At 48.0% G+C, this 114,828-nt stretch carries 113 protein-coding genes (2 of these 113 running past the window's edge); 79 read left to right on the top strand and 34 right to left on the bottom strand.

The window, feature by feature from the left end; all coding sequences use genetic code 11:
- From thrS to mtnK, 4 genes are all read right to left on the bottom strand, one after another.
- Positions 1-1,358: the 5' portion of a threonine--tRNA ligase gene (gene thrS / locus HMPREF9194_RS09155; RefSeq protein ID WP_016526094.1), read on the bottom strand. Its footprint begins 397 nt before the window's first position; 1,358 of the gene's 1,755 nt are visible here — the first part of the coding sequence; it begins with the start codon at positions 1,356-1,358; its stop codon lies off the left edge, out of view.
- Positions 1,359-1,513: 155 nt separating this feature from the next.
- Entirely contained in the window at positions 1,514-2,155 is a 642-nt protein-coding gene (locus tag HMPREF9194_RS09150) for a class II aldolase/adducin family protein (protein WP_016526093.1), read from the bottom strand.
- A gap of 4 nt (positions 2,156-2,159) precedes the next feature.
- Positions 2,160-3,260: a s-methyl-5-thioribose-1-phosphate isomerase gene (locus HMPREF9194_RS09145; protein WP_016526092.1), complete on the bottom strand. Its 1,101-nt coding sequence runs from the start codon at positions 3,258-3,260 to the stop codon at positions 2,160-2,162.
- A 93-nt stretch (positions 3,261-3,353) separates the two neighbouring features.
- A complete protein-coding gene (mtnK, locus tag HMPREF9194_RS09140) occupies positions 3,354-4,556 on the bottom strand; it encodes an S-methyl-5-thioribose kinase (protein WP_016526091.1) in 1,203 nt (400 codons plus the stop codon).
- A 549-nt stretch (positions 4,557-5,105) separates the two neighbouring features.
- Between mtnK and HMPREF9194_RS09135 the strand changes: the two genes are divergently transcribed.
- The 8 genes from HMPREF9194_RS09135 to HMPREF9194_RS09100 all read left to right on the top strand — a co-directional run bounded on the left by HMPREF9194_RS09135 (position 5,106) and on the right by HMPREF9194_RS09100 (position 12,464).
- Positions 5,106-5,714, top strand: coding sequence for a class I SAM-dependent methyltransferase (locus HMPREF9194_RS09135; RefSeq protein WP_016526090.1), 609 nt, complete (start codon positions 5,106-5,108; stop codon positions 5,712-5,714).
- Positions 5,715-5,745: 31 nt separating this feature from the next.
- Positions 5,746-6,288, top strand: a complete 543-nt coding sequence (locus HMPREF9194_RS09130; protein WP_016526089.1) for a glutathione peroxidase — start codon at positions 5,746-5,748, stop codon at positions 6,286-6,288.
- Positions 6,289-6,303: 15 nt separating this feature from the next.
- Positions 6,304-7,254 carry a TraB/GumN family protein gene (locus tag HMPREF9194_RS09125; RefSeq protein ID WP_016526088.1) on the top strand — a complete coding sequence of 317 codons (951 nt, stop codon included), beginning with the start codon at positions 6,304-6,306 and terminating at the stop codon, positions 7,252-7,254.
- 12 nt (positions 7,255-7,266) lie between these two features.
- Positions 7,267-8,067, top strand: a complete 801-nt coding sequence (locus HMPREF9194_RS09120) for a class I SAM-dependent methyltransferase (RefSeq protein ID WP_016526087.1) — start codon at positions 7,267-7,269, stop codon at positions 8,065-8,067.
- 134 nt (positions 8,068-8,201) lie between these two features.
- Positions 8,202-8,834 carry a Type 1 glutamine amidotransferase-like domain-containing protein gene (locus HMPREF9194_RS09115; RefSeq protein ID WP_040846874.1) on the top strand — a complete coding sequence of 211 codons (633 nt, stop codon included), beginning with the start codon at positions 8,202-8,204 and terminating at the stop codon, positions 8,832-8,834.
- Between the two features lie 37 nt (positions 8,835-8,871).
- Positions 8,872-9,831, top strand: coding sequence for a hypothetical protein (locus tag HMPREF9194_RS09110; protein ID WP_016526085.1), 960 nt, complete (start codon positions 8,872-8,874; stop codon positions 9,829-9,831).
- Between the two features lie 134 nt (positions 9,832-9,965).
- On the top strand, positions 9,966-11,153 hold the full coding sequence (locus HMPREF9194_RS09105) for a dicarboxylate/amino acid:cation symporter (protein ID WP_016526084.1): 1,188 nt from the start codon (positions 9,966-9,968) through the stop codon (positions 11,151-11,153).
- A gap of 3 nt (positions 11,154-11,156) precedes the next feature.
- The gene (locus HMPREF9194_RS09100; RefSeq protein WP_016526083.1) at positions 11,157-12,464 is read left to right on the top strand and encodes an L-cysteine desulfidase family protein; all 1,308 of its coding nucleotides are present in this window, start codon (positions 11,157-11,159) and stop codon (positions 12,462-12,464) included.
- A gap of 17 nt (positions 12,465-12,481) precedes the next feature.
- Here the strand turns inward: HMPREF9194_RS09100 and HMPREF9194_RS09095 are convergent, their stop codons facing one another.
- From HMPREF9194_RS09095 to HMPREF9194_RS09055, 9 genes are all read right to left on the bottom strand, one after another.
- On the bottom strand, positions 12,482-13,201 hold the full coding sequence (locus tag HMPREF9194_RS09095) for a FadR/GntR family transcriptional regulator (RefSeq protein WP_016526082.1): 720 nt from the start codon (positions 13,199-13,201) through the stop codon (positions 12,482-12,484).
- Between the two features lie 4 nt (positions 13,202-13,205).
- Positions 13,206-14,126 (bottom strand): dihydrodipicolinate synthase family protein, encoded by a 921-nt coding sequence (locus HMPREF9194_RS09090; protein ID WP_016526081.1) that lies wholly within the window; start codon positions 14,124-14,126, stop codon positions 13,206-13,208.
- Positions 14,127-14,162: 36 nt separating this feature from the next.
- The gene (locus HMPREF9194_RS09085) at positions 14,163-15,452 is read right to left on the bottom strand and encodes a TRAP transporter large permease (protein ID WP_016526080.1); all 1,290 of its coding nucleotides are present in this window, start codon (positions 15,450-15,452) and stop codon (positions 14,163-14,165) included.
- Positions 15,449-16,003, bottom strand: a complete 555-nt coding sequence (locus tag HMPREF9194_RS09080; protein ID WP_040846302.1) for a TRAP transporter small permease — start codon at positions 16,001-16,003, stop codon at positions 15,449-15,451. Before HMPREF9194_RS09080 ends, HMPREF9194_RS09085 begins: the two co-directional genes overlap by 4 nt.
- A 75-nt stretch (positions 16,004-16,078) precedes the next feature.
- A complete protein-coding gene (locus HMPREF9194_RS09075; protein WP_016526078.1) occupies positions 16,079-17,080 on the bottom strand; it encodes a sialic acid TRAP transporter substrate-binding protein SiaP in 1,002 nt (333 codons plus the stop codon).
- 186 nt (positions 17,081-17,266) lie between these two features.
- Positions 17,267-18,034, bottom strand: coding sequence for a class I SAM-dependent methyltransferase (locus HMPREF9194_RS09070; protein ID WP_016526077.1), 768 nt, complete (start codon positions 18,032-18,034; stop codon positions 17,267-17,269).
- 18 nt (positions 18,035-18,052) lie between these two features.
- Positions 18,053-18,706 (bottom strand): cupin domain-containing protein, encoded by a 654-nt coding sequence (locus HMPREF9194_RS09065; RefSeq protein WP_016526076.1) that lies wholly within the window; start codon positions 18,704-18,706, stop codon positions 18,053-18,055.
- An 18-nt stretch (positions 18,707-18,724) separates the two neighbouring features.
- Positions 18,725-19,564: a Rossmann-like domain-containing protein gene (locus HMPREF9194_RS09060; RefSeq protein ID WP_016526075.1), complete on the bottom strand. Its 840-nt coding sequence runs from the start codon at positions 19,562-19,564 to the stop codon at positions 18,725-18,727.
- Between the two features lie 54 nt (positions 19,565-19,618).
- On the bottom strand, positions 19,619-20,401 hold the full coding sequence (locus tag HMPREF9194_RS09055; RefSeq protein ID WP_016526074.1) for a Crp/Fnr family transcriptional regulator: 783 nt from the start codon (positions 20,399-20,401) through the stop codon (positions 19,619-19,621).
- Between the two features lie 88 nt (positions 20,402-20,489).
- Here HMPREF9194_RS09055 and HMPREF9194_RS09050 point away from each other — a divergent pair, with 88 nt between their 5' ends.
- The 3 genes from HMPREF9194_RS09050 to HMPREF9194_RS09040 are packed head-to-tail and all read left to right on the top strand — an operon-like array spanning position 20,490 to position 22,843.
- The gene (locus HMPREF9194_RS09050; RefSeq protein WP_016526073.1) at positions 20,490-21,440 is read left to right on the top strand and encodes an ABC transporter substrate-binding protein; all 951 of its coding nucleotides are present in this window, start codon (positions 20,490-20,492) and stop codon (positions 21,438-21,440) included.
- Positions 21,415-22,173, top strand: a complete 759-nt coding sequence (locus HMPREF9194_RS09045) for an ABC transporter permease (protein ID WP_016526072.1) — start codon at positions 21,415-21,417, stop codon at positions 22,171-22,173. The genes HMPREF9194_RS09050 and HMPREF9194_RS09045 overlap by 26 nt, the downstream gene beginning before the upstream one ends.
- Entirely contained in the window at positions 22,151-22,843 is a 693-nt protein-coding gene (locus HMPREF9194_RS09040) for an ABC transporter ATP-binding protein (RefSeq protein WP_016526071.1), read from the top strand. The genes HMPREF9194_RS09045 and HMPREF9194_RS09040 overlap by 23 nt, the downstream gene beginning before the upstream one ends.
- A gap of 83 nt (positions 22,844-22,926) precedes the next feature.
- Here HMPREF9194_RS09040 and rny read toward each other — a convergent pair whose 3' ends face one another.
- On the bottom strand, positions 22,927-24,456 hold the full coding sequence (gene rny, locus HMPREF9194_RS09035; RefSeq protein WP_016526070.1) for a ribonuclease Y: 1,530 nt from the start codon (positions 24,454-24,456) through the stop codon (positions 22,927-22,929).
- Between the two features lie 205 nt (positions 24,457-24,661).
- Here rny and HMPREF9194_RS09030 point away from each other — a divergent pair, with 205 nt between their 5' ends.
- Together HMPREF9194_RS09030 and HMPREF9194_RS09025 are read left to right on the top strand one after the other, a co-directional pair.
- The gene (locus HMPREF9194_RS09030) at positions 24,662-25,165 is read left to right on the top strand and encodes a hypothetical protein (RefSeq protein ID WP_016526069.1); all 504 of its coding nucleotides are present in this window, start codon (positions 24,662-24,664) and stop codon (positions 25,163-25,165) included.
- Positions 25,166-25,336: 171 nt separating this feature from the next.
- Positions 25,337-26,476: an endonuclease/exonuclease/phosphatase family protein gene (locus tag HMPREF9194_RS09025; RefSeq protein ID WP_156828022.1), complete on the top strand. Its 1,140-nt coding sequence runs from the start codon at positions 25,337-25,339 to the stop codon at positions 26,474-26,476.
- A gap of 14 nt (positions 26,477-26,490) precedes the next feature.
- Here HMPREF9194_RS09025 and HMPREF9194_RS09020 read toward each other — a convergent pair whose 3' ends face one another.
- Complete coding sequence (locus HMPREF9194_RS09020; RefSeq protein WP_016526067.1) at positions 26,491-26,766, bottom strand: YciI family protein; 276 nt, start codon at positions 26,764-26,766, stop codon at positions 26,491-26,493.
- A gap of 1,448 nt (positions 26,767-28,214) precedes the next feature.
- Between HMPREF9194_RS09020 and HMPREF9194_RS09010 the strand changes: the two genes are divergently transcribed.
- The 8 genes from HMPREF9194_RS09010 to HMPREF9194_RS08980 all read left to right on the top strand — a co-directional run bounded on the left by HMPREF9194_RS09010 (position 28,215) and on the right by HMPREF9194_RS08980 (position 35,295).
- The gene (locus HMPREF9194_RS09010; protein WP_016526064.1) at positions 28,215-28,811 is read left to right on the top strand and encodes a TetR/AcrR family transcriptional regulator; all 597 of its coding nucleotides are present in this window, start codon (positions 28,215-28,217) and stop codon (positions 28,809-28,811) included.
- Positions 28,812-28,850: 39 nt separating this feature from the next.
- A complete protein-coding gene (locus HMPREF9194_RS09005) occupies positions 28,851-31,343 on the top strand; it encodes a PEP/pyruvate-binding domain-containing protein (protein WP_016526063.1) in 2,493 nt (830 codons plus the stop codon).
- A gap of 30 nt (positions 31,344-31,373) precedes the next feature.
- Positions 31,374-32,720 carry an MATE family efflux transporter gene (locus HMPREF9194_RS09000; protein ID WP_016526062.1) on the top strand — a complete coding sequence of 449 codons (1,347 nt, stop codon included), beginning with the start codon at positions 31,374-31,376 and terminating at the stop codon, positions 32,718-32,720.
- 90 nt (positions 32,721-32,810) lie between these two features.
- Positions 32,811-33,773 carry an alpha/beta fold hydrolase gene (locus HMPREF9194_RS08995; protein WP_016526061.1) on the top strand — a complete coding sequence of 321 codons (963 nt, stop codon included), beginning with the start codon at positions 32,811-32,813 and terminating at the stop codon, positions 33,771-33,773.
- Between the two features lie 206 nt (positions 33,774-33,979).
- On the top strand, positions 33,980-34,177 hold the full coding sequence (locus tag HMPREF9194_RS08990; RefSeq protein ID WP_016526060.1) for a hypothetical protein: 198 nt from the start codon (positions 33,980-33,982) through the stop codon (positions 34,175-34,177).
- Complete coding sequence (locus tag HMPREF9194_RS12140) at positions 34,164-34,328, top strand: type II toxin-antitoxin system PemK/MazF family toxin (RefSeq protein WP_084663113.1); 165 nt, start codon at positions 34,164-34,166, stop codon at positions 34,326-34,328. Before HMPREF9194_RS08990 ends, HMPREF9194_RS12140 begins: the two co-directional genes overlap by 14 nt.
- Positions 34,329-34,647: 319 nt before the next feature.
- Entirely contained in the window at positions 34,648-34,968 is a 321-nt protein-coding gene (locus tag HMPREF9194_RS08985) for a type II toxin-antitoxin system Phd/YefM family antitoxin (RefSeq protein ID WP_016526059.1), read from the top strand.
- Positions 34,969-34,971: 3 nt separating this feature from the next.
- Positions 34,972-35,295, top strand: coding sequence for a type II toxin-antitoxin system RelE family toxin (locus HMPREF9194_RS08980; protein WP_016526058.1), 324 nt, complete (start codon positions 34,972-34,974; stop codon positions 35,293-35,295).
- A 322-nt stretch (positions 35,296-35,617) separates the two neighbouring features.
- On the opposite strand, the gene HMPREF9194_RS08975 is transcribed toward HMPREF9194_RS08980, so the two are convergent.
- On the bottom strand, positions 35,618-36,736 hold the full coding sequence (locus HMPREF9194_RS08975; protein ID WP_016526057.1) for a hypothetical protein: 1,119 nt from the start codon (positions 36,734-36,736) through the stop codon (positions 35,618-35,620).
- Positions 36,737-36,922: 186 nt separating this feature from the next.
- On the opposite strand from HMPREF9194_RS08975, the gene HMPREF9194_RS08970 reads away from it, so the two are divergent.
- From HMPREF9194_RS08970 to HMPREF9194_RS08960, 3 genes are all read left to right on the top strand, one after another.
- Positions 36,923-38,023: a methionine ABC transporter ATP-binding protein gene (locus HMPREF9194_RS08970; protein ID WP_016526056.1), complete on the top strand. Its 1,101-nt coding sequence runs from the start codon at positions 36,923-36,925 to the stop codon at positions 38,021-38,023.
- The gene (locus HMPREF9194_RS08965) at positions 38,023-38,688 is read left to right on the top strand and encodes a methionine ABC transporter permease (RefSeq protein ID WP_016526055.1); all 666 of its coding nucleotides are present in this window, start codon (positions 38,023-38,025) and stop codon (positions 38,686-38,688) included. Before HMPREF9194_RS08970 ends, HMPREF9194_RS08965 begins: the two co-directional genes overlap by 1 nt.
- Before the next feature lie 285 nt (positions 38,689-38,973).
- Positions 38,974-39,762, top strand: a complete 789-nt coding sequence (locus HMPREF9194_RS08960; protein ID WP_016526054.1) for a MetQ/NlpA family ABC transporter substrate-binding protein — start codon at positions 38,974-38,976, stop codon at positions 39,760-39,762.
- A gap of 14 nt (positions 39,763-39,776) precedes the next feature.
- Here the strand turns inward: HMPREF9194_RS08960 and HMPREF9194_RS08955 are convergent, their stop codons facing one another.
- The 3 genes from HMPREF9194_RS08955 to HMPREF9194_RS08945 form a co-directional block, all read right to left on the bottom strand.
- Positions 39,777-40,733 carry a DMT family transporter gene (locus HMPREF9194_RS08955; protein WP_016526053.1) on the bottom strand — a complete coding sequence of 319 codons (957 nt, stop codon included), beginning with the start codon at positions 40,731-40,733 and terminating at the stop codon, positions 39,777-39,779.
- Positions 40,734-40,736: 3 nt separating this feature from the next.
- Positions 40,737-42,461, bottom strand: coding sequence for a cation:proton antiporter domain-containing protein (locus HMPREF9194_RS08950; RefSeq protein WP_016526052.1), 1,725 nt, complete (start codon positions 42,459-42,461; stop codon positions 40,737-40,739).
- 94 nt (positions 42,462-42,555) lie between these two features.
- Positions 42,556-42,969, bottom strand: a complete 414-nt coding sequence (locus HMPREF9194_RS08945) for a bleomycin resistance protein (protein WP_016526051.1) — start codon at positions 42,967-42,969, stop codon at positions 42,556-42,558.
- Between the two features lie 153 nt (positions 42,970-43,122).
- On the opposite strand from HMPREF9194_RS08945, the gene rihC reads away from it, so the two are divergent.
- The 4 genes from rihC to trpB all read left to right on the top strand — a co-directional run bounded on the left by rihC (position 43,123) and on the right by trpB (position 49,196).
- On the top strand, positions 43,123-44,040 hold the full coding sequence (rihC, locus tag HMPREF9194_RS08940) for a ribonucleoside hydrolase RihC (protein ID WP_016526050.1): 918 nt from the start codon (positions 43,123-43,125) through the stop codon (positions 44,038-44,040).
- A gap of 13 nt (positions 44,041-44,053) precedes the next feature.
- The gene (rbsK, locus tag HMPREF9194_RS08935; RefSeq protein WP_016526049.1) at positions 44,054-44,959 is read left to right on the top strand and encodes a ribokinase; all 906 of its coding nucleotides are present in this window, start codon (positions 44,054-44,056) and stop codon (positions 44,957-44,959) included.
- 76 nt (positions 44,960-45,035) lie between these two features.
- The gene (locus tag HMPREF9194_RS08930) at positions 45,036-47,462 is read left to right on the top strand and encodes a DNA translocase FtsK (protein ID WP_016526048.1); all 2,427 of its coding nucleotides are present in this window, start codon (positions 45,036-45,038) and stop codon (positions 47,460-47,462) included.
- A 525-nt stretch (positions 47,463-47,987) separates the two neighbouring features.
- A complete protein-coding gene (gene trpB, locus HMPREF9194_RS08920) occupies positions 47,988-49,196 on the top strand; it encodes a tryptophan synthase subunit beta (RefSeq protein WP_016526047.1) in 1,209 nt (402 codons plus the stop codon).
- Positions 49,197-50,077: 881 nt separating this feature from the next.
- On the opposite strand, the gene HMPREF9194_RS08915 is transcribed toward trpB, so the two are convergent.
- Positions 50,078-51,010: an acyl-[acyl-carrier-protein] thioesterase gene (locus HMPREF9194_RS08915; protein ID WP_016526046.1), complete on the bottom strand. Its 933-nt coding sequence runs from the start codon at positions 51,008-51,010 to the stop codon at positions 50,078-50,080.
- A 35-nt stretch (positions 51,011-51,045) separates the two neighbouring features.
- Here HMPREF9194_RS08915 and HMPREF9194_RS08910 point away from each other — a divergent pair, with 35 nt between their 5' ends.
- A complete protein-coding gene (locus HMPREF9194_RS08910) occupies positions 51,046-52,275 on the top strand; it encodes an OmpA family protein (protein ID WP_016526045.1) in 1,230 nt (409 codons plus the stop codon).
- Positions 52,276-52,358: 83 nt separating this feature from the next.
- Here the strand turns inward: HMPREF9194_RS08910 and HMPREF9194_RS08905 are convergent, their stop codons facing one another.
- Positions 52,359-53,483: an Ldh family oxidoreductase gene (locus HMPREF9194_RS08905; RefSeq protein WP_016526044.1), complete on the bottom strand. Its 1,125-nt coding sequence runs from the start codon at positions 53,481-53,483 to the stop codon at positions 52,359-52,361.
- Between the two features lie 147 nt (positions 53,484-53,630).
- Between HMPREF9194_RS08905 and HMPREF9194_RS08900 the strand changes: the two genes are divergently transcribed.
- The 7 genes from HMPREF9194_RS08900 to HMPREF9194_RS08870 all read left to right on the top strand — a co-directional run bounded on the left by HMPREF9194_RS08900 (position 53,631) and on the right by HMPREF9194_RS08870 (position 60,044).
- On the top strand, positions 53,631-53,999 hold the full coding sequence (locus HMPREF9194_RS08900; protein WP_016526043.1) for an FMN-binding protein: 369 nt from the start codon (positions 53,631-53,633) through the stop codon (positions 53,997-53,999).
- A gap of 47 nt (positions 54,000-54,046) precedes the next feature.
- Positions 54,047-55,465 (top strand): flavocytochrome c, encoded by a 1,419-nt coding sequence (locus tag HMPREF9194_RS08895; RefSeq protein WP_016526042.1) that lies wholly within the window; start codon positions 54,047-54,049, stop codon positions 55,463-55,465.
- Between the two features lie 83 nt (positions 55,466-55,548).
- A complete protein-coding gene (locus HMPREF9194_RS08890) occupies positions 55,549-56,718 on the top strand; it encodes an MFS transporter (protein WP_016526041.1) in 1,170 nt (389 codons plus the stop codon).
- Between the two features lie 124 nt (positions 56,719-56,842).
- On the top strand, positions 56,843-57,292 hold the full coding sequence (locus tag HMPREF9194_RS08885) for a DUF2141 domain-containing protein (protein WP_016526040.1): 450 nt from the start codon (positions 56,843-56,845) through the stop codon (positions 57,290-57,292).
- Between the two features lie 179 nt (positions 57,293-57,471).
- Complete coding sequence (locus HMPREF9194_RS08880; protein WP_016526039.1) at positions 57,472-57,828, top strand: thioredoxin family protein; 357 nt, start codon at positions 57,472-57,474, stop codon at positions 57,826-57,828.
- Positions 57,829-57,886: 58 nt separating this feature from the next.
- Positions 57,887-58,837: an efflux RND transporter periplasmic adaptor subunit gene (locus tag HMPREF9194_RS08875; RefSeq protein WP_016526038.1), complete on the top strand. Its 951-nt coding sequence runs from the start codon at positions 57,887-57,889 to the stop codon at positions 58,835-58,837.
- A 4-nt stretch (positions 58,838-58,841) separates the two neighbouring features.
- The gene (locus HMPREF9194_RS08870) at positions 58,842-60,044 is read left to right on the top strand and encodes an ABC transporter permease (RefSeq protein WP_016526037.1); all 1,203 of its coding nucleotides are present in this window, start codon (positions 58,842-58,844) and stop codon (positions 60,042-60,044) included.
- Between the two features lie 5 nt (positions 60,045-60,049).
- Here the strand turns inward: HMPREF9194_RS08870 and HMPREF9194_RS12330 are convergent, their stop codons facing one another.
- Positions 60,050-60,226: a hypothetical protein gene (locus tag HMPREF9194_RS12330; RefSeq protein ID WP_156828021.1), complete on the bottom strand. Its 177-nt coding sequence runs from the start codon at positions 60,224-60,226 to the stop codon at positions 60,050-60,052.
- A gap of 157 nt (positions 60,227-60,383) precedes the next feature.
- Between HMPREF9194_RS12330 and HMPREF9194_RS08865 the strand changes: the two genes are divergently transcribed.
- The 5 genes from HMPREF9194_RS08865 (at position 60,384) to HMPREF9194_RS08845 (ending at position 65,458) form a co-directional block, all read left to right on the top strand.
- Positions 60,384-61,379 carry a LacI family DNA-binding transcriptional regulator gene (locus HMPREF9194_RS08865; RefSeq protein ID WP_016526036.1) on the top strand — a complete coding sequence of 332 codons (996 nt, stop codon included), beginning with the start codon at positions 60,384-60,386 and terminating at the stop codon, positions 61,377-61,379.
- Positions 61,380-61,415: 36 nt separating this feature from the next.
- On the top strand, positions 61,416-62,393 hold the full coding sequence (locus HMPREF9194_RS08860) for a ComEC/Rec2 family competence protein (protein ID WP_016526035.1): 978 nt from the start codon (positions 61,416-61,418) through the stop codon (positions 62,391-62,393).
- Positions 62,394-62,426: 33 nt separating this feature from the next.
- Positions 62,427-63,404, top strand: coding sequence for a Bug family tripartite tricarboxylate transporter substrate binding protein (locus HMPREF9194_RS08855; RefSeq protein WP_016526034.1), 978 nt, complete (start codon positions 62,427-62,429; stop codon positions 63,402-63,404).
- 90 nt (positions 63,405-63,494) lie between these two features.
- Positions 63,495-63,974: a tripartite tricarboxylate transporter TctB family protein gene (locus HMPREF9194_RS08850; protein ID WP_016526033.1), complete on the top strand. Its 480-nt coding sequence runs from the start codon at positions 63,495-63,497 to the stop codon at positions 63,972-63,974.
- On the top strand, positions 63,971-65,458 hold the full coding sequence (locus HMPREF9194_RS08845) for a tripartite tricarboxylate transporter permease (RefSeq protein WP_016526032.1): 1,488 nt from the start codon (positions 63,971-63,973) through the stop codon (positions 65,456-65,458). The genes HMPREF9194_RS08850 and HMPREF9194_RS08845 overlap by 4 nt, the downstream gene beginning before the upstream one ends.
- A 6-nt stretch (positions 65,459-65,464) precedes the next feature.
- Here HMPREF9194_RS08845 and HMPREF9194_RS08840 read toward each other — a convergent pair whose 3' ends face one another.
- On the bottom strand, positions 65,465-66,250 hold the full coding sequence (locus tag HMPREF9194_RS08840) for a hypothetical protein (RefSeq protein ID WP_016526031.1): 786 nt from the start codon (positions 66,248-66,250) through the stop codon (positions 65,465-65,467).
- Between the two features lie 40 nt (positions 66,251-66,290).
- Positions 66,291-67,517 carry a DUF8086 family protein gene (locus tag HMPREF9194_RS08835; protein WP_016526030.1) on the bottom strand — a complete coding sequence of 409 codons (1,227 nt, stop codon included), beginning with the start codon at positions 67,515-67,517 and terminating at the stop codon, positions 66,291-66,293.
- 112 nt (positions 67,518-67,629) lie between these two features.
- Between HMPREF9194_RS08835 and HMPREF9194_RS08830 the strand changes: the two genes are divergently transcribed.
- From HMPREF9194_RS08830 to hisF, 15 genes are all read left to right on the top strand, one after another.
- Positions 67,630-68,361 (top strand): TetR/AcrR family transcriptional regulator, encoded by a 732-nt coding sequence (locus HMPREF9194_RS08830; protein WP_016526029.1) that lies wholly within the window; start codon positions 67,630-67,632, stop codon positions 68,359-68,361.
- A gap of 144 nt (positions 68,362-68,505) precedes the next feature.
- Positions 68,506-69,882 (top strand): MATE family efflux transporter, encoded by a 1,377-nt coding sequence (locus tag HMPREF9194_RS08825; RefSeq protein WP_040846294.1) that lies wholly within the window; start codon positions 68,506-68,508, stop codon positions 69,880-69,882.
- A gap of 311 nt (positions 69,883-70,193) precedes the next feature.
- Positions 70,194-71,975: an ABC transporter ATP-binding protein gene (locus tag HMPREF9194_RS08820; protein WP_016526027.1), complete on the top strand. Its 1,782-nt coding sequence runs from the start codon at positions 70,194-70,196 to the stop codon at positions 71,973-71,975.
- Between the two features lie 29 nt (positions 71,976-72,004).
- Positions 72,005-72,511, top strand: a complete 507-nt coding sequence (locus tag HMPREF9194_RS08815) for a methyltransferase family protein (protein ID WP_016526026.1) — start codon at positions 72,005-72,007, stop codon at positions 72,509-72,511.
- 2 nt (positions 72,512-72,513) lie between these two features.
- Positions 72,514-74,433, top strand: a complete 1,920-nt coding sequence (locus tag HMPREF9194_RS08810; RefSeq protein WP_016526025.1) for an ABC transporter ATP-binding protein — start codon at positions 72,514-72,516, stop codon at positions 74,431-74,433.
- Positions 74,434-74,993: 560 nt separating this feature from the next.
- Entirely contained in the window at positions 74,994-75,479 is a 486-nt protein-coding gene (locus tag HMPREF9194_RS08805) for a hypothetical protein (protein ID WP_002668096.1), read from the top strand.
- 153 nt (positions 75,480-75,632) lie between these two features.
- Positions 75,633-75,977, top strand: a complete 345-nt coding sequence (locus HMPREF9194_RS08800) for an alpha/beta fold hydrolase (protein WP_245540737.1) — start codon at positions 75,633-75,635, stop codon at positions 75,975-75,977.
- A 399-nt stretch (positions 75,978-76,376) separates the two neighbouring features.
- Positions 76,377-76,985 (top strand): MptD family putative ECF transporter S component, encoded by a 609-nt coding sequence (locus HMPREF9194_RS08795; RefSeq protein WP_016526022.1) that lies wholly within the window; start codon positions 76,377-76,379, stop codon positions 76,983-76,985.
- Complete coding sequence (locus HMPREF9194_RS08790; protein WP_040846292.1) at positions 76,986-77,693, top strand: energy-coupling factor transporter transmembrane component T; 708 nt, start codon at positions 76,986-76,988, stop codon at positions 77,691-77,693.
- 52 nt (positions 77,694-77,745) lie between these two features.
- A complete protein-coding gene (locus HMPREF9194_RS08785) occupies positions 77,746-77,940 on the top strand; it encodes a type II toxin-antitoxin system VapB family antitoxin (RefSeq protein ID WP_016526020.1) in 195 nt (64 codons plus the stop codon).
- A gap of 1 nt (position 77,941) precedes the next feature.
- Positions 77,942-78,325: a PIN domain-containing protein gene (locus tag HMPREF9194_RS08780; RefSeq protein ID WP_016526019.1), complete on the top strand. Its 384-nt coding sequence runs from the start codon at positions 77,942-77,944 to the stop codon at positions 78,323-78,325.
- 5 nt (positions 78,326-78,330) lie between these two features.
- Complete coding sequence (locus HMPREF9194_RS08775) at positions 78,331-79,995, top strand: ABC transporter ATP-binding protein (protein ID WP_016526018.1); 1,665 nt, start codon at positions 78,331-78,333, stop codon at positions 79,993-79,995.
- Between the two features lie 185 nt (positions 79,996-80,180).
- Positions 80,181-81,008: an EFR1 family ferrodoxin gene (locus tag HMPREF9194_RS08770; protein ID WP_156828019.1), complete on the top strand. Its 828-nt coding sequence runs from the start codon at positions 80,181-80,183 to the stop codon at positions 81,006-81,008.
- Positions 81,009-81,197: 189 nt separating this feature from the next.
- Positions 81,198-81,851, top strand: a complete 654-nt coding sequence (gene hisH, locus HMPREF9194_RS08765) for an imidazole glycerol phosphate synthase subunit HisH (RefSeq protein ID WP_016526016.1) — start codon at positions 81,198-81,200, stop codon at positions 81,849-81,851.
- 9 nt (positions 81,852-81,860) lie between these two features.
- A complete protein-coding gene (gene hisF, locus HMPREF9194_RS08760; protein ID WP_016526015.1) occupies positions 81,861-82,637 on the top strand; it encodes an imidazole glycerol phosphate synthase subunit HisF in 777 nt (258 codons plus the stop codon).
- A 93-nt stretch (positions 82,638-82,730) separates the two neighbouring features.
- Here the strand turns inward: hisF and HMPREF9194_RS08755 are convergent, their stop codons facing one another.
- Entirely contained in the window at positions 82,731-84,113 is a 1,383-nt protein-coding gene (locus HMPREF9194_RS08755) for a putative bifunctional diguanylate cyclase/phosphodiesterase (RefSeq protein WP_016526014.1), read from the bottom strand.
- A gap of 273 nt (positions 84,114-84,386) precedes the next feature.
- On the opposite strand from HMPREF9194_RS08755, the gene HMPREF9194_RS11950 reads away from it, so the two are divergent.
- From HMPREF9194_RS11950 to HMPREF9194_RS08735, 4 genes are all read left to right on the top strand, one after another.
- A complete protein-coding gene (locus tag HMPREF9194_RS11950) occupies positions 84,387-85,094 on the top strand; it encodes a CYTH domain-containing protein (protein WP_016526013.1) in 708 nt (235 codons plus the stop codon).
- Positions 85,095-85,358: 264 nt separating this feature from the next.
- Positions 85,359-86,081 (top strand): DUF975 family protein, encoded by a 723-nt coding sequence (locus tag HMPREF9194_RS08745; RefSeq protein ID WP_016526012.1) that lies wholly within the window; start codon positions 85,359-85,361, stop codon positions 86,079-86,081.
- Complete coding sequence (gene sppA, locus HMPREF9194_RS08740; protein WP_016526011.1) at positions 86,081-87,154, top strand: signal peptide peptidase SppA; 1,074 nt, start codon at positions 86,081-86,083, stop codon at positions 87,152-87,154. Before HMPREF9194_RS08745 ends, sppA begins: the two co-directional genes overlap by 1 nt.
- An 86-nt stretch (positions 87,155-87,240) precedes the next feature.
- Entirely contained in the window at positions 87,241-88,596 is a 1,356-nt protein-coding gene (locus tag HMPREF9194_RS08735) for a galactokinase (RefSeq protein ID WP_016526010.1), read from the top strand.
- Between the two features lie 208 nt (positions 88,597-88,804).
- Here the strand turns inward: HMPREF9194_RS08735 and HMPREF9194_RS08730 are convergent, their stop codons facing one another.
- Positions 88,805-90,142 carry an MFS transporter gene (locus HMPREF9194_RS08730; RefSeq protein WP_016526009.1) on the bottom strand — a complete coding sequence of 446 codons (1,338 nt, stop codon included), beginning with the start codon at positions 90,140-90,142 and terminating at the stop codon, positions 88,805-88,807.
- Positions 90,143-90,249: 107 nt separating this feature from the next.
- Here HMPREF9194_RS08730 and HMPREF9194_RS08725 point away from each other — a divergent pair, with 107 nt between their 5' ends.
- Positions 90,250-91,059 carry a glycerophosphodiester phosphodiesterase gene (locus tag HMPREF9194_RS08725; RefSeq protein WP_016526008.1) on the top strand — a complete coding sequence of 270 codons (810 nt, stop codon included), beginning with the start codon at positions 90,250-90,252 and terminating at the stop codon, positions 91,057-91,059.
- Between the two features lie 20 nt (positions 91,060-91,079).
- On the opposite strand, the gene HMPREF9194_RS08720 is transcribed toward HMPREF9194_RS08725, so the two are convergent.
- The 5 genes from HMPREF9194_RS08720 to HMPREF9194_RS08700 all read right to left on the bottom strand — a co-directional run bounded on the left by HMPREF9194_RS08720 (position 91,080) and on the right by HMPREF9194_RS08700 (position 93,654).
- Positions 91,080-91,685 carry a response regulator gene (locus HMPREF9194_RS08720; RefSeq protein ID WP_016526007.1) on the bottom strand — a complete coding sequence of 202 codons (606 nt, stop codon included), beginning with the start codon at positions 91,683-91,685 and terminating at the stop codon, positions 91,080-91,082.
- 87 nt (positions 91,686-91,772) lie between these two features.
- The gene (locus HMPREF9194_RS08715) at positions 91,773-92,405 is read right to left on the bottom strand and encodes a regulatory protein RecX (protein WP_051127878.1); all 633 of its coding nucleotides are present in this window, start codon (positions 92,403-92,405) and stop codon (positions 91,773-91,775) included.
- 2 nt (positions 92,406-92,407) lie between these two features.
- A complete protein-coding gene (gene rpsI, locus HMPREF9194_RS08710; RefSeq protein WP_211209581.1) occupies positions 92,408-92,797 on the bottom strand; it encodes a 30S ribosomal protein S9 in 390 nt (129 codons plus the stop codon).
- Between the two features lie 16 nt (positions 92,798-92,813).
- Entirely contained in the window at positions 92,814-93,242 is a 429-nt protein-coding gene (rplM, locus tag HMPREF9194_RS08705) for a 50S ribosomal protein L13 (protein ID WP_016526004.1), read from the bottom strand.
- A 178-nt stretch (positions 93,243-93,420) separates the two neighbouring features.
- Positions 93,421-93,654: a hypothetical protein gene (locus HMPREF9194_RS08700; protein WP_016526003.1), complete on the bottom strand. Its 234-nt coding sequence runs from the start codon at positions 93,652-93,654 to the stop codon at positions 93,421-93,423.
- 78 nt (positions 93,655-93,732) lie between these two features.
- Here HMPREF9194_RS08700 and HMPREF9194_RS08695 point away from each other — a divergent pair, with 78 nt between their 5' ends.
- From HMPREF9194_RS08695 to HMPREF9194_RS08680, 4 genes are all read left to right on the top strand, one after another.
- Complete coding sequence (locus tag HMPREF9194_RS08695) at positions 93,733-94,425, top strand: AzlC family ABC transporter permease (protein WP_016526002.1); 693 nt, start codon at positions 93,733-93,735, stop codon at positions 94,423-94,425.
- A gap of 5 nt (positions 94,426-94,430) precedes the next feature.
- Positions 94,431-94,745 (top strand): branched-chain amino acid transporter permease, encoded by a 315-nt coding sequence (locus HMPREF9194_RS08690; RefSeq protein WP_016526001.1) that lies wholly within the window; start codon positions 94,431-94,433, stop codon positions 94,743-94,745.
- Positions 94,746-94,925: 180 nt separating this feature from the next.
- On the top strand, positions 94,926-96,131 hold the full coding sequence (locus HMPREF9194_RS08685) for a tetratricopeptide repeat protein (RefSeq protein ID WP_016526000.1): 1,206 nt from the start codon (positions 94,926-94,928) through the stop codon (positions 96,129-96,131).
- The gene (locus HMPREF9194_RS08680) at positions 96,128-96,637 is read left to right on the top strand and encodes a GNAT family N-acetyltransferase (RefSeq protein ID WP_016525999.1); all 510 of its coding nucleotides are present in this window, start codon (positions 96,128-96,130) and stop codon (positions 96,635-96,637) included. Before HMPREF9194_RS08685 ends, HMPREF9194_RS08680 begins: the two co-directional genes overlap by 4 nt.
- Here the strand turns inward: HMPREF9194_RS08680 and HMPREF9194_RS08675 are convergent.
- On the bottom strand, positions 96,625-97,374 hold the full coding sequence (locus HMPREF9194_RS08675; RefSeq protein ID WP_016525998.1) for an adenylate/guanylate cyclase domain-containing protein: 750 nt from the start codon (positions 97,372-97,374) through the stop codon (positions 96,625-96,627). The two genes, HMPREF9194_RS08680 and HMPREF9194_RS08675, sit on opposite strands and share 13 nt — an antisense overlap.
- A 220-nt stretch (positions 97,375-97,594) precedes the next feature.
- Between HMPREF9194_RS08675 and fucU the strand changes: the two genes are divergently transcribed.
- The 12 genes from fucU (at position 97,595) to HMPREF9194_RS08605 (ending at position 111,674) form a co-directional block, all read left to right on the top strand.
- Positions 97,595-98,044, top strand: a complete 450-nt coding sequence (gene fucU, locus HMPREF9194_RS08670; RefSeq protein ID WP_016525996.1) for an L-fucose mutarotase — start codon at positions 97,595-97,597, stop codon at positions 98,042-98,044.
- Between the two features lie 66 nt (positions 98,045-98,110).
- Entirely contained in the window at positions 98,111-99,193 is a 1,083-nt protein-coding gene (locus HMPREF9194_RS08665; protein WP_016525995.1) for a substrate-binding domain-containing protein, read from the top strand.
- A gap of 153 nt (positions 99,194-99,346) precedes the next feature.
- A complete protein-coding gene (locus HMPREF9194_RS08660) occupies positions 99,347-100,873 on the top strand; it encodes a sugar ABC transporter ATP-binding protein (protein ID WP_016525994.1) in 1,527 nt (508 codons plus the stop codon).
- Between the two features lie 54 nt (positions 100,874-100,927).
- Entirely contained in the window at positions 100,928-101,923 is a 996-nt protein-coding gene (locus tag HMPREF9194_RS08655) for an ABC transporter permease (RefSeq protein ID WP_016525993.1), read from the top strand.
- Between the two features lie 47 nt (positions 101,924-101,970).
- A complete protein-coding gene (locus HMPREF9194_RS08650) occupies positions 101,971-102,948 on the top strand; it encodes a LacI family DNA-binding transcriptional regulator (protein ID WP_016525992.1) in 978 nt (325 codons plus the stop codon).
- A 48-nt stretch (positions 102,949-102,996) separates the two neighbouring features.
- Complete coding sequence (locus HMPREF9194_RS08645; RefSeq protein ID WP_016525991.1) at positions 102,997-104,796, top strand: L-fucose isomerase; 1,800 nt, start codon at positions 102,997-102,999, stop codon at positions 104,794-104,796.
- 245 nt (positions 104,797-105,041) lie between these two features.
- A complete protein-coding gene (locus tag HMPREF9194_RS08640) occupies positions 105,042-105,410 on the top strand; it encodes a hypothetical protein (protein ID WP_016525989.1) in 369 nt (122 codons plus the stop codon).
- A 616-nt stretch (positions 105,411-106,026) separates the two neighbouring features.
- A complete protein-coding gene (locus HMPREF9194_RS11945; protein WP_016525987.1) occupies positions 106,027-107,328 on the top strand; it encodes a leucine-rich repeat domain-containing protein in 1,302 nt (433 codons plus the stop codon).
- A gap of 96 nt (positions 107,329-107,424) precedes the next feature.
- Positions 107,425-108,081, top strand: coding sequence for a hypothetical protein (locus HMPREF9194_RS11940; RefSeq protein ID WP_016525986.1), 657 nt, complete (start codon positions 107,425-107,427; stop codon positions 108,079-108,081).
- Between the two features lie 254 nt (positions 108,082-108,335).
- The gene (thiD, locus tag HMPREF9194_RS08615; RefSeq protein WP_016525985.1) at positions 108,336-109,163 is read left to right on the top strand and encodes a bifunctional hydroxymethylpyrimidine kinase/phosphomethylpyrimidine kinase; all 828 of its coding nucleotides are present in this window, start codon (positions 108,336-108,338) and stop codon (positions 109,161-109,163) included.
- A 164-nt stretch (positions 109,164-109,327) separates the two neighbouring features.
- Positions 109,328-111,361: a methyl-accepting chemotaxis protein gene (locus HMPREF9194_RS08610; protein WP_211209559.1), complete on the top strand. Its 2,034-nt coding sequence runs from the start codon at positions 109,328-109,330 to the stop codon at positions 111,359-111,361.
- A 1-nt stretch (position 111,362) separates the two neighbouring features.
- Entirely contained in the window at positions 111,363-111,674 is a 312-nt protein-coding gene (locus HMPREF9194_RS08605; protein WP_016525983.1) for a hypothetical protein, read from the top strand.
- Positions 111,675-111,821: 147 nt separating this feature from the next.
- Here HMPREF9194_RS08605 and HMPREF9194_RS08600 read toward each other — a convergent pair whose 3' ends face one another.
- Complete coding sequence (locus HMPREF9194_RS08600; RefSeq protein WP_016525982.1) at positions 111,822-112,292, bottom strand: hypothetical protein; 471 nt, start codon at positions 112,290-112,292, stop codon at positions 111,822-111,824.
- Positions 112,293-112,321: 29 nt separating this feature from the next.
- Positions 112,322-112,972: a DUF2715 domain-containing protein gene (locus HMPREF9194_RS08595; protein WP_016525981.1), complete on the bottom strand. Its 651-nt coding sequence runs from the start codon at positions 112,970-112,972 to the stop codon at positions 112,322-112,324.
- 179 nt (positions 112,973-113,151) lie between these two features.
- On the opposite strand from HMPREF9194_RS08595, the gene HMPREF9194_RS08590 reads away from it, so the two are divergent.
- Together HMPREF9194_RS08590 and HMPREF9194_RS08585 are read left to right on the top strand one after the other, a co-directional pair.
- A complete protein-coding gene (locus HMPREF9194_RS08590) occupies positions 113,152-114,309 on the top strand; it encodes an extracellular solute-binding protein (RefSeq protein WP_016525980.1) in 1,158 nt (385 codons plus the stop codon).
- Positions 114,310-114,464: 155 nt separating this feature from the next.
- Positions 114,465-114,828, top strand: the start of a protein-coding gene (locus tag HMPREF9194_RS08585; RefSeq protein WP_016525979.1) for an ABC transporter permease. It continues 479 nt past the right edge of the window; only the first 364 of its 843 coding nucleotides appear in the window; its start codon is at positions 114,465-114,467; its stop codon lies off the right edge, out of view.

Genomic DNA, 114,828 nt, shown 5'->3' with positions numbered 1-114,828 from the left:
ACAGGATGGTGTTTTTGATTATCTTCGCCGACGTATTCGGCGTTCAAGCGTTCCGCCGACGGCAGCTGATAATCGACTTGAATCGTTCCGCATTGCCATTCGCGGCCGAGCGCGTCCACTAAGGTGAACTCCAACTTCGGTCCGTAAAAGGCGCCTTCTCCCGGCTGCAGCTTGTAGGTTAACCCCGCGGCCGCGGTCGCATCGGCCAGCGCTTTTTCGGCACGATCCCATGTGGCGTCGTCGCCGATGCGCTGTTCGGGGCGCGTTGAAAATTTAACGAGAATCTTATCTTCGTCGAAACCGAAATCCTTATACATCGCTTTTAAAAGATGACAAAAGCGCGCGACTTCTTCGCCGATTTGCTCTTCGGTACAAAAGATGTGCGCATCGTCCTGCACAAAGCCGCGCACGCGCATAATGCCGTGCAAAGCGCCGGAAGCTTCATTGCGCGTACAGGAACCGAATTCGGCCATGCGCAGCGGCAAGTCCTTGTACGAGCGGATTTTTTGTTTGAATATTTCCACGTGTCCGGGGCAGTTCATCGGCTTAAGGGCGAACAAGCGCTTTTCGCTTTCGGTGATAAACATGTTTTCCTGATATTTTGCCCAGTGCCCCGAACGTTCCCACAAAGAGCGCGGCATTATAAACGGTGTTTTTACTTCCACATAACCGTCTTCTTTTATTTTTTCGCGCACGTAATCTTCGATAATCCGATAAATCGTCCAGCCGTCGGGGTGCCAAAAGATTTGACCGGGATTGTCCTCGTCTATATGGAACAAATCGAGCTGCTTGCCGATTTTGCGGTGGTCGCGCTTTTCGGCTTCTTCGAGCATTACAAGATATTCTTTGAGTTCGTTCGGCTTTTCGAAAGCGGCCGCGTAAATGCGCGTAAGCATGGGACGCTTTACATCTCCGCGCCAATAAGCGCCTGCGGTTTTAATCAATTTAAAAGATTGCGCGTTTATTTCTTTTGTGTTTGCGACGTGGGGGCCGCGGCACAGGTCGGTAAAATCACCGTTTGTGTATATCGATATTTGTTCGTCTTCGGGCAAATCGTTAATCAGTTCCAGCTTGTACGGCTGGTCGGCAAACAACTGTAAAGCCTCAGCCCGGCTTATCGTCTTTTTTACAAAGTCGCAATTGACCGATAAAATCCGGCGCATTTCTTTTTCGATTGCGCCCAAATCTTCTTCTTTAATCGGGCGGCTTAAATCAAAATCGTAATAAAAGCCCGTATCTATCGCCGGCCCGATCGCGAGCTTCGTGCCGGGGAAAAGCTTTAAAACCGCCGACGCCATAACGTGGGCCGCACTATGACGGATAGTGTTCACCCTGCTGAATTTTTCTTCATTGTTCATACATAATCCTTTATCCCGCAGATACATCCTGCGGCGGTACTACAGCATATAGCGTTCGACAAAGTCTGTCAATGCAAGCGAAAATGCGGTCGGCCGGGCAATCCGCTGCGCTCATGTCGCTCGGCTGCACTTCGCAAACTCGTTTTCCGCGATTTTCAGCTTTTTTTCATGTCGTCCAATTCTTTTATCCGTTCGGCTGTAAGATTATGGCTGCCGGGCAAGCCGGACGCTATGCAGGTCATCATCGCCGCCTGTTCGAGCAGTTCGATGCGGTCGAAGGCGCTCAACAATTCCGTTCCGACGGTGATAACGCCGTGGTTTTCCATAAGCAAGGCATTATGCGTTTTTATGTGCTCGGCGACGCTTTGCGCCAAATCGTTTGTTCCCATGCGTTTATACGGAACGTTTACAACCTCGCCCAGCATAAAATACGCTTCGGCCGTCAGTTTCGTATTAAGCGAACAGGGCATGACGGTCGAAAAGGCGCTTGCGTATACCGGATGTGCGTGCACGACGGCCTGCATGTCGGATCGGGCAAGCAGCGCCAGCCGGTGCATTTCCGTTTCGATGCTGAGTTTTATATACGGCGTCAAATTCGTTCCGTCGAATTTAACCAGCGCGATTACTTCGGGCGTCAAATTACCCTTGTCGAGGCCGGACGGCGTTATGCAGAACTTTTCTTCATCCAACCGCAAACTGATATTGCCGCCGCTTATCGTCGTAAGTCGGCGGTCGTACAGCCGCTTCATGTAAGACGCGACAAGCGCCCGTTCTTCGTAATACTCAAGTTTTCCCATCGTTTTACTCCTCCGTTAGGTGCCCGTTTTTATCTCTTTTTTTTGAATCTTTCAGATAATCGGCTAAGCGGTGCGGCTCATATACGCCCAGTTCCGTAACGACTCCGCTGCACAGTTCCGGAGGCGTAATGTCGAACGCGGGATAATAGCCTTTTACGCCGTCCATCGTTATTCTTGCGTCCCATGCTTTCAGCACCGCATCCCCGTCGCGTTCTTCGATCGTTACGGTTGAAAGGTCGGCATGCTTGGGGTCGGGCGTTCCGGTAACATAATAGGGGATGTCGTAGTAGCGTGCGGCGAGCGCCATTTGAAAGGTGCCGACCTTATTGACGATGTGTCCGTCGATTGTGATGACGTCGGATGCCGACGTAAACAGGTCGACGTTTTTTGCCTTCATCGTAAAGGCGCACATGTTGTCGGTTATAACCGTTACGGGAAAGCCCATATCGCATGCGACGCTTGCCGTTAGGCGCGAGCCTTGAAAATACGGCCGCGTTTCCGCGCAAATAATGCGTACGTTTTTTCCGGATTCTTTGCATGAGCGCAGCATGGTTCCCGTGACGGTATCCGCAAAGCATTGGGTTATGACGGTGCCGTTTTGCGGAATCAAATCGGCCGTGTGTGCGCCGATAACGGCGTATTTTTTATAATTGCCGTTTACATAATTGAATGCATACTCGAACGCCGCTTGAACGATTTCGTCGGCCGACGCGGTGCCGGCATATTTTTTTATGACGTTAAGAGAACCTTCGACGATACTTTTCATTTGTTCGACCGTTGTCGGCCGCGCGTGCGATAAGTCGTAGGCGGCTTTTTCGCAGTATGCACATATGCCTGCGGCGTCGGCGTTTTTCGCGCTTACGTTCGCGTGTACCGCCTGATACGCCGCCAAAGCCATGCCCATTGCGGCGGCAAGGTAGGGGCCGGCGCTTTGCGTTACCATATCGCGGATCGCCTGCGCGACTTCTGTATAATCGGTACACGTAACGAATTCGGTTTTAACGGGATAGATTCTTCTGTCGAGAATGCGCACCGCTCCTTTTTCGTACCACGCGATGTTTTCGTATTTGAGCAAAAATGCCAAGCCTTCGTCTTCTCTTTTCATCATATTCTCCCGCTCATGTTTTTCGGCCGCAACAGTGCCGTTCTTTGTGCGACAATGCCGCCGTTTAAGGCCGCGCCGCCCGACTGCGCACTTTTATCGGATTTTATGTACCGCTGCCGCGCTGTAAAACATGCGTACAAGATCGCTTCCCGTATGCTTTTTCGCGCGCGACATAATAAGCTTTTCACCCGTTGCAATAAGGGCGCGTTCCATCGGAATCTTTACGGACGTATCCGTTACCGAAGTAAGTTCCGCAACCTTTGCATCCCCGACGACGCGCCTGATTATTTCCGTTCCGGCAAAGCCGATCGAATCGGATGCGATTTGCGCAAGATAGCGCTTTTTGAAAAGCCCGTTGTAAAGCGGAAAATGTACGACGGCATCGTATTTTTCCGAAAGCTTTTGCGCGCTTCCGTCGACAATGTCGGCAATCGTCCGTTCCGCCCATGCGATAAATTCGGTACGCTCCGGTTTTGCAAAAACGGCGTATGCGAGGGCAAAAAACATATTGCCGATAACGTTTCCTATATCGTAGCCCATCGGGCCGTAAAAGGCGAATTCGGGGTCGATTACTTTTATGCCGTTTTTATTTATAAAAATCGAGCCGGAATGTAAATCGCCGTGAATAAGTGCTTGCGCATTGTTCATAAATGCATTACGCAGCATGCCGACTTCAGCTTTCAATTTTTCGTTGCGGTACAAATGCTTTTGCACGAATTCTTCATTGCCTTTTGTGATGACGTTGCGTCCCTTATAATCGTCGTAGGGTTCGGTCAGCACCAAATCTTCGGTAATGTCGCATAATTCGATATTCGTGAACAGGCGCACCCGCTCTTTTTTGAACGCGCGGTCGGCTGCCGTGTCCGCCGCAACATCGGCGGTCGGTAAAAGCGTGTCGGCTAAAAAGGTTGAAATACGGTCGGCAAAAGCGGGAAAGGTTTTTCCTTTGAGCATCTCCGTGCGCAGATTTTTGTATGCGGAAATATCTTCCATGCACAGCGCGCACATAGCTTCATCGTAACAGTAAACCTTCGGCACCATTGCCGGTGCAAGCGTGTTTTGAACGGCAAGGATTTCGGCTTCGATTTTACTGCGCTTTACGTCCAGTTTGCGTCCCGAAGAGCGCAGCTTTGTGTCGGCCTGTTTAATCACAAGGGATTTTCCCGTTTTTTTGTCGGTAATTTTGAACACGTAATTGATGTTCCCGTCGCCGATTTCCGCGCATTCAAGCTCGGCGCCCTTTTCGAAATAGCGGAGCTTTTGCGCAACGTAATTTTTTACGTCGTCGCACGTCATTAAAAAGTGTTTTGAATAATCGCCTGCCAGAACTTGCTCCTTTTATTTATCATACCGAATAAATGCGGCCTTATACAAGGGGAAAAGTTCAGCTTTCTTCATCCTCTGTGCCTATAACATCGGTACTGGTTAGTCCGTATTCGGGTTAATCGGTACCAAAGTATTTTATAATGCAAGCGCATACGGCAAAAAAAACGGTGAATTGCATGCACTGCTGCGCTATCTGTCTCTAGCGCAAAAAGCGCAAATTCCCTATAATTACCTATACTTGCAGGTTTCCCGTACATCCGTGTACGGGACAAAGATAACAACGGGTATTGTCTGCATGTGCAAACGTCGCATACATACGACTTTAAGTTCGCAATTCTGAAGAAATGCTCGCACTTAAAGATATATTGAGCATACAGTTTGAAGGAGTGAAAGCGGCGGGATGCCCCTACGGGAAAACGTATGTCGAGTATTTTGTATAAGCAAAATACTCGATGCGCAAGAATGTACAAGGACGCACATTCTTGCGCGGGTTGCCTCTCTCGCCCTTGAGGAGTAACTATGGGTTTAGGTGATAATTTTAAAAAGCCTACGGGCTTTATCGGCAAAATGATTGTCGCGGGGATGAACTCGGGGCACGCGCATATGGCCGAATGGGGCTTTTCGCATTTGGACGGAAAGATTACGGGCAGCGGTTTGGATATCGGCTGCGGGGGCGGCGCGAACGTTAAGCGTCTTATCGAACGCGGCTGCAGCAAGGCGACCGGCATAGATTATTCGGACGTGTGCGTTGCGCAATCAACAAAATTCAATAAAAAATATATCGAACGGGGCAGCTGCCGCATACTGCAGGCGAGTGTTTCTTCTTTGCCCTTCGAAGACGGCTCGTTCGATATTGCGACCGCATTCGAAACCGTCTACTTTTGGCCCGAAATCGAAAAAGCATTTAAAGAAGTATTCCGCGTGCTCAAAAAAGGCGGCCTGTTTTTTATCTGCAACGAATCGGACGGCCTTCACAAAGAAGACAACAAATGGACCGAAAAAATCGGCGGCATGAAAATCTATACCGGCGAACAGCTGAGCGATCTGTTGTCTGCGGCGGGCTTTACCGGCATACAAACCGATTCGCTTTTTAAGAAAAAATATCTGTGCGTAACTGCCCGCACATAAATATACGTATAAACTTATATCGAGGTAAAACATGTCAATTTACGATTATTCGGTGCAGGATGCGCAGGGGAATGCGGTTCCGCTTAAAAATTACAAGGGGAAGGTTTTGCTGATTGTAAATACGGCGACCGGCTGCGGCTTTACGCCGCATTACAAAGAGCTTGAACACATGTACGAAACGTATCATGATAAGGGCTTGGAGATAATCGACGTGCCGTGCAATCAATTCGGAGGTCAGGCGCCGGGCACGGATGAACAAATCGCGGAATTCTGTACGCTCAATTACAACACGAAATTCCCGCACATGAAAAAGTCCGACGTAAACGGCGCGAACGAACTGCCGCTTTATACATATTTGAAAGCGCAAAAGAAATTTGAAGGTTTCGGTAAAGGAAAAACGGCGGAAAAGATGGACGGCTTGCTTGCAAAAATCGATCCCGATTATAAAAACAATTCCGACATCAAATGGAATTTTACCAAATTCGTTGTCGCGCGCGACGGTGCCGTTGTTGCCCGTTTTGAACCGACCGCGTCCATGGCCGATGTCGAAGCATGCGTTGCAAAGCTTATCTAGGGAAGTGAGGGTTTTATGAAAAATGCCGCATATATGAGGAATGTACGGAAAGCGTTTGCTTTTTTGATTATCGGTTTTGTCTTGGCCGGCTGCGCAACGAATGCGCGTGCCAAAGCGAAACCGGTGCTCATCGAACATCCGGAACGCTTTTTTTGGGAAATCAAAGGCGCTAAAGGGTCGGTATTCGTGCTCGGCACGATTCATATTGCCGACAAAACTTTTTATCCGCTTGAAGAAAACGTTTTGCGCACCTTTGACGGTGCCGACCGGTTGGTCGGCGAGCTCGGCGGGCTTGAAGACATGCAGGCGATTGCAAAAGAACTGCAGGCGGTTATTCCGGAAAATATGAATACCGATCCGGAAAAGAACTTGCTTAAAAAGCTTTCGCAAGACGAACTGACTTTTTTGAACGAAAAAATCGGCGAATTTACGGTGCGACAACTTGCATCGTTTAATCCGTGGATTTTGAATATGGTGCTGTCGCAGCTTTTAATAGAGCAGTCCGGTTTGAACGCGGTCGACGGTCTTGACCTTCATTTAATACAACGGGCGGGGAGCAAAAAGATCGAAGCGCTTGAAACTCCAAGTCAACAGCTCGCGGTGCTTGCTTTCGGCAGCTTTGAAGATCAGCTTGCAATGTTGAAATCTTCGATAGAGGCGCTGCAAAACATCGATAAAACAAAGGAAGAAATAAGCCGCCTGCGCTCTTTGTATCTTGCAAACGACAGGGTAAAACTTGCAGAGTTGTTGCCCGAATTATTGTCCGATGTTCCGTCTTCCTTTTCGCCCGAAAAGGCGCAAGCGTTTATGGACGCTTTGCTGAAAAACCGGAATCGGCTGTGGGCGCATAAATTCGCCGAATATTTGCAAAAAGGCGGAACAACTTTTGTGTTTGCCGGCTGTGCGCATTTTCTCGGCGATTCGAGCGTGTTCGAAATTATGCGGCAGGAAAGTCTGCTGGAATAAGCGGAGAAAAACATGTCTGAAAAAAAATCGGCTAATTACAAAAACTGGGTTCCGAAGGGAATGGTCTGTGCGTGCGCCGCAATAACGACTTTCGCATTACTGTGCTCGGCTGCGATTGTCCTGTTTATCGGGCTGAAAAATGCGGCAACGTGGGCGGTCTTCGCGCTTTTGCTTGCAGTCTTTGTGTTTTTCGGCGCCGCATTCGCATGGTGCTTTGCCGCGTACAATGCGTTTTCGTATACGGGCAAACGGCAACTTTCGCGGCGGATTATCGAAAAGATCGCGTCGTATGTTGTGCTCCCCGAAGGCGGCACGGGGCTCGATGTCGGCTGCGGAAGCGGCGCGTTAACGATAGCGTGCGCAAAGAAAAATCCCGGCGCTTTCATGGTCGGAATCGACCGCTGGGGAAAAGAATACGCTTCATTCAGCAAAGCGCTGTGCGAAGCCAATGCCGGAGCCGAAGGTGTGCCCAACGCATCGTTTGCGAAAGGAGATGCGGTAAAGCTCGATTTTGAATCGGAACACTTCGATGCCGTTACGAGCAATTACGTGTACCACAATATTCCGTCTTCCGACCGCAGACAATTACTTGCCGAAACGCTCCGCGTGCTGAAAAAAGGCGGCCGCTTTGCGATTCACGATTTAATGTCCGCCGCTCGCTACGGCGATATGGAAGCCTTTGTCGAAGATTTAAAAAAACAGGGTTACGAAAAGGTTGAACTTATCGACACTGCAAACGGTCTTTTTATGCAGCCGATCGAAGCAAAGTTGTTTTTGCTTTCCGGTTCGAAGCTTTTAGTCGGGAAAAAATAAAAAGGAGATGTGCCGTGTTTGTGCAAAACATATTCAAAAAACGCAGTCGTTTTGTCGCCCGACTTTCGGCGGTACTCATTTTTATTGCGTGTGCAGCGACCGTACCCGGTGGGGCTGAAGAGGACGGAAAACCGGTGAAAAAAATACTTTTGGTTTCGTCGTTTACCGAAGTCGTAAAAAACGGCGTTTTTGCAAAGTGTATCGATGAGCCGCTTGCGGGCAAATGCCTTACGTTTATTCCCGCCGCTTCGGCAGTCGAAAAATTTACCTTTTACGTAAAGGCGGCAAAAAAAGCTTTCGAAAAAATGGGCGTAAGGGTCGACGTGTTGGACATCATAAACGCTTCGCGCGAAGAGGTTGCCGCGACGATTGAAAAAAACGATCTTTTGTATATAGCCGGCGGCAATACCTTTTTTTTGCTGCAGGAACTTAAAAAAAGCGGCGCCGATAAAGCCGTCAGGGAACACATACGCAAAGGTAAGTTGTACATCGGAGAGTCGGCCGGCACCATCATCCTTGCGCCCGACATCGAATATGCAAAAGATTACGACGATCCCAAAAAGGCTCCCGGCCTCGACGGTTATGATGCGCTCAACGTTCTCGACTTTTATCCGCTTCCGCATTATACCGAATTCCCATTTAAAAAGGGTGTCGAAAAAATCATCTCTGAAAACGAAAGTCTCGGCGAAAACCGCAAAGTTATGTACCCGTTTACAAATAAGCAGGCCTTGCTTATAATCGGGGACAAAGTTACGCTCGCGGAATAAAAAAAAGCTTTTATAATGCAGTAAAAAAGGAAAGGTCATGGAAGATTTCTTTAAAAAAGTGAAAGACAAGTTTTCGGATATGCAATCGGAATATAGAGAAACGGTTTTGAATTCTCGTATTGACGATTTGGTCGGTGTTTTACAGGCTATCGATAATCATATAGAATACGAATCGGAGCTTGCAAACAATGTAGGCTTAAAGCGCGATATTCTCGATAAGTATGATCCGGTAAAATATATTGTCGAAATCGATAATAAAATCTTAAGGGATATCAATTCGTCGGAATCTTTGTGTTGGGGTTTTTACCGCAAAGCGATTTTTTTGGATTTAAGCAAGTTCAAACATGTAAACGAAAAAATATACAGCGAGCTTTTATACCGAATGTTCGAAATGTCCGCCAAAAATAAAAAAATTGATGTTACCTGCTTTATACGCGAATTGTATTTGTATTGCGGTAAAAACGAATTTGCCTATGCGGGCGAAAGTTTGCTTGCTCAACTGAAGAAATACTTGCAATTGGCGGAACCTTATATTATAAAAACCAAACAATCGGAAGATGCAAAAGAAACCCGCCAATCTTCCGAATCGGAATCCGAAACACAGAGCGGATCCGAAGCGAAAACCGATTTCTTTGCCGAAACGAAAGAAGACGCATACGGCGCCAAACTTATATCCGATTTGTTATTTAAATACAGTATATCGAATGCGCGCGATTTAAATACGATGTATGCAAAAATCGGTTTTGCCCATTTTTTCTTTTGCGTACTTATCCCCTTTGCCGCGGCGGTTCCCGGCTTTGTATGTTTTTCGCCGTTAGGAATAGCGTGTTTGATCGTTGGAGTCGTTTCCCTTTCTGCGTTTGTGTATAGGTTGTCAAAATTGGAATACCTTAAAAAAGCGATCGCAAAAATCGCGACAGCCGCAAAAATCGGCGAAGACTATATTTACAGCGCGTTAAAAGACCGCTATGGTAAAAATCTTAAAAAACTTTTGTAACGGCTCTGCCCGTAATTTCCCGCACTGATTTGACAATCGGAAAAAGCGGAGATATACTGTCCGCATGTGTGTTTGTGCGCACGTTTAAAAACTTTTTCGAAAGTTGATTCAAAGTTTTTATGCGAGGTATGATTATGGAAAAAAAAGGCGGATTCAAATTGGGATTGCTGCCGCAGCTGTGCCTGGGCATTATTGCGGGTGTGTTGCTGGGGCTGCTTGTGAACGCTCCCGTCATGGGCGTTATTGCGACAATCAGAAAATTGCTCGGATCGCTTATCTTTTTTGCGGTTCCGTTGGTTATTTTCGGATTTATCGCTCCGGCAATTTGCGACTTAAAAGCGAACGCGGGCAAAATGCTCGGCGCGTTTTTACTCATGTCGTATGTATCCGCGGTCGGCGCCTCGCTTTTTTCAACCGCGGCCGGCTATATACTCATTCCGTTTTTGAACATTCCGGCTCAGGCTGCCGAGTTGGTCGAAGTGCCCGTTACTCCGTTTTCATTGAGTATCGAGCCGATTATGCCGGTTATGACCGCGCTGGTGTTGGCGATTTTAACGGGCATTGCGGTTATCTGGACAAAGGCCGCTGCCGTCGAAAAACTGTTAAAAGAAATTCAGGCGATTGTGCTTGCGATCGTAAACCGCGTTATCGTGCCGGTGCTGCCGTTTTTCATTGCGGCAACCTTTGCCGAACTGGCTTACAGCGGCAGTTTGACGCGCCAGCTTCCGGTATTTTTAAAAGTCATTATTATCGTGCTCATCGGTCACTTTATTTGGATGACGCTGCTCTACCTTATCGGCGGCGCGGTTTCGCGGAAAAGTCCGCTTGAAGTCGTTAAACATTACGGCCCCGCGTATGCGACCGCCGTCGGCACGATGTCGAGCGCGGCCACTTTGCCCGTAGCTTTGCGCTGCGCGCATAAGTCTTCGGTTTTGCCGCCGGACATTGTCGACTTTGCGATTCCGCTCGGAGCAACGACGCATTTGTGCGGCTCCGTGTTGACGGAAACCTTTTTTGCAATGACCATTTCGCAAATGCTGTACGGTTCGGTTCCCTCGGTCGGAACGATGATTTTGTTTTCGTTTTTATTCGGCGTGTTCGCGGTCGGTGCGCCCGGCGTACCCGGCGGAACGGTTATGGCTTCTTTGGGCATTGTTATCAGCGTACTCGGTTTTGACGCGGTCGGCACGGCGCTTTTGATCGCCATCTTCGCTTTGCAGGACAGTTTCGGCACCGCATGCAACGTAACCGGTGACGGAGCGCTCGCGCTTATTTTGCGCGGTCTTTTTTACAAACCGGACGGAACGCCGAAAAAGGCTTAGTATATGGAATTGACCGATTCCGACTGTAGCAGCTTTATTGCAATTCTTGAAGAAGAATTGGTACCCGCCCTCGGCTGTACCGAACCGATTGCCATCGCCTATGCGGGCGCACACGCCCGCAAGCTGCTCGGAAAAATTCCAGACAGAGTATGCATTAAAAGCAGCGGGAACATTATTAAAAACGTCAAAAGTGTTATCGTTCCCAATTCCGGAAATATGAAAGGAGTTCCGGCTGCAGCGGCAATCGGTATTATCGGCGGCAAGAGCGACAAGGGGCTTGAAGTTCTTGCCGATATAACCGAAGACGATATCGAGCGTACAAAGGAATTTTTGCAAAAGGTTCCCTGCAAGGTTTCGCTGTTGAATTCGGTTGCCGCGCTCCATTTTATTGTCGAAGTTTTTGCCGGAGACGAGAGCGCTTCGGTTGAAATTATCCATCAACATACGAATATCGTCCATACGACCAAAAACGGAAAAGACGTACTGCGCGTTCCGTTTGATCCCGCCAGCGCAAATGCGGCGCTCACCGACCGTTCCGTGCTTTCGGTAAAAAAAATTCTTGAATTTGCCGATACGGTCGACCTTGAGCGCGTTCGCTCCGTGCTGGAACGGCAAATCGATTACAACAGCCGCATTTCCCGCCACGGCTTGGAGCACCGCTACGGAATCAATGCGGGCTCGAATCTTTTGGAAGCGGCAAAGGCGGAAAACGCGGTTACGTTAAAAGTCCGCGCAGCCGCTGCGGCCGCGGCCGGCTCCGATGCGCGCATGAGCGGCTGTACTTTGCCGGTCGTTACGAATTCGGGCAGCGGAAATCAGGGCATAACCGCATCGATGCCGGTAATCGTCTTTGCTCAAGAAAAAAAACTTTCGCATGAACGTTTGCTGCGCGGACTTTTGGTAAGCAATCTTGTCGCGATTCATCAAAAGACGCGCATAGGAAGACTTTCGGCTTATTGCGGGGCGGTGAGCGCCGCGTGCGGAAGCGGTGCCGCCATAACCTATCTTGCGGGCGGCAGCTACGAACGGATTTGCGAAACGATAACGAATACGCTTGCCGTCGTGTCGGGAATTTTATGCGACGGCGCAAAACCGTCGTGTGCCGCAAAAATCGCTTCGGCCGTCGATGCGGCGATAAACGCGCATTATCTTGCGATGAAGCACGAGGCTTTTCAAGCCGGCGACGGAATCGTAAAGGCTGACATAGAAAAAACCATCGCCGGGGTAGGCGCAATCGCCGCCGACGGTATGCGCGAAACCGATAAAGTCATTTTAAACATCATGGTTAACGACGATTACGTAAAAGTGTAATTTTAAACCGGGCGCTCTTACATTTCCGTTTTTTGCGCGGCGAACACTTCCACATTGCGCTTCGATGCGGCGATGTGTTCGTTCATTGCGGTAACGGCATCTTCCGTATTGTGCGCTTCGAGCGCTTGCAGTATTTTTTTGTGCCGCGTAATCGCGTCGTCTATGCCTCCCGCAACGAGAACGCCTTTTCCCATGTAGTCGGTAAGGAGCGAAACCAGCACGTCGATGAATATTTCGAGCAGGGCGTTGCCGGACGCTTTTGCTATGAGATTGTGGAAGCGGCAGTCCAGCGCGACGCGCTCCGCAGGCGAAAGCGTTTTATCCGAAAAGGCTTCGATGTTGTGCCGCAGCGCTTGCAATATATCGTCGGTAATATGCGTCGCGGCAAGACGGGCAGCGTTCACTTCGAGCATCGCGCGCATTTGCGTTAAATCGTCGTCGCAAATATTATTCATATGCATAATTCTGCTTACGGCGGAAAACACGGTTGAATTTTTCGGCTTTGTAACGAAGGCGCCGAGTCCGTTTTTAAGCGTAACCAAGCCCCGTTCCCGCAAAACTTTTAAAGCTTCACGGATAACGGGGCGGGATACGCCGTAGCGCTCGGCAAGCTGCTGCTCGGACGGCAGTTTTTCGCTTACGGGAAAGGCATCCGAATTGACAATAGTATCTTCCAACAGGTCGGCGATTTGAGTGCTTAAATTCTCTCGTACCAAGTTAAAGCTATTGTCGTTCATCGTTCTATCCTGCAAGACCGAGTTCTGCCCGAATTTCTTTTTCCATACGGATAAGGCTTTCTATTTCGTGCCGCGCATTTTCGTTCAATATGGAAACGTCTTTGCTTCTGGTTGTAAGCGACATGGGAACGCCGGTAAGACTGTAGTGGAACTTCGCGTTTACCGGGTATGCGCGTGCTTCGGATACCGCCGCAACCGTTAGAAAGTCGCTTATTCGGCGCGCTTTTTCCGGCTCGGTTTTAAAGTGATCGTACATCCATTTATAAATGTCGATGTGGAAATTCGCCATGACGCCGTTATAACCGTCGTAGCCCGCGATAAGCGAATCGAGCAGCGTGGACGTATTTGCGTTAAACAGCGCAAGTTTTGTTCCGGCGGTAAGTTTGACGCGGCGCGCTTCTATTTCGTTTGAACAGCTCACGTCTTTTAAAAAGACCAGTTTACCCGTGCGCGCGCAGTCGGCAAGAAAGTCGTCGGTAAGCAGGCGCAAATACGGATACGGACATTCATACAAACCGAAGGTAACATTCGGAAGCTGGCGGAAAATATCTTCGGCGTTTTTATTGAAGACATCCGCTCCTTCGTTTTGTTTTGCCATGCGGTTCGCAACGAGCACAACCGCATCGGCACCTGTTTGCGCCATGGCGCCCAGTTCGTCGATTTGTTCCGCATGATCGTCGGCCGTGTGTCCCGACGCGATTACTTTAATTCTGCCGGCATTTGCATCGACGACGGCTTTTGCTATGTCGAGCTTTTCCTGCTTTGAAAGAAAAAACATTTCGCTCGATTGGCAGACGGCAAAAATTCCGTCGGCGCCGTGAGCGATATACCATTCGACAAGTTTTTTAATCGCATCGAAATCCACTGTATTGTTTTCCGTAAAGGGCGTGATCATTGTAGGCCAGCAGCCGTGATATTCTTTCATATAAACCTCTTATATTTTAGCATTAAAGTTGTATCATTAAAGCAATCCCGCAAGTTTCGGCAGGAACAGTACCGTTTCCGGCAAATACGTTATGATTATAAGCACGAGCAGCATCGCCGCAAGCGGCCAGACGATTTCTTTCATAATGCCTTTAAGCGGCGTTCCCGATATACCGCTCGTAATAAACAAGAGCATGCCGAACGGCGGCGTGGAAAGTCCTACCATCATGTTGAACGTTACGACAAGGCCGAAGTGAATCATGTCGATGCCGAGCGCCTGAGCGACGGGAATCATAATCGGAACGAAAACGAGCTGAATCGTCGACGTATCGATAAACATGCCGAGGAACAGTATGACGATATTCACCAAGAGCAAAAATTGATACTTGCTCGATGTAATCGAAAGGATCCAATTGCCGATGTGTACCGCAAGCTGTTCGCGCGCAACGATATAGCTGATAATCGTCGCAGCCCCTATCATAAGCGAAGTTGCGCCGACGTCTTTTACCGTCGTTTTAACGACTTCGAACAAGTCTTTCCAGCCCATTGCGCGGTATGCGATAACGGAGATAATCAGTGCGTACAATCCCGCGACGGCGCCCGCTTCGGTCGGTGTCATAACGCCCGTGTAAATACCCACGAGGAGGATGACGGGCGTAAGCAGCGACGGAAGCGCTTTGAGCGTAAAGGCAATAAATTCGTGCAGTACGATTTTATCGCCGCGCGGATAGTTGCGCTTTTTTGCAACGACGGCGACGTATACCATAAGGAATATCGTAAGCATGACGGCGGGAATCATACCGCCCATAAACAGAGCGCCGACCGATGTGCTGCTGAGCATTGCATAAATAACCAGCGGAATCGACGGCGGGAATATGGGGCCGATCGTCGCCGACGCGGCGGTGATTGCGCAGCTGAATTCGTCGTCGAAGCCTTTTTGCCGCATTGCCTGAATTTCGATTTTGCCCAAGCCGGCCGCATCGGCTATTGCAGAACCGGTCATGCCGGAAAAAATAAGGGACGCAAGAACATTTACATGTCCGAGCGCACCTCTCATGCGTCCGCACAAGCCGCCTGCGAATTTAAAGACCATGTCGGTGATCTTTCCCGAATTCATTACGTTCGCCGTAAAGATAAAAAGAGGAACCGCGATAATAACGTAATTCGTGTAAAACGTGTTCATGACCTGATTGACGACAAGGCTTAAATCGCGGCCGGTTATTAAAAGATAGCACACGGCGGCGCTGAGCATACCGAGCGCAATCGGCATACGTAAAATAAAAATTAAAATAAATACGATAAGCGCTGCTGCAAGTCCGAAACTCATACGCTGCCTCCGTCTGCGGCTTTTCCGACCACCGCCGCGTTTTCTTTGTCCGCCTTATGGTCGGCCGAATCGTCAAGTTTGCCGCGGATTACGTTTATATCTTCGATGCACGGCTTAATACTGTAGCCGATAACCGAAAGCAAAAAATATGCAAAGGGTATGAATACCCAGGTAAGACTTACGCGAAGAACCGCCGTCCGCTGGAATCCCTGAAAGAGTGAAAAATTGATTGAAGGGATAAACAGCGCGGCAAAGGTTAAAATAATAATGATATTGCCGGCCAAGCGTGCCGCCGCGGCAACTTTCGGGCTGTACATATCGTACAGCATTGTAAACTGTACGTGAGCGCGCTTTCGCATCGTATAGCATGCGCCGAGAATAACCGTCCAGCAAAAACCCAGTACGATAAGATCGTTTGTCATGATGATCGGACGGTTAAAAACGTAGCGTGAAACGACTTGCAAAATAAACGCAATAAACATTACGGAAAAGGAAATAATCGGAATATACACTTCCATACAATTCCGCAAAAATAATAATATCTTTTTCATGGCATCTCCGTTGCGCCCCGAAGCGGCGCTCACCGTACGGCAAAAGCACGAGACTTTGCCGTACGCGTCAGGTAATCAGTTGCCGGCAGCTTGCACCTTGTCGAACAGATCTTTGTCCCAGGATTTTGCGTAATCGCTTGCGAGATATTTGCCGAGGACTTCTTTGCTGAATGTGTCGAGGTCGGCTTCGTACACTTTAAGCCCCTCGGATTTGAAAAAGTCGATAAGCTCGGCTTCGGCTGCGCGGTTCGTTTTGTCGCAGAATTCGATGCCTGCTTTTACGCCTTCCATAATCCAACCCTGCTGTTCTTTGGTAAGCGATTGCCATTTTTTTTCGTTGATCGCGGGCCACACGCTGTCTACGACGTGGTTCGTAATCGTAATCGATTTCGTTACTTCGTAGAATTTCGCGTTTTTGTCGGTCGGCAGCGGGTTTTCCTGGCCGTCGACGGTTTTGGTTTGCAGCGCCATATACAGTTCCGAAAACGAAACCGGCGTCGGATTTGCGCCGAGCGCTTTGCCGAGGAATATCCACGAATCGGAATTCGGCATGCGCAGTTTTACGCCTTTAAGATCGGCGGGCGTCCGAATAGCTTTATCCTCGACCATGTTCATTTGGCGCGTACCCAAATATTGTGCGCCGAGCGGACGGATTCCCTGTTCTTTTGCAATGCGGTCGAATACTTCCTGTCCGATCGGGCCGTTCATAACCTTTGTCATGTGATCATAGCTTTTAAATATGTAGCCGGCCGTAAACATCGATACCCACGGAGAGCCGTCGGTAAGCCATGCGGCCGCGGTTGCGGTCATGTCGGCCTGTCCCGTTTTTACGGCACTCAGCTCCTGCTCCTGTTTGAACAAGGAGGCCGAATCGTAGGTGAGCACTTTAATCGTCCCGCCGGAAAGCTTTTCGACCGTTTCTTTAAAAACCATCATCGCTTTCGTGTGCGCATCGGTCGGAACGGCCGTCATCGTATACGTCAATTCGACGGTTTTCTTTTCCTGCGGCCGGCAGCCCGTAAAGATTACCGACAGCAGCGCCAACGCGGCAAGCGTCATACCGAGTATTTTTTTCATATTGAACTCCTGCAAGACCGTCCGAAAAGGCAGCGCCCTTAAGCATATCGGCCGGCCCTTAAATTTTAATACCGGCAGCATACGTGCCGGCTTATTACCATATTACCTGTCTAACAGGTTTACAGGTAATATGGTAGCACGAGTTTTTGCGGATGTCAAATTGTTTTTTGCGAAAAGTGAATTTTTTTATACTTTATTTTTTGTCCCGACGCTGCAAATGTAGGCGAGGTCTTTTTTGTGTCCGTTGAAAAAGCGGAACATTTGCCGGAACATCGCTTTGTTTTCTTTTTTCATCGCGTTGCGTATGATTTTCAGCGCGCCGGCAAGGCCCTCGTCGTGGATCATGCCGCGCGGGCTCATCAGCGTCATATCTCCGCATTTTTGCGTAACGGTAAAACCGTTTTTGCGGAAGAGCGCTTCCCAACCGGCGGCATCGAGCGGCTCAACGCTCACGTTTATGGCTTTGCTTAAAGCGCTCCGCAACTCTTTTTGCTTGGCGGGATCGGATGTCCTGAGAGCAACATCGTGCGTCAAAAGCAGTCCTCCCGGCTTGAGTACGCGAAAATATTCTTTGAGCGCCTTGTCTTTTTTGTCGCCGATAAGCATCGTCAGCATCGCTTCGTTGATGACGATGTCGAAACTTGCGTCTTCAAACGGCAGCGCGAGCGCATCGCCGTGAATCAACGTCAGCTTATCTTCAAGATGATTTTTCTTAATGTTTGCTTCCGCTTTTTTGAGCGCATCTTTATCGAGATCCACACCGGTGATCTTGCAGCCGAATTTTTTCGACAGCTGAATCATCGTCCTTCCCATATTGCACGCGACTTCGAGAATCTTCGTGTCGCTTTTTATATTTGCCTGTTCGATGAGCCATGCGGTCGCATCGATTCCTCCGGGGCGCAGCGTGGTTTTGCCCAGCTTTGCCAAAAATATATGACCCGCTTCGTAATACATAATGCCTCCGAGTATAAATCAGTCGCGGACGAGCAGCAAGGCCATTTTGAATTTGCCTTCCGCTTTGACGTAGTGCTTGCCGTTTTTATCAAACTTGAAGTTTTCACCTTCGCGAATGCGGTACTCTTTTCCTTCATATCCGATAATGCCTTCGCCGTCGAGACAGAAGATGATCGCATCGCCGGGTGCGGAATGTTCGGACAATCCGGTTCCCGCATCGAAAGCCATGATCACAAATTTAGTTTTGTCGCCGTCGACGAGGTCCATGTTTACAATCTTTCCTTCTTTATAGGGAAGAAGATCCTTTAATGCGAAAACTTTCGCGCTTTTTAAAATGTCGTTCATTGAACACTCCTTGTTTAAAAGTATTTCCGAATATATGCATCCCGTTTTGCTCCGTATGCCGACGGGAATGTTTTGCGGTACAATAAAAATGTCTCCTTTGTGAAGAGCCTGCGTTTCGGCCGTCAAATACAGTACTTGTGCATCGCCTTCTTCGATCTTCCAGATTTTCGGATAATCGTAACTTTCAGGACTGATGTTTGTGCCCGCAGCAATCGAAAAAATATTCATGCTGCACGCAGTGCCTTGCAGCACGTTTTCCGATACCGTACACCCTTCTACCGGTACATTGTCTTTTGCGATGGAAAATATATGTTTGCTTTTCAGCATATCACACCTCCGTGGTTTTTATTCTTTCGCGAGTTCATACAGATCCATATAGTCGAATTCCCGGTAGACGGGATCCGGCCCCAGCGATGTTTGCAAATAAGTTTCCTTATCTTTAAGCGTTGTACTGAAAATGTAATTGAAGCCCAAATCGAATAGGTAATCGGGACACAGTTCGCAGCTCGGTCCGTATATGCCTTTTATTTCGGCGCGTTTCGACGTTTTTAAAAGCTCCGTATAGGAATTATTGACGACGGTACTTCCCGACATAATTACGATATCGAGTGTTTTCAAAAGGTCGGAAAATTCGAGTGCGTTTTTTCCGAGATGCCAGCGTATGCCCGAAGGATATCGGTGTGTTCCATCTTTAAACCGATAGCTTAAAATCTGTTCGGGCGCCCGCAAATCGAACGCATGGAATTCGGCGCAGTTATTTAAAAAACGGCTGATATAAACTCCGAAGCCGATAAGGCCTATTTTTTTGCCTTCCGTTTTATACGGAAAGGTAAGCCCTTCGGTTCTCATAATGCCGCGCTTCGCCAAAAGTTCGCTCGAATTGAACGGTTTGCTCATCAAATTGCTTAAACTGACGATAAGATTGCGCAACTGCGGATCGCCTTTGACCAGCAGCGATTCGATGCACTCATCCAGCGGTTTACCGTATAAATTTCGCGCAATTTCTTCATAGCGCTCAGGCGGCATCGTTCTTTCGGCGCGGAACGCGAGGCTCATGCATTTTTGTGTGTCGGCGCTCATAATCCAACGGAAACCGACGATAAGTTCGTCAAAAATCGGCACGGATAAACCGAATTTTTTATAGTGAGCGCGATTTATATCCAAAACGGTTTTTAAGTCGTTCATTACATCTCCGTTGACAGACTCTCGGGTTTGATAGCCCTACGCGTTTAGTCTTATCTAACTTATACCGAATTTTCGTGCTGCCGGCTGTTGCTCCGGCAACAAATTATTCAAAAAATTCGAAAATTTATCGTGAACGTTTGCCTTGATGTCCGTTTTTTGCTCGTGCGCATCTCTCGGCCTAAGCGTTATCGTTTTGCCTTCAATTTGAATAATTCCTTCGCGTTTCATGCGGCTCAGCTCGCGCGAGACGGCGCTCCTGTCCGCCGATATGAATTGCGCGAGTTTTTCGCGCGTAAAGGGCAGCGTAAACGAATTGCGGTGCAGCGCGTTTTGCGTGAGATGCAGATAAAACAAAAGCTTGTCGCGGAGCGTCGGCTGCGCCAAAAGTTGGATCTTCATGTTGAGATGCTGAATGTCGCGCGCCATTTCCCGCAACAGATTTTCGAGCACGATTATGCGGTAGGGGCAGCCGCACCGATTTGCGCCGTCTTCCGAGGGAAGGTGAATGAACAAAACCTTTGTCTTTCCCGCGCTGATAATGCGCAAAAACGGATTTGCCTGCCTGAGACAGCACAGCGCTTCTCCGAAAGATTCCCCGCGTCCGATTTCTTTGAGCAGCACGGTTTTACCGTCTACACCGATTTGTTCGGCGTGAACGCTTCCTTCGACGACGATTCCCGCATGAGAAACGATGTCGCAGGAACGATATATTTCCTGCCCGCACTCGAACGATTTATAAAATCCGCGCAGGCAGGCGATCGCTTTGTCTATGTCTTTGGCGGGAATCCCTTTGAATACCGCCGTTCGCGCCAAAAACGACGTATAAAAATTCAGCATTTTTTCCCCGTTTGTTGCAGCGGCAACGGAACTTATTATTAGTTTATGCTAACTTTTGAGCAGTGTCAATCATCCGGAGGTATCAGAGATGAAAAAAATAGTGTTTGCCGCGGCCGCGCTGTTTATTGCGCTTAACTGTGCCGTCTTTGCAAAGGAACAGGTGATCCGCATCGGTATGCCGAAAGCGCCGCCCGCTTTGCCCGTTTTGCGCATGATCGAATCGAATGCGCTCGGCGAAAACGTCAAAATCGAATATACGATTTGGGATGCGCCGGAAAAACTTATCGCGATGGTGCAGAGCGGCGATTTCGATATGTTTGCGTTTCCGCTGACGGTTGTCGCAAAGCTGTACAACAAGGGCGTTCCCGTAACGCTGACGAATGTGGACACGTGGGGCGTTTCGTATTTTTTGACGACCGATCCCGCGCTTAAAAACTGGTCGGACTTAAAAGGGAAAACCGTGTATGTCCCGCTGCAGTCTTCTCCGCCCGACGTTATCACGCAGTTTTTTATGAAAAAAGCAGGCCTTACGCCGAAAAAAGATGTAACGATTATCTATTCTTCGCGTCCGGAAATCGCGCAGATGATGGCTGCCGGAAAAATTCAATATGCGACGATGATCGAGCCGCAGGTTACGGCGATTTTAATGCAGAATAAAAATGCGCGTGTCGCGTTTTCGTTCGAAGAAGAATGGAAAAAAGTTACCGACGACAACACGATTATTCCGAATGCGGGCTTCGGCGCAAAATCGAAATTCATAAAAGACAATGCCGAACTTGTCGCACGCTTTGAAGCGGAATACGAAAAGGCGCTGAACTGGGTACTGCAAAATCCCGATAAGGCGGCTGCTCTTGCCGATTCCAAGCTCGGCATGAAAGCGCAGGTTGTGCAAAAAGCGATTCCGCGCATGGGACTTATCTATAAAAACGCATACGATGCGAAAGCCGACTTGCAGCAGTTTTGGCAGCTTTTAGTCGATTTTGATCCGGCGACGATCGGCGGAAAAGTTCCCGATGAAAAAATCCTCTATAAAAAATAACTGCATAGCGGCGCTCGCCATGCTTGCACTGTGGCAGGTGCTCTCGTTGGCGTACCCGCCGCTTGTAGTGCCGCCGATTCCGGCCGTCGGTAAAATACTTACGCGCATTTTGTCCGCTCCCGATCTTTTGCACGAAGCGGCAAAAACTTTGGGCAGGCTTGGCGCGGGGCTTTTTTTCGGCATTGCGGCGGGCTGCCTCGTCGGCTATGTGTGCGGCGTGTGCAAAACGTGCCGGGAAGTGTGCAAGCCGGTTCTCGGCGTGCTGCAGGTTGTGCCGCCCGTTGCGCTGCTCGTGCTTGCGATCATCTGGTTCGGTTTTAACGGAAAGCCCGCCGTCCTTATCGTCGCGGTTGCGATTTTTCCGATTATCGCGATTTCGGTGCAGGATGCGGTTTTGCATGTAGACCGAAAACTGCTTGAGATGGGAACCGTCTTCAAATATACGAAAAAGCGGCGCTTTTTTTTAATCACATGGCCGTCCGTAAAGCCGCAGTTTTATTCGGGCTTGCGGATCGCCTTGGGTACCGCATCCAAAACGGTCGTTATGGGCGAAGTGCTGACGACGTCTTCCGGCATCGGCGGGCAAATTGTGAACGCGCGTTTGAATATCGAACCGGAAGCGATTATCGCGTGGACCGTCGTGTCAGTGTGCATGTACTATGTGCTGGAAGCCGCTGTCGCTTTGCTGTTTGTGCCGAAGGAACAAAAATATGCTCAGCGTAAACAATCTTAAAAAAATCTACAACGGCAAAACGGTTATCGACTGTCTTTCTTTTTTTGTGCGCGGCGGCGACATCGCCGTTATCGTGGGGCCTTCGGGCTGCGGAAAGTCGACGCTGCTTAATATCGTCGCGGGTCTCGATACGAATTTTGAAGGCTCGCTGCAAACGGGCGGCAAAAAAATCGGCTATGTGTTTCAGGAAGACAGGATTCTTCCGTGGCTGACCGTCGCGCAAAATATCAAATCGGTAAATCCCGAAGGTGATGATAAAGAAGTGCAGCGTTTTATCGATATGGCGGGCCTTACCGGATTCGAGCGCTATTATCCTGACGAACTGAGCGGCGGTATGAAGCAGCGCTGTTCGATTGCGCGCGCCCTTTATTACGGCAGCGAGCTTTTGCTTATGGACGAACCGTTCAAGTCGCTCGACTACGGTATCAGACATAAGATGATTGCCGATTTGCTTGCGATTCACCAAAAAGAAAAAAATACGATTTTATTCGTTACGCACGACATCGAAGAAGCGCTTTCGGTTGCCGACGTTATTTTCGTGTGCAAAAAAAATCCGATGCGCCTTGCCGACACGCTCGACCTGCACGACAAAAGCGAACTTACGCCCGCAAAAAAGCAGGAATTAAAAGACGGGATTTTACGGATAATAACGGAGCAACATCGATTATAATACGGATTTTAAAGTCGGCGCCGAAGCTGCCCTGAAAACTTCAGTTTTCGGACAGCCTCGTTGATTTTGTATGCGACGAGTTTTCAGCGCGCGTATTCGACAATCCGGGTTTCGCGTATCATCGTCAGCTTTATGCGGCCGGGATACTGCAAATCCGTTTCTATCTGTTTGGCGATTTTGCGCGCCAATTCTTTTACTTCCGCATCGGGAATCTTTTCGTTGTTTACCAAAACCCGAAGTTCGCGGCCGGCTTGAATCGCATAGGCTTTTTCGACGCCGGCAAAACTTTCGGCAAGTTTTTCAAGATTTTCGAGGCGCTTAACGTAATTGTCCATCGTTTCGCGCCGTGCGCCCGGCCGCGCTGCGGAAACCGCATCGGCAATTTGCACGATAACCGCTTCGATGCTTTCCGGTTCGATATCGTTATGGTGAGCGCCGACCGCATTGACAATTCTCGGATCTTCGCCCATTTTGCGTGCCATTTCCATACCGACTTCTGCATGGTTTTGATCGGAATCGGTTTCCGCGCCTTTCCCGATGTCGTGCAAAAGAGCGCTGCGTTTAGCCAGTTCGCGGTCGGCGCCGATTTCGGCGGCGATCATGCCGGCAATAATCGCGACTTCTTTTGAGTGGTACAGCACGTTTTGTCCGTAGCTTGTTCTGAAATACAGCCTGCCGAGCGCGCGTACGCCGTCCTGACTCATGTTGTGAATACCCAAATCGAACAAAACTTTTTCGCCTTCTTCGTATATCTTTTGCTGGGTTTCGCGCGTTACCTTTTGCACGATTTCTTCAATGCGGGCGGGATGAATCCGTCCGTCCGCTATGAGCCGTTCGAGCGAGGTTTTCGCGATTTCTTTACGAACCGGATCGAAGCACGAAATAACGACCGCTTCGGGAGTGTCGTCGATAATGATATCGACTCCCGTGAGCGTTTCGAGGGCGCGGATATTCCGCCCTTCGCGCCCGATGATGCGCCCTTTCATTTCGTCGCTCGGCAGCGATACGGTTGCAACCGTTATATCACCGGTCGTTTCGGTTGCAATGCGCTGAATCGTCGTAACGAGAATATCGCGCGCTTTTTTTTCGGCAGTCAGCTGCGCTTCCTGTTCAATCTTGTTCAAAAGAGCTTGAGCGTCGTGCTTCGCGTCGTTTTCAAGATCTTTAATAATCAGCTTTTTTGCGTCTTCGGCGGTTAAACCCGAAATGCGTTCGAGCTCTTTGCGATAATGTTCGCCTTCCTGCGCGAGTTCCGTTTCGCGGCGTGTAATCAGCTGTTCCCTGTGAATAAATTCGGCTTCCTGTTTATCGAAATTCTGCGACCGTTTATCGAGCGCTTCTTCTTTTAATGCAAGCCTTCGTTCCTGACGCTGCAATTCTCCGCGTCTTTCCCTATTCTCCCGTTCCTGTTGATTTCGTTCTCGAATGAGTTGATCTTTCGCTTCCAGTAAAATTTCTTTTTTTTGAGCTTCAGCTTCTTTAATAGCGTCTTGCTTTACACGTTCCGCCCTCTGTTCCGATGCAGATAGTTGAAATCTGGCATACAGCCATCGAATAATCCATCCAAGAATAAGCCCAGTCAGCGGGAGACCAATGTACAATACTACCGGCATAATGCGGCCTCCAAACTAGCATAATTCAGTTTAGGGTACCATAAGAAGCTGTTCTTGTCAAATGCTTGAAGCAAAATATCTCGTAATATTGTAAAAAAATGCATGATTCCGATACGACATAATACGAAAAGTACTTGACTTTTTTCGGGGGGGGGTATTATAGAAGAAAGTTTTATTTACCGTAGTGTTCATTCAGGAGGAAAGTATGAAGAAAAATATTTTGATTTTATCGGTACTTTTATTGAGTGCGGTATTTTTGATGAGTGCGTGTACAACGGTCGATTTGGCGACAAACAGAACCGGTTGGTCAGACTATGCCGAAACCGCAGTGAAGGATTTTGAACCGGTCGGTATTGTTCGGGTTACGTCAAAAGAAACATTTACGGTATTGCCGTTCAGAATTTTGAAAAAGAAGAGCGGTTCAAAAATTACATATGATATGCTGATCAGCGAAGCCGTAAAATTGGGCGCCGATGATATTATTAACGTGCGCATCGATACGATTGATAAGAATACGAGGCATCTTTTTATGTTTATCACCGGAAGTAAGAGGGAAATTGAATATATCGGGACCGCTTTGGCGATAAAATATAAAAACCCCGTGGAATCGGTGGGCAAAAATGCGGGCTCGGCGATCGGTGATTCGGGAATCCTTCGCTCCGTAAACAAGGGGGCGTCGCTTTTTGATCGTATCAGAGCCGGTATGTAATTCGGGGCCGAATCCGATTTGACTTCGCATGCGCAAAATGACGGAAAAGCGCAACTGCGCTGTATGCCGGCAGGACTTACGGTAGTCATCATTGTATTTTGTTCATACTGAAATCCTGTTTTGTATACATTTTTTCTGTACATTTTTTCGCACTGCGGTTATAATAACAGTATGAAAAATTCCTCACATAAATCCGTGCGTTCCAAGATGAATCCGTTTAAAACCGCCGCGGTATGTGCCGCTTCGTTAATCGGTGCCGGCGCGTTTTTATTTGCCGTTTTGATTCTTGTGCTCAGTATAACCGAGTACCGCCCCGCTCAAACGGAAAACGCCGTCGTTATTGAAGGCGCTGCCGGTAAAGCGGGTTTTACGGACGCGGCTTTTGACGCGGGACAAAGCGTGCGTATTATCAGCTGGAATATCGGCTACGGCGCTTTGGGCGCAAAGCAGGATTTCTTTATGGACGGCGGCACTATGGTGCGTCCGGAAAGCAGGGCGGCGGTGGAAGAAAACCTTACCGGCATTGCCGATTTTATAAAAGCGCACGAAGCCGATATGTGGTTTTTGCAGGAACTGGATGTCGGCTCGGCGCGTTCGTTTTATGTCGATGAAAGCCGCTTTCTTTCGCAGGCGACGGCACTCGGGGGAAATTTCGCGTGCAATTATAAAAGCCTGTTTGTACCCTTTCCGTTTCCGCCGCTCGGGCGGGTTGTCGGCGGTCTTGCGACATTTACGCAATTTGTGCCGAAAAGTTCGATACGCTACTCGCTTCCCGTTCCGTTTAAATGGCCGGTACGTCTTGCAAACCTTAAGCGCTGCCTGCTCGTCAATCGGTTTCCGTTGGCTTCCGGTAAAGAACTTGTCGCCGTGAATTTGCATTTGGAAGCCTACGATGAAGGCGAGGGGAAGGCCGCGCAAACAAAGGCACTCATGGATTTTTTAACCGCCGAATACGAAAAAGGAAACTATGTAATTGCAGGCGGAGACTTTAACCAAACCTTCCCCGATTTGAATATGGCGCGGTATCCTAAGCATGAAGGTCTTTGGCAGGCAGGCATATTGGATGCTGCCATGCTGCCGGAAGGCTGGCGCTTTGCCGCCGACGATGCGGTGCCCTCGTGCCGGCTGAACAACGGCGTATACGAAAGCGCCCTGTACGACGAAACTGTGCGCAAAAACTGGCAGTACTACATCATCGACGGTTTTATTTTATCGCCGAACGTCGAGCTGCAGTCGGTATGTACCTTCGACGAATCCTTTGTATACTCCGACCACAACCCCGTGGAATTAACCGTGTACTTAAAACCGTGAACCGTTAACTGTTTTTACAGCCCGTAATTATTTTCTTTATTTGCAATACCTAAGGTTCGCAGCTCAAAGGTCTTATATCCTTCTTTTATAAAAGGGTCGGACTCCGCAATCGCTCTTGCTTCTTCAATGTTTTTACATTCCAATATTACCATTCCGCCGTCATAGTCGGTAAACGGTCCGCATAATACAAGCTTTCCCAAATCATCCAATTTTTTCAAATATTGAACATGTTTTTTTACTGTTTCCAAGTTTAATGCTTTTTTGTTGTCCATTAAGTACACATAAGCCATTTTTAATATCCTCCTTCTAAAACAGCATGGATTTATTTCGCTAAACATTATACCGGTTTTATGACCTTTGTTCCGCCATCGATTTACCTGTATCGGCATTCCGTTCAGTTTATATACATCACGCGGCAGAAAGATGTTGCTGTTTTGATCTGGCGGAGTTTAGGAAGAGCTTACACACAACTTTTCACCTATTGACAATTCAGTATAATATTAAGATAGTTATTTAATTATAAAGATATTAAGACGATTTGCTGTTCCGTACAAGAGATAATGCGGGGGGTGCCGGGCGTACCGGAGAAATGAATAATATTTTTTATTTTTTTACATTATTAATTATTCACTATTTCAGTATGATGTTGTTGGGGACAATACATGCAGGAATATTTTTACAGATAATAATACCGTATTATCTTATTATAGGCGGTTTGATATTCTTATTGAGTACAAAGGTATTTCATTTCAGATTCTGTCTCTTTTTACTTTTTAACAGTATTGTTTTTGTCTGCTCTTGCGGTTTATTTTTTTTAATGTGTAAGGCATCGGAAATATCATATTTGTTGTCCGATTCTCTCGAAACATTTTGGATATTTATTTTCAGAGCGGAAGAGGATCCTCTTAGTATTTTAATTATCGGAATATTAAATATCCCAGCCTATTACATCTGCTCAGTAATAAGCTATACAATCTTACATCTTATTAAATGATTAAAGTCTTATAAATTATGAGCGGGTTTAAGATTTTGTCGCCACCTGACCGACATGCTATGGTCAGCTGGGCGCCGAGCGACAGCATGTGGGCCTTGTTTATCGTCCATAAAATATACGGATTGATATCGAAGCGGGCGCCGGCTTTTACGTTATTGGGATCGTCCTTTAAGTCGGAGCCGAGTCCCCAACTTGCGTTTAATCCGCCGGTAAATTCTTTTGTTAAATCAGAAGCTACACGGACGGCGAGATAGGCTGCCGGTCAATTTAGGGTTCCTAATATAATCAATTATAAAATTGCACTTCTACGCTATGGGCATCAGGCGCTCTCCAGTGCGTCAAGATTGCGGAATTCAGTTATCACAAAATAGCTTCGGCTGTTTGAGAATCTTCAAAACATACATCATTATCGGTATAGGTAATTACGATACCATCTTTCTCACAAAAACTTTTACGGCTCATAATAGGCTCCTTCCTGTAGTCTGATTATACAATAAACAACCGAATAATGCTATGTATGGGGGGCTTATAAAATTACGCAGAAACCAATTGTGTATATTCCGCAATTGTAACTTCCTGGCTGAAGTTTAATGGCTGCCTCTAAACAAGCTGCTAAAATGACATCTCTATGAATAACTATTAAAATATTCATTGACATACGGGCGCTCTTTTGCTATACTGGCAATGAATAAAAGATAGAATATTCATAGCTGTGTAAAATAAAGATATGCTGAGGAGCGGACGGTGGCAAAAGCGTTTACCGAACAAGAACGGATTCAAATAAAAAAGAAGATTCTGGAAACTGCACTCGATTTATTTCACGATAAAGGAACAAAGGCTTTGAGTATAGCGGAGCTGACAAAACGTGCCGGTATTGCGCAGGGAAGTTTTTATAATTTTTGGCGGAATAAAGATGCATTGGTTATGGAACTCTTTGCGTATCGCTCGGTTCAAAAATTACGCACGGTTGAAAAGAGATTTTCAGCTTCGCTTGCAAATCCGGCGGAATTTCTTGCGGACAGCATATACGAATTCTTAGTCGATCTTATGATAAAAATTCAAAACCAGCCGATCTATAGGGATGCGTTTAAGGTATTCGAAGCAAAAGACCGGAATGAAGTTCATGGGATTGAAAGTCTGTATGATGATTTTTTAACAAGGCTTATACAATATTGGGAACAAAACGGCGTAATTAAGCGGGCGAATAAAAAAGGCTTATTGAATGCGTTTACCGGAAGTTTTTTATTATGTTCTCATTACTATCAGTTTGATACGGCGTATTTTAAAGAAGTGCTACGGACATTTATATCCGGAATAGTAAATAAGTATATAGAAAGATAACGGCATAGTTTTGAAAAGTTTAATTATGGAGGAATAAAAATGATACTTGATTTTGCGCAGATACATAAGGATGACATATTAAGGGCCGGCGGTAAAGGTGCCAACCTCGGCGAAATGACCGCTGCGGGAATAAATGTGCCGAAAGGCTTTGTCATTACGGCAGAGGCGTATCGGGAATTTTTGAAAGAAAATAAAATTGACGAATTTATTTCGCGCGCTCTCGCAGAAGCGCAAGCGGATGAACGGGCATTGCTGTCCGCAGCGGGAGAATTTCGGAAAAAAATTATAGCAGGACATTTTCCCGCTCAATCGGAAAAAGAGATAAGAGAGAAATACGCTGAGCTCGGAGAATCGGCAAGAGTTGCGGTGCGCTCATCGGCAACGGCGGAAGATTTACCCGATGCGAGTTTTGCAGGACAGCAGGAAACTTATTTGAATGTGCAAGGCATAGAGGATGTATTGATTTACATACGTCAGTGCTACGCTTCGCTGTGGGGAGACAGGGCGGTAAGCTATCGTTTTAATCAGGGATATAATCAAAGCACTGTTGCGATTGCCGTTATCATTCAGGAAATGGTAGAAAGTGAAAAAGCCGGTGTTTTGTTTACGCTTAATCCGGTAACGCAAAACAAAGATGAAATGCAGATCAACGCAAGTTACGGATTGGGTGAAAGTATCGTTTCGGGACGCGTAACGGCGGATAGTTATATCGTGAATAAGGCGGGCGATATAATCGAAGTAAACATCGGGAGCAAAGAAACACAAATCGTCTATGACGATAAAAATACAAAGGAAGAACCGGTAAGCGAAGCAAAAAGAATAGCGCGGGCATTGAATGATACCGAGATTGCGGGTCTTGTGAGCGCGGCGTTAAACATAGAAAAGCACTACGGTATGCCGATGGATATTGAATGGGCAATACAAAACAATAAAATATATATTTTGCAGGCACGCGCAATAACGGCCTTAAAGAACAATGATGATGAAAAACTCATTCAAAAATATATTCAAAAGAAGCCCTTACCGAAAAGTACAAAAGAATTTATAGCGTTTCAACTTGAAAAAATGCCCTTTGCGTATCGGGCGCTCGATTTTGACTATATGTCGGCAATTAATAATCAAAAAGCACGGATATTTGCGGAAGGAGGTCTCGTTTTTAATTCAAATCCGGTAATTGATGACGACGGTATCCAGACACTTCCGAACAATAAAAAGGGTTTGACGCCGAATATCGTCCATATCTTTAAAATAATACGCATGCTTAAAAACTTCGACTATTGTTCCAAAGTGTGCAAAGAATTTATGACTCATTATGAACAAGAGATGGAAGGCATCAAAACGTTGCATTTTGAAAATATGAGTTTAGCGGAGTGCGGTACGTTTATGGAACGGAGTTATGAACTGCTTCAACAGCTTGCGTATGACAGATTTAAATACGCGTTATTTCCGTCTTCTTTGATGAGCAAAAAATTCACCAAAATAATCAAACATGTAGATAAAAATTGTTCCGCATTTGATTTCTATTGGCAGCTCAACAATAGAACCGCCGTTGTTACAAACGATATTTCCCGCATAGCCGATGAGATAAAGAAAAATGCCGCTCTAACGGAAGCCGTACTGTCCGGAGAAAAATTCAAAACCCTGTGTGCAGGCTTCCCCGAATTTAAACGGCTTGCAGATGACTTTATAAATTGCAACGGTTTTAAGTCGGACTACAACTGCTATTGCATCGAAGCAAAAACGTTTATCGAAGATCCCGACAGGCTTGTCAATATTGTACGTCCGCTTTTAAGCACCCCTGACGCATCCGATCAGGATTCCCATAATAATAGAAATTATACGACTTTAATGCAGAAACTGCGGAACATCTATGGAGCCGAATACCCGCGTATAGAACACGATGTACGGAACTTTCGATACTTTCATGTTGTCCGCGAAGAATCACAGTATCTGTGGGAAACGCTCTTTTATTATGTCAGACAGTGTGTAAAGCGGATAAATATGCTGTTGTTAAACAGTGAAGATTATAAACACGGGATTGCCAATCTTTTTCACCGTGAATTAACGGAAGTGCTGAAAGCAGGCCGGCTAACCGATGTCTATAAAGAAAAGATCGCAAGACGGAATGAGAAATTCCCGCTTGCGGAAAAGGTGTGGGAAGCATCAAAATTACTGGTGTTTGATTCGACAGGTGCCGTGCTGAAAGGGGTAAGCGGCAGTCCGGGGACTGTTGTAGGAAAGGTCCGTATTATCCGCAAGCCTGAAGAATTTTATAAGATGCAAAAAGGCGATGTGCTCGTATGCCATCTTACCGATCCCGAATGGACGCCGCTTTTTAAACTTGCAAGCGCTGTCGTTGCGGATACCGGTTCCGCTCTCAGCCATGCGGCAATCGTTGCACGGGAATTTAACATACCGGCGGTACTGGGTGTCGGTTTTGCCACCACACGATTTAAGGACGGCGACATGATTACGGTCGACGGAAATGCCGGAGAGGTGCGGAGCGATGTAAACATGGGCGCCGCTGTGTAGTATTTTCCGCAGAATTACGGAGCCGCCGCGATGGATTCAAAAGAGCTGAGACGCTTGAATATTTTAACAAAACCGATTTTCCCGCTGTTGGTTAAAACATCAATTCCGACAATAATCGGTATGTTGATCAGCGTTATATATAATTTAACCGATACCTTTTTTGTCGGACGCTTGCATAACAGATCGATGATTGCGGCAATCGGTATTGTGTTCAGCTTTGTGAGCATTATTCAGGCAATCGGTTTTTGGTTCGGCTACGGCAGCGGCAATGCAATGTCGAAAAAAATCGGAGAAAAAGACTATGCGGAAGCGGAAATCCTTTCGTCGATAGGCATTGTCATTGCAATTATAACCGGCGTTGTGATTGCAATCGGAGCAAGTATTTTTATTCTACCGCTTTCAAAACTCATAGGCGGAAGTGCATCCGAAGATGTACTCACATTTACCGTGCAGTATTTACGGATCATTATCATCAGCATTCCGTTCAGCTTATACGCATTGACGGTTTACAATCAGCTGCGCTTGTGCGGAAACGTACGCGACGGAATGATAGGCTTACTTTCCGGCATGCTCTGCAATATGGTGCTCGATCCGCTGTTGATGTTTCCGCTTAACATGGGATTTATCGGCGCGGGATACGCAACGCTCATCGGCCAGATTGTCGGCTGCGTCGTTCTGACCGTACTTGCGAAAAGGCACGGGAATATTCCTTTCAGTATAAAAAAAGCTCACTGCAATAAAAATCGCATCTATCACATTATTGCGGGAGGGCTTCCTAATTTTTCACGGCAGGCGATTACTTCTGTTGCATTGGTTTTACTCAATGTTACGGCGGCACGCTACGGCGAAAGCATGATAGCGGCTTTAACGATAAGTTCACGGGTTGCCGCTTTGGCGTATATGATTATGATCGGCTGGGCTCAGGGCTTTCAGCCTATGTGCGCGATGAATTACGGTGCCGAACAATATGAAAGAGTAAAAAAAGCTTTTATAATTACCGTTGCAGTCGGCACAATTTTTTTAACAGCGTCATCGATAATTTTATTTTTTTTTGCCGAACACTGTATCGGGCTTATGTCCGCCGATGATGAGGTGGTTTCCGCCGGAGTTACGATACTGCGGATGCAATGTTTCTCCCTGCCGTTTTTAGCCTTTTTTGCCGCAAGCAGTATGCTCATGCAGAATATCGGCAATTATTTTTCGGCGCTTTTCATATCCGTTTCACGACAAGGATTCTTTTTCATTCCGCTTTTATATATTCTGAGCGCCCTCTACGGAAAAACCGGCATTTACCTGCTGCAGCCGATCTGTGATTTTTTATCGTTTTTACTTGCCGCTGGGGTAGTGTACAAAACCGCCCGCAATCCGAGCCGGTAATTGAAGAAGTGTATTTTGTATGATATTATAGTAAAAATCGAAGCGGCGTCGGAATAATGCGCCGATGCGCGATAAATAAAGGTAAAACAAATGAATAAAACCAGAAAAACAGTCATAAAAAATAATAAAATTTCACATATTTCAGAATTCAATTTAGGCGGATTTTCGCAAAAGGTTTTAGTTGAAGGCAAACGGGATGATTTGCCGATATTAATAACGTTGCATGGAGGCCCGGGAACGCCGATTCCTCTTTGTGTGGGTTGCAGAGGAATGTTTCCTGAATTTACCGATAATTTTATTACGGTTTGTTGGGATCAGCTCGGTTGTGGAATCAATAACTATAAAATTGACGATAATTTCACAATAAACCGGTTTGTTCAGATGACCTGCGATTTAATTGATTCTATAAAAAAAGAATTTCCGAACAATAAATTATTTATTTTCAGTGCATCATGGGGAAGCATATTAAGTTTATCGGTCGCTGAAAAAAAATCAAAAGTGATTGACGGAGTTTTGGCGATAGGACAAATTGTAAAAAATATTTTCTACAACGAAGAAGTGTATAATGCATTGAAAGAAAGCGGCGTTTCGGAACGGATAATAACTAGGATAAAAAATACGAATATCGATAATATAAAAAGTAAAGATTTGCAATTAGTATCCTGTTTGCTAAGAAAAAAGACGAATGCATACAATAATAAAAAATCAAAGCCCCTGGAAATCGGAAAAATTATTTTAGGTTTATTCCAATCGCCTGATTATACATTTAAAGATTTCAAAGCTATGTTTATAAACGGCTATAAAGATAGTATTTCTTTGTGGAACGAAATTCTTCATATTGATTTATCTGAAAAATTAAAGAATGTAAGTGTTCCGTATTATATTTTACAGGGAGAAACCGATATAGTTTCCCCTACAAAAATTATAAAGGAACTTTGTGAAAGTTCGGGTAATAAAAATTTACACTATAGAGTAGTAGGAAATTCAGGTCATTTGCCGAACAAAGAAATGATGGAAGAACTTTTTAAAGTTTTATTAAGTATAAAAGGATAATATGTTAACACCCGCTTTAGCGCCGACAAACGAAACAAGCCTCGTTGCGGGTTAAGCGAATGTTGGGCGGAGCGCCCGGCGGGTGCGATTAACAACTTAAAAAAGGGGTGTTTCTGTTGTAAATTAAAGCAAATAATTATTCCCATTATCGTTTATATAATGAAAATGTACCGCATATATGTTATAATCTGATAGCGAGGTATATTATGGTCGATACAGTATTTGAAGATTTTACAAAACAGGCTCTTTCTCTTTCGTATGACCAGTCAATAATTTTGATGGGAAAAATGCTGGAAGCTTTAAAGTCAAAAAAAAGAGAAGAAAATTACTCTGAAATGGAAAATGACATTTCCCGAAGTTCTATGAATGCCATGTGGGAAGAACTGAAAAATGACACATGGTGAGATATGGCTTATAGATTTTGGACTTCCTGTTGGCAGTCTTCCGGCAAAAGTGCGTCCGGCTGTTGTAATGCAAAATGATTTGCTTGGAATAAAGCATTTGAATACTGTTGTTGTGATTCCATTTACCTCAAATCTTGTATCTTCTGATTGATGCTGTTGCGAAACTTATAACAAACAAAAGTAGCGCCTAACACCCGCTTCAACGTCAACTAAACCGAGCTGTTTTGCGGCAAGCCTCGTTGCGGGTTAAGCGAATGTTGGACGGAGCGCCCGGCGGGCACCAAAGAGAAACAATCTCCCCCGACGGAGAGAGTCGGGGGATTAACACCTCCGCACGAATAAAGCTATATGCACAAAGTCTTATTTTAGAGAGTTATCAATAAATATATCGGTAAATATAGTAATATACTTGTCGGTATTTGTCTTTCATGTTATATTATTACCAGAGATTTTGCCATGGAGGTTTATCTATGAATGCAGTAAATTCTATTAATATATTAGATTCCATAATTCCTATAAGCCGTTTTAATAAAGGTGAGGCAAATAGAATATTTACAGAAGTAAAAAATGACGGAATAAGAATTGTTGTAAAAAATAATACTCCGGAATGCGTTCTGATAAGTCCTCAAGATTATCAAGCGCTGATTGAACAATATGAAGATGCTTTATTGATGGCTGAAGCAAACAATAGATTATCAAATAATGTAAAGTATATTTCACACACCGATCTTCTTACTGATTTAAACATAAATGAACAAGAACTGGAAAACATTGATATCGAATTGGAGTAATCAATGTGGGAAATAGTTTATCATCCGGAAGCAAAACAAGAGTTGAAAGCATTGGACGGAGCACAACAAAAAATAGTATTGAAAGCTATAACTAAGGTTGCACAAAATCCGGAATCTAATGTGAAAGGTGGTTATGGTAAACCATTGGGAAATAAAGGTGGAAATAATTTAACCGGATTATTCAAGATTAAACTAAAAGGATCAGGACTAAGAATAGTTTATAAGTTGGAACAAACTGATTTAGACAATATAATGAAAATTATTGTGATTTCTGTACGACAGGATAATGAGGTATATGAAATTGCAGCCAAAAGAGAGTCAAGATAAGCGCCTAACATTCGCTTCAACGTCAACTAAAAACGATCGAAACTGTGAATCAACAGGTTTAACCGATAGTGAAAAAATAGTGAATCACGGTTTTGATAAAAAAACATCTTTTAGGAAGATGTAAAATAAACGGAACTATACAATCTTACATCTTATTAAACGATTAAAGTCTTATAAATTGTGAGCGGGTTTAAGATTTTGTCGCAGCCCGACCGACACGCTATGGTCAGCCGAGCTTACCGCAGAGGGTAAGTCAGGCTTACCGCAGAGGGTACGTCCGACTGACCGCATAAGGTCAGCCGGACTGAGCTTGTATGTGTTTTTAGAAGTAAACCTTCCATGCGACGGGAATCTGCCAGCCGAAGGTGTAGGTCTTGTCCCGCCACAGGACGGGAGTCAGCTGGGCGCCGAGCGACAGCATGTGGGCCTTGTTTATCGTCCATAAAATATACGGATTGATATCGAAGCGGGCGCCGGCTTTTACGTTATTGGGATCGTCCTTTAAGTCGGAGCCGAGTCCCCAGCTTGCGTTTAATCCGCCGGTCAGACCCGAGGTAAGGTCGACAGCCGCTTGAACGGCGATATAAGCTGCCGGCGCCCAAGAGGGATCCGACCAAAACGTTACGGCGCCTTCAGGTCGGATGCGGACGTTTCTTATTCTGAAGTCTATAACGGTTCCGACGGTGTTTGCTCCGTCGTGGGCGGTTGCGCTTGTGTCGGTCAACATGTTCCAATAGACGCCGATGTCGAAGCTTTTTAAAGCCGAAGTCGATGCGCCCACGTATATGTAATTTTTGCCTCTGCTGAAGGGGCCGTTGTACGCAAAGCCTATGCCGAATTTATCCCCAATATTCGCTTTAAGCCCGATGCCTGCGTTAAAGTTGTTTGAGCTGGTCAGTTCGGGAAGCGAAAAGCCGACTTCAAAAATATTTTGATACCGGTAGCGTAAACCGAACGCTTTTTTCGCATAATAATTGATAACTTCAAATCCTCTTCGCGGATAATGCGGATCGGAAGAAACGCTTGTTTGGGCGTTTTCGAGGTTGATGCCGCCGTAATAGGGCTTGTCGTATGCGCTCCACTGCGGGCCCGACGAGGGGCCGGGACCGACCGTCCAATTCAAGTTGGTTCCGAGTCCGATGTCGAATCCTCTGACAGGGTTGATGACGACGTTTATATTGTGATCGCCGAACCTCGTTTCCACTCCGCCCGGACCGGGAATAAGCTGCCATGCGATGTCGCCTGTGAACGTTATTTTTCCGACGGTAACGTTCCCCGTAAAATATTCGGTAAAGCCCAAAAACTTAATTTGCGCATTTTTTTCTACCGATTGACCGACCGCCGCGTGAACGGTGTTCGAAAAACCGGGAACCTGCGCCTGTGCGCCGAGAAGGGCAAAGGATGCAAGTGCGAGAGCGCATACCGCTGCAATTTTTTTCATCATATCCTCCTGCGAAAATAGTGCAAAGGGTTGTTCAAAAAAAATGTGATTTTTTGGACGACCGCTTTGATTTATATGCAATTTACTATAGCACATTTACCCGTATAAGTATACCGGTTGACTTTAGCGGACAAAAAAAGTATAAGTGTAAGATTGAAAAATTCTCTTTTGCAGGAGTTTTTGCGCATGCGCATTTGTTTGGATTCGGTAAAAAAAACATACGAAGCGGGCAGCGGCCGTATCGACGCCGTCCGGGACGTTTCTCTCGTTGTGCCTTCCGATACCGTGTACGGCATCATCGGAAAAAGCGGCGCGGGAAAATCCACTTTAATGCGCTTGATCAGTTTGCTTGAAAAACCCGATTCCGGCTCGGTGCTGTACGATGACGTGCGCGTTGACAATCTGGATAAAAAAGCGCTTATTGAACGGCGCCGGCGCATCGGCATGATATTTCAGAATTTCAATTTGTTCAGCTCGCGCACCGCAGGAGAAAATATAGCCTATCCCTTGGAAATTGTCGGCCGCTCAAAGCATGAAATAAAAAAGAGGACGGCCGAACTTTTGGAGCTTGTGGGGCTTGAGGGAAGGGAAAAAGCGCCCGTGAGCACCCTGTCCGGCGGCCAAAAGCAGCGCGTCGCGATAGCCCGCGCTCTTGCGAACAAGCCCGATATTTTGTTTTGCGACGAGGCGACGAGCGCTTTGGATCCGCAAACGACGCGTTCGATTTTGCTGCTTATCCGCAGTTTGCAAAAACAAATGAATTTGACCGTCGTTATGATAACGCATCAAATGGAAGTCGTGCGCGATATTTGCGAACAGGTTGCCGTCCTCGACGACGGAACGGTTGCCGAAAGCGGAACCGTTACCGATATTTTTACGCGCCCGCAGTCCGCCGTTACAAAAGACTTTTTGTCGAACCTTGCGGTTTCCGACACGGCCGCTTCCTACGCCGATGCCGATCGTGCCGCACCGGGCGAAGGCGACGGCTTTGTGCGCTGGTCGAAAGACGGCGGAAAATACACGCTGCGTTTTGTCGGCAATACGACCGGAGAGCCGGTACTCAGCAGGTTGTCGCGCCTTTTTGACGTGGAATTCAATATCCGCGCGGGCGGCATTCAGCATTTAACGGATAAAAATATCGGCACGCTTATAACCGACATAAGCGGTTCCCCTGCGGAACTGGAAAAAGCTTTGCACTGGCTTCAAACGCAGGGTGTTATCGTCGAAACCGAAGGGACCGAAAAAACCGCACGGGCGGTGCGGGGGCAAAAATCGGGGGCGCAATAATGAATTCGATACAAAATCTTTTGTCCCTTGTGGGGACGGCCACGCTGCAAACGCTGATTATGGTGTTTGCCTCGACTTTTTTTTCGGTGCTGCTCGGACTTCCCGTCGGCATACTGCTGTGCGCTTCCGACCCTGAAGGCGGCATACGGCCCCGTCCCCTTTTGTTTCATGTACTGACGCGAATCGTAAACGTTTTGCGTTCGTTCCCGTTTATTATATTGATGATATTGCTGTTTCCCTTGTCCCGCATCCTCGCCGGAACAAGTATCGGAACGCCGGCTGCAATTATTCCGCTTTCGATAGCGGCGGCTCCTTTTGCGGCGCGGGTTATAGAAACGGCTTTAAAGGAAGTGGATCCGGGCGTCGTTCAAGCCGCCCGTGCCATGGGTTCCACGGATTTTCAGATAATCGTAAAAGTGCTGCTGCCCGAAGCGCTGCCTTCGCTGACGGCGGGCATAACGCTTACGATAATAAACCTGATCGGTTATTCGGCGATGGCCGGAGCGATCGGCGGCGGCGGCTTGGGCGATTTGGCGATCCGGTACGGCTACCAGCGTTTCCGCCCCGATGTGATGGCCGTTTCCGTTATCGTGATTTTGATTTTGGTGGAGATTATACAAGCCGCCGGCACAAAGCTGAGCGCGGCCCAAATGAAAAAGCGGTAAAAGATTGTAAGCGGCCTCGGTAACGGCTGTGTGCTTGACGGTACGCGTTAGGGATTGGAGGGGCAGCGCAGCTGTTCCGAAGGAATGGAGCGTCAGCGGAACCCCGGAAAGCCCGACGGTTGACGCAGATGCGGAAACCGGAACGCCCGAAATAATTGTCAATTGTTTGCGTTGCAAACTCTTAGATTTTAATAGGAGAAAGTTTGAAGCTCGCGGCTGAAATGGCGCCGCGCGCTTCAAAGCCGAGTTTGCGTTGCAAACTCGCAAGATTTATAGGAGAAGTTTATGAAAAAGATTTTTGCGCTGTGCGCAGTTCTGTTCGTATGTGTTTCCTGTGCAAAAAAGCAGGATGCAAAAGCTTTGAAGGTCGGGGCAACACCCGAACCTCATGCCGAAATGCTTAAACTCGTTGCCGACGATTTGGCGGCCTCAGGAATAAAGCTGGAAGTTATCGAATTTACCGATTACGTTACGCCCAACGAAGCTTTGGAGAGCGGACAAATCGATGCGAACTTTTTCCAGCATTTGCCGTACTTGGAAACGTTCAACAAAGAAAGAGGTTTTCACTTGGCAAACGCCGGGGGCATTCATATCGAGCCGATAGCCTTGTATTCAAAGAAAGTTTCGTCGTTGTCGGCTTTGCCCGAAGGCGCCTCGATCGCGATCCCCAACGACCCGACCAACGAGGGCCGTGCGCTGCTTCTTTTGCAGTCCGCCGGTTTACTCAAGCTGAATGAAGGTGCGGGTCTTACGGCGACTCCGGTCGATATTGCCGAAAATCCGCGCAAGTTCAAATTCCGCGAAATTGAAGCGGCTTCGCTGCCGCGCGTTTTGGCGGATGTGGACGCCGCCGTTATCAACGGCAATTACGCGATTCCTGCCGGCTTGAGCGCGGTTAAAGACGGGCTTTTTGTCGAAGGCGCGGATTCTCCCTACGTTAATATTATTGCGGTAAAAGAAGGCAATGAAAAAGACGGGCGGATTACCGCGTTGGTAAACGCGCTGCGCAGTCAAAAGATAGCCGATTTTATCGCTCAACGCTATCCGAACGGCGAAGTCGTAAAAGTGTTTTAAGGAAGTGCCGCCGGTCAGCCGGAAACGAAAAGACCTATGATCGTTAAAAGGGTGCCGGCGGCCGACATAAGCGTAATGCGTTCGTTTAAAAAAACGGCCGCCGCTATAACGGTAATGACGGGAATCACATAGATAAAAAGCGATGTTTTTACGATTCCCAAGTATTTCCCGGCGAGTGCCCACGCGCTGTAGGTGAGGGCGCTCGCTCCCACTCCCAAAAATACAAAATGCGCGATGTTTTGCATATCCGCAAAACGGCGCATGCTCAATGCAAAACTTGACGCAAAGTCCGCTCCCGCGCCTCTTTGTCCGGTCAATTCGGAAAAGACGACCGCGGGCAGCATGGTTAAAAGGGCGTAAAAAAATATGCGCCGCGTGCTTTCAAGCGGCGGAAGATTTAAGTCGTTTACCTTGGTAATCAAAACCGAATAGCCCGCCCATACGACGGCGCCGCAAAAGGCCAAGAGGTCGCCTGCGGGATTGAGTTGAAGCTGCGTTTTGCCGCTGAAGCTGATAAGGCTTATGCCGACCATCGCGCAGATAAATCCGAGTATAAAGCGCAGATTTACGGGTTTTGCCTGCGGCGATTTTTTTAAGCACAGCCTTACGGCGATCGCGGTAAAAATCGGCGCGGTCGACGCGATAACGCAGACGTTCGACGCCTGCGTATACGAAAGGGCGATGTTTTCCAAAAACTGGTACAGCGTAATTGCGAAAAATCCCGCGCCCGCAAAATACAGTTCCTGTTTTATGCGCGGCGGACTGCCCGTTCCCGTTTGCAGCTTGAGCGACCGCGGTGCCAAAATCCACAAGCTTACGTATGCAATCAAAAAACGGATAAACAGAATTTCCGCCGGTGAAAAAGCGTTAAGCAGTATTTTTGTCGAAATGAACGTGCAGCCCCACGTAAGAATGCTGAACGCGACGAGTGCATAACCTGCGATTGTCCGCTGCGGCGTTTGGTACTGCATCGTTTATCCCAAACTCGCGATTTTTTTATGCAGCGCGATAACCTGTTGATGTAAAAAATGATCGATTGCGGCTTTTTCGATGACACCCATCGCTTTGTTGTCCGCATCCGCAATGGCGATAGCGTCGCAGTCGTTTTTGGTAAACAGTTCGTATAAATCGGGAATCTTCATTTCCGGCGAACAGACGACGGGAACCGGTTCCATGATGTCCATCGCCAAAAGCGATTCGTACCAGTCCGACATGATCAGGGCTTCTTTTAAATGATCGAGCGTGATGAGTCCCGTTAAGGTGCCTTCATCGTTTTTTACCGCGTAGTTTAAATTCGGTTTTCGCGTAAACGAATTTAAAATCGAACTGAGGCACGCCGTTTCGGGGACGACCGCCGGCGATTGCGGCGAACAAACCGCTTCGCCGTTCCACGTAACGTCCGAAACCGAAAGGCTTTTCATCAAATCGTCTTCGGTAACGTCGAGGTTGCATTCACCGGCTTTTTCTATGCCGTGTTTGACGCACACCGGACCTGCAAGCTGAACGATGAAGGTTGTTGCGGTAATAATCAGCAAAACAGTCGGTCCCACGCTTTGCGCAAAATCGTGCCCCGCCGATATCGAAAGTCCTATTGCGACGCCCGCTTGACTTAAAAGGCAAAAGGGCAGATATTTGCGTACCGCGTCGGGGGCTTTGGTTATTTTTGAACCGATAACCGCTCCGATGCTTTTTCCTGTAGTGCGCAAAAAAACGTATAAAAGGGCAAGGAGCCCGACAAAAAGCGTTACGTTCCATATATTCAGTTTTGCGCCGACCAGAACGAAAAACAATACGTAAATCGGCGGCGTAAAATTTTCGACGAGACTGAACGTTGCCCGCGTTTTTGCCGGCGCGAAATTCACCATAAAAAAGCCTAACGCCATTGCCGCCAAAATCGTGTCCAAATCCAAAAGCGAAGCGATTCCCGTAGAGACAAAAAGCGCGCCGAGCGAAAATCCCAAGATGCGGCCGGGGTCGGTCATCACGTTGCGGATAATGAGGCTCAAAAAAAATCCGATGGCGCTGCCGAGTACAACCGAACCGCAGATATTGTACGCGAGCAGCAAAAGCTGTTTACCGAAGCTGACGGTTTGCTCGCCCAAAAGGTTCGCCGCAACCGAAGAAGCGAACGCGTATAAAATAAGCGCGACCGCATCATCCATTGCGACGATGCCCAAAACGGTGGTTGTAAGCGGCCCTCTCGTGCGGTTTTCGCGCAAAACGTCGGTTGTTGCCGCCGGAGCCGTTGCCGAAGAAATCGCACCTAAAATCAAACCGAGCGAAATCGAGGTCGCCGTATTTTTTGTTGCGGCATAGGATATAGCCGTTACGCAAATCGATACGACGATAAAGGGAACAATCGATTCAAAAAGCAAAATTCCGACAAACTGTTTGCCGTATTTTTTTATAACCTGTGTCTTCAGTTCGCCGCCGATCATAAAGCCGATAAGCGAAAGCGCAATGCTCGAAAGCGGATCCAGCGCGGTTATGACGTTTGCCGACAATATTTGAAAGCCGGATTGTCCGATTAAAATGCCGATGACGATGTAGCCCACGACTTGCGGAATTTTCAATTTTTGAAACCAGCGCCCGCCCAAGGCGCCTAAAAGCAAAATAAGGCCCAAAAGCAAAATAAGGTTCGTACTTTCCAATCGTGAAAAATGCATAAAGGCGGGAAGAAATTCAGCGAGTTTATTCATATAGTATAGTATAGTCTTTTGCAAAAAAAAGTAAATAATAAACCTAAAAAGAGCGCATTCAGGCAATTCGCTGCGCCTGGGCGCGTCTTTCGGTTTAATCACATTTTTCAGTACCTAAATCTTGCGAGAACCGCAGTAAATAGCCGTCGGGATCCCGAACAAGCAATTCTTTGGCGCCGACCGATCCGGTTCCCGTATCATACCACGTATCCTGCATTTGTCTGTAAATTTCATAATGCGCATTTTCCAGCGCCGTTCGTATTCTTTGTACGTCTTTACATTCGATCTGAAAATTGACGCCCCGTCCGTACGGATATTCAAGGTTTTCCGTATTCCATGTTCCGTGATATTCTTCAATCATAATTTGCGACGATTCAAATTCAAGATAGGCAAAACAGGGATTTTTTCTTTGATATTTCATTTCGAAACCCAAAATATGCACATAAAAATAAAGACTGTTATCAAAATTGCTGACGGTGAGTTCGGGCACCAACGAATTCCATTCCATAGCACGTATTATACTTTAAGCCTTTGTTTTCGGCTACGCGTTTTTTTTACTAATGTATCTTTAGCCGGTTCCCTTCTGCAAAGAAAGTCTGCCTGTTGCAAGACGGCAAAAAACGTGTTAGAGTGAGGAAAATTATGGTTGCAGGGGGCCGTTATGATTAAAGAAAAAGTTATTATCGATACGGATCCGGGAATCGACGATGCGGTCGCATTGGCTGCCGCTTTATTCAGCGACCGGCTCGACGTTAAACTGATTACGACGGTCGCCGGCAACGTATCCGTGGATAAGGTAACCGCGAACGCTTTAAAGCTGCTGACTTTTTGGGGTAAAAAGATTCCCGTCGCAAAAGGAGCGGCCAAACCGCTTATCGACGAATTCGTCGACGCCTCCCATGTACACGGAAAAAGCGGGCTTGCCGGATTCGATTTTCCCGAAATCGATTCGTCGCTATTGGTAAAAGAACACGCGGTTAATAAAATGCGCGAAGTGATTATGGCCGAAGAAAAAATCACGCTTGTCGCCATAGGCCCCTTGACGAATGTCGCTTTGCTTTTTGCGATGTATCCCGAAGTTAAAAAGCGCATTTCGCGGATCGTTATGATGGGCGGTTCTCTTGCGCGCGGGAACAAAGGCGTTATGTCGGAATTCAATTTTGCAACCGATCCTCACGCCGCAAAGATGGTTTTTGCGTCAAAACTCCCCCTCGTCATGGCAGGTTTGGACGTCGGGCGTCAGGCGGCGATTCCGGGTACGGATATTGAAAAATTGGCAGCTTCGGGTAAAACCGGGGCGATGCTGTGCGCCCTGCTTAAAAAATACCGCAGCGGCAGTTTTGCCGAAGGATTGCGCATGTACGACTCGTGCGCAATTGCCTACCTTTTGCAGCCCGACTTGTTCGAAACGGCCGACGTTTTTGCAGATATCGAATTATCCGGAACCCTGACCGCGGGCTGTTCCGTTGTCGATTTGGACAACCTCTTGCAGCGCAAACCGAACGCAACCGTACTCACGTCCGCCGACACAAAACGTTTCCGCACATGGTTCGTCAAATCGCTGTCGAAGTGTATATAGGGAGAATTGTCTTATGAAAAAAATACTTGTTGTCGGCAGTTTGAATGTCGATATGGTGGTGCGCGTGCCGCATATGCCGGCTGCGGGCGAAACGATTTTGGCCGAAAAAGCCGATACGGTACCGGGCGGCAAGGGTGCAAATCAAGCGTATGCGGCCGGTAAATTGGGCGCACAAACGATTATGTTCGGGGCCATCGGAAACGACCGCTATGCCGAAATTGAAAAGAAAAGTTTGCAGAGCGCCGGCGTGGACGTTTCGCGCCTTATAGTGCGTGCCGACTGCGATACGGGACTTGCATGGATAACGGTAAACGATGAAGGTGACAACAGCATCGTCGTTGTTTCCGGCGCGAATAAAACACTTTCCGAAAAAGACATCGCTGACAACGACGATTTGCTGCACAGCTGCGACATCGTTTTGTGTCAAATGGAAATTCCGGTACAAACCGTACTGTGCGTCGCGCGCCGTGCAAAAGAATTGGGCAAAACGGTGATACTCGATCCGGCTCCGGTGCCTAAAGATTTTCCCGCCGAATTATACGCGTATGTCGATATTATAAAGCCGAACGAAACCGAACTTTCGCTTTTAACCGGAGCGGCTTCTTCGGACTATGAAAAGGGTGCGGACATACTGCGTTCGCACGGTGTAAAAAACGTTATCGTAACGCTCGGCGGAGCGGGCGCCTTCGTCAATTCGGAAACGGAAGGCAAACACATGCTGACCGTTCGTCCCGTTCCCGTTGTCGATACGACCGCCGCAGGCGATTCTTTTACCGCGGCTCTTGCCGTCCGCCTTGCTTCGGGTTCTTCCTTGCTGCAGGCGGTGCGCTATGCGAACGAAGTTGCGACAATCGTCGTTACGCGAAAAGGCGCACAAACTTCAATTCCGACGGCCGCAGAGGTTCCGTTTGACAATTAAGGCTCGGCGATAACCGGCGTTCTCCCGTTAAGCTTTGAACGTTTTTTTCCGATATTTGTAGATGAGGGAGTTATTCATGAAGCGTTCGGAGCGCGGTTTTCTTGCCGCCGGTGTTATATTGCTTGCCGTTTCGGCCCTGTGTACGATTTCTCTTATACTGCCGTTCCTCGATTTCGGCATCGCCGAGGCGGGAAGGGGCGGATTTTTAGCCGCATTCGGCCGCATGCTTTTTACGGCATACGGGTTTTCTTCTTTTTTAATACCGCTGTATGTTTTTGTTGCGGGGCTTTTGCTTTTCAGTTCCGACAAATCGAAAAAACAAATCATATGCTTATTCTTTTCGTTTATACCTTTTTTTACCGTTGCCGGGGTCGAGCTTGTTACAAAAAAAATATTCGACGGAACGGGCTTTACCGTTAACCTCATCCGCGCCGCCACCGTTGTGCTGGTCGGTTTGCTTTTGTGTTTAATCGAGTATCTTGCAATCGCTTTGGCCGCCGACGGTATCATGCGCGCGTTCTCCGAGCGGGCTGCGGGAAAGACGTCTCTGCCGAAATTCCGTCCCGCACCGAAAAAGGCGCACAAAGAAGATTTTGCCGCCGAAAAAAACAACGCGCAGGTCGATCCGTATATGCCGCTTGAAGAAGAAGCCGTTGCCGAAGAACCCATTGCCGAAGCCGAAGCGCTTGACGATTTTGAACAAGAACCGGAACTCGAAGAAGCCGCCGATGCCGCGGACGATTGGAACGCCGCGCTCGTTCAGGAAGAGGACATTGCCGATGCAATGGAAGCCGAAGAGGCGGCCGACGGAGGGGACGCGGACGAAAGCGGTGAAAGCAATGAAGTCGGTGCGGACGACAACGCCGATTCTCTCGGCGGCTTGAATGAACCGGAACTATTTGAAAACGCGGGCGAAGCCGAATTTTTAAGCAATCCGTTCGACTTTGAAGTTATCGACGACGATGAAGATGCCGAAAGCGCCGACGCCATTGAAACCGAAGAGGAAGCGGCCGAAGAACTCGAAGCGCTTTCTTCCGAGGCGGACAGTTCAGTTCCCGTGCCGAGCGTTCCGAAAAAAAAACAAAGCGGTAAATCGTACAGCGTACCCACGAAGGGTTTGCTGAGCGAATATCCGGGCGGCGAATACTGGCTCATCGACAACGAAACCAGACGTTCGGCCGAAGCCTTAAAAGAAACGCTCAACGAATTTAAAATAGAAGCCGAAGTTACCGGAATCCGCAAAGGGCCGGTCGTTACGATGTTTGAAATCCTGCCTGCGCCCGGTGTCAAGCTGAGTAAAATAGTCGCCCTCGGCGACAACATCGCGCTGCGTTTGGCCGCTTCGAGCGTGCGTATCGTAGCGCCTATTCCCGGCAAACACGCGGTCGGTATTGAAGTGCCGAATAAAGAGCGTGCCATCGTCGGCTTTAAAGAACTTATCGATATGGATCTTCCCGCTTTTAAAAAAATGGCCGTGCCGGTTGTTTTGGGCAAGGATATCGCGGGAGATGCTCAAGTACTCGACTTGTCAAAAACGCCGCACTTGCTTATCGCGGGTGCCACCGGTTCGGGAAAGTCCGTCTGCGTAAACAGCTTGATTTTGTCGATTTTGTATAAAAAGGCGCCGCAGGATGTGCGCATGATTTTAATCGACCCGAAAATCGTCGAGCTTAAACTGTACAACGATATTCCCCATTTGCTTACGCCGGTTATTACCGAGCCGAAAAAAGCGTTTCAGGCTTTGCAGTATTGTTTGTGTGAAATGGAACGCCGTTATGCGCTGCTCGACGGCATGGGCGTACGCGACATTGCAAGTTACAATAAACGCATCGTCGAGCGCAAAATTGCGACGGAAAAGCTTCCGTACATCGTATTGATTGTTGACGAATTTGCCGACCTTATGGCAACTACGGGAAAAGAACTTGAATCGACGGTAGCCCGCCTTGCGGCAATGAGCCGCGCCGTCGGCATTCATTTGGTACTGGCGACCCAGCGTCCTTCGATCGACGTTATTACCGGTCTCATAAAGGCGAACATCCCCAGCCGCATTGCGTTTATGGTCGCCTCGAAAATGGACAGCCGCATTATCATCGATCAGGTCGGCGCGGAAAAACTTTTGGGTAAGGGAGATATGCTGTACGCGAGCGCGGAAGTTCCGTTCCCGATCCGCATACAGGGAACCTTTGTGTCCGATACCGAAGTTGAAAACGTCGTCGAATTCGTAAAACAATACGGCGAACCTGAATATATCGACGATGAGATTTTTGTTGAAGACGAAGATGAAGGTTTCGATCCGGGCGTATTCAGCGAAGGAGAAGATCCCTTGTACGATAAAGCGCTCGAAATCGTTATGCAAGCCGGAAAAGCGTCGGCTTCGTATATTCAGCGCCGGCTTAAAATCGGCTATAACCGCGCTGCGCGCCTTGTGGAAGATATGGAAGCGCGCGGTATTGTCGGTCCTGCAAACGGAAGCAAACCCCGCGAAGTTATTCACGTTGTATAGGTCCCGATAAAACGGACATACCTGAGGAAGCGAGCGCTTAGTCGCGGCTGAGCTTTGAGGGTAGAATCACCTAAGAAAAACGCTCAGAGCATTTGAGCTGCGGCAGGGATTGGAGGGACCCGTTCCCGAGCGAACGAAACGTGAGCGAGGGAATGAAGCCGAAGGCGGAATCCCGCAAAGCCCGACGGGGCTGTCTCAAAAGTCGGTTATTTTTTCGACAGCCCCCGAATTTAAAATTAAGTCTGTTTATTGTACCGACTTAATTTTAAACGTCGCATGTAAAATCAAGGAAGCTGTCCAAAAACTAAAGTTTTCGGACAGCCCCGGGCCGCCCGAGAAAATCAAAAATAAAAGTGCTGCGAACCATGCAAAAAAGCATAAAAATTTTGTAAAAAAAATCAAAAAAATTGCGTGTTTCTATTGACAGAAACAGTTTATTTTGCTATAGTGTTTCTATGCAGAGAAACACTATAGGAGGCAAGATAAAATCGGAGAGGTAAAGAACCGAATTTTATCGTAAAGAACATGATGTATCTAAAACAATTTCCGGACGAAAAAGGATTTTTCGGAGAATACGGCGGATCGTTCATTCCGGCCGAACTGCAAAAGGAAATGGATAAAATTACGGATGCGTATTATTCGATAAGCAAAAGCCATGAATTCATAAGCGAGCTGCGGTCGATACGCAAGCATTTTCAGGGACGGCCGACGCCCGTGTATTTTTGCAAACGCTTGTCGGAAATGTACGGCGGGCGCATTTACCTTAAGCGCGAGGATTTGAATCACACCGGTGCGCACAAGCTGAACCACTGCATGGGCGAGGGACTTTTGGCCAAGTACATGGGCAAAAAAAAGCTGATTGCGGAAACGGGAGCGGGGCAGCACGGCGTTGCGCTTGCGACTGCGGCGGCGTACTTCGGGCTTGAATGCGAGATTCACATGGGCGAAGTCGATATCGCCAAAGAACACCCGAATGTCGTGCGCATGAAGCTTTTGGGCGCGCACCTTGTGCCGGTTTCGCGCGGCCTTAAAACGCTGAAGGAAGCCGTCGATTCGGCCTTCGAAGCGTATTTGAAAGATCCGGTCAATTCGATTTACTGCATAGGTTCGGTCGTCGGCCCGCATCCGTTCCCGATGATGGTGCGCGATTTTCAGCATGTGGTCGGCGTTGAAGCGCGCGAGCAGTTTTTGGAAATGACGGGCGAACTTCCCGACGCGGTTGCGGCTTGTGTCGGCGGCGGTTCGAACGCGATGGGAATTTTCAGCGGCTTTATTCAGGACGCGGACGTAAAGCTTATCGGCGTGGAACCTGCGGGGCGTTCGCTTAAAATGGGCGACCATGCGGCAAGTTTGTCGTACGGAAAACCGGGCGTTTTGCACGGCTTCCGCAGCTATCTTTTGCAGGACGAAAAGGGAGAGCCCGCTCCGGTGTATTCGATCGCGTCCGGGCTCGATTATCCGGGAAGCGGTCCGGAACACTGCATGCTGAAGGATAAAAAACGCGTTGAATATACGAGCGTGAACGACGAGGAATGTTTGGAAGCCTTTTATAAATTATCGCGCTTTGAAGGCATTATTCCCGCGCTCGAGAGCGCCCACGCGGTTGCTTATGCGTTTAAGTATGCCGCACAGCACAAACGCGAATCGATTTTGGTAAACCTGTCCGGTCGCGGCGATAAGGATATCGACTTTGTCGTGGACAATTACGGCATAGGCGAAAAATACGCCGGATGATAAAGAGCTGTGCGTGCTGTCGGTTTTCCGTGTTTGCGGGCCCCTTGCCGATAGCCGCACGCTTCTTGTCGATATCCTGCTTGCCGGCATTTGCCGAGCAGCATTATAAAAAATATGTGCCGCACTTCCGCTCTTCAAATAAGCGTGAATTGAAACTGGTCGGCGGAACACCTTGCCAATCTTTCAGCATGTCGCTCCCTCACGGGAGCGTGAATTGAAACCCGCCAAACGGATACGGTTGTAAGTGTTATACACGTGTCGCTCCCTCACGGGAGCGTGAATTGAAACATCGGAGATAGCCGCTTTTGCTTTTTGCAGATGGTCGCTCCCTCACGGGAGCGTGAATTGAAACAGATAGGCGTTAATTATGATTACAAATAAAACAATGTCGCTCCCTCAGGGGAGCGTGAATTGAAACTTGACGCTCAATACTTCGGCGTGCCCCAAAGGCATCGCTTCCTCACGGGAGCCTGAATTGAAACATGATCGCGGCCTTTTTTGACAATAAAACTAAAGTCGCTCCCTTACGGGAGCATGAATTGAAACAATTCAACCTGCGTATCGTATGCTTTCATGTTTTGTCGCTCCCTCACGGGAGCGTGAATTGAAACCATGCGGCGGATTACTTCGCGCGCTTCCCAGTTGTCTCTCCCTCACGGGGCGTGAATTGAAACATGCAAAAGCCTGCGTGCATTTAACAATTCATCTTGTCGCTCCCTCACGGGAGCGTGAATTGAAACATTGTCTTTCGGAACTTTTTTTATTTTGAATGTGTCGCTCCCTCGGGGGAGCTGAATTGAAACCGAAAGGAAATAAGCCGGGTTATGAAATGTCCCACGTCGCTCCCTCACGGGAGCGGGGATTTTTCTGTATACTGCCGTCTATCCCTCTATTTTCATGTCCCGCGCGAGGTCGGCGGCAGGAGCCCATTCGGTGCGGGCGCGGAACACGTCGCTTCCGTCATCTGCTCTTATGATCGAATGCACGCAGCCGTTGTCGCCGGTTTGCTTGCAGCGGCACACGAGCTTTTCGCCGTACAGGGCCGACGAAATAAAGTTCGTTTCGAGCGAACGGAGTAATTTGCCGCGGCAAAAGTCCGCATTCATAAACGATAAAATCCAGCGTACGTAATTCAAATTGTTTACATGGGAGTTTACGTCGATATCCAAGAGCGAGGGGCTGAAGGTTTCCTCAATATCCCAATCATCGCTCAAGGCGATTTTATTGAGCGAGGCGTTTTCCATGCGCTCGTCGCAAAAGGTGAGGCCTCCCATCGTATGTGCATCGGGTTTTATGAGGCGGCCCGATGCCGAATCCACAATGAGCCAGCATGAAGTTGCCCGCATGCAGGGACTTGCTTCGTCGGCTTCGTAGGGATTAGCGGCGGAATTTCCGCCGGCGAAATCGGCGGCCGCGGATTTTCCGGGATTGCGGACAGCGCCCGTGTAGAGGGCATTTTCGGTTTCTTTGCGGTCGGCAAAGGCTTTATCGAGCGAAGCTTTTTTACCGCCTTTTGCAAACATGCAGTTAAAATCGCGGAAGCAAAACAAACCCTTCGGGGTTTGCGCCCATGTTTGTATAACAAGGTCGTCGAGCCACAAAGGATATTCATATATTTCAAAGTACTGTTTGCTGATTATCCACGTAAGACCTTTTTGCTGCAAGTGGGGAATGGAAAGACCGGCACAGCTGTAATGCAGCGCGGCCAATTCCTGAGCCAAACCGACAAAGGCCAAGGCGGTAAAACGGCATTTTTCGTCAACATAACCGAACGGAACTTCATAGGGAATTGTGTATTTATTGTCGATAATCATATAAGAGATAGTACCGAATTTCGGAGGGTTTTTCAATGTATAATTCAGTGTATAAATCGATAAAGTGTTTTACGGCGGTGATTGCGGTGCTGTTTTCGCTGAATGTTTTGAACTCGGAAAATTTTGAATTCAAGTACAAAACCGGGAATACTTATCGCATATTATCGACCGTAAACGAAGAAGTGTTTGTGAACGGCGCAAAGCGCTTCGATTCGATTATTGTGAACCGCATATCGGTCGTTGAAAAAAAAGCGCTGAGCGACGGTTCGGCCGATATTGAAGCGCGTTTTATGACAAGCGAAAACTCTGCGCCCGAAGGACAGGCGCCCCGTTTTATTTGGGGTGAAGAATATGAAAGTTTTTTTAATCGCAGTAAGCTGGGCGCATACACAATCGATGAAAGCGCCTTTATGCCCGTGGTGCGCGACGTTCCGCTTTTTCCCGGCAAAGACGTAAAGGTCGGCGACACGTGGACGGCTTCCGGCGAAGAAGCGCACGATTTGCGGCTCAACTTCGGCATACAAAAACCTTTTAAAGTTCCCTTTACCGCGTCGTACACGTATAAGGGAACCGAAACGCAAAACGGCAAAACGCTGCACATTATTTCGGTGCAGTATAATCTGTTTTTCGAAACGCCCGCTCCGGCCGGAAATAAAAAAAACGTTCCCGTAACGACAATGGGCTATTCCGACCAAACCCTGTATTGGGACAACGAGCGCGGTTTTTTGGATCATTACCATGAGCGCTTCCGCATTATTATCGAAACGTCTTCGGGCGATAAACTTGAATTTAAAGGGACGGCGCAAGCGCAGGTAAACGAATTGCAGTCGCTGTCGCGCACGGGAACGCTCGAGCGCGTACGTAAACAAATCAAAGAAATGGGGATTGAAAATACGACGGCTCAAGCGCAGGATAAGGGAATTACAATCAGTTTGGAAAACATTCAGTTTGAAGCCGAATCCGCTTTTTTAACCGAAGCCGAACTGCGTAAGCTCAGAAAAATTGCCGAAATACTCAAGGATTTTCCCGACAACGATTTGCTTATAAGCGGTCATACGGCTTTAGCCGGTACCGCTGCCGGCCGGCAAAAACTTTCCGAACAGCGCGCCTCCGCCGTTGCCGACTACCTTGCCGAACTGGGCGTTAAGCGCCACGAACAGCTTTTTACAAAAGGGTTCGGCGCCCAAGTTCCGATTGCGCCCAATACGACCGAGGCCGGAAAGGCGCGCAACCGGCGGGTTGAAATTACGATTTTGGATAAATAAAGAAGATAAAAAAGCCGCCGATTATTCGGAGAAAAAAGAATAATCGGCGGCGTTGCTTTTTGACCGTTTTCTTTTTATGTCGATTATTCAAAATCGAATTTATAATTCAATTTATAGTAATTCCTCAAATCGATCATAACCTTTTGCAAAGAAGGCGGAACGGGGCAGCCGTGTTCTTTGCGATACTGCCATGCCACGTACTCTTTTTCGCCGGCGGTATAAATTCTGCTTTCGCCCGGCGCTTTTTTCGAAGCGCGCAGTTCGCGCAAAATGCTTCCGGTGATTTTTTTGAAAACTTCCAAGCCCATAAAACGTGCGGGATCGATTGCGATAAAAAAGTGTCCGAGCGGGTAGGGGATCTTTTTGCCGTCGGCGTCGAAGCCGTTCAGCTGCTTTAAAAACGCTCCGTCCTGCAGCGCGGCGCACAAAATTTCAACGACGGTTGCGTAGCCGAAGCCCTTGTAGCCGCCCGTCTTTTCGCCGATACCGCCGAGCGGGGTTAAAGCGGCTTTGCCCTTGGTTAAATCGATTAAAACCTGCTGCGTGTCGGTGCGCGTATTTCCGTTTTCATCGATAACCCAGCCGGGAGGAAGCTCTTTGCCTGCACGGCCGTATACTTCAATCTTCCCGCGCTGGCTGACGGAGGTTGCGCAGTCGAGCACAAAGGGAAATTCTTCGTCGGTGGGCATGCCGAAGGTTAAGGGGTTGGTGCCGAGCATGTTTTCAACGCCGAAGGTCGGCGCGATCGAGGGGCGGGCGTTCGTTCCGGTAATGCCGATCATGCCCGCTTTGGTGGCCATTGTCGCGTAGTAGCCGGCGATTCCGTAGTGCGTGGAGTTTCTGACGGCGACCATACCCATGCCGTATTCTTTTGCCTTAGCGATTGCCATTTCCATGGCTTTATGCGAAACGACATGGCCCATGCCGTTGTTGCCGTCCAAAACGGCGGCGGTTTTATCGTCTTTTATTACATCGATTTTCGTAACGGGGTTCAGAATCCCCGCCTGAATGCGGTCGATATAAATGGGTTTTAACCGTCCTATGCCGTGGGAATCGATGCCTCTGCGGTCGGATTCAATCAGCACTTCGCCGATAATGTCCGCGTCTTTGGGCGGAACGCCGGCTGCCGTAAGCGAATCCTTCATAAATTTTTCGAGAAAATCGAAATCCATCCAAATGCAATCTTTATACGCATCTTCGTATGCCATCAAACTACCTCCATATGTAGCGCTTTATACAATACAACAGAAATATTCGGCTGTCAATTATATTTCTTGCGCGTATTTTGCCTTCGTATTGCTTTTTTTGGGCTTGTATTCTATACTTTCGGTAAATACGCTTAGAGGAGTTATTTTATGAACGAACAAAAACTTTCGCTGACCGCGGGAATCGTGTACGCGCTTGCCGCCGCCGCAGTGATTTTTTTATTTACCGTGTGCGGCTCGGGTTCTTCTGCCGTTACGGTGCAAACCGCGGAGCAGGGCTATAAGGGGCAGATTACGATTGAAGTATCGGTTGCCGGCACAAAGATTAAAAGTGCAAAGCTTGTTTCGACCGAAGATTCGGACTTTACCAAGCCTGCAATAGAAACGATTTTGGCTCAGGCGGTAAAAACCGGTTCCGCCGAAAAGCTCGACACGGTTTCCGGAGCAACCTTTTCTTCAAAGGCGACGATTGCCGCTCTTAAAAAAGCGGTTGAGCAGGCACAAAGTTCGTCCAAATAAAACCGAATAAAAAAAACGTAAATAGCAAAGATTAACGGAGGTTACTTATGCTGAAAAAAACAATGGGTACCGTCATTGCCGCGCTTATGCTGGCATCGGTATGCTTTTTTACGTCGTGCTCGTCGAAGAATGCGAAAGCCGACGTTGTGGTTATCGGCGCGGGCGGAGCGGGACTTTCCGCGGCTCTTGCCGCAAAAGAAGCCGGCGCATCGGTTATCATCGTCGACAAAATGCCCTTTGCCGGCGGAAACACGAACTACGCGACTGCCGGCTTGAACGCGTCCGAAACGTCGGTGCAAAAAAAGCTGGGTATTGAAGACTCGAACGAACAGTTTTTTCAAGATACGATGAAGGGCGGCAAACAGCGGAACAATCCCGACCTCGTACGCACGCTTACGCAAAAATCGGCCGAAACGGTCGATTGGCTTATCGCGCAGGGAATGGATTTATCGGACGTCGGCATAACCGGCGGTTCTACGAATAAACGCGCTCATCGTCCTTCAGGAGGAGCTGCCGTAGGAAGCCACTTTGTAAGCGTTATGCTTAAAGCCGTTGAAAAGGCCGGAATCGACATCCGCTACAATACGAAGGTATCGGCGATTCTTTCCAAAGACGGCAAAGCCGCAGGCGTTACGGTTAGCGAAGGCGATAAAACCTACAACATCAACGCCAAAGCCGTTATTATCGCTACGGGCGGATTCGGCGCGAACAACGATCTGGTCGTTTCATACAAGCCCGACTTAAAAGGATTCGGAACGACAAACTTCCCCGGAGCGACCGGAGATGCTCTCGCATGGCTCAAGCCCTTTAACGTCGCTTTGGTCGATATGGACCAAATCCAAACGCACCCGACCGTCGTGCCCGTTAAAAACATCATGATTACCGAAGCCGTGCGCGGAAACGGCGCCATTGTCGTAAACCGCGAAGGCAAACGCTTTGAGCAGGAAATGACCACGCGCGATGTTATGTCGGCGGCGATCTTAAAGCAAACGGGAAAAACCGCCTTTTTGGTATTCGATCAGGGCGTGCGCGATTCGCTTAAAGCGATCGAAAGCTATGCCAAACAGGGACTGCTTACCGAAGGCGCGACGGTCGGCGAGCTTGCGCAAAAATTAAATATCCCCGCTTCAGACCTCGAAACGACGGTAACCCGTTACAACGCTTTTGTGGACGCTAAAAAAGACGCCGACTTTAACCGCGCTAACATGCCGCGCAAATTGGAAACGGCGCCTTTTTACGCGGTGGAAATCGGACCGGCCGTTCACCACACGATGGGCGGTATTAAAATCGATACCGATGCCGAAGTTATAAACGAATCCGGCAGCGCGGTTCCCGGCCTCTATGCTGCGGGAGAGGTAACCGGCGGCGTGCACGGAGCCAACCGCTTGGGCGGCAACGCGATGGCGGACATTGCCGTATTCGGCAAAATCGCCGGAACGAATGCCGCAGCCTACGCAAAAAAATAAGGCGCGGGCGTAATTAAAAGTAAAGACGGGGCTGTTTCAAAAGTTGCGTGCTTTTGAGCAGCCTCTCTTTTTATTTTTGTTTTATGAAAATACGATTTACAAAATCGGACTATGCGGCGATTGCGGCGATGCTTGTGTATTCGGCAAGCGCGACGGTAACGCCCGTTTGTCTTTTAAAGATGGCCGACGAGCTGCATTTTTCTTTGTCGGCAAGCGGCGGCATTGAAGGAATGCGCAGTCTGCTTATTTTTTTCTTCCTTTTTTTCGGCGGCTTTATTGCCGCGCGCATCGGAAAAGTCAAATCGCTTACCGGCGGCTTGTACACGTTGTGCGCAGGCTATGCCGTCTACGCGCTTGCCCCGTCTTATGCGGTTATCCTGTGCGCAAGCTTTGTCATCGGCTGCGCGGCCGGCGTTTTGGAAGGATTGCTGAATCCTTTCATTCAGGATTTGCACCCGGAGGATTCGGGACGCTATTTGAATATGACAAATGCGTTTTGGTCGGCGGGCGTTTTATTGACCGTATTGATTTCGGGCGAATTGCTCACGCACGGTGTCCGCTGGCGCTTCATCATGGCTTTTTTGTCGGTTTGTGCCTGTGCTGCGGCGGTATTTTTTTCCGTTGTGTCAAAACACAGCGTGCATGTGCCCGTGTTTAAAAGCGAACAGGTTGTACGCCAATATATCGACTGCTTCCGCACCAAGCGCTTTTGGGTATTCGCCTTTATGATGATTTTGGCAGGCGGCTCGGAAGGCGCCTTTACCTTTTGGAGCGCAAGTTATATTCAAGTACACTTTGCAGCCCTTCCCCGCATGGGCGGCATCGGAACTGCCTGCTTTGCCGGCGGTATGCTCATAATGCGCTTTGCAAGCGGCTTATTGGTCGCGCAGGATAAACTGCGCCGCGCGATTTTTCTTTCAGCCGTAGGCGGCATTGCCGTAAGCCTTGCCGTTCCGTTCGTTCAACATGCGGCTTTGTTTTTTTCCCTGCTTTTTTTGGCGGGTATGAGCATCGCGTGCTTTTGGCCTTCGATACAATCCTATGCCGTGTGTAAAATGCCGCATTTGGATTCGACTGCGGTATTTATTTTGCTTTCGTGCGCGGGAATTCCCGGATTCGGTCTTATTTCGCTTATCATGGGCATTATAGGCGATAGGGCGGGGCTTCAAAAAAGCTTTTTTTGCGTGCCGGTGTTGCTCTTTCTGTTGGCGCTGACCGTCATCATCGAACGCGGAAAAAAACGCACAAAATGATTAGAAACGGCTGCGATAAAAAGCGGCCGGCTGTTACGTAAAAAAAAGCCGGCTTGACAAAGCCCTCATTTATAATAATACTGAAAACGTCTATTGCAAGAACAAGCCGGAGGAGGACATACCGATGAAAATACCGTCCCGAAACCGCCTCAAGCGGACGTTAAGCATATGCGTTTGTTTGTGTGCGGCTTTTTTGCTCTATGCCGAAGACTATACGCTTACCGTTGTCGTTACGAACGTACAGCCTGAAGGCGGAACGGTTTTTGCGGGCCTTTATGACAGTCCCGAAGCTTTTAAACAAAAAAAATTCGTAAAGGTATTCGAACTTTCTCCCGATGCGCGAACCCTTACCGTAACCGCGTCGGTGCCCGCAGGCGAATACGTGTGTGCCGTTTTTCAGGATGAAAACGGCAACAATACACTCGACGCGAATATGATCGGCATTCCCAAAGAACCGGCGGGTTTTTCGAATTTTGCAGGCGGCGGCCCGCCCGGCGGTTTTAAAAAGTTAAAGTTCGCCGTACAATCCGATACGGAAATCACCGTGCAGCTTTTGCGTATGAAAAAACGATGAGGCTACACTTACCTGTGTAGGCTCCGTACACGTATGTGTGTAGCATTCCTACATGTATGTGTGTAGCCGGTCTATACATATGCATCCGTACTATAGGGAGCTATGCATCTCTTTTTACGGAAGGACGGCTCCCCGCTTTCAAAATATCGATTATGTGATATACTGTTCCGGGAGTTTATATGTTTTTATTCGGAAAAAAAGAACGGGACGGATCGGACGGCCGGGAGGTTCGGCCGCAACCGCAGGATGAACTTTCGCCGTTCGCGCAAGCCGAGCGCCTCATTGCACAAAATCCTTCAGGTATAAAAATCTTGGGTACGAACGGTGCGGTGTGTCTTGCGATGAAGACGGCCTTTGAAGAAGCACTCGCTCGTGCAGGTTCAAGCAAAACCGTCGAATACATCGACGACTTAAACGTCATTGCCGCTTACGGTGTTATTCACACGCCCGCCGTGGCGGCCGACGGAAAGCTCGTAGCCTCAGGCCGCGTTTTAACGGCCGGTGAAATCGCCGCAATCGTAAAAAAACATAAGTAAAATCTAACCTTTTTATTTTTTCATTGTTTATCGTTTTGTAAGGATTTGTATCGATAATATGACAAAAAACAAAAAGAACAAAAAATTGCCCGTGATAATTTCCGTCATTGTTGCCGTTGCCGTTTTGGTGTTTATTTTTTCGCCCAAAAAAACGGTTCAAACGGCGCTTCCTCCCTTGGAAGTTAAAAAAGAAATTTCGAAAAACAGAATTGAAATTTCGGGCTATATCGAAGCTGCAGAATCGCAAGCTTTGCAGGCTCCCGGTGAAGGCATTATCGAAAAAGTGTACGCTTCGCCCGGCGAGCGGGTAAAAAAAGGCGCACCGCTTTTCGAACTCGATTGCACCGTGCAGGAATACAATCTTGCGCAGCAGGAATTCGCCATTCAGCAGGAACGGATTAACGGCCCGTCGAAAAAACTCAAGCTCATGGAACAGCAAAAAGATTTGCTGAAAAAGCAAATCGACGACAGAAAAATACACGCCAAATTTGACGGAAGTTTGGCCGTTTTTAAAATTCAGGAAGGGCAATATGCCAAGGCGCAAGACAGTTTCGGGACGCTCATCAACAGGGAATATTTGAAAGCAACCGTAGAAGTTGCCGAAAGCGACGCATCGCGTCTTAAAATCGGCGAAAAGGCCGAATTGAAATTTCCCGCCGTGCCGGATGCGAAAGTGAGCGCGGTTGTTACCGCCTTTCCCTCGGCGGCACGCATTACAAGCCGCGGAGCCGCGGTGCTGGACGCCGAAATACGCATAAACAATCCGCCCGAAAATATTTTGCCCGGTTATTCGTTTTCGGGTTTTATCGTTGCCGGCGAAGACGAGGAAATTTTAACGGTATCGCAAAACGCAATCCGCTATAAAGAAGGCAAGCCTTTTGTAGACATTGTCCGCGGCAAAAAGACGGAGGAAACCGCGGTTACCGTGGAGCCGTACGTTCACGGTTTTGTAAAAATTACTTCGGGCGTTGCCGAAGGCGATAAGCTGAAAGATCAAGGCGAAAACTGAAAGTATGTTTGAAGATTTTATCAACGCGCTGCGGAACTTTAAAGTAAACAAAATGCGCACGCTGTTGTCGCTTTTAGGAATCGTTATCGGCGTGATGGCGGTCGTCATCGTTACGACGCTGGGCAATTCGCTGGATGCGACGGTACGAAAAATATTCAGCCGTTTTACGATGGATGTTTTATATCTTGAACGCTGGCAGGTCGACGAAAACAAACTGCCGTTTAACGAAGAATTCCGCATCGACCTTAAGCGCAATGTGAGCGGGATAAAAAACGTTTTTTATTATTCGTTTTTAAGCGGAACGATGTCACGCGCCGATACGGCTTCTTCGGAACAGGGCGGCAGTATTATCGCTTGCGAATACGGCGCCATTGAAGCGAACGGCTACGAAATCGATTACGGCGAAAGTTTTTTGCCGTTCGATTTTGTAAACGGCTCGCATAAAATCATTTTGGGCAAAAACATTGCGGAAAGCCTTTTTCCCGAAGGTAGTGCGGTCGGAAAACAATTAACCGTGTATACGCAAAAAGCGCAGTTTACACTTACCGTTGCCGGCGTTTTAAAACATAAAGACGCGTGGTCTTACAGCCCCGACCGTGCCGCCTACATTCCCTTCAGCTTTGTAACGAAGAAGATAAATCCCCGACCGGAAATCGGCCGCGTCGACGTTCAGCTGTATAATGAAAACGACGCGGAAAACGTTTCGCGGCAAATCGGCAATTATGCGGACAAAAAAACGGATACGCACGACGCGTTATGGGTTTCTTCGGCAAAAACGCAAATGCAGGAAAACAATAAAATATTCGGTGTTATAGGTGTGGTCCTTACTTCGATTGCGGGCATTTCGCTTTTGGTAGGCGGCATCGGCATTATGAACATAATGATTGTAACCGTTACCGAACGCCGGCACGAAATAGGCATGCGCAAAGCGCTCGGTGCTTCGAACGCCGATATCAGAAATCAGTTTTTGGTCGAATCGGCGACGATTACGTTCAGCGGCGGCCTGCTCGGCGTAGTGCTCGGCATGCTCATAAGCGCGTTGGTCGGCGCCGTAGCCTTTCCGAAAGACTGGGACTTTGTGTTCGCCTTTAATTTCGGCGGAACTGTTGCCGCCTTTGCCGTTTCGGTTTTTACCGGTATCTTTTTCGGTTTGAATCCGGCTTTAAAAGCCGCCCGCATGGATCCGATAGAAGCGCTCAACGATTAGGTCCTTCAAAAACTATATCGGCAAAAGTCGCAAACGTTGCCGTCGACATACTGTAATCTGATCATAAAACCCCAGTCCCGCGCGCTTTTAAATTGCCGTTCGGCTTCGTCTACGAGCGGAAAAAGTTCGTCGAGAATCGCTTGCGCGCTGCGTATTCTTTGAAGATTTTGTTCGTTTATCATTCGATTATACTGGCACGGAACGGATTGTCGGTACAGAGGCGAAAACGCGGTGTCTTAATTACACGTGTTCCGCCCCGCGTTCGTTATTTAAAAGTTGACAAAACGGAAAACTCGGCTTACACTAAAATGAGAACGTTTTCATGAAAGGTGGCGATTAATGAGGTCGACGATTTTGGATGTTGCGCATATATGCGGATATTCAAAGGCAACCGTGTCCCGCGCTTTTGCAAATCCGGAAATGGTATGCGAAACGACTAAAAAAGCCGTATACGACGCGGCAAAAAGACTGAATTACACTCCCGATGCGATAGCGCGGGCGATGGCGCGCAAACGTACCGACAATATCGGCTTTATAATATACGAAAAGCAGTACCCGGTTATCTTAAACCCGTTTTATTCGCAGGTTTTCGACGCCGTTTTGCAAACCGCAACTGAGAACGGTTACAGCGTTTTTATATCGTCCGACAGGGATTTGCGCTTGCCTAACGGCGAAATCTATATGAAAAAACATCTTGACGGTGCAATTATTGCCGGACAAACCGACGAGGCGACAATACAAAGCTTTCGCGCGCAGGGTATTCCCATTGTTATTTTAAACAATATCGTCGATGCGAATGAATTGCTTTGCGTTACCGCGGCCCATTACTGCGGCGCCGTGCGCGCGGTCGAATATCTGTTAAAAACGGGGCGGCGCAGAATAGCTTTGCTTTCCGGCCGTTTTTCGCCGCACATTTATAAATCGAGACGTAAGGGCTATACGGACGTTTTGGCGAAAAACAACATTCCGATCGATTCGGCGATAATTGCGGATATAGAACCGACCGTGCAGCACGCGTTCGATTGCGCCTCGGCGATGCTTTCGATGCCGAAGCCGCCGCAAGCTTTTTTTTGCACAAACGATACGATTGCGGTCGGCGCCGTAAAAGCCTGCTTGAGAAAGGGCGTGCGCATTCCCGACGATGCGGCGATTATCGGGTTCGACGACAGCGAAATAAGCCGGATTATCGAGCCGGAGTTGACGACCGTCAAAATCGACACCCATGCAATGGGGCGTTTGGCCGCTTCGCGTTTATTCGATTTGATAAACGGCAAAAGCGCCTTTACGCATGTAATCGAAACGGAAACGGAACTGGTCATACGCGGAACGGCATAAGGAAATTAAAGATAATTATAGGAAGGATAATAAATTATGAAAATGACTTGCATAAATGTCGGCTACGGAGATTCTTTGCTTTTGGAATGGGATGATTCCGTTATGCTTATAGACGGCGGCAGCGCCCTCGAATCCGAATTTGAAGGTTTTCCCGCCCGCATACGGTCGGCCGATTATTTGCAAAAAACGGGCATCGGCCGCATCGATACGCTTGTTATTACGCATATTCATGAAGATCATGTGTGCGGACTTACCGCATTGTTTGATAAGGCGGATATCAAACAAGTGTATATTCCTTTTCCGCCGGAACTTTTTAAAGACCGAAGCATTCCCGATGCGGCACCGGATGCGCCGGAAAACGTGCGGCTGTTTGCCCGCTCGCTGAAAGATTTTACGAAGATAATGGAAACATGCCGCGTACGGAAAATTCCCGTTAAAGAAATTTGTGCAGGAGATGTTTTAAATTGTGCCGGCGGTGCACGGCTATTCGTTTTGGGACCGAACGAAAAAGATAAAGAAGCGTTTTTATCCGGCTTGCGGGATTTTTTCGGCGCATCTGAAGAAAAACGGCAAAAGGTTCTGTTTCCGTATTTGGATTCGCTTTCCAATTCTGCAAGTTTGCTTCTTAAATTTTCATATAAAGACGTGCACATGCTCCTGTGCGCCGACAATTGTCCTTCGCATTGGGACAAAAAGTATTTTTCGCTGCTTAAAAATGTAACCGTTCTCAAACTCCCGCACCACGGACAGCGCGACTGCATCGATGAAGAAATTGTAAAACTTATGCCGCTGCAATACGCGCTCACAACCGCTTCGTCGGACCGACGGCATAACAGCGCAAATCCGGAAGTCTATAAAATTTTAACGAAGCTTTTCGAGAATAACGAAAAGTTTACGCTTCTTTTCAGCGACGCAAAAGAGTATCCGCCGTATTTTTTTGCGGAAAAACCCTTTCAGGCAATCGAGATGTCCTTTTCGGGAAAAGAGGCGCAGGTAAAATTCATACGGATATAATTTTACATAATATGTTTTTCGAAGGAGGTTTTTATGAAAAACAAAATGAAAACACCGGCATGCATTATTGCGGTTTTACTGATGTGTGCGGCGGTCTTTGCCAAAGGGCAATCGGACGGGAAGGGCGACGCGTTTCCCGCACGGCAGGTAACCATTATTATGCCGTGGGGCTTGGGCGGCGGGCCGGATACGATTGCGCGGCAAGTCGCTTCTTACGGCGAAAAGTATTTGGGCGTACCGGTAATCGTTGAAAACAAAACCGGCGGTGCCGGAACGATCGCGATGACGGCGGCTATGATGGCGAAGGACGACGGCTATACGATGGTTGTTGCCAACGGCCCGCTGTTTTCTTTGACGCCGGCGTTCCAAAAAGTAACGTATAAACTTTCGGATATTACGCCGCTTGTCGGCATGAGAATTGTGGAATTTGTCGTGCTGACCAATCCGTCAAAAAGCGGCATATCGACTTTGGAAGGATTAAAAAAAGCCGGTAAAACCATTAAGTACGCGACAACCGGCGGTCCCGGCAACGACAGCTACACGATGATTTCCGTGCTGTTCAAAAAACTCGGCATCCCGGCGGAGGCGGTTCCGTATAACGGCGGGCAGGACGCCATAAACGCATTGGCCGGCGGTCATGTCGATGTCGCCATCGGTTCGCCGCCCGTATACCGCGACTACGTTAAAAACGGACAGTTTGTGTGCTTGGGTACTTTTATTCCCGAAGGCATTGAAGTTGAAGGCATCGGCAGAATTCCTTCGTTCAAAGAACAGGGAATAGACGCGGAGTTCGTCGGCATGGATTATTTTGCCGTGCGTTCTTCGGTTGACGAGCACAAAAAAGCCGTTCTTACCGAATTCATCAAAAAAGTATACGCGGATCCCGAGTTCAAAAAATTTATGAAAGGAATGGGAATGGAAGCGTGGGGAGCCGGCGAAAAAGATATTTTAAAGAATATCGATGAACAAACCGGAGCGATGAAAGAATATATCGATTTGGTAAAAAAATAGGCAGGTGGGATGCGCCTCGAAAGCGGTCGAGCATCGCAAAAAAGATCCGCTTGAGGCGCCTCCTTCAATCTGTCGTTCGGAGTATGGCTTATGAAAATAAAATACAATAACGAAATGATTGCCGGCTCGACCTTTGCCGTAATTGCCGCAATCGGCTGGTTTTTAATTCCGTCGCAAATCGAAACGTATGAAAAATCTTCGATAAATGCAAAAACTTTTCCGGCTATCGCTTTGGGCGGTCTTTTTATATTTTCATGCGCGCTGTTTTTGCAGGGATTGTTTTTACGGCCGAAAAAAGAGGTTGACCTGCATTCGGGAATTATAAAATCGGAAGCGTTCAAAAAAGAAATCCGTTCCGTCATTTTTATTTTGCTGCTGCTTGCGTACGCATTTGTTATCGGAAAAATCGGCTTTCTTATCGCAACTTCGGCACTGGTCGCGGCGATACTGATTTTTTACGGCGCGCGCAAGTGGTACTATTATGCAATTGCGATTGCAACGGTTTTTATCGTGTATTTTGTTTTTTCGGTTATGCTTCATGTTTCGCTGCCGACGGGAGGTTTAATATGAACGTTGTCCTGCAGGGTTTGCATTTAATGCTTTCGTGGCAGAATTTTTTGATAATCTTTGTCGGCCTTGTTCTCGGTATTGTCGTCGGGGCGATTCCGGGATTGACTTCCGATTTGGGAATTATTTTGTGCATACCGCTTACGTACGGTATGGAACCCGTTATGGCCATATTGATGCTTTTGGCCATTTATTGCGGCGGAACGTACGGCGGATCGATTACCGCAATTTTAATCAATACGCCGGGAACATCGGCAAACGCCGCAACCTTGTTCGACGGTTATCCGATGACGCAAAAAGGCGAAGCGTACAAGGCGTTGTCTATGGCCATTTATGCTTCAACCATAGGCGGTTTGATAAGCGCTTTCGTTTTGCTTTTTGCGGCTCCTCAAATAGCAAAAGTAACGCTTTTGTTCGGGCCTGCCGAATATTTGTCGTTGGCCGTATTCGGACTTTCCGTTATTGCGGGCGTATCGAACAAAAGTATTTTTAAAGGTCTTATCGGCGCCTGTATCGGAATTTTCGTGTCGACGATGGGAATGGACAATATAAGCGGCGCGCAGCGCTTTACGTTTGACAACATCAATTTGCTGCGCGGGGTGGATCTTATCATCGCCCTTATCGGACTTTTTGCAATTTCGGAAATATTGATGAAATCGCAGTACAATCCGAAAACGGATCATAAAACCGTTTCGGCAAGCAGCGTTACAAAATGCAAAATTACAAAAGAAGAATATAAGCGCTGCAGAAAGCCCATTTCCATAGGGTCGCTTATCGGCGTTATTATCGGCGCCACTCCCGGAACGGGCGGCGGCTTGGCGGCATTCATTGCATACAATCAGGTAAAGCAAAGCTCAAAACATCCGGAAACTTTCGGTAAGGGCGAAATAGAAGGGGTTGCCGTTTCCGAGTCCGCGAATAACGGTGCGTGCGGAGCGACGATGATTCCCATGCTCACCTTGGGGGTTCCGGGCGACGGGGCGACGGCTATTTTGATGGGCGCTTTTATGGTGCACGGCATGATTCCCGGGCCGCGGCTCTTTATCGATCAGGGCGATATTCTGTATGCGATTATGCTCGGCTTAATCGTCGTAAATATTTTTATGTATATAGCGGGGAAGGTGTTTATACGTTTTTACGCCCACATAACGCGCATACCGTATGAGGTGCTCGCCTGTATCGTTTTAACCTTTTGTTTGGCCGGTTCGTATTCCACGAATAACAGTATTTACGATATGTATATTATTATCGTGTTCGGTATTATATCGTATTTTTTGCGGCGTATGGATTTTCAGCTGGTTCCTATTTTGCTCGGCATCGTTTTGGGGCCTCTTGCGGAAGCCAACTTCCGCCGTGCACTGATCCTTTCGGACGGTTCTTTAAGCATCTTTGTAACCCGCCCCATAAGCTTGTGCTTTTTGCTGATTGCGGCAGGCTCTCTTATTTTGTTCGCCGTAAAGAACGGAAAGCGTGCAAAAACCGATTAAAAACGTTTACATCGCCGGCGGAACGATGCGTATACCGACGATGAGCATGCTGCGGTCAAGACCGCGCTTGTCGGCAAGGGCGCCGGCCGAAAGATAGGCTTTGGCACCGACACCTGCTGCAAGGCCGCTCGGGAAAACGTAGTCCCAGGAAAACTGAACCGACGGGTATACAAAGCGCCCGTTTTTCCAAAACCAGCCGTTTATTTCCTGCAAGTCGGAAGCGGAAACTCCCGAGCGCAGTGCGGGCGCGGCAAAACGCACTAAAAACGATATGCCCGCTCCGGAGGAAAAAACCGAGCGGCCTCTTGCAAATGCGAATACGACGGGCGTATCGACCATAATTGCCGGAACATATGCGGCGCGCTGTTCAACTTCCGCCGGGACGGCTTTTTTTTGTGTGATGTCCCACAAATAGTAGCCGTCGAAAAAATGTCCGTGCGGGGCAAAATAGAGGTTTTGCATTCCCGCGGCATGAAGCGGGAAGCGTGCGCCGGCTCCTATCGTAAAGCGGATCGGGGACGGAGCGCCTTGTTTTTCGGTGTTTAAAATTCCGACGACTCCGGCCGTAAAAATCAATTTACCCGGCGAAGGCTTGCCTGCTTGCGAATGCTCGGCTCCGGTATTGTCGGTATCACTGTTGCCGGCGGTGCTTTGTTCTTCCGTTTGCGCGCCGGAAATTTCTTTGCTGCCGCTTTCCTGCGCTTGTGTTCCCTGTGCGTGTAAAAAAAACGAACTCGAAAATAAAATAAATGCCGAAATCGTGAGCGCGCATATTTTTTTTCCGATTTTCATTTTTGCCTTCCTTTATTAACCGGACAGCTTGCAGCCGGCATTATTCGGCATCTTCTTGCCGGTACAAAATCCGTTCCAAATCGACCGCCAAAAAACCGCTGCGGCCGGTTTCAAAAAAAGCGGTTTCTTCCCATGATACGAAAAGAGTCGAGCCGGCGATTAAAGCGCACGAATACGTATAACCTGCCGGAAGGCGCGGCAGCTTAAAGGCGACCGGCCTTCCTTCGTTAACGACGTGCTTCATCGGAAGCGTGCCGATAAAGCATACCGTTCCGTCTTCAAAAACCGCCGCCGAAAAATCCGCGCCCGAAGACGCATAGGCTTGGCGCGCTTTCGGCGCATGTTCGCGCCGCACAAAACGCTCCGCCGCCGAAGAGCCGTCGGAAAAAACTTCCAAGTACCACGGTACCGATGCGGGAACGGGGGCCAGTAAATCTTTCAGTCCGGCGCTCATTGCTGAAGCCGGCTGAGGTTTTACCGTGTCGCGGAATTCCTGCACACCGATGTTTTTTACGATAATGTCCGGCTTAAAACCCGACGTACCGCTTTCGGCCGATATCGGCGCGCGCGCGAACGCGGTAATCGGTTCGACCGTGTAAAACGAGTACGCATAAAATTCGGTTCGGTCGGTTTGAGCCGCTTTAAAAAGCGCGTACCAGATATCGTTTATAAAAAAAAGTTCGCGAAGCTGTGCGCCGTGCGGGCGGTCAAAATCGCCGCCGTTTAACAGCGGAATGAAATTCCGATTTTCCGTCGAATATTCGATTAAAAAAGCTTCGTTTTGATCGTTTTTTAGCTGCGGATTGCCGGCGGAAAAAATGCTGTTTGTGTACAGGTTGAACACCGGTCTTTCGTCAATGCAAAAAAGCGAACCCGCGGCTGCGGACAAAAACAAATCCGGATCTTTTACAAGCTGTGTTTTCGACGCGATGCCCTGCTTTTGCAAACCCGAAGCGCTCGGACACACGAGCATGCCAAGCTTGTTGACGAGAAAATAACCGGTGCCGTTTATGAGCGCGGAGGAGGTAATCCGCACGGCTTCCGTCCACGGTTTTTTTTGCCGCTTGGGAGCGTTGCGCGGAACGTCCGTTTCTTTAAAGCCTTCGTCGGTAAAATAAAACCAGCGGTGCGTCATATCGGCGTATGCGGAACGCGAATTCAAAATGCGTGAATACCCCGACGTCAAATCCTTTCCGTTTTTTTTTGCACAGGATGCAAGACAGCAGCATACAATGCACAGGCCGCAGATAAAAAGAATCTTCTTCATCACTAATACAGTGTACTCTTCAAATCGGCTAATTTCAAGTACTCGCGGAAATATATACTCATCCGAACATTGACAAAGTGATGAAAACATATTAGCGTTGTTTACGATCGATATGAAAGCAAACGCAGCAAAATGCGAACCCGGAAAAACGAAAGCGTATTCGAAATTGCCGGTACAATCGCGACAATCATCGGAACAATCGACGAAACACGCACAGACAAAAGCGCCGAACTCCAAAGAACGCATTTTGGAGTGTGCCGCTTCCGAATTTTTGCAAAAGGGCTGGGCAAAAAGTTCGATGCGTACTATTGCAAAACTTGCAGGCGTTACGACCGGCTCTCTGTATTTTCATTTTAAAAATAAGGAAGCGCTTTTCGACGCGCTCGTAAAAGACGTGTACGATGCTCTTTTGGCAAACCACCGCGCAATGTACGACGTCTTTTTCAGCATGCCGCCCGATACGGAAAAGCGGCGTGCCTTCCGTTTTGAAGGCCGCAAGAAAACGGTCGACTTCGTGTACGAACATTACCGGGCGGTAAAGCTGCTCGTGTGCGGTTCGGCCGGCACCCGCTATGCCGATTTTTTTTCGCTCATGATGGAAGATACGTACAAAGCCGATGTGCGCGCTTTGTCGTCGCTCAAAGACTGCGGCGGCGTACTGCGTCCCGGCATAGACTTACGCCTGTATTCGGCGGTCGACAAAAGCTTTTGGAACTGCCTGTTCGAAACCGTCCGCTTGGACATTCCCTACGAAGGCGCGCTCAAATATGTCGCCCTGCTCGACGAATTTTATGAAGCCGGCTGGCGGAAGATTTTGTGCGGAAACCGCCCCGCCGGAGAATAAAACCTGCGTTGCATCATCTATGGTGAACGGTAATTGTTGTTTGCACAATATTCATATAGTCAACCGTTCATTGAAATGCTATTTTCCGAAGCATTGCGGTTTTCCCCGTTGACAGTTGTTCGCTTTATTGCACAATGGGTTATTATGAACGATGAAAAACAAAAACAGCGTATTTTAAACGGCGGCTTGTGGAAGCTTATCTTCGATTTTTCGTGGCCGGCGGTAGTCGCCATGTCGCTTTTGGGCGCGAACAATGTGCTCGACGGTATCTTTGTCGGCCGCCTTGTAGGGCGGGAAGCGCTTGCCGGTATTTCCGTAGTTCTTCCGCCCCTGCTTGCGTTGATCGGTTTTGCCCTGTTGTGCGGAACGGGAGCGGGCTCGCTTTTGAGCATTGCGATCGGGGCCGGCGACAGGGATATTCAAAAAAAACTGTTGGGTAATATGAATACGCTCATGCTTATGAGCGCGCTCTTTTTGATGTGCAGCGGTTTTGCGTTTTCGCACCGCATCGTTTTTTTGATGGGAGGGCGCGGCGAAGCTTTGGTACTCGGCGAAACATATTATCGGACTTTGCTGTACGGCGCTCCGTTTTGGATTTACGCAATCGCTTCCAATGCGCTTATCCGCTCGGAAGGTAAGATGAAAACCGGAGCGCTGATTATGGCCTGCGGTCTTGCGTGCAACGCGTGCGCGAATTATATTTTGATGGTGATTTTCGGCATGGGCATAGAGGGAGCTGCATGGGGAACGAATATCGGCATGGCCCTGCAATCGTTTATCGGCATTGCGTACTTTTTGCGCAAACCGCTCGCCGGCGAATTCGGTCCGTTCCGGCAAACCTTTGCATTTCGCTTTGACAAAAATATTATCGCAAAGATTTCCGGCATGGGACTGTCCGCCTTTATTATGCAGATTATGATGGGCGTGCAAAGCGTGCTTGTTTTGAATGTGCTGAGCGCCTACGGCGGCGAAGCCGATATAGCCTTTTACGGCGTCGTTACGCGCCTTTTCAGCTTTGTCGTGCAGCCGCTTTCGGGACTTATGATTGCCCTGCCGCCGATTATCGGGATTAATTTCGGGGCGGCAAAACCGGAGCGGGTTATTGCGGGCTTTAAATACTTTTTAGCGGCGGCGCTTGCGCTCATTATACCGTTTTGGTTGTGCATGCTTATCTTCCCCGAAGGCGCCGTATCGATTATGATGAAAAACTCTTCGCTGAGCGCATCCGATATGCTGAACTTCAGGCTCTATATGGCTTTGCTGCCCGTTATGCCGCTTACCTTTTTGACGCTTGCGTTTTTTCCGGTAATCAATAAGGGGCACATCGCGTCAATCATCGGCATTTTGCAGCAAATTGTCTTATACGTTCCGGCCATGCTTGTTTTGCCGATCTTTACCGGAGTTGCCGGCGTATATTACGGCACTTTTTTGATTGAATTGACGACGGCATTTCCCATCCTCATATTGCTCAAACGCGAATTCCGCTTGCTGCGCTCCGGTCGTACCAAGTGGGAAGGGTGATTGCTTTTATGAGGAATACCCGGGCAGGCATCCTATTGTTGATACGATTTTTGGTTTTGTTTTAAAGAACTTCGGCTGTTTGCCGCTTTTCTCCTTGACAAATTTTTTTGCGCTTTGTATTGTAACGGTGTTATGTTAGTTTAGACTAAAATAATAGCGGTTAAAACGAGCGGCACAAATCGCTCGCTTTAACTTTGAGTTTGCGCCGCAAACACGGTTATGTACTGCGCTTTTTCAACCGGCGTGTACGAAAGCGCTGAAAACTTTTTTCGGAAACTTCGGCTTTTTACAAAAAGTTTTATGGAGAAATTATGCTGCAAAGATTTTTTGCCTTGTCGGATGCGGGAACGCGCAATGTGCGTGTGTCGATTATTCTTTCGGTCGTTATCAATTTGTTTTTGATGGTGCCGCTCGGACTTTCGCTGTATGTACTGCAGTATTTTTTGGCGCGCATTATGCAGCAGGGTTTTCGTTCTCCGAATGTATGGGCGGTGTCGGCGGCCGGTGCCGCGATGATAGCCGTGCTGTTCATTCTCGAAAAACTGAAGTACGGCAGAACGTACAACGGAGCGTATGAAGAAGCGGCGAACGTGCGCATTTCACTTGCCGAATCGCTTCGCAAGCTGCCGCTGTCGTATTTCGGCAGGCAGGATCTGTCATATTTGACATCGACGCTGTTGAACGACGTTACGACGATCGAACAAGCGCTTTCGAACGTCGTGCCGGAAATGTTCGGCGGCATTATTTCCATTGTGATTGCGGCCGCGCTTTTGGCGTTTTTGGATTGGCGCATGACGATCGCGCTGTTCGTTTGTGCCGTCGCCGGATTTTTTGTCATCGTCGCCTGCCGCAAACTGTCGGAAAAAAAGATGAAAAGCGTCATTGTGCGCAAAGACGCGATATACGATTCGCTGCAGCAGATGATCGACAATGTAAAAGTGCTGAAGTCTTCCGATAAAAAAACTTCGTATGTGCAAAAGCTTAAAAACGATATTACCGAAACAACGGGTGCCGCGCTCAAAGCTGAAGCTTCGATGGGCGCGCTTATGTTCGGCATGGCCGCCCTTGTTCGCTTCGGCTTTCCGCTTGTGATTTCGTACGGTGCGTATCTTTTGTTGCAAGGCCGAATCGAACTGTTGACGTACGTCGTCTTTTTGCTGGTTGCCTGCCGCATCTTCGATCCGTTGACGACGGTGTTTATGCTGCTTGCCGAATTCTTTTATACGCTGATTGCGGTTGAACGCAAGCAGGCGATTGTCAATTACCCCAAACAGACGGGAAGCGAAATTTTTAAGCCGGACGGTTACGATATTCGTTACGACAATGTATCGTTTTCGTATAACGAACCGAGCGGAGGCGTTTCCGCAGAACGCAAAGGTGATGCGGCCGGCGCAGGCGAAGACACGGTAAGCGGCATCGACTTTACCGCAAAGCAGGGCGAAATTACCGCCCTTGTCGGACACTCGGGCTGCGGAAAATCCACGATTGCCCGCTTGGCCGCACGCTTTTGGGACGCTTCATCGGGCACGGTGAGCGTCGGCGGCGTCGACGTTTCCGCCGTGGATCCTGAAACCCTGCTCGCAGCCTTTTCGATTGTGTTTCAGGACGTCGTGCTTTTTAACGATACGGTATACAACAATATTTTGATCGGCAACCGAAACGCGACCAAAGAGCAAGTGCTTGCCGCCGCAAAAGCCGCGCAGTGCGATTCATTTATCGAAAAATTGCCGCAAGGCTACGACACGGAAATCGGTGAAAACGGCTACACGCTTTCGGGCGGAGAACGCCAGCGGCTTTCCATCGCACGCGCCCTTTTAAAAGACGCGCCGATCATCCTCTTGGACGAAGCAACTGCCGCCCTCGACCCCGAAAACGAAACGATTATTCAGCATGCCATCGGTACGCTTATAAAAGGTAAAACCGTTATCGTTATCGCGCACCGTTTGCGTACGGTCGAAAACGCCGACAAAATCATCGTACTCAACAAGGGAACGATTGCCGAAACCGGCACCCATTCCGAGTTGATGGAAAAGAACGGCATTTATCGACAGATGTACAGGCTGCAGCGGGAAAGCGAGCAGTGGTCGGCATAATAATTGTTAACGGTAATAGGTGATTGTCTATGAATGAAACGAAAGAAAATGAGCAAGAGCATCTTCCGGTGATGGGCGTCGGACCGGTGTGCATCGCGATTATGATTGCGCTCACGGCTGCGGGCACTGCGCTTGTAAAATTCGGTGTGCTTGGCGGCGGAAATGTGAACGGCACGCGAACCGCAATTCTTTTTGTCATTGCCGGAATCCTGTGCATTGCGGGCGGCATTGCACTGTGGTGCGCGGCGGTATTCGGCGCGCGCATCGACATTAAAATAAAATCGAACCGGCTTGCAACCGGCGGCGTGTATGCTCTTGTGCGCAATCCCATTTATTCGGCATTTTTATTTATTTGTACCGGCGCACTGCTGTTTTGCCGGAATCGGTACGTATTGATTTTGCCGCCGCTTTTTTGGCTGTACCTTACCGTGTTTATGAAATTGACGGAAGAAAAATGGCTTGCCGAACGCTTCGGCGATGAATATAGCGCATATTGCAAACGGGTCAACCGCTTTATTCCGTGGAAAAGAGGATGAATATGAATGAAGCAAAAAAACGGGCATCGGAAAATCGGACGGAAAATCGAAAGCTGGCGGAGCCGCGCGCGGAACGAAATCCCGCCAAACAGCAAGCGATCAAGCGGCTTTTAAGCTATGCGGGGAAAAGCCGGGCGTTTTTATCGCTGTCGCTCGTACTTTCCGGCTTGAGCGCCCTTGTGAGTTTTGTGCCGTATATCATGGTGTATTTTGTAATGCGCGATGTAATCGCCGCCGCTATAGCAAACGAAGCGGTAAACGCCGCCTCCCTTGCACGCTGCGGGCTGTGGGCAGTCGGTTCGGCCGCTGCGGGCTTTGTGCTGTATTATGCGGCGCTCATGCTTTCGCACGCAACCGCGTTTACGATTCAGCAAAACCTTTCGATCCGGATGACGGAAGCGCTTGCGGAACTGCCCGTCGGCTGGCACATCACGCACGAAAGCGGCAAGGTGCGCAAGGTGTTTGAAAAGAACGTCAATCAGCTTGAAACGCTCATCGCGCACAATCTGCCCGACATCGCGCAAAACATCGTGTCGCCCTTTGCGATACTCGCTCTCATGCTGATTTTCGATTGGCGGCTCGGACTTATCTCGCTTATTCCGCTCGTACTCGCCTTTGTTTTACAGGCGGTTTTAATGCGGATCAGCTCAAACTCGGGCTTTATGCAAAAGTACGAAGACGCGCTCGAACAGATGAACAACGCCGGTACCGAATACGTGCGCGGTATTTCGGTTATCAAAACCTTTAATCAGTCCGTGTATTATTTTAAGAATTTTTATACGTCGATTATGAACTACAAAGAGTTCGTCCTGCAATATTCGATGTCGTGGGAAAACGGCTATGCAATTTTTTTATCGCTCATCAAAATGGGATTTTTGTTCCTGCTGCCCGCAGCCCTTTTGATGGCAGGCAGTACAACGCTCGATCCGCGCTTTTTTTACAGCTTTGTATTTTATCTTGCCTTTGCACCGGTTACCTACGGTATGCTGATGAAGATTATGTACGCCAATTCGTTCCATCAGCGATCGAACGATGCACTCAACCGTATCGAAGACATACTGCAAGCACCGCCGACAAAGGAACCGGAAAAATCAACGCTGCCCGAAAAATACGATATAGAATTTAAGGATGTGGTATTTTCGTATAAAACGGAAACGGCCGGAGCTGCTGAGGCGGCCGCAGGGAACACAAACCCCGGCGGCGATAAAATACCGCAAACCGCCGCCCGCCCCGCCGTGAACGGCATCGGTTTGTATATCCCCGAACATTCGCTGACCGCGTTGGTTGGGCCTTCAGGCGGCGGCAAAACCACCCTCGTCAATTTGCTCGGCCGCTTTTGGGAAGTCGATTCGGGTTCGATCAGCATCGGCGGCGTCGATATCCGCGATATTAAAACAAGCGACCTTTTGCACACCGTCGGCTTTGTGTTTCAGGAAAATAAGCTTTTTAAAGAAAGCATTTTTGAAAATATCCGCTACGGCAAAAAAGACGCAAGCCGCGAAGAAGTGCTTGACGCGCTTCGCAAAGCCGAGTGCATGGACATCATCGAAAAACTGCCGGCCGGTATAGACACCGTCTACGGTACCAAGGGCACCTATGTATCCGGCGGAGAAGCGCAGCGGCTTGCCATTGCCCGCGCCCTGCTGCAGGACGCACCGATTATTGTACTTGACGAAGCGACCGCCTTTGCCGACGCCGAAAACGAATACAAAATCAAAAAAACCTTCGACATGCTGCTCAAAGACAAAACCGTCATTATGATCGCCCACCGCCTTTCGTCGGTCGTAAATGCCGATAAAATCTGCGTCATCGATGAGGGCAGGGTTGCCGAAACGGGAACGCATGCCGAGCTGCTCGCGCGCAAAGGTCTTTATGCCGGTATGTGGGAGAACTTCAAAAAAGGCATCGAGTGGAAGGTTTAAAAATCGGACATCCTAAGTCCGATTTTTAACTCGAGTTTGCTCCGCAAACTCGGGCACGTATGGCGTTCCCGGCATCCATGCCGGAACGTACGGGGCAAATACCTCGCCCGCCGCCGGTTTTCCCCGCCAACTATGGCGGAATGGCGTTTCCGGCGTCCATGCCGGAACGGATAAAAGGCTTATTTTGGGGAGAGAGTACGGGCAGGATGTCCTCACGGGGAAAAGTACGGCGAGTTTTCGAAAGCATAACGGCTTTGTAAAAACGTCGATAACATACAGCTTTCCCGGCGTCCTGCCGGAACAATAGCTGTAAGTCGGGATTTTTAAGGAATTGCAAGCAAGGCGTAGCAATTCTGAGCCCTTAAGCGTAATTATGAACTGTATTTGTGGATAGGCTGGAGCCCTGATAACTGATGCATTCATAGCATAATGATATGGACAGGACATTTATTGAGCCCTGTCCTTCTTATATGTTGTATCACTTTTTAAACAGTGCTATAATAAAGAAAATTTGAAGTTTCATTAGGATACTTATACGCTACAGAAGGAGTTGGATAAGGATGATACTTTTTATAGAGATTATAATTGGAATTATTTTATTTACGATTTTGATAGTCCCCAGGGTGTTGAAAGACCCATTAAGTGCCATTGGTGATTACCCGCCACAAATACGTAGACGTTGCGTGGAATTAGGTCTTGTAGAAGACAGAAAGAAGCGTTTTTCTAAGAAGGAAATGCTGAGAAAATGTCTTTGCATGATAGTGTTGCCTGTAGTTTTTGCTCTCATTATGTATAAAATCAACGGTACAACTTCTTTTGTGAGTGGTTTTCTTCAGTCGTATATTATTTGGCTGGCGATTACATGGTACGATGCCTTTATTTTGGACTGTGTTTGGTTTTGCCATTCTAAGAAAGTGCGTATTCAGGGGACAGAGGATATGTCAGAATATAAGGATTATCTGTTTCATATTAAGCAATCCTGCATTGGTTCCGCACTTGGACTTCCGGTGTGTCTGATAGTTGGTTTGTGTGTATCTTTATTTTAATTTGAATTTTATGGAGGTGATAATATGACGTTTGCAGAAGAACTTAAATCGTTTCAGAACACTCATCCGTTTTCTAAAATGAAAGTGGATGACATAGAGGTAAAATACCTGATATGTTGAAATTCGGAAAGCAAAATAAATTTGGTGTATCTTGTGGGTGGAACCGGCTGTAGCATTGTCTGGTTCAATCATCTGAAACAAATGGAGAAGGACTATCAAATTCTTACCTTTGATTATCCAATGGAAATTAACAACATTGAAGAACTTGCGGATTTTGTCATAAAGTTTGTTGGGCAGTTGAAAATTGAAAATCCTATTTTTATAGGAGCATCTCTTGGTGGATTTCTTGCACAGCTTATCATGAGAAAATATAAAAGTACTGATGTAGCCTATGCACTTTATTCAACTTCAGCTTTGTCGGTCTCTGCAATTGATGGCTTGAAAAAACAGTATAAATCTTATGGATTTATGCTTAAACTTATGAAAATTGTTCCCTAACAATCTGTGTCATCGATGAGGGCAGGGTTGCCGAAACGGGAACGCATGCCGAGCTGCTCAAGCGCAAAGGTCTTTATGCCGGTATGTGGGAGAACTTCAAAAAAGGCATCGAGTGGAAGGTTTAAAAATCGGACATCCTAAGTCCGATTTTTAACTCGAGTTTGCTCCGCAAACTCGGGCACGTATGGCGTTTCCGGCGTCCATGCCGGAACGTGCGGGGCAAATACCTCGCCCGCCGCCGGTTTTCCCCGCCAACTATGGCGGAATGGCATTTCCGGCGTCCATGCCGGAACGGATAAAAGGCTTATTTTGGGGAGAGAGAGGGTTAAAGGGAGAGGGAGGAAACCCTGCCCTGAACGGGGTTGCTTCCCTCTCCCTTATAAGAAAAGGAGTATTTTTATGGAACAAACACAATTACAGTCCGGCGGAAAGAACCGCCTTGTGTTAAAGGATTTGGTTAATATCGGTATTTTCTCCGTTATTTATTTTGCCGGACTTTTCATCGTCGGCATGCCGTTCGGCTTTTTAGTAGTAACGTATTTGTTTTTCCCCTTTGCAGTGAGCGTTGTTTTAGGAATTGCGGTAATGTTTTTGCTTGCGAAAGTACAAAAACCGTTCGGTCTATTCATCTTTGCGGCCCTTCCCGGCTGCCTTATGACACTGATGGGACACACGCCGGTGGTTGCAATCCACTCGCTCATTGTTGCCGCCCTTGCCGAACTTGTGCGTAAACTCTTCGGCTATAAAACCGTAAAAGGAAGCATCGTAGGCTATGCGATTATGTCCTTGTGGCTGTGCGGAGCTTTTTGGCAGATTTATATATTCACCGATCAATATCGTGCCCTGACCGAAAAAATGATGGGCGCCGCATACGCGGAGCAGCTTGTCAGCCTTCCGATATGGATTATGCCGCTTCTCTATGTTACCGCTTTTGCCGGCGGCATCCTCGGCGGCCTTTTAGGTAAAAAAATCCTTAAAAAGCATTTTGTAAAAGCGGGGCTGGTGTAATTGGAACAACAGGCAAGGCTCGTTCTTGATCCGAGAACCAAATTTTTTCTTGTGCTGTGCATGGGGTTTTCGATTACGGCTTTCGTTCCTATGTATGTTGAACTTGTCAATATGCTGCTGTTTGCCTGTTTGTTTGTTTTCAACGGACAGGCAAAAACGGCGGTAAAGCTGACGGCCTTTTTTCTTGTGCTTGCCGCTCTTTCATATATTCCGCAAGGGACGGGAGTTTTCAGCACGGTGGTATTGCCGGTGTCATTTATGGCGCGCCGTTTTATGTTGCCGATTGTCGCCGGCAAATACCTTATAGATTCCACGCCGGTCGGACTTTTGATGAGCGCGCTCGAAAAACTGAAAGTGCCGCAAAGTTTGGTCATCACGCTTTCGGTGATGTTCCGCTTTTTCCCGACGCTCGGCGAAGAATACCGCTGCATAAAAAATGCGATGAAAATGCGCGGCATCGGCTTAAACGCACTGAACGTCGTTTTGCACCCGCTTGCAACGCTCGAATACGTGATGGTGCCGCTCTTATCGTCGGCTTCGCGCATCGGCGATGAGCTTGCGGCTGCGGGACACACCAAGGGCGTCGATTCGCCGGGCAAAAAAATCCGCTACAAAAACGCCCGCTTCGGTCTTGCCGACATCTTTGTGTCGCTGTACATTATCGCCGGCTTTTGCGCGGTAATCGGCTCGCGGCTGCATGCGTGGTAAATATTGATTATGCATATAATGCAATGTTATAATATGCATACGGAGGATATTTATGAGAACGACGCTGGATTTGTCGGATACTCTGCTCGAAGAAGCGATGGCACTGACAAAAATTACGACAAAAACGGAGGTTATCACACACGCACTTGAAAATTTGATACAAAAAGAGAAACTGCAACAGTTGGAAAGCTATTATGGAAAGGTCGATATGGATATCGATTTGGATACATTGAGAAAAAGGACGTAAGATGGTACTGGTCGACACTTCCGTTTGGATAGAATATTTTAAAGGCTCTGCACGCTCAGTCGTGCTCAAAAAATTGATACATAACAACACGCTTTGTATCAATAATCTTGTGCTTGCCGAATTGCTTCCGTCAATTAATCTGAAAAAAGAGTATAAATTAAAACAGCTCTTGCTTGCGATTAAACGAATAGAACTCGAAATAGACTGGAACGAAATTATCGATATGCAGACGCAGAACATAACGAACGGTATAAACAAGGTCGGCATTCCCGATTTAATCATTGCACAAAATGCCATTAACAATAATCTTTTGTTGTTTTCATTTGATAAACATTTCAGTCTCATGCGCGATTTATTCGGTCTTAACCTCTTTGCAGGAGAATAGCCGATATGGTCATGCACGAATACGGAAAACGTATGATCGACGCTTCGCCTGCGGCCGAAATAGAAAATATCATCTTCAACTATGCGGCACAAAATGACGCTGCGGCGATAAACGACGTGTCCTTTCAGGTGCGCAAAGGCGAATGTCTGTTGCTTACCGGACTTTCGGGCTGCGGCAAAACGAGCATTTTACGCCTCTTGAACGGTTTAATCCCGCGCTATTACGAAGGCGCTCTTTCAGGCAGCGTGCTTATCGGCCGCGAAAACATCGCGAATTTGCCCATTTATGAAGTGTCGAAAAAGGCCGCGACGGTGTTTCAAAATCCCAAATCGCAGTTTTTCAATTTGGATACCACCTCAGAAATACTCTTTTTTCTTGAAAACACGGGAACGCCGATCGACCTTATGCGCGAGCGCCTTGGAGAAATCGCATCGTTTTTGCATATCGGGCACTTGCTCGACCGCAATATTTTCAACCTTTCGGGCGGCGAAAAACAAATGATTGCGATCGCATCAGCTCTTGCCTCCGATACCGACATTATTTTGTTCGATGAGCCGACTTCCAATTTGGATGTGTTTTATATCGAAAAGATTGCTCAGGTTTTGCGCAAACTGAAGGCGGCGGGAAAGACGATTATTATCAGCGAGCACCGCCTGTATTTTCTTAAAGACATTATCGACCGCGCGCTTATTCTTAAAGACGGAAAAATTGCGCATTCGCTTTCGGCTGCCGAGTTTGCCGGCTTAACCGAAAAAAAACGCAAAGAATTTTTGCTGCGCCCGGTTACGCTCGACGGCCGCGTTTTTGCGCGGGAGCTTCCGTCTGCCGGTAATGCAGAGTCCGCCGGTGTTTACGATCGAGCCGATTCAGGCGGCAAATCGTCTGCCGGTGATAGTGTTGCGCAATCCGTACAAGGGGCACAAATGCTGCATATCGAACGGCTTTTTTACCGTTTTCCGAAAGAAAAAAATCCTGTCGTCGCGGTCGAAAACCTTTCGCTTGGGTTCGGCAATATAACCGCCCTTGTCGGAAAAAGCGGGCAGGGCAAAAGTACCTTTGTGCATTGCCTTGCAGGTCTTACAAAGCCGAACAAAGAAGCGGTGTATATCGGTGAAAGAAAACTGTCCGCAGCAAAGCGTCTTGCCCTTTCTTATCTTGTAATGCAGGACGTCGGCTATCAGCTTTTTACCGAAAGCGTTGCCGACGAAATAGCGCTCGGGAAAAACAAACACAACCGCGCGCTTGATACCGACCGTGTTCTTTCGGCTTTAAATCTTACACAATTAAAAGAGCGTCATCCGTTGAGCCTTTCGGGCGGTCAAAAACAGCGTGTGTCTATCGGCGCTGCCGTTGCCTCGGGAGCGCAGCTTCTCATCTTCGATGAACCGACCAGCGGTATGGATTATTTCCACATGAAAGAAACAGCTTCGCTCATTAAATCCGTACGTGCTCCCGACCGGCTGATTCTTATCATCAGCCACGACTTTGAATTTTTAAGCCTTGTTGCCGACGAACTGCTTTTAATGGAAAACGGAAAAATCGTTTCGCAAACCGCCTTTACCGCAGCGCAGGTGGAAAAGGTGTTTGAACAGCTGCGAACGGATGCAGGGAGGAATAGCTCCGCACAGTACGGAGGCATAATGGTAGGCAGTCTACCATTACAATGGTAGGAGGTCTACCACGGTAATGGTAGCCGCCGCCCCATTATAATGATAGCCGGTCCCCCATTATAATGGGGAACCGCGCCCCTGCATAAGGGGGGATCAAACAATGGGCAAGGCCTGCTCTGGCGCAAAACGCGCACATTCTCTGCAATGACTGAAAGTTTTATGCCGATGTGTTATAATCGCCTGCAATGAATATGCCTGCGGATAAAATTAAACTTGCCGTTATTTATTTCTCACCTACGGGAACAACGAAAAAAGTCATTGATTATATTGTTAAAGGAATTGACGGGGACATAATATGTTCTACGGATTTGACTAAACGGAACAATAGAGAAAAAACACAAGATGTAAGTTTTGTAGATGCGGATTTGATAATCGTGGGCGCTCCGACATACGGAGGTTTTTTATATAAGGAATTCAGAAACTGCCTAAAGCATTTGGATTTTCAAGGAAAATGTATAATTGCAATCATACTATACGGTAATGCATCACCGATGTTTGCTGCCGGAGAAATGATATCTATAATACAAAAGGGTAACGGAAAGCTGCTCGGGTACGGTGAATTTGTCGGGGAGCATTCATATTCCGGTAAAGATATTCCGGTTGCGAAAGGCAGACCCGATAATGATGATTTACAAACAGCGGTACTATTCGGAAAGACTGTAAAAAACAGATTATTACATACGGAAACACGGCATCTTTATAATAGGGCACCTGTGTTTGATAAAATTATAAGTTTTGTCGCGGATAATAAACCGATACATACCGGAAAAAGAATATTTACTGTTCCGTATACGGATAACGAAAAATGTATTCACTGTTCCGAATGTGTAAAAGTATGTCCTAAAAGTTGTATACGTGCGGATATGACAACCGATAAAAATGAATGTATAGTGTGCATGGCATGTGTTAAAATATGCCCGACGAGGGCAAGAGAAGCCTATCCTAAAAATATACTAGTCAAACCAGGTTTACATATTATAAATAAAAGAAAGCATAAATCCCGTTTTTTCTGATCGAAGCGGCCGGTGGAAAAATCGTCGCATGCGGCATACCCGAAGAAATCGTGCGAATCGGATAAGCTTCACCGGCACCTATCTTGTGCAGGTTTTGAACTAAAAGCATCTTTTACTTACGGCTTTTCCGGGTATGGGAATTTCCGCCCGGACAATTGACACGGCGTGCGCTGCAAAGTACAATGCGCTATGATTGGAATCGTCGATTATAAAGCCGGCAACATACAAAGCGTGCGGCACGCGCTGGATTTTTTGCGCATCGAATACGTGATTTCGGATACGCCGAAAAATCTTGAAAATGCTTCGTGCCTTATGTTTCCCGGTGTCGGAAACGCGGCCTATGCAATGGAACGCGTCAAAAAAGCGGGTTTCGATTCTTTTTTAAAAGAACGCGCCGCGCAGGGAATTCCGCTTTTGGGCATTTGCTTAGGTGCGCAAATTCTGTTCGATTACTCGGAAGAAGACGATACGCCCTGCCTCGGTTTGCTCAAGGGAAAAGTCAGGCTGTTCAAAAGTATAAAAGATTTTCCCGCAAACTTGAAAATCCCCCACATGGGCTGGAATGACATTGGCTACACAAAAAATACCGCGGCGCTGTTTAAGGGAATCCCCGAGCACGGCGATTTTTATTTTGTGCATTCGTATCTTATCTGCCCCGAGAACGAAGTAATTGTTTCGGCCTATACCGATTACGGCATACGCGTTCCCGCCGCCGTGCATCAAAACAATATTTACGCCTGTCAGTTCCACCCCGAAAAATCGGGCATGCAGGGACTGCGTATACTGCGGAATTTTGCGGCGCTGCATGCGCACAGCGTACACAGTGCGCAAAACACCGATTAAGGAAAACCTATGCTGAAAAAAAGAATAATCGTATGCCTTGACGTAAAAGACGGGCGCACGACAAAGGGCGTACGCTTTAAAGACAACGCCGACATCGGCGACCCGGTGGAAATGGCCGCCGAATACAGCCGGCAGGGCGCCGACGAATTGGTGTTCTACGACATTATGGCATCCGCGCGGGGAACCGGCGCAGACTTGAATTTGATACGCGAAACGGCAAAGCGGCTTTTTATACCCTTTTGCGTCGGCGGCGGTATTGCAACCGAAGACGATATACGCGCCGCTATTTTAGCCGGCGCCGAAAAGGTAAGCTTAAACTCGCAGGCGGTAAAAAATCCCGCGCTTATCGGCAAGGGCGCCCGCATTTTCGGCAACCAGTGCATCGTATTGGGCATGGACGCCGCCCGCGATTCGTCGATGCCGTCGGGCTACCGCGTATTCATCAACGGGGGAAGAACCGCCACGGAATTGGATGCGCGCGAATGGGCGCTGCAAGCGGTAAACCTAGGCGCAGGCGAAATCGTATTGAATTCGATTGACGCGGACGGCACAAAGGCGGGGTATGAGATTCCGCTTACGCGCCTTATCGCCGAAGCGGTTGAAGTTCCCGTTATCGCTTCAGGCGGCGGCGGCAACCCCGAACACATTGCGCAAGCGCTCACGGAAGGAAAGGCCGACGCCGCCCTGGTTGCCGGTATCGTACACGCAAAACTGTACACGGTAGAACAAATCAAAAAAGAACTTGCGGCAAAGGGCATTCCCGTGCGGCAGGAAAAAACCGCATAAAAAGCAGGTAAAAAGTGCCCCCTGTTTCCGCACGATTTTTGCCGCGAGGCTGAAAGGTTTTGCCGTGAACCCGCGTTCTTCGGCGCACATTTTTTACGATGCCGAAACCTCGGATGCGGAACGCTTGGGGCGTTTTGCGGCAAAAATATCGAATTCTTTTTTCGATATGGGCTTCGAAAAATAATAGCCCTGACCGTTTTCGCATCCTAAAGAAAGCAAATGCGCCGCCTGCTCTTCGGTTTCTATGCCTTCGGCAATAACCGAAAGTTCCAAAGCTTTCGCAAGCTTTATAATAAAGGCCAAAATAATATCTTTGCCTCGCCCTTTTTTGTAATTGCGTACAAAACCTATATCCAGTTTCAGCGTATCGATGGGAATTTCATTCAGCATATTCAGCGAAGAATACGCGGTTCCGAAATCGTCCATTTCGATATGCAGTCCCGCATCCTTTAAGCGCTGCACGGCTTCGGCAATGTGCTTGGCGTCTTCGGCATAGGCGTTTTCGGTTATTTCCAAATGCAGGTAATGTGCCGGTATATTGTAGCGTGCCAGCAGTTCTTTAAATTTGTCGGGAAGGGCGGGGTTGCGCAAATCGCAGCGCGACACGTTCACCGAAACGGGAACCGCACAATTTCCTTTGTCCAGCCACGAGCGGATATATGCGCAGGCGGAAGTCCATACGTATTCGTCAAAGCGCGAAATAAAGCCGTTTTTTTCAAAAACGGGAATAAATTCGCTCGGCGGTACAACGCCTTCTTCGGGATGATTCCACCGCGTAAGCGCTTCCGCGCCGACAAGTTCACCGGTTTTTAAATCGCACTTGGGCTGCAAAACGACTTCAAACTGTTTTTCGTTCAATGCCGCATGCATTTGATTGGTGATGCGCTGATTTTTCATAACGGCTTCGCTCAGCTTTTTGTCATACAACACAAAGCAGGGACCGGTCGTCCTTTCCTTACATTTTTTTGCGGCCAAAATCGCCTTCGAATAGATATCTTCGAGCGCCATATCGTTATGTTCGATAACATAAATGCCGACCGAAATGCTCAATTCGTAATCGGAACGGTAGCCGCTGATAAATTCCTCGACGGCGCGCTGGAGCATCGCATTGAACACATCGATATGCCCCGCAAGCTGGCAGCACATGCCGAAAACGTCGCCTTCTATGCGTCCGATAATGTACGTTTGAAAAATAAGTGCAAACTGCTTGATTTTAAACGCAAGATACTGCAGCAGTTTATCGCCTTCTTTCAAACCGAAAAACGAATTTATAAGTTGAAAGCGGTTAATATCGAAGCGTAAAAACACGAATTTTTTTTTGGAATTTTTGTCGAGCAATTCTCTCGTTTCTTCAAAAAAACGTTGCCGCGAATATAAATCGGTGAGCGGATCGCGCTCCTTTTCTTTCAGAATTTTTTCGTAAGCGGCGAGTTTACGTTTTAACAGCGTATTTTCAACGGTAACATCGACACTCATTTACAAGTACTCCTCATAATACACTCCAAAAAGCGCAGACCCTCCCGGTTATTAAAGAATAAAATATACTGACTATGCGCCTGCTTCGAATAAAAAATCGGCAAAACAACTTCATTAAATTCACTTTCAGTTTATCTCTAAAGCCTCATTTTTTCAAGTAAATATCGGCCCAAAATGGCGTAAAATATCATAAAATGGAGAGAAAAAGCGAAATATCTCCAATCCGTGGGTGTTTTGTATACCGAAAAATGTTTTTTTGCTATACTGTTACCGATGTACGAAATCGAATTAAAAGCGCACGTCTATAATCGGGATGAACTTATCCCCAAGCTGAATGCGGATGCCCGCTATCTGGGGACGGCCGAAAAAAACGATACCTATTGGCGGCTAACCGCCTTCGTGCGGGATGCTGCAATCGACGCAAACGGCAAAGCCGGAACGATGCGGCCGGATAAAAAAACGGCATCCCCCGAAGGCGACGCCGGAAGAACCTGTCCCGTCGAAAAAATGCCGGCGGAAAAAAACGCGGGAAATTCCCTTACCGTACGCATCAGAACCGAATGCACGGAAACGGCGGCAAAAGAAAAAACGTGCCGACATCTTGTTACGTATAAGCAAAAGCGCCGCATCTGCAAAGAAAATCCCGCTCTCGAAGTAAACGACGAAAAAGAGTTTGCCGTGTCCGACCGCGCGGAGTTTGAGCGATTTTTGCACAAAGCGGGCTTTGAAGCCGTTTACGAAAAGCACAAAAAAAGCATGCAGTGGGAAAAAGGCGATGCGCTCATCGAACTGTGTACGGTGGAACCCTTGGGCGACTTTTTGGAAATGGAAATCCTTGCCGAAACGGCCGACGAAAACCGCATAAAAAAGACGCGCCTTGCGCTCGAAAAGCTTTTAAAAAAATACGGAATTCCACTTGAACAGATTGAACCTATGTATTACAGTGAATTACTTAAAGCTAAAAAGTTTTTCGAAAGCTGACGCTTTCTGCAAAACTTTTTATAGGAGTGGCGATAAAAAGTGCCGGCATAAACAGATGTACTTCCTTGTACATCTGTTTATAGCGAATTTTGGCAAAGCCAAAATATCGCTTCTGTATGATTTAGCCGCCATCCTTGGCGGTTTCCGAGTTTACGTTGTAAACTCGTTTATTTATTGCGCTTTCTCAACTCTCGTTTGCGAAAGCGCTGCTAAAAAGTTTTTCGGAAGCTGACGCTTTCTGCAAAACTTTTTATAGGAGTGGATATGTTTGATCGACAGGAGTTTAAGCGGCTGGCAAAAGCGCAGCTGAAAGGGCATTGGACAACCCCCGTTTTAATAACGCTGGTTACGGGAATAGTGTTGAGTATAGTTATCATTCCGATGGCACTATATTATTCCGCTTATGAAGAAGTTTACAATTATCAACAAGCTTATGAAAACATTGAAAACGCATCGCTTATTCCGTTGATTATTTTTCCGATTGTAATACTTGGCATAGGCGTTTTTGTGATTGCCGAAGCAAAATACTACCTCGTTTTTACCGCGCGGCAAGGCAACGCGCCTTTTTCCGTTTTTTTGGAAAGCTTTAACCTGTGGTGGCGCGGATTCAGAGCGTGCCTGTGGTATAGTTTGTGGACGTATTTGTGGTCGCTCCTTTTTGTTATTCCCGGAATCGTAAAAGCGCTGGCCTACTCGCAAACCTTTTTTATCGTCGCCGAAAATCCGCATATTTCGGTACGAAAAGCGATGCGCTTAAGCATTGCGATGACCAAGGGCTATAAGGGCGATTTATTCGTGCTCGGTTTAAGTTTTATAGGCTGGGCACTTTTAAGCACACTGACCTTATACATCGGCTATTTGTGGCTCACGCCCTACATTAACGTGACGCAGGTAAACGCATATCGCTTCCTCAAACAAAGCGCATTCGACCGCGGTGTTCTTAAACCCGAAGATTTCGGTACCTCCGGTTTTATCGGGAACGTATAATGACCGATTTATATCCGCAAAAGCGAAAAAACGGCTTAACGAAAAAAGCGAAAACCGGCTTAATTGTTTTGTGCTTTGTGATCCTCGCCGCAATAGCCGGTGCGGTAATTCAAATTGCCGCATTGGGAAACGCCGGAAGTTTTATTACGCCCATACCGCTTAAGCACGGCGGCCGGCTTTTTTTGCCGGAAAAAATACGGCAAAGCGCTTTGCATTTTTCTTCTTTTTCGTTCGATAAATACATTGCGGTTTTGCACGTTGAAGGCGTTATCGAAGACTCGGGCGAAACGTACAATCAAAATTGGATTTTGGATACGATCGACGAACTCGGCCGCGACCGAAAAAACCGCGGGATTTTGCTGTACATCGATTCTCCCGGCGGCGGCGTGTATCAATCCGACGAAGTCTACCTCGCTTTGGAAGACTATAAGCACAGCACCGGCAACAAGGTATGGGCGTACATGGGGCCTTTGGCGGCTTCCGGCGGCTACTACATAGCTTGCGCGGCGGACGTCATCTATGCGAACCGCAACACGCTCACCGGTTCAATCGGCGTTATAAGCGCCACGTCGGTCGATTTAACCGAACTTATGAAAAAATACGGCATAAAAATGACGACCGTAACCGCCGGCAAAAATAAAAACATGCTGAACATAGACAGTCCGATGACCGAAGAACACCGGGCGATTATGCAGGGCATTGCCGACGAAGCCTATGATCAATTTACCGATATCGTATCGCAAAGCCGCAACATGAAAATCGAAAAGGTGCGCGCGCTTGCCGACGGCCGTATTTATACCGCGGCGCAGGCCGAAGCGAACGGTTTAATCGACTATGTCGACACGTACGAAAATGCCGTCGACAACATGCTCGATGCGGTTGAAGGAAACGAAGACGTGTCGGTAAAGCATTTTCGGTTTGAACGCAAAAAAACCGTTTCGGACTATCTGTACCGGGGCGCATCGTTTTTTGCAAAAAAGAGTGCCATCGAAGCGGAACTTGCCGATTCGGTAAAGCGCGTTTCGGGCATTCCGGAAGATCTGCCGTTGCCGGCATATTATTATCACCGATAATCGATTATCAGGATAATCGGCAAAACGGCAATCAATAAGATGAATATTGAATGCGAATGAATGCGTAAAAAGTGCGGAGAAAAAGTATGATTCGCTTTTCACGGGAATTATTCGAGCTTTTATACGGAACCGACCGAAGCGTTCTTGCCGCTCAAGAAAAGCGCTATAACGCTTTGGCCGAACTATGGCACAGGCGCTACGGAACCGGCGACAAAGACGCGGATTTTGCATCCTTGCGTTTTTTCAGTTCGCCGGGGCGCAGCGAAATCGGCGGCAACCATACCGATCACAATTTGGGCAAAGTGTTGGCCGCAAGTATCAGGCAGGACTGCATCGCCGCCGTCCGCGCAACCGACGACAATACCGTTTACGTATACGATCCCGGTTATAACGCGGATTACAGCATAAACATCGGCGGCAGCGACGACGAGCGAGCGCAGGCAGTGCAAAAAGGTGCGGCCTGCACGGATGCCGACAATCCGCCTCGTGAGGAAAAAGGCTCGGCTGCCCTTATCCGCGGCATTGTGCAGGGATTTAAAAACGCCGGCTATAAAACGGGCGGTTTTAAAGCCTGTTTTACGAGCGATGTCATCGCCGCTGCGGGCGTCAGTTCTTCCGCCGCATTCGAAATGCTTATCTGCGTTATTTTGAACAATCTTTTTAACGGCGGTAAAATTCCGCTTACGGCCTTTCCTGCAATCGGCAGTTTTGCCGAAAACCGCTATTGGAACAAAAAGTCGGGCATGCTCGACCAAACGGCCTGCGTTTTGGGCAGCCTTATCGCTATCGACTTTAAAAATCCCGCGCAGCCGCTTATAGAAAAAATTCCCTTCGACTTTGATAAAGAAGAATATGCGCTGATGATTGTAAATACGGGAAGCGGCCATGCCGACTTATCCGAAGCGTATTCGGCCATTCCCGCCGAAATGCAGTCGGTTGCGCGCGCTTTGGGAAAAGAACATCTTCGCGACACAAGTTTTGAAGAAGTCTATGAAAACCTGTGCCGCATACGCAAAACCTGCGGCGACCGCGCCGTTATGCGGGCCTTTCATTTTTTTGAAGAAAACGAACGCGTCGACAAAGAAGTACGCGCGCTTAAAACGGTCGATTTTACATCCTTTTTAAATCTGATTACCGAATCGGGCAATTCGTCGTGGAAGTGGCTCCAAAATATCTGCATTGCCGACAAGCCCGAAAGCCAGCCGGTTGCCGTGTGTCTCGCGCTTACCGAACATTTTATCCGCATCCATAATGCCGGCGCATGCCGCGTACACGGCGGAGGCTTTGCCGGCGTCATTCAAGCCTTTATTCCCCGTTCGCTGTGCGGCGCGTACACGTCATACATGGAAAAAGCGCTCGGCTATGATGCGGGCACGGGACAAAAAAGCCCCGTTTTCGCCATGAGCATTCGCCCCGCAGGTGCCGTAGAAATCCCTACATAGCGTGCGGGCGAACTCCGCCCCAACGCCGTATGGAAAGGCGGGGTATATATTTTTATAATAAAACGATCAAAGGACGGAGTTACGACCGCGAGACGCTTTGAGCGTTATTCGCGGGTTATTTTGCCTTAAAAGCTCAACCGCGACGCATGCGGGCGAACTCCGTCCTCGATATTTTTTATTTTATGATATAGCCAGCCCGCCTTTCAACCTATGAATCGTTTTTTTCGCCGCGGGTAACGCGCCCCATCGTTATAAAGGCCATCACAAAAAAGAAAGCGCAATATACAAACACCGCTCTGTAGCCCAAAAGGTCTATAATAAGACCGGCGCAAAACGGTGCGAGAATGGCGGCCGCTTGAGAAAAGGTGTAATACAAACCGGTATACAAACCGATGTGCGAAAAGCCCGCCATCTGCCAGAGCATGGGAAAGGAATTGGCGATAATGCAAATCCAAAAAATACCGAATATAAACATTCCCGTCCAAAACACGTATTTAATTTGGCCGCCGCCTATACCGAAAAATCCGGTAATTTCGGACAAAAAGAATTGGAACACGCACAGGGACGCGATAACGGCAAGCGAAATGCGGATCATGCGCTTTCTGCCCCATTTTCCGGCGGCATATCCCATCGGAATTGCCGACAGTGCCGACGCGATGCCGACCATGCCGGCGGCAAAGGGCGCTTGCCCCGTCGATACGCCGAAGGTTTTTATACTGTATTCGGCAACGTAAGGCACCATACCCGAATAGCCCAAAAACCACAAAAGGAGGGACAAAAGAACCAATAAAGCGCTGTTGTCTTTTTTGCCCGTTTTTTTATCGATTGTGCCGGCGAGTACCGTTTTCATCGCTTGCAAAAAGGGAACGCGTTTTTCATCTTCGGAAGGAACGCTCAAATCCTGAGCGCTGCGGTTTTCGCGCACAAAGATTGCAAGCATGAGCGTTGCAAGCACGACAAGAATACCCGCAGCGGGGAAGGCGAGTACGTCTTTTGTGCGCCCGATAATCGGCAGCACCGTATCGACGTCCATGAGCCGCGCCAAAAACAAAGTTCCGACAATCGCGGCGATGTTTCCCATCGTGTTTATAACGCCGTTGCCCTGCGAGCGGAATTCGGCGGGAACGATATCCGGCATTAAGGCAACCACCGGACCGCGCACCGATTGCTTAAATAAATTCAATAAGGCAAGCACGATTATAAGCGCGCTTAAAGAATGCTGTGCCGAATACGGAATAAAGGTGAACATGACGGCCGATAAAGGCAAAAGAACGATTATCCACGGCATTCTGCGGCCGATTTTCGTACGGGTTTTGTCCGACAATGCCGAGATAACCGGAATCAAAAAAATCGCCAAAATATTATCGAGCGACATAAAAATTCCGACCAGCCATTTAAAAGGAATGAATTTACTTAAAAAAATCGTTACATAACTGTCGTACAGGGGATCCATTAACCCCATCGTAAAAAATCCCGTTCCGATTAAAAACGTTACGGGAAGATACTTTCCGAATCCCGTACTTTCCGCCTTCTTTTCAGCAACCATGAGAAGTCCTCACTTTTTAGTAAACATTATTGCAAATTATTGTAAGATTTGCATACTTAACAAGTATACCTCAAATTCGGTATAATAGCCATACGGAGAATTACATTATGCATAAAAAAAATATTTTACCGAATGCACAACGGCCGCTTTTATTTGCGCACCGCGGAGTTTCAAGTTTGGCGCCCGAAAATACGATGGCGGCATTCAAAAAAGTTAAAGAGCTGGGCATTCCCGGCGTGGAACTCGACGTACACCTAACAAAAAGCGGCGAACTGGTCGTCATTCACGACGAATCGGTTAAACGCACGGGAAGACTGTACGACGGCAAAACCGTGCAGGACGCACCGGATAAAGACGTCGAACGGATGACGTGGGAAGAAGTTCGGCAATATGACTTCGGCATATCCTTTTCGCCCGAATTTGCCGGCGAGCGCATTCCGCTTTTAGCCGACGTGCTCGAACTTTTAGGCCCCGAAACCTACGTCGATATCGAAATAAAAATCGATACGATGAATGTTAAACCCGTTACCGAAAAAACATATGAAGTGCTGCAGGAAGAACTGCGCAAGCATCCCGAAAATCCCGACCGCTTTTTGGTATCTTCGTTTAACCCGCTCGCCGTCCGTTATTTTGCAAAATTATGTTCAACCATTCCCGTGTCGCTCATATACGACAGCAATCCCGAAGCGCCTTTTTATATACGCGGCGGAAGAGGAAAGTTGTTTTGCAATCCCGACGTGTTAAAACCCTGTTGGAAAGATTATCGCACGGCTAAAAAAGAAAGCTGGGTGTGGACGGTTGACTCAACGGAAATTGCCCGCAGCATGCTCGACAAGGGCGCAACCGGTCTCATATCTAACCGGCCGCAAGATCTTTTGCCTTTGGTACGACAAGCGCAGGAAAAAAACAAAGCTTAAAAAAAATTTGATAAATCGGACTAATCGGTGCCGAAGTATTTTCGGCACATGGCCGCCATATTCGTAAGGTTAAGCGGCTTGCGGGAAAATTCGTTTGCTCCAAGTTCCTTAACCTTTGCTTCCAACCCGTCTTCGTTCAGCGCGGTAACGACAAAGATAAAGGGATTGCCGTAATCGGCCGATTCGCGTATTTTCTTGCATAATTTAAAACCGTCGACACCGGGCAAACTTAAATCGAGAATAATAAATGACGGTTTTTTATTCGCCAAAAGCGTCCCCGCTTCAAAACCGTCGAAGGCTTGATAAACGGTCGCATCTTTAAATTCCCGCTGCAGGAATTTTGCCAACACGGTATTTAAGCCCTTATCGTCGTCTACGATTAAAAAACTGGCGGAAAGAACCTTTCGGCCGGCAGCGTTCAACAAATCGTCCGGAATCCTCATGTTCCGTTCTTTCATAAAATCGATTAAATCGTCAAGATAAACCCGATACTGTCCGCCGGGGGTATTAAAAGCGGTAAGGTATCCGTTGCGTATCCAATTTATGGCCGTTTGATTTACAACTCCGCAAATATTTGCAACTTCCAAAGCCGAATAAATGATTGTCTTACGTGTTTTTCCCGACATTGTAACCTCGCTTTATGAACTTTCCTTCCCGACCCTGCGGATCCATTTTAGTTTTTTTTACCGATAAAATCAACCGAAAAACCGCAGTCAATCCGTTTTTTTATTATATTGACTTTCATCCCCTATGCTGCGAATACTCCGTACGCTGCGAAGATCGAAACCTTTGCGGATAAGAGCGTCTTCGAGTTTTTTGCCGCTTTTTCCCGCGCGCTCCAACTTTGTGCGGGCGCGAACGAACAATTCGTCGACACTCACGTCCTCAAAAAGGGCGGCAAGCGCTTTATCGATAAGGTCCCGCTTTACGCCGCGGTTTGCAAGTTCGCCCGACAAGCGCAGGGGGCCTTCGGCCCTTGTTATAAGCCGATCGTGAAGCCATGCCTGCGCAAAGCGCAAATCGTCGAGCAGTTTTTTCCCTTCCAAAAGATCGAGCGCTTTTTTTACCGCTTGTTTTGCATGGCCTTTTTTTTCAAGTTTGCACTCGAGCATGTAGCGGCTGTGTTCGCTGCGGTTCAAAAACGAAAGCGCCTGTCGTTCCGCAGCGAACGCAAAGCCCGCCTGAACAATATCGTCCGACTCATCCTCGGTAAAGCAGGTGCCGCTGCGGATATCTTGCAGCGCTACCGATTGCAGATAGTCGCTGCGCATAAAAAAAGAAAGCCCGTCGGAAGTGATAATTTTTATACAGCCTCCGGGGCCTTCTTCTACGGAACTGACGGTCAAAATTAACGCTTGCTGAACTGGAATCTTCGGCGAGCGCCGCGCTGACCGTACTTTTTGCGCTCGGTCATGCGGGAATCGCGCGTGAGAAAACCGTTTGCTTTTAAGGCGGAATAATTCGCCTGGTCTATCTGCGTCAATGCGCGAGCCAAACCGTGCAGGCAGGCTCCGGCTTGACCGTTCAAACCGCCGCCGATGACGTGTATAAGAATGTCGTATTTATTTTCGCTCGCGGTAACCATTAACGGCTGGCGTGCGATTTTCGCCTGTTCGGGGGTCGCAAAATATTTGTCCAGATCCTTTCCGTTTACGGTAACTTTGCCCGAGCCGTCGCGGACAAAAACGCGGGCAACGGCGGTTTTCCTTCTTCCTGTTCCGATTGCAAGATTCTTTATCACAATAGACTCCTAATTATATTTCCAAAACTTGAGGATGCTGGGCTGCATGGGGATGTTCGGATCCCGCATATACTTTTACGTTTTTAAGCATTTTCCGTCCCAAAGGTCCTTTCGGAAGCATACCCTTTATCGCAATCATAAGCGGATCTTCGGGATGCCGCTCGATTGTCTTTTCGAAATTATGAGCCTTCATGCCGCCGACATAGCCGCTGTGATGATAGTACATTTTATCCCGGAATTTCATACCGGACACGGCAACTTTTTCGGCATTGATAATGACGAGAAAATCACCCATTTCCTGATTCGGAGTAAACGTAACCTTGTTTTTGCCGCGCAAAAAAGAAGCGGCTTTTACCGCAACGCGTCCGAGCGGTTTGTCTGCGGCATCGATAAGATACCAGTTTCGGACACAGTCTTTTTCATTAATGTAAATCGTTTTCATGAATATACCTTACATAAAAAATCTTCAAAGCGGCGCAACCGTGCATCCGGTAAACCGCTTCTTTTCCGCATCGGGCGAGCAAACCCATACTGATACGGAAAAAACACAGATATACGGGAGTTATATGATAGCACTTTTTGCAATGCCGTGTCAAGCGCCGTTTTATTCGGCGTCAATTTTATTCGGTCTTGGATTCCTGCTGTTTCGACGCCGCTTCTTCTTTTTTTGCTTCGTTTTTATCTTTGATATCGGCAATCCCGATAAACAGTGCGATGATTCCCACGAACGCGGTAAAGAAAGGAAGAAAACCCTTTAAAAACAACACGATTTCCGGTCCCCAGCCCAATACGGACGGCAGGGCGGCAATTACGGTAAAAGCTATAAGCAGTAAACCTACAATAAGCGCAACCATCGGCAGCACCTCCGCGTGCAAGTGTGCCATATTTTTACCTTATGGTCAAGGGAAATAAAACGTGGTATACTTCCGCTTATGGATCGCGGACTTTTTTTTAAATCGGTGCAGCTGACGCTTCCCGTTTTTTTCGGATATATTGCGATCGGAATCCCGTTCGGGCTTATGATAACTCAGGCAGGCTATCCGTGGTATACGGCTCCGATTATGAGCATCATAATGTATGCCGGCGCGGGACAATATGCGGCGGTCGGCTTATTCGCGTCGGGCGCTTCGCTTCCGGCCATAGCGCTGACGACGCTTGCGGTAAACATACGTCACATCGTATACGGACTTTCTCTTTCCGAGAAATTTGCCGGCACGGGCACATACAAACCGTATTTAATCTTCGCGCTGACCGACGAAACCTACGCGCTTTTAACATCGGCCGCCGTTCCGCCCAACGCCTCGAAGGGGCAGTGGTACGCTTCGGTCGCCGCGCTGAATCAGTTCTATTGGGTACTGGGCAGCCTGCTCGGCGCCCTGTTGGGCGTATGGATTCCTTTTCCGCTCAAAGGAGTGGATTTCGCCCTTACGCTGCTGTTTATCGTACTGCTTATAGATCAGCTTAAAACGTCTAAGAACCCGTGGCCGCCTTTGATCGGCGTTTTTGCAGGCGTAATTGCGCTTGTCGTGTTCGGTCCCGGAAAAATGCTGGTAACATCGCTTGCCTTGGGCATGACGCTTTTAGTGCTGCTGCGCAAACCGGTCGAAAAGAAAATAGGGGAGTAAGGCTTATGCTTACGCTGAAAGAAGTCTTTATTGCGATTCCGGTTATGGCGCTGATTATTTTTTGCACCAGAGCATTTTCATTCGTTTTATTTTCGAAAGGACACGCACCCGATTTATTCCGCTACATCGGCAAATATCTTCCGCCGCTCGTTATCACGCTGCTTATTTTATACACTTTAAAGGATATCGATTTTTCGCAGCGTTCGTCGTTCCTTCCCGCATTGGCGGCAATCGCTTTTACCGTTGCGGCGCATATATACAAAGGGAACGCCATGATCAGCATCTTCGGCGGAACAATCATTTACATGCTGCTGCTCTAAAGCGCCGCGCAAACGGGGCGCATGAAAATGCGGGCATCCATCCGCTTTCTCACACTTCCGTTTACAGCCGTTCTTCGTTGCGCTATACTTCAAACAGTGTTACGCTATAGCCGGGCGCTTTTATACGGCGGTCCATGTGTGGTTGGTTTGTACCGAATATTATTATGAAGGGAGTATACTATGAAAAGATTCGCTGCGGCGGTTTTTGCCTTGTTGTGCGCCGCGCTCGTTTTTGCGCAAAAAAGTCCGTATGACCTCGCTCCGGCCGATACGCAAGTTTTGCTTAAAAAAGCGGACGACCTTATTCAAAAAGAACAATATGAATCGGCGTTCGGGGCTCTCAACGCGCTCGATGACGAATTCGTACTTGCAAAAAAAATCGAAATTGCAATCAATTATTTTGCTCAAAGCATGATGCATCAAATGTTCGCATTTAGAAATCTTAAAAAAGGCGAAACGCTCTACGATGTGCGTTCGGGAGGCGGTTCCTATTCGCTGGTAATGTTCGATCCGGTTAAAGCCGTCGAAGAGTTTAAAAAGAAAAACGGCGACAAGCCCGTTTTGAATTACGCGCTCGGCTTGTATTACGATGACGTTCTTTTACGCTATCGGAATCAATGGCTTTTGTCCGAAGAAGAACTGGTACAAAAGACAATCGAATATTTGCAAAAAGCCTTCGATAAAAACTGCTATGACGGGCACTCTTTAAGCGTGCTGGCGCTCGCGTATTATAGAAGTGTCGACTTAACGAATGCCGAAAAAATATATAAAAAGAAAATCGAAGCGGGCTTTGAGCTTTCCGTGAACGATTATTTTAACCTCGGCGCAATTTGTTTGCGAAAGAATGATTTTGCCTCCGCGCTGCAATATGCGGAAAAAAGCATTGAAGGATACAAAGACGAGCCCGAATATCAGTCAGACTCGTACCTCGTGTGTACCGACAGCTGCCTCGGTTTGAAGAATTATAAAAAGGCCGAAAACTTTCTTAAAACCGCCGAAAAGCGTTTCCCCAAAGATTACCGGATTGTGCAAAGAACAATCGCCTTGTATGCGGCGCAAAAAAATAAAAAAGAAACTTTAAAAGCCTCCGAAAAACTGTTTGCCTTTGCACCCGAAAATCCCGCCGCGCCGCAAATGATTATGCGGGAATATTTTAATGCCGGCACGGAAAAATGGCTGCCGGATTTTTTCGAGGCGTGCTTAAAGACGTATGCAGAATCGGGTAAGGCGCGGCAAAACCTGTTGTATCATTACGCATACTCGCTGCACGAACTCGGCGATAAAGAAAAAGCGGCCGCAAAGGCAAAGGACGCGAAAGCCGAATTCGTAAAAAACGGCGATCTTACGGCCGAAATCGAAGAAAATCTGGATTTGTTCGCTAAATGACGGATTTGCAAAAAACGATACGTAAAGCGCAGCCGGCGGACACGGAGCGAATTCTTGCCATATACGAAACGGCGCGCGCTTACATGCGCAGTACGGGAAATCCCGGCCAATGGAAAAACGGCTATCCCGGACGCGATCAACTTGCGCGCGACATGCAAAAAGGTTCAAGCTACGTATGTCTTGCCGGCGATTGTATTGCGGGTACTTTTTATTTTGCCGTGGAAAACGAACCTTCTTATGCGTCCATACGCGGCGCATGGCTGAACGATGAACCCTACGGCCTTATTCACCGGCTTGCGGTCGCCGTGCCGAAGTGCGGAATTGCCGCTTTTTGCCTGCAATGGTGCTTTGCCGCCGTTCAAAACATACGGATCGACACGCACCGGGACAACATTCCCATGCGGCATTTGCTGGAAAAGCACGGCTTTACCTATTGCGGAATAATTTTTCTTGCCGACGGAAGCGAGCGCCTTGCTTACCAAAAAACCGCGGACTATCGGTCGTAGCTGTGTTTCGTAATTCCGAAAGCGTTGTTTTGTTTGATCCCCGTATAAAAATATACTTTTTCTTTATCTTCGGGTCTGATGCCTTTTAAACGCGCCAGTTCTTCCATAAGAGTCGGCGTGTCTTTTGCGGACGTTTTAAATACGTTCAGGTTTACGAGCTTTTCGTTCAAAATGAGCTTTGATTTTGCGGCAAGCCCCTGAAGCCTGCATGCGAGGTTTATGCCGTAGCCGACATAATCGCGGTATTTTAAAAGCGAAGCTTCGGCCGAAATCTCGTATTTGTATACTTCTTCTTTTACAAGGGCGCCGCCCAAGCCGAGTTCGGGGTAGGGCTTAAACAATTCGTCGCGCGTAAATTCGGTGTACATTTCAAAGACGGTAATGGCTTCGCTTAAAGTTTTGGCGTCGGTTTTGTCCCAAATGACGAGGGCGCCGTCGCCGAGCAGTTTGTAATAGGAACAGCCGACACCGAATTGATTTACGCACGAAAGGAAATTCGACGTAAACGACGTTATGAGCGAAAAAACGACTTTTTCGTCGTGCGAACATAAAAAATTGCTGAAACCGCGCACATCGATACACAAAATCAATGCATCGGGCTTGGTTTCTCCCAGATAAACGTTGTCAAAAATATCGATCGGCATTTTTTTCAATCCGGCAAGGGTTGAACTGTCCAATTCGACAGTGCCGTTTTCCCGGGCACCGAAGGCAAGGCTTTTTATATCTTTAGGATCCATCCGCCCGATTATATTCAAACCGACAAAAAGAGGCAATATATATGTACGACGTGCTGCAAATTTCAGATCGTCTTCTGTATTATTTTGAACAAAAACATGCGGTTCCGTGTGATTTTTGCAAAAGAATTTTCTTGACAGATTCGAATTTCAGTGCGATTATGAGTATGTAAACGATTACACGGTGTAATCGTTTACACAAACTCGATATTATGGAGGAAGTATGCTGATCGGAGTTTCGCCCGTTATAAGTCCGGAATTGATTTCCGTTTTGCACCGCATGGGCCACGGCGATGAATTGGTGTTGTCGGATGCGTTTTATCCCGGCGATTCGTGCAATGCGCGGGTTTTGCGCGCTGACGGTATAAAGATTCCGGCGTTGTTGGACGGTATTTTGCGCCTTATAAATATAGATCCGTATGTAAACGATCCTTTGGTTATGATGAATGCGGCAAAGGGCGACACGCTCGACCCGGCCGTTGAAGCGTCCTACTTTAAGGCGATAAAAAACATTTATCCGGACGCGCCGGCGATTGCGCGCATCGACCGCTTTGCGTTTTATGAGCGTTCAAAGTCGGCCTTTGCGATAGTCGTTAGCGGCGAAACGGTAAAATACGGAAATATTATTATAAAAAAAGGCGTTGTGCCGGTTGCAAGTCATTGGAGTATGTAGGTATTACGGAATGTTTGAAGGCGATCGCTTCCGGACATTCTCAAAATAAATTAAATAGGAGTTTTTATGAAAAAAATTGCTTTGGTGCTGGCACTTTCCGTTCTTATGGCGGGAACGGTGTTGACGGGCTGCGCAAAGAAAAGCGCTGCGGGCGGAAAGGTCGTTATGGGCGCCCTTATTCGCAATTTGAATGAAACGTTTTTGCGCGATTATGCCGACAACTTAAAAAAACTGGCAAATGAAAACAATGTCGAACTGAAACTGCTCGACGGCAACAGCGATGTTGCGACTCAGCTTGATCAGCTGAACACGCTTTTAACGCAGGGCGTTAAATACTTTGTCATCGTTCCGCAGGATACGGCTGCAACCGAACAAATGGCAAAGGCAATCGGCGCAAAAGGTGGAGCCGCGGCTTTTTCAAACATTCAGCCTTCGGTTGCCGCATTAAAAACGGGCAAAACCTTTTTCCTCGCTTCGTCGCCCGAAAGCGTTGCAGGCGACATTCAGGCTCAAATCATCGACGATTATTTCAAAACTTATCCCGATAAGGCGCCCGGAAAGACAATCAATATGCTGCTCATAAACGGTCAGCTCGGACATCCGGCACAAGTAAACCGCAGAAAGGGCGTTCTTGAAGGTCTTGCATCGCGCGGTTATACGGTAAACATGGTTGCCGAAGATACGGCAAACTGGGGAGCCGGCGAAGCTCAGCAAAAAATGGACGCATGGCTTGCCGCGCACAACGGCAAATTCAACGTTGTCGTTGCGCAAAACGACGACATGGCGCTCGGCGCAATCGAATCGATGTTGACCAATAAATACACCGACGATCCGAGCGACGTTACAAAAGATACGAACGGCGACGGCACCGTACTTAAAGTTCCCGTTCTCGGTGTTGACGGAACGGAAACGGGCGTGCGCTCGATGAACGAAAATAAAATGTACGCGACCGTTTTGCAGGATTCCATCGGTCAGTCCTCGACGGCCTTCGAATTGGTGTATCAGGTTGCAACAAAAGGTACGGCGATCGGTTATACGACCAAAGACGGTTTGTCGGCCGCCAAAGAAGTTACCGGCGAAGATCCGGTAACGGATGCATCCATTTTGGATCAGTGCTTTTTGGTTCCCTTTAAACCGATTGTAAAATAACGCGGATGCAAATTGTAATACGCGGATTGTAAAAAAAAAGAAGGACGGAATTGCCTGCCGAGCGCCGGAAAACCGAAGCGTTCGGCAGCAAGCCGGCCGAAACGAAGCGGTCGGTTTGCCGCCGCCCTTTTTTAAAAGACCACAGGAATTCCAATGAACGACGAATATGTTCTCCGTATGGAGGGTATAACAAAAGAGTTTCCCGGCGTTCTTGCCCTCGATAACGTATCGATAAATGTCAAGCCGGGAACCGTGCACGCTTTTATGGGTGAAAACGGCGCGGGAAAATCGACGCTCATGAAATGCCTTTTCGGCATCTATCATCCGGACAAGGGTAAAATCATATTTAAAGGTAAAGAGGTAAAATTCCGCGACGCAAAGGACGCGCTCGAAGCCGGCATTTCGATGATTCATCAGGAACTGTCGAACGTTCCGCAGCGCACGGTCGCCGAAAATATCTGGCTCGGCCGGGAACCGCTGAAAAAGGGGCCGCTGCCCCTGCTCGACCACCGCAAAATGACCGAAGATACGGCTACTCTTTTAAAAGAACTGAATATGCCGATATCGCCGTCGAGCAAAATGTGCGACCTTTCCATTTCGGCGCAGCAAACCTGCGAAATCGCAAAAGCGGTTTCTTACGGGGCGTCCGTCGTCGTTATGGACGAACCGACTTCTTCTCTGTCGGAAAAAGAAGTTGAGCACCTTTTCAGAATCGTAAACGACTTGCGCGCAAAGGGCGTCGCAGTTATCTATATATCGCACCGCATGAACGAAATATTCCGCATAGCCGACGAGGTAACGGTTATGCGCGACGGAACGGTGGTCGGAACCTATCCGGCTTCCGAATTGAATGAAGACCGGCTTATCAATTTGATGATCGGCCGCGTAACGACCCAGCGCTTTCCGTCGATCGACACGGAACCGGGTGAAGTGTGCTTGCGCGTCGAACATCTTTCTTCGCCGAATCCTCATTCGTTTCAGGACATCAGCTTCGATTTGCGCAAGTCCGAAATTTTGGGCATAGGCGGTTTGGTCGGCGCTCAGCGCTCGGAGATGGTTGAAGCCCTGTTCGGCTTGCGCGACGTTGTCGTCGGCGAAATAAGCGTTCACGGCAAAAAGGTAAAAATCAGATCGCCGCGCGATGCGATAAAAAATAAAATCGGACTCATTACCGAAGACCGTCGCGGTACGGGCATTTTCCCCTTGCTGTCGATTACGAAAAATACGGCAATGGCCGCCGTTACGACGAATACCGAAAAAAAATATTTGAATAAATTCGGTCTTATTAAGCACAAAGAAGTGGAAAAGATGGCCTCCGGGTTGAGCCTATTGCTCCGCACAAAAACGCCGTCGATGGAAACGCAGATACAAAATCTTTCCGGCGGCAACCAGCAAAAGGTTATCGTAAGCCGCTGGCTTATGACGCTGCCGGATATCCTCATTATGGACGAACCGACGCGCGGTATAGATGTGGGCGCTAAATACGAAATCTATATGATTATGGCCGATTTGGTGCGCGAGGGCAAATCGATTATCATGGTATCGTCGGAAATGCCGGAGCTTATCGGCATGTCGCAGCGCATTATGGTGCTGTGCAACGGACGGCTCACCGGCGTGTTGGGCAAACGGGATGCGACGCAGGAATCGATTATGCGTTTGGCCACGAAATTTTCCGATTGACGCACGGCGTTTTACGGAAGCGATTTTTTATAAAAACGGTTCAGGAGAATGAATATGAATAAATTGACGATAAACCGCGGTACAATAAAGGAATTCGGCGGCAAATATACGAACTATATTACCTTTGTGTTTTTATTTATCGTGTTGGGTATTTTAACGCGCGGAGGCTCCATGCAGCTGACGTCGCTGCAAAACCTCGTCATCGCCGAATCGGTGCGCGCTTTTGCGGCATTGGGCGTCGGCATGATTATCATAACGCGCGGCATCGACCTTTCCATCGGCTTTATGGTCTGCCTTACGACGAGCATCGCCGCATCTTTTGCGCAAAATCCCGATTACAGTTCGGCAATGTATCCGGGCGTAAATTTTCCGCTGTTTTTGCCGATTCTAACGGCGATTGCGGTCGGTACCCTGTTCGGCGCGTTTAACGGCGTGCTTGTCGCGTATGCAAAACTGCCGCCCTTTATCGCAACGCTGGGAACGATGTCGCTTGCGCGCGGCATTCAGCTTATTTATACGCAGGCGAAGGTTGTCGGAAGCGTAAAGGATAATTACAAAGCGATCGCGCAAGGATTTATCGGGCCGGTGCCGAACCTTGTGATTTATGTGGCCGTCGCGGCCTTTATCGTGTGGCTCATTCTAAAGCATACGAGGCTCGGGACAAACTTTTACGCCATCGGCGGAAACCCGCAGGCGGCGCGCGTTGCGGGCATAAACGTCGAAGCGAACCTCGTCGTCGTTTATGCGCTTGCCGGCTTTTTATACGGAGTAGCCGGCGTTTTGCAGGCTTCGCGCCTCGGTCTTGCAAACTCGCTGACCGGTCAAGGAATGGAATTGGATGCGATTGCGGCGGTTACCGTCGGCGGTATTTCCCAATCCGGAGGTGTGGGAACGATGGGCGGTATGCTTGTCGGCGTTTTGACGATGGGCATAATCAACTACGGCATGACCTATTTGAGTATCGATTCGTACTACCAGCTTTTGGTAAAAGGAACGATCATCATTATCGCCGTGTACTTTGATATGCGCAAAAACGCGCGCAAAGCCTAGTTCGGATGCGCGGATGATGTAACAAAAATACAGACGGGAAGACGGACGTGATTACGATAAAAGATGTCGCGCAGGATGCCGGAGTTTCAACGGCAACGGTGTCGCGCGTATTGAACAAGGATTTAAAAGTTTCCGACGAAAAAAGGCGCGCGGTAACTACGTCTATCGCCCGTTTAAAGTACCGGCTGTACCCTGCGGCGCGCAGTTTGAAAATGGGAAAGAGCAAGACGGTCGGCGTTATTGCGCCGGAACTTTCCAACTATTTTTTTATGTTTTTGTGCGAATGCTTCGAGCGGGTGCTGCACCAAGCCGGTTATTCGATGATTTTGTGCTGTTCGAACAATTCCGTCGAAGTCGAAAAAAAACGCCTCGACTACCTTGCTTCTCAGTTTGTGGACGGCATTATCGCGATTCCCGTCAGTCCCGTGTACCGCCATTTTAAGCGGGTGCAGGAAGACATTCCGCTCGTGCTGGTCGACCGCAATTTCGACGCGTTTAATACCGACTGCGTATTGGTGGACAATACCGGCGGTTCGTACAAAGCGGTCGAAGCGCTCATCCGCGACGGTTTTAAACGGATCGCCTTTCTCGGCGGCGACAGCGGTTCGATGACGAGCCGCGAACGCTATGCCGGCTACGTACAGGCGCTAAAGGATGCGCGCATCGCCTGCGACAAAAAACTTACCGCTTCGACCGGTTTAAACATGGAAGGCGGCTACAAAGCAATGCAGACAATGCTTGCGATGAAAGAACGGCCGGACGCATATTTTTGCGTCAATTTGATGGTTACCCTCGGAGCGGCAAAACGCGTTATGGAAGAAGGCGAACGCGTGCAAAAAAGCATTGTGTTCGCCGCCTTCGACGACGTGTATTATTCCTCGCTTATTTCGTGGTGCCGCTATTTTGTCGCCCAGCCCATGCAGGATATGGGCACACAGGCTGCCCGCATGATAATAGAACGAATCGAAAATCCCGAAGCGGAGTTCAAAAAACTCAGACTGCCGACATCGCTTATCAAACGATGAGTGTTTGCATAGTATCGGATTACAATAGATTGCCGTAGGAGGTAAAACATGGCAAAAAACAGACTTATCGGCGAATATCCCATTATCGGAATTCGACCTACAATTGACGGAAGGCAGGGACCTTTGAACGTGCGCGCCGCTCTTGAAGAGCAGACGATGAACATGGCAAAGGCCGCCGCAAAGCTTTTTAAAAAACATATACGCTATACGAACGGCGAAAGCGTTAAAGTAATTATCGCCGACACGACCATCGGCCGCGTTGCCGAAGCCGCCGCCTGCGCCGAAAAGTTCAAAAAAGCCGGCGTAGACATTACGCTCACCGTTACGCCGTGCTGGTGTTACGGTTCGGAAACCATGGATATGGATCCGATGACGATAAAGGCCGTGTGGGGCTTTAACGGAACCGAACGCCCCGGCGCCGTGTACTTGGCGGCCGTACTGGCGGCTCACGCCCAAAAGGGACTTCCCGCTTTCGGTATTTACGGAAAAGACGTGCAGGAAGCCGACGCGAAAAACATTCCCGCCGACGTACAGGAAAAACTGCTGCGCTTTGCCCGCGCCGCAGTCGCCGCCGCCACTATGCGCGGAAAATCCTACCTGCAAATCGGTTCGATCTGTATGGGTATTGCGGGTTCGATCGTCGATCCGTCGTTCTTTGAAAGCTATTTGGGCATGAGGGTCGAATCGGTAGACGAAGTGGAAATAATCCGCCGCATGACCGAAGGCGTGTACGACAAAGCCGAATACGAAAAAGCCCTCGCGTGGACAAAGAAAAACTGCCCCGAAGGCATCGATATGAATCCGGACAACATGAAAAAGTCCGCCAAAGAAAAGGCCGAATCTTGGGAATTCATCGTAAAGATGATGTGCATTATCAAAGATTTGTACAACGGAAATCAAAACCTGCCCAAGGGCTGCTCGGAAGAAAAGGTCGGGCACAACGCGATTGCCGGCGGTTTCCAAGGTCAGCGCCAATGGACGGACTTTTACCCGAACTGTGACTTCCCCGAAGCTATGCTGAACTCGTCGTTCGACTGGGAAGGCGCGCGCGAGCCGTACGTTTTGGCAACCGAAAACGACACGCTCAACGGCGTTTCCATGCTCTTCGGCAAACTGCTTACCGGCCGCTCGCAGATTTTCTCCGACGTGAGAACGTACTGGAGCGCCGATGCCGTTAAAAAGGCCGCAGGCTATGAATTGGAAGGAGCCGCAAAAGAAGCCGGCGGATTTTTGCATCTTATCAATTCCGGGGCAAGCTGTTTGGACGCCAGCGCCGAAATGAAAGACGAAAAGGGTAACCGCGTTATAAAGCCGTTTTGGGAAGTTACCGAAGAGGATCAAAAAGCCTGTCTTAAGGCGACGACCTGGTGCGCGGCCGACTTCGGCTATTTCCGCGGCGGCGGATTTTCGTCCCGTTTTGTAACCAATGCCGAAATGCCGGTAACGATGACCCGGTTGAACATTGTAAAAGGCTTGGGCCCCGTCATTCAAATTGCCGAAGGATGGACCGTGCTTTTGCCGGATGAAGTTACCGACAAGCTGTGGCTGCGCACGAATTATACGTGGCCGTGCACGTGGTTCGCTCCGCGCGTAACCGGCAAGGGCGCCTTCAAATCGGCTTACGACGTTATGAACAACTGGGGCGCCAACCACGGCGCGATAAGCTACGGCCATATCGGAGCCGACCTTATTACCCTGTGCTCCATTTTGCGCATTCCGGTCAGCATGCACAACGTGTGCGAATGCAAGATATTCCGCCCCTCGTCGTGGAACGCGTTCGGCATGGATAAAGAAGGCCAAGACTTCCGCGCATGCAAAGCCTACGGCCCCATGTACGGAACCTATTAAAACGCGCCGCGCTTTGCAATACGGTGAACGTTAAGGCGCATCTTTAAACTCGGCGCCGATTAGTCGCGGCAAGCGGACTAATCGGCGCTTTTTTATGTTTTTCCGTATAATGAAGCTTATGAAGTAAAGATTACGGATTATCACTAAGAGAGGTTTGTTATGGACGAGAAAATTGAATTACCGAAAATAGGCGGTGCACTGCTCGCCGTTTGTTTTGCGGATATTAGTATGACGGGGAGAAAAACATGAAACATATACGCTATGCATCAATCGTTTTATTCATCCACGGCGCGATCGAAACTTTCAGCAGTTTAATGTCGTTTGCGCCGTCCGATAAAATCAAAAATCATATTTTTGCTCTGCCGTTTCTAAAAGAAAATCTTATAACGGTCGGTGCTGTCGGTGCAATCTTCGGCATATTGCGCATAATCGCCGCGATCGGGTTGAGACGCGAGCGCTTGTGGAGTTGGTACCTGGCCGTTGTTATGTGTGTTATCACGCTCGCTTTAATGATTTTTTTGGTGCCGTCCGGAATCGGCGACGGTATTCTGACGGGGTCGGCTCTTGTATTGCTGCTTATCGGCCGCTATGGACGGCGTACGCTTTCAGATTAAAAACAGGGAAACATGAAACAAATAACCGTAAGCGGGTGAAACTCCCGAGCAATGTATCGTTCGGGAAATAAAAGAAGAACTTGCAACCGAAGTAAAAGCGGAAAATCTTTGCATTCCGTAGAATGGCTGCCTGCAGATCGGTTGCTGGCGGACAAGACGTTGTACCCTTGTCAATTCCGCCTGTACCGTGCTATACTTTTTTTATGAAGGCTGCACGACGGGCGCAAGCTTACATACTTCCGCACAAAAATTGCATTTTCCCGAAAAAAACTCTTGACACAAAGAGACCGCGCCGTATAATGCCCTTCGATACCCGATACCCGATACCCGATACCCGATACCCGATACCCGATACCCGATACCCGATACCCGATACCCGATACCCGATACCCGATACCCGATACCTGCATAAAAGCTCGCTGCAGAGCCGCTCGCTTTTATGCTTCGAGTTTCGCCGGCTGCGCCGGCGAAACTCGCGGATATACAGCTTTTATAACTCACATTCAAACTTACATTCACGAAATTGTTCTCTCTTCCGCACAAACGTGCGGACATATAGCGCGCATAGCGTGCACTTTTTTCACGTATATACATTCGGTTTTGATAGGAGGATAAGATGAAAACCGTACAAAGATATGCCGTAATTATAACGGCGATTTTGTTTGCCGGTGCAGTTTTGTTTACGGGCTGCCCGCAAAAGATAGACAGCGGGCCGTCGGGGGGAGCACAAAGCGGGCCCGATCCCAATTTGTGGATCGAAGGCGGTGTACTTAAAGGCTGGAAGGAAACACCCCCGACCGTACTGAATGTTCCCGCAGGAGTTACCGAAATAGCCGCCTATGCTTTTTCCGGCTGTACAAGTTTGACGAGTGTGAACTTACCTGCAAGTCTTAAAACGATAGGCAACAGTGCTTTTGCCGGCTGTACGGGTTTGACGGGAACAGTAAGCTTACCTGCAAAACTTGAAAGGGTTGGAGAGTATGCTTTTGCCGGCTGTACGGGGATAACGGGTCTTGATTTTTCCGCCTGTACGCAGCCTTTTGTAATCAATGATTATGCTTTTGCCGGCTGTACGGAGTTGACGGGGCAGGTAGGTTTTTCTTCGGGACTTACAGCAATTAAGAAGAACGCTTTTCAGGACTGTAACAAGGTAAACAAGTTTGATTTTTCGCAGTGTACACAGCTTACTGAAATCGGTTATGCCGCTTTTGCAAACTGTACGCAGATAACGCAAGTGCAATTACCCGCAAGTCTTCAAACGATTGCAAGTTCCGCTTTTTACGGCTGTACAGGTCTTACAAGCCTTACGGTGGATTCTGCAAGTGCGCATTTATGCGCGATAGACAATATCGTCTACACTAAGGATAAGACAAAGTTGTTATGCAGAATACCGAAAGTTACATCGGTTATCTTTTCGGACGGGCTTGAAGAAATAGCCGCCTATGCTTTTTCCGGCTGTACAAGTTTGACGAGTGTGAACTTACCTGCAAGTCTTAAAACGATAGGCGGTGGTGCTTTTTCCGTCTGTACGGGGTTGACGGGAACGGTAAGCTTACCTGCAAAACTTGAAACGGTTGGAGTGGATGCTTTTAACGGCTGTACGGGGATAACGGGTCTTGATTTTTCCGCCTGTACGCAGTCTTTTGTAATCAATAATTATGCTTTTAAGGGCTGTACGGAGTTGACGGGGCAGGTACGTTTTTCTTCGGGACTTACAGCAATTAAGAAGAACGCTTTTCGGGACTGTAACAAGGTAAGCAATTTTGATTTTTCATCCTGTACCCGGCTTACTGAAATAGGTAGTTCCGCTTTTACAAACTGTACGGCGGCAAGATACAAGGTTAAAACGGGCAGCGGCTTAAAACAAAAACTTATAGCTGGCGGTGTTGATGAAAATAAGATAGATGAGGTTCCGTAAAAAAACTAAAATACCGGGTACCGGTTACATCGGTGTTGTCTGAAAATCGAAAATTTTCGGACAACCGCGTATACAATTATACTAAGGAGTAGATCTATGGAAGCGCTTACGATTAAAAATGTAAAAGAGGAGTTAATCGAGATTATCACGGAGGAATTTTTGTGTCAGCTTGAAAAAGATAATAAACGCTATTATAAAGAAGCTTCAATTCAGTGTAAATTGGTGAATGAATTATCTAAAAAATTCGGTGTTGACCCCGTTTTGGAATGGAGCGTGCCTTATGTAGAAAGCGATTTGAAATCCTCAACAAGAAGAATTGATATAATGTTCGAAATCGGCGGTAAAAAGGTAGGCATAGAATTAAAATATAAAAACAAAGCGGTTCCCGGCGGAGAATATCCGAATCACGGTGCCGACAACAACAATAAATTCGATTTTTTCAAAGATGTTCAGCGTTTGGAAGATTTAAGAGAAGAAAAGAACAAAAAATTCCACATCGAAAAAGGTTTTGCAATTTTTATTACAAATGATCATTTGTATTGGAAGCCCACGCGGAAAGGTACACTCAAGGAAGCCTTTAATTTATGCGACGGCACCGAGCTGATTCCCAAAACATATAAAGCGGAGTGGAAAGGTCGTAAAGGTCAGTCCGTTGAATTTTCAGGAAGCCATAAGATACAATGGATGCCTCCTTTGGAAGGTCCGGACAAAAAAGACGGCAAAACTTTCCGGTATTTAATAGTTGAAGTTTAAGCATACATACCTTTGGGTTAAAGGACAAGAATCGAAGAACAAATAGTTCCTTTTTTACCGATTGACTTTTTTTGCGGTCCCCGCGTTAGGGATTGCAGTGGAAATGTGCAGCGGTGCGGAGGAAGGCGGCTGCACATTGGAACGGAAAGCCCGACCCCATGGGGGAACGCCCGTATAAAAATCACTAATCGGCGCGCTCTTACAAATTTATCGATAATATGTTAGGATGCCGTCATCTATAAGGAAGGTATGCTATGATTAAAGCAGCGACTATTGCCGGTTCCGATGCTTCGGGCGGCGCCGGTTTGGAAGCCGATTTGAAAACGTTTGAAGAATACGGCGTATACGGTATGACGGCGGTAACATTGATTGCGACGATGGATCCGCACAATAATTGGGCGCACGCGGTTTTTCCGCTTGAAGAAAAGGTGCTGCGCGCGCAATTGGAAACGATTTTTACGGGAGTGGGGCCCGATGCGGTAAAGACCGGTATGCTCGGCAGCTCCTATGCGATAGAGCTTTCGCGCGAGTACATTCAGTCGAAAAACTGCACCTATGTTTTGGATCCGGTTATGGTGTGCAAGGGGGCGGGCGAAGCGCTGCATCCGGAATTGAATCGCGATATCGAACAAAAACTGCTCCCGCTGTGCACGATTGTTACGCCGAACTTATTTGAAGCATCGCAGCTTGCGGGAGTCGGCGAAATAAAAACGACGGAGCAGATGGAAAAGGCCGCGCGCATTATTGCGGACAAGGGCGCAAAGAACGTCTTTATAAAAGGCGGCTCAAAACTTGCTTCTTTTGCCGGCTCGTCCGTTGCCGTAGATCTTTTGTACGACGGCGTTTGTGCCGAATTTATCGAAAGTCCCTTAATTAAAACCGAATGGACTCACGGAGCCGGCTGTACGGTCGCCGCGGCGATTACGGCGGGCCTTGCTCGTTCGCTTTCGGTGCGCGATGCGGTTTTGCTTGCAAAGAAATTTATTGAGGCGAGTTTGAATGCTTCGTTCCCCCTGAACCGCTGGGTCGGGCCGGGCAACCCGTCGGCATGGCGCGGCACAACCTTGTTTACCGGGGCTTAATTTTGCCACAGAATAAAACAAAAGGAGTTTTTTACGACATGAGAGAATATACGGCTCGACGAAAACATTTTTCCATTCGTACTAAATTTATCGCTTTGATGATGCTCACGGTTTTTGCGGTCATTTCGCTTATTTGCGTCGTTATCGGTTTACAAATATACAAAATGAATGTAAATCAGTTTGAACAGTTTATACGGCAGCAAGTTGCGACGACAAATCAAACCGTTTCCATATTTATGAAAAATAATGAAAACACGCTGAGTATGGTGGCTTCGTATCCTGCGGTTAAAGCTGCCGACAACAGTCTGCCCAATTTTACGCGCGAGGCGGCGGCCGCTTCAAACGGCAGATCGGCGATCAGTGAACGCGGGCGTGAGATTTTAGCGCTGTTTAAGTACATTCAAAAAAGCTATCCCGAATTGCTGGAAGTTTACATGGGAACGGTTTGGGGCGGTTCGGTTACTTCCTGGCCTGGCGAAGATCAAATCGGTTATGATCCGCGGGAACGCGGATGGTATAAGCAGGCTAAAGAAGCGGCAGGCAAAACCGTTGTAACGCCGGCCTATTTGTCTACGAGCGGCGAAGTCGTTATCAGTTTCGCTCATTCGGTACAATCGGAACAAAACAAGTTTATCGGCTGTGTCGGGCTTGACGTAAGCCTTGACGAGTTGACTGCGTTTATCCGCAACATCCGCATCGGTAAAACGGGGCACGTTATGCTGGTACAGGGCGACGGAACGATTTTGGCCGATCCCAAGCACGAAGAAGCGAACTTTAAATTGCTGAGCGAATCGGGAATTCCCGCGTTCGAACATTTGCATACGGAATATGATGCAAGGATTTCTTTGACGATGGACGGTAAACACTGGTTTGCGCAATCGTTTGACGTAAGCGGGATTGACTGGAAGCTGATCGTTTTTGTCGAGAAAAATGAAGTGCAGGAAACTTTTTTCCGTATTGTAAAAAATACGGCAGCTATCGGCTTTGCGCTGTTTGTAATCGTTTTTATCGTCGGTTTTATTTTGTCGAATCGGCTCCTCGATTATTTTAAGCGTTTGCAAACGCTGTTTGAAAAAATCGCTTCGGGCGATATTACCGAACGTATCGAGTATAAATCCCATGATGAAACGGGAACGCTTTTGGAATATTTTAACCGGACAATGGATAATATCTGTACCATGATCGGTGTATTGATTCGCGAATCGAAATCGATGAGCCGCATCGGAGAACGGCTTTCCGCGAATATGACCGAAACGGCAAGCGCGATTGAAGAAATCGGTGCGAATGTCGGCAGCATGACGAAAAAGGCGGCCGAACAATCGGCAAGTGTAAGCGAAACATCGGTAACGGTTGACAGGATTATCGAAACGATAAAAGAATTGAACGACAGTATTGAATCGCAGGCCGCAAGCGTCGAACAATCGTCTTCGGCTATAGAACAAATGGCCGGCAATATCGCTTCGATAAGTCAAACGCTCGGCAAAACCGATGAAGTGATCAAAACGCTTGCGCCCGCCACCGCCGACGGGCGCGACACCGTCGTCAATTCAAACGGTATTACGCAGCGCATAGCCGAAGAATCGGGCGGCTTGCTTGAAGCATCGGGCGTTATTCAGCATATTGCAAACCAAACGAATCTTTTGGCCATGAATGCCGCCATTGAAGCCGCTCATGCCGGTGAGGCGGGTAAGGGCTTTGCCGTCGTTGCCGACGAAATCCGCAAACTCGCCGAAGATTCAAGCGCCCAGGGAAAAACCATAACGACAACGCTTAAAGAATTGGGCAATGAAATAGAAGTTTTGTCTGCGGCGTCGAAAACCGCCGAGGAAAAATTCAACACGATTTTCAGTTTGACGAATCAGGTTAAGGATATGAGTACGCGTTTAACCGAAGCGATGCAGGAACAGGAAAACGGCAGCCGCGAAGTGCTTGAAGCGATCCGGAACATCAACGAGGCGACGGTAACGATAAAAGAAGGTTCGGGGGGAATTCTGCGCAGCGGAAATGCCGCAGCAAACGAAATGTCCAAGCTGGGCAATCTGACCGAAATCATATCGAACAGCGTAAATGAAATAGCGGCCGGTTCCGAACAGATAACCAAGGCGGTGCAGGAAGTGAACGAGATTACTGCGGAAAACAAGCAAAGCATTGAAGCGCTTGCGACCGAAATCAATAAATTCAAAATACGTTTATCCTGATATGAAAACCGTCGTTTTTTGTTTGCTTTTTATTGCGGCGGGAATTTTTTGCATTGCCGCCCGCATTTTTATAAAGCGTAAAACCTCGTCGCCCGCGATGGCCGGCGATGAGCACCGCGCTTTGCGCCGTTTGAATCTTATAAGTTCGCGCTTTGTACTCGTTTTGGGGTTTGGCACCTTGGGTGCGGGCGCTGCGGTGCCGTTTTTTCCGCACTGTGTCGATATCATTACGCTCGGTTATATCGCGTTTTTAACGCTGCTGTTAATCGCGCTGCTGATTTTTATAAGCGCCGATTCGAAAAAGCGGAAATAAGGTATGTAAAAAAGGTCATTATAAAAATCAAGGGAACTGTTCAAAAACTGATTCTTAAAATAATTTCCTTACAGAATAAGCCGATAGGCTTGCAGTTTTTTTACAGTTCCCTTAATCAAATATTAAAGTAAAAGAGGCACGATTCGCTTACTTTAATTTTACCGCAATTCCCCGTATTTGGACGGAAACAGTTTGTTTTTCGTTTTCAGAGGCAATTTTTGTTTTTGTGCGCACAAAAAAAATGGCGTCGGCTTGCAGTTCGTCCGCTTGCGCGATCATCTTATATACGGCATTTGCAAGCGCCGCGTCAAAGGGTGTTTGCGGAGCTACAGCGGCTTTTTCGCCGATATTAAGATAAATTGCATCGAATGTATCGAGGCTGCCGTAATTTCCGGTGTCGCCTTCAAATAAGCCGACCGATGTCCGCCTGTTTGAAACGGTACTTTCACCGCTTACGCGGCCGACAACCGTATACGCTTCATACGGGATCTCCGGCAGAGCCGGTTCGCCATGGCGTATTCTGTTTATTTCACTTACCGTAGGCGAAACGCTTGTACATGCCGCTAAAATCAAGGCGGCTATAACCGAAACAAAACATACATTAAAAAATTTTTTCATACAAAGTTCTCCTTATTCTCTTAAAGTAATTATAATTTAAAGACGGGGCCGACTTTTATGCTGAAGGCATTTATATAGTCATAACCGCCCGATCTTCCTATCATACCGAGACCGATTCCGTCCGTAATGCAAGCCGCTATTCCCGTTTTTTCATTCAAAAAATACGTATAATTAAATCGAAAAGCCAGTGCGCCTAATTCCGCCAACATTGCAGATCCAAAGGCATACGCCGTTTGCAAGCCTGCACCGAATTCGAATTGATGATTTTGCAGTATTGTTGAATATCCCAAAAGAAGCTCGCCCATCCAACCGGCGATGAACCCGGTTCTTTTATACATATTAAAACCATAGTAGTCCCTCTCCGTATAATCAATAGGCCCTGCGACAAGGGCGTTATTGAACCAAAGGGTAAAGCCCGAATTTCTGCGATACATAAAATCCGCGCCCAGTAAAAGCGTATTTGCGCTGTTGCTGCTGCCCAATGTGAGATGATTTGCGTATCCTATGGTCGGCGTAAGAAAACGTCGGCCTTTTATGCCGCCGCTTTTCTTTTCGGCAGTTATACCGTTCATACCGTTTTCGAAAGGAGAACGGTATGTTCCGCGCGGCAAAAAGTTCTGCGCAAAACAAAACGGCAATGCAAAAAAGAATATTGCCAAAGCCGTACACAACTTTTTCATCTTTAAAGCTCCTCCTCTTGTGTTTCGAAGATTTTCTTTTATATTACCCCCCCCCCCCCCCATTTTGTCAAGTAAAAAAAAGCCAAATTTCTGATTTTTTTTCCTTGCGCGATAGAAATTCTCGTGCTAAACTATTTAAATCATATTCAGATTTTTTTCACAAAAAGGAGTACAAACACATGAAAAAAAATCGGATTTACGCGGTTCTCTCCGTGTGCGCCGCGTTATCGCTTTTGTTTACTGCGTGCGGAAAAAAAGCGCAGGCAAAAGACAACAAAACCGTCAACCTTTGGGCAACCGGTTCGGACAATGTCCGCCAAATATTTGAAGCGTTGGCAACCGATTTCAACACGAATTCCGAATACGCGGGAAAGTATGAAATCAAATTGAATTTTATGCTCAGCGGCACGGGAACGCAGTCTCTGGTCGATATGCTTACGGCGGCCTATAAGGCGAAGCAAACCAAAACCGATTACGATTTGGTCGATTTGGGCGGCGACGATTTGTCGCGCACGGTTTCGCTTATCGGTGAGCAGGGCTTTTTGAAAATCGATCCGGCCAAGGTGCCCAATGCGGCCGGGGTTTCCGCTCAGCCGCCGACGGCAAAGGGTAAGTTGCAGCCGTACCGCGGAACGACCGTCGTTCTTGCCTACAATTCCAAAACGGTTCCCACTCCGCCTAAAACCACCGACGAATTGACGCAGTGGATTATGGATCATCCCGGACGCTTTTCTTACAACACGCCCGGAACCGGCGGTGCCGGCGATTCGTTTGCGCGCACGGCCGTGTACAACTTTATTTCGGATCCTGCGGCGATGATGAGCGACGACGAAAAATGGACAAAAGAATGGGATCCCGGATTCGGCTATTTGGCGAAAATCCATCCGTATATGTATAAATCCGGCGGAGCGGTTGTGTATCCCAATAAAAACCAGGGAACGCTCGACCTTCTTTCCAACGGCGAAATCGACATGTGCCCCGCATGGGCGGATATGCTGCTTTCGCAGCGCGCTGCGGGAACGGTCCCCGAATACATCAAAATGTGCACGATCGAACCCTCTTTTACCGGTTCCGTTCAGGGCTTGATTGTTCCGAATTTCGGTTCGAACAGCGACGGCGCCTTTGCGTTTATCAATTACATTTTGAGCGAGCAGACGCAAACCATGCTCGTGCGCAAAATGGCCGCCATTCCGCTTGTCGATACGACAAAGATGGACTTAACCGGCTATGAAGATTTGCGCGACCTCGACGTAAGCAAATTCCGCGTTATGTCTATCGGCGATCTTTCGACCGCCTTTAATGAACGCTGGGATGTGGAAATCAGTACGCTGAAGTAGTTTAAAAAAACGGGGGAGGGTGCCTGAAGGGTGAACTTTTCGGCGCCCTCCGCTGAAGTTTTTCTACCGCGTTTTTCGCAGCCTTTTAAAATCATTTAAGAAAGCAGCCAAACAATAATCGGCGTTTCCCGATTGAATCGCTTTTCGGAGTTTTTATGTTCAAGTATTTGAATCCCAAACGTTTTTATTTTGCCGTCGGGCGCAAACGTTTTATTGAGTTTATCATCTTTGCCGTATTTATTTTGTTTTTTTACGGCCCGCTTTTAAACATGTGTATGCTGGCCTTTGCCGACACGTACACGGTACCGGCCGTATTTCCCCAACAATGGGGAATAAAATGGTGGAAATTTATTTTCGGCCAGCAAAGCCTCGTGTCTTCGATTGTTCAGTCGTTTACCGTCGCCGCAATTACGACTATGTGTTCGATGGTGCTGTGCATTCCCGCGGCCTATGCGCTTGCCCGTTTTAAATTTCCCGGCAGAAAGATTTTTATGCTTTCGTTTTTACTGACGAATGCCT

Source organism: Treponema maltophilum ATCC 51939, assembly GCF_000413055.1.
GTDB classification, from domain to species: Bacteria; Spirochaetota; Spirochaetia; order Treponematales; family Treponemataceae; genus Treponema_C; species Treponema_C maltophilum.
Note: the sequence above shows the minus strand (reverse complement) of the source record. Positions and strands in the feature narration are given on the sequence as shown.

Coding starts and splice junctions, on each gene's coding strand:
- HMPREF9194_RS09150 (WP_016526093.1), bottom strand. CDS start 2,155: ATGGGAAAACTTGAGTATTACGAAGAACGGGCGCTTGTCGCGTCTTAC.
- HMPREF9194_RS09145 (WP_016526092.1), bottom strand. CDS start 3,260: ATGAAAAGAGAAGACGAAGGCTTGGCATTTTTGCTCAAATACGAAAAC.
- mtnK (WP_016526091.1), bottom strand. CDS start 4,556: ATGACGTGCGACGACGTAAAAAATTACGTTGCGCAAAAGCTCCGCTAT.
- HMPREF9194_RS09135 (WP_016526090.1), top strand. CDS start 5,106: ATGGGTTTAGGTGATAATTTTAAAAAGCCTACGGGCTTTATCGGCAAA.
- HMPREF9194_RS09130 (WP_016526089.1), top strand. CDS start 5,746: ATGTCAATTTACGATTATTCGGTGCAGGATGCGCAGGGGAATGCGGTT.
- HMPREF9194_RS09125 (WP_016526088.1), top strand. CDS start 6,304: ATGAAAAATGCCGCATATATGAGGAATGTACGGAAAGCGTTTGCTTTT.
- HMPREF9194_RS09120 (WP_016526087.1), top strand. CDS start 7,267: ATGTCTGAAAAAAAATCGGCTAATTACAAAAACTGGGTTCCGAAGGGA.
- HMPREF9194_RS09110 (WP_016526085.1), top strand. CDS start 8,872: ATGGAAGATTTCTTTAAAAAAGTGAAAGACAAGTTTTCGGATATGCAA.
- HMPREF9194_RS09105 (WP_016526084.1), top strand. CDS start 9,966: ATGGAAAAAAAAGGCGGATTCAAATTGGGATTGCTGCCGCAGCTGTGC.
- HMPREF9194_RS09100 (WP_016526083.1), top strand. CDS start 11,157: ATGGAATTGACCGATTCCGACTGTAGCAGCTTTATTGCAATTCTTGAA.
- HMPREF9194_RS09095 (WP_016526082.1), bottom strand. CDS start 13,201: ATGAACGACAATAGCTTTAACTTGGTACGAGAGAATTTAAGCACTCAA.
- HMPREF9194_RS09090 (WP_016526081.1), bottom strand. CDS start 14,126: ATGAAAGAATATCACGGCTGCTGGCCTACAATGATCACGCCCTTTACG.
- HMPREF9194_RS09085 (WP_016526080.1), bottom strand. CDS start 15,452: ATGAGTTTCGGACTTGCAGCAGCGCTTATCGTATTTATTTTAATTTTT.
- HMPREF9194_RS09080 (WP_040846302.1), bottom strand. CDS start 16,003: ATGAAAAAGATATTATTATTTTTGCGGAATTGTATGGAAGTGTATATT.
- HMPREF9194_RS09075 (WP_016526078.1), bottom strand. CDS start 17,080: ATGAAAAAAATACTCGGTATGACGCTTGCCGCGTTGGCGCTGCTGTCG.
- HMPREF9194_RS09070 (WP_016526077.1), bottom strand. CDS start 18,034: ATGTATTACGAAGCGGGTCATATATTTTTGGCAAAGCTGGGCAAAACC.
- HMPREF9194_RS09065 (WP_016526076.1), bottom strand. CDS start 18,706: ATGCTGAAAAGCAAACATATATTTTCCATCGCAAAAGACAATGTACCG.
- HMPREF9194_RS09060 (WP_016526075.1), bottom strand. CDS start 19,564: ATGAACGACTTAAAAACCGTTTTGGATATAAATCGCGCTCACTATAAA.
- HMPREF9194_RS09055 (WP_016526074.1), bottom strand. CDS start 20,401: ATGCTGAATTTTTATACGTCGTTTTTGGCGCGAACGGCGGTATTCAAA.
- HMPREF9194_RS09050 (WP_016526073.1), top strand. CDS start 20,490: ATGAAAAAAATAGTGTTTGCCGCGGCCGCGCTGTTTATTGCGCTTAAC.
- HMPREF9194_RS09045 (WP_016526072.1), top strand. CDS start 21,415: ATGAAAAAATCCTCTATAAAAAATAACTGCATAGCGGCGCTCGCCATG.
- HMPREF9194_RS09040 (WP_016526071.1), top strand. CDS start 22,151: ATGCTCAGCGTAAACAATCTTAAAAAAATCTACAACGGCAAAACGGTT.
- rny (WP_016526070.1), bottom strand. CDS start 24,456: ATGCCGGTAGTATTGTACATTGGTCTCCCGCTGACTGGGCTTATTCTT.
- HMPREF9194_RS09030 (WP_016526069.1), top strand. CDS start 24,662: ATGAAGAAAAATATTTTGATTTTATCGGTACTTTTATTGAGTGCGGTA.
- HMPREF9194_RS09025 (WP_156828022.1), top strand. CDS start 25,337: ATGAAAAATTCCTCACATAAATCCGTGCGTTCCAAGATGAATCCGTTT.
- HMPREF9194_RS09020 (WP_016526067.1), bottom strand. CDS start 26,766: ATGGCTTATGTGTACTTAATGGACAACAAAAAAGCATTAAACTTGGAA.
- HMPREF9194_RS09005 (WP_016526063.1), top strand. CDS start 28,851: ATGATACTTGATTTTGCGCAGATACATAAGGATGACATATTAAGGGCC.
- HMPREF9194_RS09000 (WP_016526062.1), top strand. CDS start 31,374: ATGGATTCAAAAGAGCTGAGACGCTTGAATATTTTAACAAAACCGATT.
- HMPREF9194_RS08995 (WP_016526061.1), top strand. CDS start 32,811: ATGAATAAAACCAGAAAAACAGTCATAAAAAATAATAAAATTTCACAT.
- HMPREF9194_RS08990 (WP_016526060.1), top strand. CDS start 33,980: ATGGTCGATACAGTATTTGAAGATTTTACAAAACAGGCTCTTTCTCTT.
- HMPREF9194_RS12140 (WP_084663113.1), top strand. CDS start 34,164: ATGACACATGGTGAGATATGGCTTATAGATTTTGGACTTCCTGTTGGC.
- HMPREF9194_RS08985 (WP_016526059.1), top strand. CDS start 34,648: ATGAATGCAGTAAATTCTATTAATATATTAGATTCCATAATTCCTATA.
- HMPREF9194_RS08980 (WP_016526058.1), top strand. CDS start 34,972: ATGTGGGAAATAGTTTATCATCCGGAAGCAAAACAAGAGTTGAAAGCA.
- HMPREF9194_RS08975 (WP_016526057.1), bottom strand. CDS start 36,736: ATGAAAAAAATTGCAGCGGTATGCGCTCTCGCACTTGCATCCTTTGCC.
- HMPREF9194_RS08970 (WP_016526056.1), top strand. CDS start 36,923: ATGCGCATTTGTTTGGATTCGGTAAAAAAAACATACGAAGCGGGCAGC.
- HMPREF9194_RS08965 (WP_016526055.1), top strand. CDS start 38,023: ATGAATTCGATACAAAATCTTTTGTCCCTTGTGGGGACGGCCACGCTG.
- HMPREF9194_RS08960 (WP_016526054.1), top strand. CDS start 38,974: ATGAAAAAGATTTTTGCGCTGTGCGCAGTTCTGTTCGTATGTGTTTCC.
- HMPREF9194_RS08955 (WP_016526053.1), bottom strand. CDS start 40,733: ATGCAGTACCAAACGCCGCAGCGGACAATCGCAGGTTATGCACTCGTC.
- HMPREF9194_RS08950 (WP_016526052.1), bottom strand. CDS start 42,461: ATGAATAAACTCGCTGAATTTCTTCCCGCCTTTATGCATTTTTCACGA.
- HMPREF9194_RS08945 (WP_016526051.1), bottom strand. CDS start 42,969: ATGGAATGGAATTCGTTGGTGCCCGAACTCACCGTCAGCAATTTTGAT.
- rihC (WP_016526050.1), top strand. CDS start 43,123: ATGATTAAAGAAAAAGTTATTATCGATACGGATCCGGGAATCGACGAT.
- rbsK (WP_016526049.1), top strand. CDS start 44,054: ATGAAAAAAATACTTGTTGTCGGCAGTTTGAATGTCGATATGGTGGTG.
- HMPREF9194_RS08930 (WP_016526048.1), top strand. CDS start 45,036: ATGAAGCGTTCGGAGCGCGGTTTTCTTGCCGCCGGTGTTATATTGCTT.
- trpB (WP_016526047.1), top strand. CDS start 47,988: ATGATGTATCTAAAACAATTTCCGGACGAAAAAGGATTTTTCGGAGAA.
- HMPREF9194_RS08915 (WP_016526046.1), bottom strand. CDS start 51,010: ATGATTATCGACAATAAATACACAATTCCCTATGAAGTTCCGTTCGGT.
- HMPREF9194_RS08910 (WP_016526045.1), top strand. CDS start 51,046: ATGTATAATTCAGTGTATAAATCGATAAAGTGTTTTACGGCGGTGATT.
- HMPREF9194_RS08905 (WP_016526044.1), bottom strand. CDS start 53,483: ATGGCATACGAAGATGCGTATAAAGATTGCATTTGGATGGATTTCGAT.
- HMPREF9194_RS08900 (WP_016526043.1), top strand. CDS start 53,631: ATGAACGAACAAAAACTTTCGCTGACCGCGGGAATCGTGTACGCGCTT.
- HMPREF9194_RS08895 (WP_016526042.1), top strand. CDS start 54,047: ATGCTGAAAAAAACAATGGGTACCGTCATTGCCGCGCTTATGCTGGCA.
- HMPREF9194_RS08890 (WP_016526041.1), top strand. CDS start 55,549: ATGAAAATACGATTTACAAAATCGGACTATGCGGCGATTGCGGCGATG.
- HMPREF9194_RS08885 (WP_016526040.1), top strand. CDS start 56,843: ATGAAAATACCGTCCCGAAACCGCCTCAAGCGGACGTTAAGCATATGC.
- HMPREF9194_RS08880 (WP_016526039.1), top strand. CDS start 57,472: ATGTTTTTATTCGGAAAAAAAGAACGGGACGGATCGGACGGCCGGGAG.
- HMPREF9194_RS08875 (WP_016526038.1), top strand. CDS start 57,887: ATGACAAAAAACAAAAAGAACAAAAAATTGCCCGTGATAATTTCCGTC.
- HMPREF9194_RS08870 (WP_016526037.1), top strand. CDS start 58,842: ATGTTTGAAGATTTTATCAACGCGCTGCGGAACTTTAAAGTAAACAAA.
- HMPREF9194_RS12330 (WP_156828021.1), bottom strand. CDS start 60,226: ATGATAAACGAACAAAATCTTCAAAGAATACGCAGCGCGCAAGCGATT.
- HMPREF9194_RS08865 (WP_016526036.1), top strand. CDS start 60,384: ATGAGGTCGACGATTTTGGATGTTGCGCATATATGCGGATATTCAAAG.
- HMPREF9194_RS08860 (WP_016526035.1), top strand. CDS start 61,416: ATGAAAATGACTTGCATAAATGTCGGCTACGGAGATTCTTTGCTTTTG.
- HMPREF9194_RS08855 (WP_016526034.1), top strand. CDS start 62,427: ATGAAAAACAAAATGAAAACACCGGCATGCATTATTGCGGTTTTACTG.
- HMPREF9194_RS08850 (WP_016526033.1), top strand. CDS start 63,495: ATGAAAATAAAATACAATAACGAAATGATTGCCGGCTCGACCTTTGCC.
- HMPREF9194_RS08845 (WP_016526032.1), top strand. CDS start 63,971: ATGAACGTTGTCCTGCAGGGTTTGCATTTAATGCTTTCGTGGCAGAAT.
- HMPREF9194_RS08840 (WP_016526031.1), bottom strand. CDS start 66,250: ATGAAAATCGGAAAAAAAATATGCGCGCTCACGATTTCGGCATTTATT.
- HMPREF9194_RS08835 (WP_016526030.1), bottom strand. CDS start 67,517: ATGAAGAAGATTCTTTTTATCTGCGGCCTGTGCATTGTATGCTGCTGT.
- HMPREF9194_RS08830 (WP_016526029.1), top strand. CDS start 67,630: ATGAAAGCAAACGCAGCAAAATGCGAACCCGGAAAAACGAAAGCGTAT.
- HMPREF9194_RS08825 (WP_040846294.1), top strand. CDS start 68,506: ATGAACGATGAAAAACAAAAACAGCGTATTTTAAACGGCGGCTTGTGG.
- HMPREF9194_RS08820 (WP_016526027.1), top strand. CDS start 70,194: ATGCTGCAAAGATTTTTTGCCTTGTCGGATGCGGGAACGCGCAATGTG.
- HMPREF9194_RS08815 (WP_016526026.1), top strand. CDS start 72,005: ATGAATGAAACGAAAGAAAATGAGCAAGAGCATCTTCCGGTGATGGGC.
- HMPREF9194_RS08810 (WP_016526025.1), top strand. CDS start 72,514: ATGAATGAAGCAAAAAAACGGGCATCGGAAAATCGGACGGAAAATCGA.
- HMPREF9194_RS08805 (WP_002668096.1), top strand. CDS start 74,994: ATGATACTTTTTATAGAGATTATAATTGGAATTATTTTATTTACGATT.
- HMPREF9194_RS08795 (WP_016526022.1), top strand. CDS start 76,377: ATGGAACAAACACAATTACAGTCCGGCGGAAAGAACCGCCTTGTGTTA.
- HMPREF9194_RS08785 (WP_016526020.1), top strand. CDS start 77,746: ATGAGAACGACGCTGGATTTGTCGGATACTCTGCTCGAAGAAGCGATG.
- HMPREF9194_RS08780 (WP_016526019.1), top strand. CDS start 77,942: ATGGTACTGGTCGACACTTCCGTTTGGATAGAATATTTTAAAGGCTCT.
- HMPREF9194_RS08775 (WP_016526018.1), top strand. CDS start 78,331: ATGGTCATGCACGAATACGGAAAACGTATGATCGACGCTTCGCCTGCG.
- HMPREF9194_RS08770 (WP_156828019.1), top strand. CDS start 80,181: ATGAATATGCCTGCGGATAAAATTAAACTTGCCGTTATTTATTTCTCA.
- hisH (WP_016526016.1), top strand. CDS start 81,198: ATGATTGGAATCGTCGATTATAAAGCCGGCAACATACAAAGCGTGCGG.
- hisF (WP_016526015.1), top strand. CDS start 81,861: ATGCTGAAAAAAAGAATAATCGTATGCCTTGACGTAAAAGACGGGCGC.
- HMPREF9194_RS08755 (WP_016526014.1), bottom strand. CDS start 84,113: ATGAGTGTCGATGTTACCGTTGAAAATACGCTGTTAAAACGTAAACTC.
- HMPREF9194_RS11950 (WP_016526013.1), top strand. CDS start 84,387: ATGTACGAAATCGAATTAAAAGCGCACGTCTATAATCGGGATGAACTT.
- HMPREF9194_RS08745 (WP_016526012.1), top strand. CDS start 85,359: ATGTTTGATCGACAGGAGTTTAAGCGGCTGGCAAAAGCGCAGCTGAAA.
- sppA (WP_016526011.1), top strand. CDS start 86,081: ATGACCGATTTATATCCGCAAAAGCGAAAAAACGGCTTAACGAAAAAA.
- HMPREF9194_RS08735 (WP_016526010.1), top strand. CDS start 87,241: ATGATTCGCTTTTCACGGGAATTATTCGAGCTTTTATACGGAACCGAC.
- HMPREF9194_RS08730 (WP_016526009.1), bottom strand. CDS start 90,142: ATGGTTGCTGAAAAGAAGGCGGAAAGTACGGGATTCGGAAAGTATCTT.
- HMPREF9194_RS08725 (WP_016526008.1), top strand. CDS start 90,250: ATGCATAAAAAAAATATTTTACCGAATGCACAACGGCCGCTTTTATTT.
- HMPREF9194_RS08720 (WP_016526007.1), bottom strand. CDS start 91,685: ATGTCGGGAAAAACACGTAAGACAATCATTTATTCGGCTTTGGAAGTT.
- rplM (WP_016526004.1), bottom strand. CDS start 93,242: ATGAAAACGATTTACATTAATGAAAAAGACTGTGTCCGAAACTGGTAT.
- HMPREF9194_RS08700 (WP_016526003.1), bottom strand. CDS start 93,654: ATGGTTGCGCTTATTGTAGGTTTACTGCTTATAGCTTTTACCGTAATT.
- HMPREF9194_RS08695 (WP_016526002.1), top strand. CDS start 93,733: ATGGATCGCGGACTTTTTTTTAAATCGGTGCAGCTGACGCTTCCCGTT.
- HMPREF9194_RS08690 (WP_016526001.1), top strand. CDS start 94,431: ATGCTTACGCTGAAAGAAGTCTTTATTGCGATTCCGGTTATGGCGCTG.
- HMPREF9194_RS08685 (WP_016526000.1), top strand. CDS start 94,926: ATGAAAAGATTCGCTGCGGCGGTTTTTGCCTTGTTGTGCGCCGCGCTC.
- HMPREF9194_RS08680 (WP_016525999.1), top strand. CDS start 96,128: ATGACGGATTTGCAAAAAACGATACGTAAAGCGCAGCCGGCGGACACG.
- HMPREF9194_RS08675 (WP_016525998.1), bottom strand. CDS start 97,374: ATGGATCCTAAAGATATAAAAAGCCTTGCCTTCGGTGCCCGGGAAAAC.
- fucU (WP_016525996.1), top strand. CDS start 97,595: ATGCTGATCGGAGTTTCGCCCGTTATAAGTCCGGAATTGATTTCCGTT.
- HMPREF9194_RS08665 (WP_016525995.1), top strand. CDS start 98,111: ATGAAAAAAATTGCTTTGGTGCTGGCACTTTCCGTTCTTATGGCGGGA.
- HMPREF9194_RS08660 (WP_016525994.1), top strand. CDS start 99,347: ATGAACGACGAATATGTTCTCCGTATGGAGGGTATAACAAAAGAGTTT.
- HMPREF9194_RS08655 (WP_016525993.1), top strand. CDS start 100,928: ATGAATAAATTGACGATAAACCGCGGTACAATAAAGGAATTCGGCGGC.
- HMPREF9194_RS08645 (WP_016525991.1), top strand. CDS start 102,997: ATGGCAAAAAACAGACTTATCGGCGAATATCCCATTATCGGAATTCGA.
- HMPREF9194_RS08640 (WP_016525989.1), top strand. CDS start 105,042: ATGAAACATATACGCTATGCATCAATCGTTTTATTCATCCACGGCGCG.
- HMPREF9194_RS11945 (WP_016525987.1), top strand. CDS start 106,027: ATGAAAACCGTACAAAGATATGCCGTAATTATAACGGCGATTTTGTTT.
- HMPREF9194_RS11940 (WP_016525986.1), top strand. CDS start 107,425: ATGGAAGCGCTTACGATTAAAAATGTAAAAGAGGAGTTAATCGAGATT.
- thiD (WP_016525985.1), top strand. CDS start 108,336: ATGATTAAAGCAGCGACTATTGCCGGTTCCGATGCTTCGGGCGGCGCC.
- HMPREF9194_RS08610 (WP_211209559.1), top strand. CDS start 109,328: ATGAATGTAAATCAGTTTGAACAGTTTATACGGCAGCAAGTTGCGACG.
- HMPREF9194_RS08605 (WP_016525983.1), top strand. CDS start 111,363: ATGAAAACCGTCGTTTTTTGTTTGCTTTTTATTGCGGCGGGAATTTTT.
- HMPREF9194_RS08600 (WP_016525982.1), bottom strand. CDS start 112,292: ATGAAAAAATTTTTTAATGTATGTTTTGTTTCGGTTATAGCCGCCTTG.
- HMPREF9194_RS08595 (WP_016525981.1), bottom strand. CDS start 112,972: ATGAAAAAGTTGTGTACGGCTTTGGCAATATTCTTTTTTGCATTGCCG.
- HMPREF9194_RS08590 (WP_016525980.1), top strand. CDS start 113,152: ATGAAAAAAAATCGGATTTACGCGGTTCTCTCCGTGTGCGCCGCGTTA.